This is a genomic window from Pseudomonas sp. DVZ6, from assembly GCF_024259445.1.
Lineage (GTDB): Bacteria > Pseudomonadota > Gammaproteobacteria > Pseudomonadales > Pseudomonadaceae > Aquipseudomonas > Aquipseudomonas peradeniyensis.
The window spans coordinates 55493-152043 of record NZ_JANCLM010000006.1 but is presented as its reverse complement, the minus strand read 5'-3'; the positions used below and the strand labels follow the sequence as shown (position 1 = coordinate 152043).

The window sequence follows — 96551 nt, the reverse complement described above, 5'->3', positions numbered from 1 at the left end:
ATGACGCAGCTGTCGCTAGCGGGTTATGGGGCTAGACTCCTGATCGGCAACGGCAACGGCAACGGCAACGGCAACGGCAACGGCAACGGCAACGGCAACGCCGGAAATAGGGCGTAATGGGGATTGCGCCCAGACCGCCCGGCGGGTCTGCCGCCAGCCCCCAGACTCGGTTATACTCGCGGGCTTTTCACCGAATTCGCACGAGAGCTGCCCGCCCATGGAAATCCAACCGATCCTGAACACCATCAAGGACCTCACCGAGCGTTCCCAGTCTATTCGGGGGTATCTTTGACTACGATCACAAACATGATCGTCTGGTCGAAGTAAACCGCGAGCTGGAAGACGCCGCCGTCTGGAACAAGCCCGAATACGCCCAGGCCCTGGGCCGCGAGCGCGCCATGCTGGCGCAGGTGGTCGAAACCCTCGACAAACTGTCCAATGGCCTTGGCGACTGCAAGGACCTGCTCGACATGGCCGTCGAAGAAGGTGACGAAGGCGCCGTCAGCGATGTCGTGACCGAGCTGCAAGGGCTGGAGGAATCCCTCGCCCTGCTCGAGTTCCGTCGCATGTTCAGCGGCGAGATGGACCCGAACAACGCCTACCTGGACATCCAGGCCGGCTCCGGCGGCACCGAGGCCCAGGACTGGGCCAACATCCTGCTGCGCATGTACCTGCGTTGGGCCGACAAGCGTGGTTTCGACGCCACCATCATCGAACTGTCCGAGGGCGAAGTCGCCGGCATCAAGGGCGCCACCGTGCACATCAAGGGCGAGTACGCCTTCGGCTGGCTGCGCACCGAGATCGGCGTGCACCGCCTGGTGCGCAAGAGCCCGTTCGACTCCGGGGCCCGTCGCCACACCTCGTTCTCGGCGGTGTTCGTCTCGCCCGAGATCGACGACAAAGTCGAGATCGAGATCAACCCGTCCGACCTGCGCATCGACACCTACCGCTCCTCGGGCGCCGGTGGTCAGCACGTCAACACCACCGACTCGGCCGTACGTATCACCCACGTACCGACCAACACCGTGGTGGCCTGCCAGAACGAACGTTCGCAGCACGCCAACAAGGATACCGCCATGAAAATGCTGCGGGCCAAGTTGTACGAGCTGGAAATGCAAAAGCGCAACGCCGCCTCGCAAGCCCTGGAAGACAGCAAGTCGGACATCGGCTGGGGCCACCAGATCCGCTCCTACGTACTGGATGACTCGCGCATCAAGGACCTGCGTACCGGCGTCGAGCGCAGCGACTGCAACAAGGTGCTCGACGGTGATATCGACGAATACCTGGAAGCGAGCCTCAAGCAGGGCCTGTAACCCGTACACCACCGCCGCGATACCAGGCCCGACGGGCCGGTATCGCCTGCCCTGCCCGACAGGGGCAACGAACACCTGATGGAAAGAATGACGACATGAGCGACCTCAAGACCGAAGCGCAAGACCTGCAACAGGAAGAAAACGCCCTGATCGCCCTGCGCAAGGAAAAACTTGCCGCCGAGCGCGCCAAGGGCAATGCCTTCCCCAACGACTTCCGCCGCGACAGCTACTGCAACGATCTGCAGAAGCAGTACGCGGACAAGACCAAGGAAGAGCTGGAAGCAGCCGGCATTCCGGTCAAGGTCGCCGGTCGCATCATGCTCAACCGTGGCTCGTTCATGGTCATCCAGGACATGACCGGTCGCATCCAGGTCTACGTCAACCGCAAGACCCTGCCAGAAGAAACCCTGGCTGCGGTCAAGACCTGGGACCTGGGCGACATCATCAGCGCCGAAGGCACCCTGGCCCGTTCCGGCAAGGGCGACCTGTACGTCGAGATGACCAACGTGCGCCTGCTGACCAAGTCGCTGCGCCCGCTGCCGGACAAGCACCACGGCCTGACCGACACCGAGCAGCGCTACCGCCAGCGCTACGTCGACCTGATGGTCAACGAGGAAACCCGCCACACCTTCCGTGTGCGTTCGCAGGTGATCTCGCACATCCGCAAGTTCCTCATCGAGCGCGACTTCCTCGAAGTCGAAACCCCGATGCTGCAGACCATCCCAGGCGGCGCCGCGGCCAAGCCGTTCGAAACCCACCACAACGCCCTGGACATGGCCATGTTCCTGCGCATTGCGCCGGAGCTGTACCTCAAGCGCCTGGTGGTCGGTGGCTTCGAGAAGGTGTTCGAGATCAACCGCAACTTCCGTAACGAAGGCGTTTCGACTCGTCATAACCCCGAGTTCACCATGCTCGAGTTCTACCAGGCCTACGCCGACTACCGCGACAACATGGACCTCACCGAGGAACTGTTCCGCGAGCTGGCGCAGCTGGTACTGGGCAGCACCGACGTGCCGTACGGCGACAAGGTGTTCCACTTCGGCGAGCCGTTCGTGCGCCTGTCGGTGTTCGACTCGATCCTCAAGTACAACCCGGAGCTCACCGCCGCCGACCTGCAGGACGTCGACCGTGCTCGCGAGATCGCCAAGAAAGCCGGCGCCAAGGTGCTCGGCCACGAAGGCCTGGGCAAGCTGCAGGTGATGATTTTCGAAGAGCTGGTCGAGCACAAGCTGGAACAGCCGCACTTCATCACCGAGTACCCGTTCGAAGTCTCGCCGCTGGCCCGTCGCAACGACGACAACCCGGCCGTGACCGACCGCTTCGAGCTGTTCATCGGTGGCCGCGAGATCGCCAACGCCTACTCCGAGCTCAACGATGCCGAAGACCAGGCCGAGCGCTTCCTGGCCCAGGTGGCCGAGAAGGACGCCGGTGACGACGAGGCCATGCACTATGACGCCGACTTCGTTCGTGCCCTGGAGTACGGCATGCCGCCGACCGCTGGTGAGGGCATCGGTATCGACCGTCTGGTGATGCTGCTGACCAACTCGCCGTCGATCCGTGATGTGATCCTGTTCCCGCACATGCGCCCACAGGCCTGAGCGATCTGAACAAGCCGCCTTTCGAGGCGGCTTTTTCATGCCTGAAGCTCTATGTTGTTTGTGCCGGCACCTTCGCGGGTAAACCCGCTCCCACAGGGGCGTCGCACATAACCTGTGGGAGCGGGTTTACCCGCGAAGAGGCCGGCACCGGCAACCCACTGTTCATGAGGTACCTCCAGTGACCCCCGCAATGCCCCACCAGGGCGCCGCCGGCATCGCCACCGCCGTCGCCGAGAGCGTGCAGTACCAGGGCCGCAAGACCGCCCGCCAGGGCAGCGAACAGCGCCGCCAGCAGATCCTCGACGCTGCCATGCGCATCGTCGTGCGCGATGGCGTGCGCGGCGTGCGCCACCGCGCCGTGGCCGCCGAGGCCGCTGTACCGTTGTCGGCCACCACCTACTACTTCAAGGACATCCAGGACCTGCTGGCCGATACCTTCGCCCAGTACGTCGAACGCAGCGCGGCCTACATGGCCAAGCTGTGGACCAACACCGAAGGCGTGCTGCGCCAGTTGCTGGCCCAGGGCGACGGCACCCCCGAGGCCCGGGCGCACCTGGCCGATGAAGTGGCGCGCATGCTGGCCGACTATGTCCTGCGCCAACTGAACAACCGCCGCGATTTCCTCATGGCCGAGCAAGCCTTTCGCCAGGAGGCGCTGCTGTGCCCACGCCTGGCCGAACTGGTGCAGGCCCACGAGCAGATCCTGCTGCATGGCGCGCGGCAGATCCTGCAGGTGGTTGGCTCGCGCCAGCCCGAGCAGGATGCCCAGATGTTGACGGCGATAATCGAGCAGATGGAATATCAGGGCCTGCTCAAGGATGCGAATGCGCAGGCCGATGAGCAGATGCTCGCTATCCTTGTCCGATACCTGCAGATGGTGCTGGCCTCGGCCTGAGTGGCGAACGACTTTTCAAGGAGAACCTGATGAAAGCCTGGCGTGTGGTGTTGTTGACCTTGTCATTCCTCCTGCTGGGCGGTTGTCTGGTGACGTTTGACGAGCCGCTGCCGGCCAACCAGCCGGCGCCTAAGACCCTGCTCGGGCAGTGGAGCAGCAAGGACGCCTGGGGCCAGCCGCTGAAGCTGAGCATCAGCCGCGCCGGCGGCAACACCTACAAGGCGGTGGCCCGCGCCCAGGGCAAGGCGCCCGAGGAGTACGCGTTCACCGTGGCCCGGCACGGCAACCGCTGGTACCTGTCGGCCGGCGTGCCCAAGCGCCTGGGCGGCAACTTCCTGATCGGTGGCTTCGAGGTGATCGACGGCAAGCAGCTGGTGGTCTACAACCTCGATGTCGAGCAGGTGCAGCAGGCCGTCGCAAAGAAAGAACTGAGCGGGCGCAATACCGAAGTGCCGGAAGATAACGGCGAGGGCGTGCTGATCGACAGTCCGACCGAGCGGGTGCTGGCGTACCTGGACGATCCCGCCAACTCCGATCTGTTCGTCGAGGTGGCGCGCTTCCAGCGTGTTGGCAAATAGTGGCGACAGTGTGTGCCTTTTCGCGGGTAAACCCGCTCCCACAGGCACTGCGCAGCTTTGCCGACGGTGCTGAACCTGTGGGAGCGGTTTTACCCGCGAAAAGGTCTGGCACGTATTTGAACCGTTAAGGAGTCCCGCGTGGACGAGTACCAGCAGACCATACGCACGTTGTCCGACCGCATCGTCGCCACCCAGACCCCGATCCGCGTGCTTGACGCAGTGAAATGGGACGACGGCATCCGCCAGGGCTTCCTCAAGGCCAAGGGCAAGGAGCCACCGGCGGTGGACCGTGCCTACTACCAGAGCCGCCCGCTGTCGTTCGACTCCAGCGCGGTGAAGGCCGAGTTCCAGAGCATCGAGCGCGACATCACCCGGCAATTGGGCCAGTTCAACCCGGTCGGGCAGATCATGCGGCGCATGTGCAAGGAATACCGCATGGTGGTGCGCATGCTCGAGGCACGCGGCACCGAGGACTTCGGATTGATCTCCCAGGAGCTCTACGGCGCCGCCTCCGATGCTTTCCACGCCGGTGATCCGACCCTGGCCGACCTGGGCCTGATGCTCTCGGACTACCTGAACAACATCGACGGTCGCGGCGACCTGAAGGACGAACCGAAGAACCTCACGGCCAAGGAAGCGGTGGCGATCCTCCAGCGTCGCCTGAACAAGGTGTTCGGCGAAGCCGAGGAGACCATCCGCGTGTTCGAGTCCGACGGCATCGTCGCTGACGCCGCGGCCGGCGCCGACTACATCAAGGTGCGCGCCGACGCGATGTTCAACAGCCGCGACGTGCGCGCCCTGGAAGTGCATGAAGGCCTGGTGCACGTCGGCACCACCCTCAACGGCCTGAACCAGCCGATCTGCACCTTCCTGGCCAAGGGCCCGCCCTCGTCGACGGTGACCCAGGAGGGCCTGGCCATCCTCATGGAGGTGATCGCCTTCGCCTCCTACCCCAGCCGCCTGCGCAAGCTCACCAACCGCACCCGTGCCATCCACATGGTGGAGGAGGGCGCCGACTTCCTGCAGGTCTTCGAGTTTTTCCGTGGCCAGGGCTTCGAGATGGGGCAGAGCTACAGCAATGCCAGCCGGGTGTTCCGTGGTTCGGTGCCCAATGGCCTGCCATTCACCAAGGACTTGTCCTACCTCAAGGGCTTCATCATGGTTTACAACTACATTCAGTTGGCCGTGAAGAAGGGCAAGCTCGAGCAGATCCCGTTGCTGTTCTGCGGCAAGACCACCCTGGAAGACATGCGCACGCTGCGCCAGCTGGTCGAGGAAGGGCTGGTCGAACCGCCCAAGTACCTGCCCGAGCAGTTCCGCGACCTCAACGCGCTGTCGGCCTGGATGTGCTTCTCCAACTTCCTCAATCACCTGAGCCTGGACCGTATTGAAGCCGACTACGCGAACATTCTTTGACGCCTGCCGTCACCTCGCCTTCGGCCTCGGGTTGCTGCTGTTGAGCGGCTGCAGCAGCCTGCTGTTCTACCCTGAGCCCGGCCAGCCGTTCACCCCGGAAATGGCCCGCCTGCAGTACCAGGACCTGACCCTCAACGCCGCCGACGGCACGCGTCTGCATGGCTGGTGGCTGCCTGTGCCGCAGGGTGTCGAGGTCAAGGGCACGGTGCTGCACCTGCATGGCAATGGCGGCAACCTGGCCTGGCACCTGGGCGGCAGCTACTGGTTGCCGAAAGAGGGCTACCAGGTGCTGATGATCGACTATCGCGGCTATGGGCTGTCCCAGGGCAAGCCGACATTGCCTGACGTGTATGGCGACATCGGCGCGGCGCTGGACTGGCTCGACAAGGCGCCCCAAGCCAAGGGCAGGCCGCTGGTGCTGCTGGGCCAGAGCCTCGGCGGGGCCATGGCCATCCACTACCTGGCCCAGCACTCCGAGCAGCGCCGACGCTTCAGCGCCCTGGTGTTCGATGGCGTGCCGGCCAGCTACCGGGCGGTGGGGCGTCATGCACTGAGCACTTCGTGGATGACCTGGCCGCTGCAGGTGCCGCTGTCGTGGCTGGTGCCGGACGGCGACAGCGCGATCAACTCGATCGCCCGCCTGGACAGCCCGCCGAAGCTGTTCTTCCACAGCATCGACGACAACCTCGTGCCGTTGGACAACGGCCTGCGCCTGTACCGCCAGGCGCCGCCGCCGCGGGTGCTGCAGCTTACCCGGGGCGACCATGTGCAGACCTTCGCCGACCCGACCTGGCGCCAGGTGATGCTGCGCTTCCTGGAAGACCCTACCCATTTCAACGGCCTGCGCCGCCTGGCCGAAGTACCCAACTACCCTGACGAGAAGAACAAGCAATGAGTGAAGAACGCAACGCCATCCCGCTGATCCTGACCGGCGTCGGCAGCATCATCGTGACGGTGGGAGCCCTCTGGTACTACGGCTACCTGCATTTCGCCAAGCCCGAGGATGCGCTGTTGTTGCAGGATTTCACCATGCTCAAGACCATTCCGGGGGAAGACTACAAGGTCTCGCTGACGCCGGCGCCGCAAGTGGCACAGTGCATCGATGGCGTGCTGGTGCTGTTCGATACAGAGCAAAAGGGCCTGACCGGGGTGCTGGTGGACAACCGCAAACGCGCGGTGCGCTGCATGGGGCAGGAGACGCCGCAGCAGGTGCAGTGAATGATGGGGCTGCTGCAATGCGGCCCGATTCAGTTCAATCGCGCGCTGGCGACTGAATAGACATCGCATCTTTCACGTTTGCCGATCGCGATGACAAGCACTACCACACGCTGATCAATCACCTGGTAGACCAAGCGGTAGCCGGCTGATCTCAATTTGATCTTGTAGCAATCAGCCATGTTATTGAGCCGGTCTTTTTCAACCCTGGGTCGAGCCAGCCGGGCCTTGAGTTTCTTGGCAAGCTGCAGGCGCAATGTGGGTTCGAGCTTGCGGTACTCCTTGTACGCTCGTGAATCAAACTCAAGGTTGTAGCTTGCTGTCGCGCTCTGCGTCGGCGATGAGCTCATCGATATCCACCCTCACGGTAGGCCCGCCAAGTCGCTGGCGTACCAGCTCGGCCAGTTGGATATCGTCAATCAGATCCATCATCGCCTCGTAGCGCTCTGGTGGTACTGCGTAGAAGGCGGGCTCGTTCCGATTGAGGATCACCACGGTTTCACCGTGCGCTTGGCGAATGGTGCCCATTGGGTCTTTCTTAAGGTCGGTGATGGATGCTGCCAGATCGGCGAGGACAGGGTAGGTCATAGTTGTATCAACCCATTTGTCGAGAAGGATGGTTGCCTCAGTTTAGTGCTTTTAAAGGTGTCTTCAAAGGTGCTCTTGACGGAAGGTCAAGCATGAAAAAACCCGCCATCAGGCGGGTTCTTTCATTCAGACAGCAGCCCTCATTGGACTTGGCTCACCGCCCGCGGCGCCACCGGCTGGTTGTCGTTGGAGATGGTCACCTCCACCCGACGGTTCTGCGCGCGGCCCGAGTTGCTGCTGTTGTCGGCCACCGGGTACTCCTTGCCGTACCCCTGGGCGACGATGCGCGCGGGATCCACGCCGGCACGCACCAGTGCCATGCGCACGGCGGCGGCGCGGCGCTCGGACAGGGTCTGGTTGTAGTTGGCCGAGCCGACACTGTCGGTGTAGCCCTCGACGATCACCTTGCGCTCAGGGTTCTCCTGGAGGAACTGGGCCAGCTTGGTGACGTTGGGGTAGGCGCTGCTCTTGAGCACGGCCTTGTTGAAGTCGAACAGCACGTCACCGAAGGTCACCAGGGTGCCACGGTCGGTCTGCTTGGCGTTCAGGCTGTCCTGCAGCTTCTTGATCTGCGCGTCGCGGGCGTCCAGCTTGGCCTGGGCGCGCTGGGCGGCGGCGTTCTTGAGTTCGGCCTCGGCGCCGCGCAGGGCGATGGTCTGCTTGGCCACTTCGACACGCTGGTTGGTCAGGTAGGCGAGCTGGTCGACTTTCTTCGAGTCTTCGCGCTCCATGTAGGCCTTGTCGGCCTTGTTCAACCAGTCCTGGGCGTCCTTGGTCTCGAGTGCGGCCACCTTGCTCGATTGCGGGTCGCTCTGCAGGGCGGAGAAGTTGGTGCGGGCCGACTCCAGGTTGGCGTTCGGGTCGTGGGAGCAGGCGGCGAGGCCCACGCTCAGGGCCAGCAGGGCGGGAATCATGACGTAGTTGCGCATAGTGTTCATCCTTTGATCGTTAACGAAGGCTCATGAGGCAGGGCAGGGCTCATTCGGCGCTGCGCAGGCCTTCCTCGCGTACATCGTTGATACCCTGGCGGGCATCCTGCACGGCCTTCTGGGCCTTGGCCGCCTGGGCCTTGCGCTCGGCGACGCGGGCGTCCCACTCAGCTTGTTCGGCCAGCAGCTTGGCCTGGTCGTACTGCTTGTCGTGCATGGCGATCTCGGCCTTCTTGAACTTGTCCTGGGCAGCCTTCATTTCCACTGCGGCGAACTCGGTGCCACCGGCACTGACCGCCGAGTTGACTGCCGATTGGGTCACGGCGTATTGCTCAGTCGGCGGTTTGCCCGCGCAGCCGGCCAGCACCAGGCTGCTGCCCAGGGCCAGCGCGGCCAGCTTGAGCCCGCGCAGGTGAGTGGAGGAAGGTTGTGCGATGCGGGTCTTCATGGTGGTCAACTCCATTGGGTCACTCCTGTTAAACGACGATGCCACGTGGTGGCTATCGCTGTTCCCCTGTGGCCAGCGTCGGGCGCAAAGGCCCGTGTTTACAGGGTTTTGCCGTGATGGCTATTGGCTGTGACCGAGGCGTTTTTTGAATAGTTCAGAAAAATTTGCACGCTAAAGGTATTTTTTTCTGACTAATCAGTCAGCGGAATTTCCATGGAACTTCCGCTGTGGATGACGGTATGCCGGGTCTTGCCCGGCACCCGGAAAGGCTCAGTGCGACTGCTCTTCCCGCACCCGGCCAAGGGCCTGCAGGTGGCGCCGGGAGAGGGCCAGGAAGCGCGGCGTCGGGCCGATGTCCTCGTACAGCGGGTCGCCTTCCTCGTCGGTGGCGATCACCTGCTGGCCCTTGATGTAGGGGAAGCTGGCCTCCAGTTCCTCGAGCGCCGCCGCCACCAGTTCGCCCAGCAGTTCCTCTGGGCTGCGCTTGGGGTACATGTCGATCAGCGCGGCCAGGCGCGCTTCGGCTTCCATGTCCAGGTGCAGGACATGGCCGGTGGGGCTCAGGCGGCCGGCGGCGTTCTGTTCCCAGTGCTGGGCGAGTTGGCGAATTTTCATGATGACCTCTGTCAAAGCCTGGTAATGGCATTGCTTCGGATGTCCTGTGTTCACTTTAGTTGCTCTGGCCGCTTCTGGCTTGCCAGGCGCAGGCACGAGTGGGCACTCTTGGGCGCATGCGGTTTCCTGGAGTGGAGAAGGCTGATGAGTGATATCGATCTGCGCTTGCGCGAGGATGTGCACCTTTTGGGAGAACTGCTGGGCGAGACCATCCGCCAGCAGCATGGCGAGGCGTTCCTGCAGAAGATCGAGGACATCCGCCACAGTGCCAAGGCCGACCGGCGCGGGCAGGGCGAGCGACTGAGCTCGACCCTGGGTGACCTGGCCGAGGAGGACCTGCTGCCGGTGGCGCGGGCGTTCAACCAGTTTCTCAACCTGGCCAACATCGCCGAGCAGTACCAGCTGATCCGGCGTCGCGACGCCGACCAGCCCGAGCCCTTCGAGGCGCGGGTGCTGCCGGAACTGCTGGCGCGGCTGAAGACGGCGGGCCACGGCAACGATGAGCTGGCCCGGCAACTGGCCAGGTTGAACATCGAGCTGGTGCTTACCGCCCATCCCACCGAGGTAGCCCGCCGCACCCTGATCCAGAAGTACGACGCCATCGCCGCGCAACTGGCCGCGCAGGACCACCGTGACCTCGTTCCCGGCGAGCGCCAGCAGGTGCGCGAACGCTTGCGCCGCCTGATCGCCGAAGCGTGGCACACCGAGGAGATCCGTCGCACCCGGCCGACCCCGGTGGATGAAGCCAAGTGGGGCTTCGCGGTCATTGAGCACTCGTTGTGGCAGGCGATCCCCAACCACCTGCGCAAGGTCGACGCGGCCTTGTTCGAGGCCACCGGGCTGCGCCTGCCGCTGGAGTCGGCGCCAGTGCGCTTCGCCTCCTGGATGGGCGGTGACCGCGACGGCAACCCCAATGTCACGGCGGCGGTCACCCGCGAAGTCCTGCTGCTGGCGCGCTGGATGGCCGCCGACCTGTTCTTGCGCGATATCGACGGCCTGGCCGCCGAACTGTCCATGCAGCAGGCCAGCGCCGCCCTGAAAGACAAGGTCGGCGACAGCGCCGAGCCTTATCGCGCCCTGCTCAAGCAACTGCGCGACCGCCTGCGCGCCACCCGCGCCTGGGCCCATGCCTCGCTGACGAGCACGCAGCCGGCCAGCGCCGCGGTGCTGGTGGACAATCGCGAGCTGATCGCGCCGCTGGAGCTGGCCTACCAGTCGCTGCATGAATGCGGCATGGGTGTGATCGCCGACGGCCCGTTGCTCGACTGCCTGCGTCGGGCGGTGACCTTCGGCCTGTTCCTGGTGCGCCTGGACGTGCGTCAGGATGCCGCCCGTCACCGTGACGCGCTGTCGGAAATCACCGACTACCTCGGCCTCGGTCGCTATGCCGAGTGGGACGAGGAGCGACGCATCACGTTCCTTCAGGCTGAGCTGAAAAACCGTCGCCCGCTGTTGCCGGCGCACTTCCAGCCCCAGGCCGAGACGGCCGAGGTGCTCGCCACCTGCCGCGAGATCGCCGCCGCGCCTGCGGCGTCGCTGGGGTCGTACGTGATCTCCATGGCCGGCGCGGCCTCCGATGTGCTGGCGGTGCAGTTGCTGCTGAAGGAGGCCGGGCTGACCCGGTCGATGCGCGTGGTGCCGCTGTTCGAGACCCTGGCTGACCTGGACAACGCGGGCCCGGTGATGGAGCGCCTGCTCGGTTTGCCGGGTTATCGCGCAGGCCTGCAGGGGCCACAGGAGGTGATGATCGGCTATTCCGACTCGGCCAAGGACGCCGGCACCACCGCGGCGGCCTGGGCCCAGTACCGCGCCCAGGAGAACCTGGTGCGCATCTGTCGCGAGCATCAGGTCGAGCTGCTGCTGTTCCATGGCCGGGGCGGCACGGTCGGGCGCGGTGGCGGTCCGGCCCACGCGGCGATCCTGTCGCAGCCACCGGGCTCGGTGGGCGGACGTTTCCGCACCACCGAGCAGGGCGAGATGATCCGCTTCAAGTTCGGCTTGCCTGGCATTGCCGAGCAGAACCTCAACCTCTACCTGGCCGCCGTGCTGGAGGCGACCCTGCTGCCGCCGCCACCGCCGGAGCCGGCCTGGCGCGCATTGATGGACCAGCTGGCCGCCGATGGCGTCAAGGCCTACCGCGGCGTGGTGCGCGAGAACCCGGACTTCGTCGAGTACTTCCGCCAGTCCACCCCCGAGCAGGAGCTCGGCCGTCTGCCGCTGGGCAGCCGGCCGGCCAAGCGCCGCGCCGGGGGCATCGAGAGCCTGCGGGCGATCCCGTGGATCTTCGGCTGGACCCAGACAAGGCTGATGCTGCCGGCCTGGCTGGGCTGGGAAACGGCGCTGAACAATGCCCTGGCACGCGGGCAGGGGGCGCTGCTGGCGCAGATGCGCGAGCAATGGCCGTTCTTCCGCACCCGCATCGACATGCTGGAGATGGTCCTGGCCAAGGCCGATGCACAAATCGCCGAGGCCTACGACGAACGTCTGGTGCAACCCGAACTGCTGCCGTTGGGCGCGCACCTGCGCGACCTATTGTCGCAGTCGTGCCAGGTGGTACTGGGCCTGACCGGGCAGCCGGTGCTACTGGCGCACAGCCCGGAAACCCTGGAATTCATCCGTCTGCGCAACACCTACCTGGACCCGCTGCACCGCCTGCAGGCCGAGTTGCTGGCACGCTCGCGCAGCCGTGAAGCCGCTCTGGACAGCCCGTTGGAGCAGGCCTTGCTGGTGACCGTGGCGGGGATCGCGGCAGGTTTGCGCAACACCGGCTGAGGTTGTTCGAGGCCGGTCGTGGTCATTAGCCGGGCTGGCCTCGACCCAACCCCCGATGGCCGGTTGCGCCGGGCGCAACCAGTGCCCCGGCCAGCGGCGGGCGGCCCGTTCCTGGCACTTTTGGACGCTTGTCGGGGGGGCGGGCGCTGTGTATCTTGAGCAGCCTTTTGACCGATTTTACGGTCTCGTCCGATTTTCCGGAGTTGGCCTTGTGCGCCGAATCCGTTGATTTGCAAAGAAAAATATGAGGAGCACAAGATGCGCGTAATTCTGCTGGGAGCTCCCGGGGCCGGTAAAGGTACTCAGGCAAAGTTCATCACCGAGAAGTTCGGTATTCCGCAGATCTCCACCGGTGACATGCTGCGTGCCGCCGTCAAGGCCGGCACCCCGCTGGGCCTGGAGCTGAAAAAGGTCATGGATGCCGGCCAGCTGGTCTCCGACGAGCTGATCATCAGCCTGGTCAAGGAGCGCATCGCTCAACCGGACTGCGCCAACGGCTGCCTGTTCGACGGCTTCCCGCGTACCATCCCGCAAGCTGAAGCCATGGTCGCTGCCGGTGTCGACATCGACGCCGTGGTCGAGATCGCCGTGGACGACGAAGAGATCGTCGGCCGCATGGCCGGTCGCCGCGTGCACCTGGCCTCGGGTCGCACCTACCACATCCAGTACAACCCGCCGAAGGTGGAAGGCAAGGATGACGTTACCGGCGAAGACCTGATCCAGCGCGACGACGACAAGGAAGAAACCGTGCGTCACCGCCTGTCGGTCTACCACAGCCAGACCAAGCCGCTGGTGGACTTCTACCAGAAGCTGTCGGCCGCCAACGCCGGCAAGCCGAAGTACAGCCACATCGAAGGTGTCGGCTCGGTCGAGTCGATCACCGCCAAGGTACTGGCAGCCCTGAGCTGATCCGTCGACCTTGTCCGACAACGGCCCGCTTGCGGGCCGTTGTCGTTTATACTGCCGCTCTTTTTCCCCTGTCGCCTGGATACCTCGTTCGATGACCACCTTGCTGGCCCTGGATACCGCCACCGAAGCCTGTTCCGTCGCCCTGCTGCACGACGGCAAGGTGACCAGCCACTACGAGGTGGCCCCACGCCTGCACGCGCAGAAGCTGTTGCCGATGATCAAGCAGCTGCTGGCCGACTCGGGTGTGGCGCTGAGCGCGCTGGACGCCATCGCCTTCGGTCGCGGCCCGGGCGCCTTCACCGGCGTGCGTATCGCCATCGGCGTGGTCCAGGGGCTGGCTTTTGCCCTCGAGCGTCCGGTGCTGCCGGTATCCAACCTGGCGGCCCTGGCCCAGGGCGCGCTGCGCGAGCGAGGCGTGCAGCAGGTGGCCGCGGCCATCGATGCGCGCATGGACGAGGTGTACTGGGGTTGCTACCGCGCCGAGCAGGGGGAGATGCGCCTGATCGGTCAGGAAATGGTCCTGCCACCCGAGCGGGTAGCGCTGCCGCAAGACTTGGATGGCGAGTGGTTCGGCGCCGGTACCGGCTGGGGCTACGCCGAGCGCCTGGCGGTGCAGGTCGCGGCGAGCGACGCCGTTGCCTTGCCCAGCGCCCTGGACATCCTTGCCCTGGCCGGCTTCGCCTGGGCCCGGGGCGAGGCGGTCGCCGCCGAGCAGGCGCAACCGGTCTACCTGCGCGATAATGTGGCTACGCCCAAGGCGCGTTGAATGCAGTTCGTCGGCTATCGCCGTTCACGATAAAACCTTTTGCGTGTTCTGTGGTCCAGTTATCAGTTCGGGCATTAGCGAAGGATTCCTGATGCTGCTAAATTGCCATCATTGATCCTGAGTGCCCCTGTCATGCGTATCGACGGCTTCTCCTCACAGAGCTACCCCATCAAGCGTACGCCTCGCAAGGCGCCAGCGCGTGACGAAGCCATCGACGAAGCCGATGCCGAGATCATCGAGGACATCGACGCACAGGTCAGCCGTGCCAGCCGTCGCGGCGAGAACCTGCCGGCCCGCCAGCAGGACCTGATCTACCCCCGCGCCCGCGACCGGCGTACCTCCACGGCCCTGGCCAGCTACCTGACCACTGCCGGCTTCACCGACTGGGAGATGGAAGTACTGGGGCTGGACCTGTACATTTGATGGATGACGCCATCACCCCGCCCTTATTTCCTCGGTTGCCCGTCCTGGGCTGAAAACGCCTGGCGCGAGTACCTGTACCCCGCCGACGCTCGCACCAGCGAATTCCTCGGGCTGTACAGCCAGGTATTCAACGCCGTCGAAGGCAACACCACGTTCTATGCCCGTCCCGCGCCAGCGACGGTCGAGCGTTGGGCGCAGATCATGCCGGCGGGGTTTCGCTTCACCGCCAAGTTTCCCGGGGATGTCAGCCACGCGGGCGACCTGCGCGAACAGCTCGACTCGGCGCTGGACTTCACCCGACTGATGGCCCCCTTGGGCGAGCGCGTGTCGCCTTACTGGCTGCAATTGCCGGCGATGTTCGGCCCGGCGCGCCTGGGCGAGCTTGCGCACTTTCTCGATGAGATCGGCGTGCCGGTGGCGGTGGAGGTGCGCAACGACGCATTCTTCGCCCGTGGCGAGGAGGAGCGCCAGCTCAACCGGCTGTTGCATGAGCGTAGTGTCGAACGCATCTGCCTGGATCCGCGTGCGCTGTTCAGCTGCGCTTCGCGCGAGCCCGGCGTGCTTCATGCCCAGGCCAAGAAGCCCAAGGTACCGCCGCGCCCGGCAGCCTTTACCCAACACCCGCAGGTGCGCTTCATCGGCCATCCCGAGCTCGAGGCCAATGAGCGCTTTCTCACGCCCTGGGTGGACAAGGTCGCCGCCTGGATTGAGGAGGGGCGCCGCCCCTACGTATTCCTGCACACCTCGGACAACCGCCTGGCTGCGGCACTGGCGCAGCGTTTTCACCAGCGCCTGATGACCCTGTTGCCAGGCTTGGCGGCGCTGCCTGAATTGCCGCGCGCCCCTGAGGTCGAACAACTGGGATTACTGTGATCTGACTGTCGGAGGTTGAACCATGGATGTGCAAACCCTGCGAGCCGAAGCCTTCAAGGCACTGCATGAGCGTGATGGCGCGTTCGTCATTCCCAACCCGTGGGATGGCGGCTCCGCACGGTTGCTGGCCAGCCTGGGTTTCGAAGCGCTGGCCACCACCAGTGCCGGGTTGGCGTTCAGCCTCGGACGGCCGGATGCCGAAGGCGCGCTGACGCTCGAGGAGACCCTCGACAATGCCCGCGCCATCGTCGATGCCACGCCGTTGCCGGTGGCGGCGGACCTGGAAAACGGCTTCGGCGATCTGCCGGAAGACTGCGCGCAGACCATCCTGCGCGCTGCCGAGGCGGGGCTGGTGGGTGGTTCGATCGAGGATGCCAGCGGTCGCAACGATGCGCCGATCTACGATTTCGAACACTCCGTGGCACGGGTGCGTGCCGCCGTTACGGCCGCCCGCAGCCTGGCCTTCCCCTTCACCCTCTGTGCCCGCGCCGAGAACCTGCTGCACGGGCGCCTCGACCTGGACGACACCATCCGCCGGTTGCAGGCCTATGCCGAGGCCGGAGCGGATGTGCTGTACGCGCCCGGTCTGCGCAGTGTCGATGAGATCCGCGCGGTGGTGCAGGCCGTGGCCCCCAGGCCTGTGAATGTGTTGATGGGCATGGCAGGCGTGCCCTTGAGTGTGAACCAGTTGCAGGACCTGGGGGTGAAGCGCATCAGTGTCGGCTCCTCGCTGGCGCGGGCGGCGTTGGGCGCTTTCCAGCGGGCTGCGCTGGAGATCCGCGAGCTGGGCACCTTCGGCTATGGCGAGCAGGCCCTGCCTTTTGCCCAGCTCAACGATCTGTTCCGTCGCTGAGGTCGCATGCGCAGAATGTTCACCCTGCTGGGCGGCCTGTTGCTGGTTGTGCTGCTCGCCTGGTTGTCGGGCTGGCGTCTACCGGATGCCTGGAACCCCTGGGCTGCCCTGGATGTGCGGCATCCTCCGAATCTGCTGACGCCCTACAAGCTGTCGCGCCTGCGCGACGATCCCGAGCTATGCCGCCAGGCGTTGCAGACCACCCCGCTGCGGTATCGACCGCAGAGTGACAGCCCGCCGCAGGCCGCTTGCCCGTTGCGCAACGTCTGGCGGGTTGAAGGTGGGCAGGCGCGCTTGAGCAGCAGTTTCCTCGCCAGTTGTCCTCTGGCGGTGGCCTATGCGCTGTTCGAAGTGCATGGATTGCAGCCGGCGGCGCAGCGGGTGTTCGGTCAGCCGGTGGTCCAGGTCGATCATCTGGGCAGTTTCGCCTGCCGCAATGTCTACCACCGCAAGCAAGGCCGGCTCAGCCAGCATGCCACGGCCAATGCGCTGGATATCAGCGGTTTTCGCCTGAAGGATGGCCAGCGCATCGTACTGGCTCAGGACTGGCGGGGAGAGGGCCTCAAGGCTGACTTCCTGCGGCAAGTTCAGGCGGCGGCCTGCGAGAGCTTCAGCACGGCTTTGGGGCCGAACTACAACGCCGCGCACCACAACCACTTTCACCTGGACATGGGTTTCTGGCAGATCTGCCGTTGAACTCAGGCGTGTACGCGCACGTTGTTCAGCACCACCGGGCGCGCCCAGTGGATATCGAACTCCAGGTCGTTCTGTTGCTTGGCCAGCGTCTGCTCGTCGAAGGGTTCGGGCGCAGGGTCGAGCAGGTTGGTCTCGAACTCGGCGATCGGCAGGAACAGCGGCCGTGGCGATGGGCCGGGGCCGGGCTCGGCGGTGGGGTGGCCCTGGCTCATGACCACAGGGCGCAGCCAGCTGTTGCTGATATCGAGCTGGCGCTGTTGCTCGATCAGTTCGACGGTGTCGAAGGGTTCGGGGGCGGGCGGCAGCAGCTTGGCTTCCAGTTCTGCCTTGGGCAGGAACAGCGGCTCAGGCGGAGCCACTTCGGTGTCGTGAACAGGCAGGGTGCGCTGGGCATCGATCAGGGCCAGGGCGCGGGCGCCGCCGACCGGTTCGCCGCTGTCCTGGTCGCACTGCATCAGCGCCTGGCTGAAGGTGTCGACTTCGCCTTGCGATTGCTCTGCCATGGCCTGGGCGAAGAAATCCTGCCACAGGTGGCTGACGCCACCCAGTGCCTGGGTATTCTGTCGACCGTAGTTGCCGACAGGCGACAAGTAGGTCAAGCCGATGGGAAGAGTGTCTGACATGGCAGTCGCGGACGTTGAGCTCTGGCAGAATAGCGGGATATTGCCTGTATCGGCTCTGGCCGGGGTTTCATTAATTTATTTCGAGTACGGGAACGGATGGTAGAGCAACAGCAGGGCGCAGGTATCAGGGTCGAGGCACTGGCCCCGCAGTTCCAGGCGCAGGCCGAGGCATGGGCCGAGCGGCTGGGCTTGCCGTTGGTCGATGAAACCGCGGAATTCGCCGTGCAGCTGGGGGGCGAGGGGCTGCAGATCCAGCAGCTCGGGCCGCAGGCGCCGGGGCCGGTGCGGGTGGATTTCGTCGAGGGGCAGGCGGCGCACCGGCGGTTGTATGGGGGTGGCAACGGGCAGATGATCGCCAAGGCCGTGGGCATCGCCCAGGGCGTGCGGCCGCAGGTGCTCGATGCCACGGCGGGGCTGGGCAAGGATGCGTTTGTGCTGGCCAGCCTGGGTTGCCAGATGACCCTGATCGAGCGTCAGCCGTTGATCGCTGCGCTGCTGGAGGATGGTCTGGCGCGGGCGCGTGGGGACGAGGAGATCGGACCGATCGTTGCGCGCATGCGGTTGCTGACGGGCAATGCCATCGAGCGGATGCGGGCTTGGGAGGGGGAGGCGCCGCAGGTGATCTACCTGGATCCGATGTTTCCGCATCGGGACAAGAGCGCGTTGGTGAAGAAAGAGATGCGGGTGTTTCGGCCTTTGGTTGGTGATGACCTGGATGCGCCGGCGTTGCTCGAGGCGGCTTTGGCGCTCGCCACGCATCGGGTGGTGGTCAAGCGGCCGCGCAAGGCGCCTGTCATCGAGGGGGCCAAGCCGAGTCATAGTCTGGAGGGGAAGTCGAGTCGGTACGATATATATCCCAAGAAGGCTTTGAAGGCTTGATTGTTGGTTAGTTGGTTGGGGTGTTTGTTTTTGAAGTTGTAGGCGCATTCATTTGCGATGTCGACGCTTATTCACCTTTCCGCCCTTACGGCGGGTTACTTTGGTCGTGGCCAAAGTAACCAAAGCCGTGGCGCTCCATTCATCCGGCCCTGCGCTTCGCTCCGGGTTCCCTCACTCCGGCCTTGCTCCCGGGAGGGCCGCGCTGCAGGGCCCATCCTGGGCCCCAGCGCTTGACGGGCATCCATGCCCGTCACCTCCCTTCGCAAGGCCTGCGTTCGGCCTCCTGAAGTCGCGAAGTTACGGGCGGCGCCTGAACTAGCGCAGCTGTCGCTAGTTGAAATTTAATTAATCTCTCGATCGCATCGCGGGGCAAGCCCGCTCCTACACGACAGTCGCCGTTATATATAACCCTGTAGGAGCGGGCTTGCCCCGCGAATGGGCCGGAACAGCCAATACATAATTAACTGTCAAACAAATAATTTCGCATTTCTTGCTCTTGCTTCTAAGCGCGCAATAGTCCAGGCGCCACCAATTGCGACTTCAGGAGGCCGAGCGGAGTTCTTGCGGAGGGAGGTGACGGCCATGGATGGCCGTCAAGCGCTGCGCCCCAGGATGGGGCGTTCAGCGCGGTCCTCCCGGGAGCAAGAACGGAGCGAGGGGACCCCGGAGCGCAGCGTAGGGGCCGGATGAACGGAGCGGAACGGTTTTGCCTACTTTTCCCTAGAGAAAAGTAGGTCGCCGTAAAGGCGAAAAGGTGACTAAATGTCGACATCGCCTACGAATGAGCATGCAAAAATCAAAACAATCACCCCCGAACCCGAATCCGAACCCGATCCCGATCTACCCCCGAAAAGCCCGAACAAAAACCCCAACAGCCTCCCGCACATGCGCCTCAGCCTCATCCCCACTCAGCGCCTGCGCACACCCCAGCAACAACCTATAATCCGGCGCCCCCTTGACCAGGCAGAAGAAATGCTCCGCCGCCCGCAACGGGTTGTCGATCCGCAGCAACCCCCGCTGGTCGACACAGTGCAGCAGCGCCGCCATCCCGGCCATCACCCGCTTCGGCCCCGCCTCGTAGAAGTACTGCCCAAACCCCGGATCCTGGCTCCCGAGGGCAAAGATCAGGCGACTCAGCTTGACCGCCTCGTCACTGCTGATCAGCGCCTGGAACCCACGGGCAATGTTCAGCAGCACATCCTCCACCGCCACCCCTTCCGGATACTCGAACATCAAGTCAGGCAACTGGTTCTGGCAGGTGGACATGACCGCCGCGCCAAACAGCGTCTGCTTGTCGGTGAAATGGCTGTAGACGGTGAGCTTTGAAACACCTGCCGCCGCAGCGACCGCATCCATGCTGGTGTTGGCATAGCCAAGGCTGAGGAACAGGTGCTTGGCGGCTTCGAGGATGGCCTCTCGTTTGGCAAGGTCCTTGGGCCGGCCTGGGCCGATGGGTGCGTCGTTGGACATGAGGGACCGCATTCAGTGTGAAAGGGGCACATCTTACCGGGTCGTGAAGCCGTCGGCTGCAGCATACGTCCCAACGCAAATATGAGTTTTCTCTGAAACGCCCGCTTCCCCGGCAAGGTTCGCTGACTTAATATACTCGCCAGTATAAATATTCGATGCACCCTCTGCCAAAGGTCATTCATCATGTTGCGTCGTGCGTTGTCCCTCGCCCTGCCGGCAGCCGCCGTGCTCCTGCTTTCCGCCTGCGGCCAGGAGGCCGCGCCACCTGCCGCGCCGCGGCCGGCGCTGGTGGTCCAGCCGCAACCCGCGCAGGCTTCGGCCGACAGCTATCCGGGCGAGGTGCGCGCGCGCTTCGAGCCTGAACTTGCGTTCCGCATCGGTGGCAAGGTCAGCAAGCGCCTGGTGGAGGAGGGGCAGCGGGTCAAGACCGAGCAGCCGCTGGCCGAACTCGATCCCCAGGACGTGCGCCTGCAACTGGAGGCCAACCGCGCCCAGCTGGCGGCGGCCGAGGCCAACCTGGCGCTGGTGCGCGCCGAGCGCGACCGCTACCAGAAACTGCTGGACCGGCAGATGGTCAGCCGCTCCCAGTTCGATAACGCCGAGAACCTCTACCGCGCCGGCCAGGCGCGCCTGAAACAGGCCAAGGCCGAGTTCGAGGTGGCCGGCAACCAGGCTGAGTACGCGGTGCTGCGCGCGCCCCAGGCCGGGGTGATCGCCAAGCGCCAGGTCGAGGTGGGCCAGGTGGTGGCCGCCGGGCAGACCGTGTTCACCCTCGCCGCCGACGGTGAGCGCGAAGTGGTCATCGGCCTGCCGGAGCAGCAGTTCGCCCGCTTCGCCGTCGGCCAGACGGTGAGCGTGGAGCTGTGGTCGCACCCGAACCGACGCTTCGAGGGCCGCATTCGCGAGCTTTCCCCGGCGGCGGACCCGCGTTCGCGGACCTTTGCCGCACGCATCGCCTTCACCTCCAACGACACGCCGGCCGAGCTCGGCCAGAGCGCCCGGGTGTTCATCGACCATGCCGAACGCTCGCCGCTGGCGGTGCCGCTCTCGGCGGTGACCGCCGAGGCCGGCCAGGCCTATGTCTGGAAGGTCGGCAAGCACAACCGCCTGGAGCGCGCGCAGGTGCGCCTTGGCGCCTATGGCGCCGACAGTGTGCCGGTGCTCGAAGGGCTGCAGGCCGGCGATTGGGTGGTCGCCGCGGGCGGCCATGTGCTGCGCGAGGGACAACAGGTGCGGCCTGTGGACCGCAGCAACCGTGAAGTGAACCTGGCGGCCAAGGAGTAAGTCCCGATGGGTTTCAACCTTTCCGCCTGGGCGCTGCGCAATCGCCAGATCGTGTTGTTCCTGATGATCCTGCTGGCGGCGATCGGCGCCATGTCCTACACCAAGCTGGGGCAGAGCGAGGATCCACCCTTTACCTTCAAGGCCATGGTCATCCGCACCCTGTGGCCCGGGGCGACCGCCGAGGAAGTGTCGCGCCAGGTCACCGAGCGCATCGAAAAGAAGCTGATGGAGACCGGCGAGTACGAGCGGATCGTCTCGTTCTCGCGGCCCGGTGAGTCCCAGGTCACCTTCATGGCCCGCGACGCGATGCATTCCAAGGACATCCCCGAGCTGTGGTACCAGATCCGCAAGAAGGTCGCGGACATCAAGCACACCCTGCCGCCCGAGGCGCAGGGGCCGTTCTTCAACGACGAGTTCGGCACCACCTTCGGCAACATCTATGCCCTGACCGGCGCCGGCTTCGACTATGCGGTGCTCAAGGACTACGCCGACCGTATCCAGATCCAGTTGCAACGGGTCAAGGACGTGGGCAAGGTCGAGCTGATCGGCCTGCAGGACGAGAAGGTCTGGATCGAGCTGTCCAACGTCAAACTGGCCACCCTGGGCATACCGCTGGCCGCCGTGCAGCAGGCGCTGCGCGAGCAGAACGCGTTGAGTACCGCAGGCTTCTTCGAGACGCCCAGCGAGCGCCTGCAACTGCGGGTCAGCGGGCGCTTCGACAGCGTCGAGCAGATTCGCCAGTTCCCCATCCGCGTAGGTGACCGCACCTTCCGTATCGGCGACGTCGCCGAGGTGCAGCGCGGTTTCAATGACCCGCCCGCGCCGCGCATGCGCTTCATGGGCGAGGATGCCATCGGCCTGGCGGTGTCGATGAAGGACGGCGGTGACATCCTGGTGCTTGGCAAGGCCCTGGAAGGCGAATTCGCCCGCCTGGCGCAAAACCTGCCGGCGGGCATGGAGCTGCGCAAGGTGTCCGACCAGCCGGCGGCGGTAAAGGCCGGGGTCGGCGAGTTCGTGCAGGTGCTGATCGAGGCCCTGGCGATCGTCCTGTTGGTGAGCTTCTTCTCCCTGGGCCTGCGCACCGGACTGGTGGTGGCGCTGGCGATCCCGCTGGTGCTGGCCATGACCTTTGCCGCCATGTACTACTTCGGCATCGGCCTGCACAAGATTTCCCTGGGGGCGCTGGTGCTGGCCCTGGGCCTGCTGGTGGACGACGCGATCATCGCGGTGGAGATGATGGCGATCAAGATGGAGCAGGGCTACGACCGGCTCAAGGCAGCGAGCTACGCCTGGACCAGCACGGCATTCCCGATGCTCACAGGTACCCTGATCACCGCCGCCGGTTTCCTGCCGATCGCCACGGCGGCTTCCGGCACGGGGGAGTACACCCGTTCGATCTTCCAGGTGGTGACCATCGCCCTGCTGACCTCATGGGTCGCCGCGGTGGTGTTCGTGCCCTACCTGGGTGAGCGCCTGCTGCCGGACCTGGCCAAGCTTCACGCGGCCCGCCATGGCGCCGACGGGCATGCCCCCGATCCGTACGCCACGCCGTTCTACCAGCGCGTCAGGCGGGTGGTGGAGTGGTGCGTGCGGCGGCGCAAGACGGTGATCGTCCTGACCATCGCCGCGTTCGTCGGCAGCATCCTGCTGTTCCGCTTCGTGCCGCAGCAGTTCTTCCCAGCCTCCGGCCGGCCGGAGCTGATGGTCGACCTGAAACTGGCCGAAGGTGCCTCGCTGAACAACACCTCCGAACGGGTCAAGCAGCTGGAGGCGCTGCTCAAGCAGCAGGATGGCATCGCCAACTACGTCGCCTACGTCGGCACCGGCTCGCCGCGCTTCTACCTGCCGCTGGACCAGCAACTGCCGGCGGCGAGCTTTGCCCAGTTCGTGGTGCTGGCCAAGTCGCTGGAGGACCGTGAGCGGCTGCGCAGCTGGCTGATCGGCACCCTCGACCAGCAGTTCCCCGACCTGCGCTCACGGGTCACGCGCCTGGAGAACGGCCCGCCCGTGGGCTATCCGGTGCAATTCCGCGTCACCGGCGAGCACATCGAGAAGGTCCGCGCCCTGGCCCGCGAGGTGGCGGGCAAGGTGCGCGAGAACCCGCATGTGGTCAACGTGCACCTGGACTGGGAGGAGCCGAGCAAGGCGGTGTATCTGGACATCGACCAGGACCGTGCCCGGGCGCTGGGGGTGAGCACTGCGCACCTGTCGAGCTTCCTGCAGAGCTCGCTGACCGGCAGCAGCGTCAGCCAGTACCGCGAGGACAACGAACTGATCGAGATCCTTTTGCGCGGCACCCCGGAGGAGCGGCGTGAACTGGGTAACCTCGGCAGCCTGGCGGTGCCCACCGACAACGGCCAGAGTGTGGCCCTGTCGCAGGTGGCGACCCTGGAGTATGGCTTCGAGGAAGGCATCATCTGGCACCGCAACCGCCTGCCCACCGTCACCGTGCGCGCCGACATCTACGACAAGGAGCAGCCGGCGACCCTGGTCAAGCAGATCCAGCCGACCCTGGCCCAGATCAAGAGTGAGCTGCCCGATGGCTACCTGCTTGAAGTGGGCGGCACGGTGGAAGACTCCGAGCGTGGCCAGCGCTCGGTGAACGCCGGCATGCCGCTGTTCATCGTGGTGGTGCTGAGCCTGCTGATGATCCAGCTGCGCAGTTTCTCGCGGATGTTCATGGTGTTCCTCACCGCGCCCCTCGGGCTGATCGGCGTGACCCTGTTCCTGCTGGTGTTCCGCCAGCCGTTCGGTTTCGTCGCCATGCTCGGGACCATCGCCCTGGCGGGGATGATCATGCGTAACTCGGTGATCCTGGTGGACCAGATCGAACAGGATATCGCTGCGGGGATGGCGCGTTGGCAGGCGATCATCGAGGCCACGGTGCGGCGCTTCCGGCCGATCGTGCTGACCGCATTGGCGGCGGTGCTGGCGATGATTCCGCTGTCGAGGAGCGTGTTCTACGGGCCGATGGCGGTGGCGATCATGGGTGGCTTGATCGTCGCCACGGTGTTGACCCTGCTGTTCCTGCCGGCGTTGTATGCGGCGTGGTTCAGGGTCAGGAAGGACTGAAAACCGCAGGGGAGGGCTGTGCCCTCCGTTCGCGGCACAAGGCCGCTCCTACAGGGATACGCAATCCACTGTAGGAGCGGCCTCGCCGAGGCGTCGGACCGGCCGGAAAGGGCTGCAAGGCAGCCCCCATGGCCCTCAAAGAGCGCCGAACACCTTCTTGGCCAGGCTGGTCGCGGCACCGGCCGGGTTCTGGCGAATGCTTTCTTCCTGCTTGGCGATCATCTCGAACAGCCCGTCCAGGGCTTTCTCGGTCACGTAGCTCTCGATGTTGGCGCTCTTGGCGTCGACCACGCCCAGGCCTGCGGCTTGCCCGGCGAAGTTGTTGTACTGCTGGGCCAGGCCGACCTTGTCGGTGGCCTGCTTGACGATCGGCAGGAACTTGGCGCGGATCTGCTCGCGGCTGCTCTTGTTCAGGTACTGGGTGGCCGAATCCTGGCCGCCGCTGAGGATGCCCTTGGCATCGGTCACGGTCATCTTCTTCACCGCGTCCACCAGGATCGCCTGGGCTTGTGGCACCGCAGCCTCGGCGGCCTTGTTCATGCTGGATTCCAGGGCTTCGACCTGTTCACCCTTGCCGAACATCTTCATGGCCTTGGCGGCCTTGCCGAGGTTGCCCGGCAGCTCGATGCGCACGTCGGGGTTGTTGCTGAAACCGCCGGGGGTGCTCAGTTGCTTGACGGCGATCTGCGCGCCTTGGGTGAGGGCGTCCTTCAGGCCGCCGGAGGCGTCGCTCTGGGACAGGTCGCCGAGCGACAGGGCCAGGGCGTTGGCCGACAGCAGCAGGCCGGCGCACAGGGTGGTGAAGCGCAGGGAGGAGCGGATCATGGGGATTTCCTTATGGGCAGAATGGTGCAGGTTCAGCGTATCGGGTAGACCGGGATCGGGCCAGTTCACTCAACCGCCACAGGTTCCGGTGTTTCATCGCGGTGCAAGGCTACCTGGCGAATCGACAGACGCAGCTCTGCCGACAGTACCCGCTTGGCCACGCCCTCGGCCAGCTCGGCAAGCTTGTCGTGGTAACCCAGCTTGCCGTTGTCGTCCGGCTGCAGCACGCCTTCGCGCACCAGGGTCTGGATGAAGTGGCGGAACAAGGTCTTGTCGAAGAACTCCGGGGCGTTCAGGCCATGCAGGATCGACAGGCGCTGGGCCATCATCACGCACAGCTCCTCCAGCTCTTCGGCGCTCAGTGTGTGCTGGCCGCTGTTGAGCAGCAACGAGGTGGCCATGTAGAAGCGCTGCAGGGTCTGGGTGATGGTGCGTGCCAGCAGGGTCAGCAGGACGAACTGCCGCGAGCTGGGAGCTGGACGCATGTAGATGTCCTGCTCCCTGCGCAGCAGCCCCTGCTCGACCAGCGCCGTCAGCCACTGGTCGATCACCTCGTCCAGTTGCTCGGGCGTCCAGCGCAGGAACAGCTCGGCCTGCAGGTACGGATACAGCGCCCGCACGTACTGGCCCAGCAATTCGCGGCTCATGCGCGAGCTGCTGAGGAAGAAGCTCGCCAGCAGCCCCGGCAGGGCGAAGATGTGCAGTACGTTGTTGCGGTAATAGGTCATCAGCACCGCATTGGCTTCGTCCAGGTAGAGGATGCGCCCCAGCGCGTCCTTCTGCTCGGCCAGCAGGTCCATGCCCAGCACGTGGTCGATCAGCGCCTTGCCGTCGCCATCGGGCAGCGTGGTATGCGGCGAGTAGGGCACCTGGCGCAGCAAGGCCAGGTACAGGTCGAGTACGCGGGTCAGGGCGCGTTCGTCCAGGGCCAGGCGGCTGGTCGACAGCAGAGCCAGGGCCACCAGGTTGACCGGGTTGATCGCCGCGGCTTCGTTCAGGTGACGGGCGACCGTCTCGCCCAGACGGGTGGTCGTGTCGTTGAGCCAGTCCGGGCGGAACTGCGGGCCGAGCGGCTGATCGCGCCAGCCGGGCTGCTGTTCGTCGAGGAAGCTGTTGAGGCGGATCGGCTCGCCGAAGTTGACGTAGACCTGGCCGAAGCGCTGCTTGAGCGCGCCGATGACCTTGAAGATGTCGAAGATCGATTCTTTCTTCTTGCTGGCGCCGCGCAGTTCGCCCAGGTAGGTGCGGCCTTCGAGCACCCGCTCGTAGCCGATGTACACCGGGACGAAGACGATCGGCGTGCGCGAGGAGCGCAGGAAGCTGCGCAGGGTGATCGCCAGCATGCCGGTGCGCGGCTGCAGCATGCGCCCAGTGCGCGAGCGGCCGCCCTCGACGAAGTACTCGACCGGGAAGCCCTTGGTGAACAGGGTGTGCAGGTACTCGTTGAACACGGCGGTGTACAGCGGGTTGCCCTTGAACGTGCGGCGCATGAAGAAGGCGCCGCCGCGGCGCAGCAGGCCGCCGATCACCGGCATGTTGAGGTTGATGCCGGCGGCGATGTGTGGCGGCGTCAGGCCGTTGCGGAACAGCAGGTAGGACAGCAACAGGTAGTCGATGTGGCTGCGGTGGCAGGGTACGTAGATCACCTCGTGGCCGGGGGCGATGCCCTGCACCTGCTCGATGTGGTTGACCTTGATGCCGTCGTAGATCTTGTTCCAGAACCAGCTGAGCACCACTTCGAGGAAGCGGATGGCGGTGTAGGTGTAGTCCGAGGCGATCTCGTTGCCATAGTGCAGCGCCTTGGCCTCGGCCTTGGCGTAGGGGATCTTCTCGCGATCGGCCTCGTCGCTGATGGCCTGGCGCACCAGCGGGTCGTGCACCAGGCCCTTGACCAGGTTGCGTCGGTGCGAGATGTCGGGGCCGATCACCGCGGTCTTCAGGTTGCGGAAATGCACGCGCATCATGCGCTGGGCCATGCGCACGGTGCGCTCATGCCCCTTGTTGTGCTGCACCAGCTCGCGCAGGTGGATCGGCGCGGAGAACTGCACGCGGGTCTTGCGCCCCAGGATCAGCACGCTGAGCAGGCGGCGCAGGCGGCCGGTGACGGCCCAGCTGTCGGCGAACAGCAGCTTCCACGGGCTCGACTCGCTGGCGGGGGTCTGGCCCCAGAAAACGCTGACCGGAATGATCTGCGCGTCTTCCTCGGCGTGCTGGCTGATCGCCGCGACCAGGCGCTCGAGCGTCGGTGGCGCGCCGCGTTTGTCCTGGCGGCCGAGCCAGTCAGGCTCGGGGGTCAGGTAGAAGAACGCCGCGGGCTCCTGCAGCGGGCCGACGGCCACCGGCAGCACCGGACGTGGCAGCCCCGCCTTGGTGCACTCGTGGTCGATCACGGCCAGATCGGTGAGCGACGGCGAGGAGAGGGCGTAGAACACCGGTCGGCTGCGGTCGAGCTTGAGCGTCAGCGAGGACTGGTTGATGGTTTCGGAGCGCACCCACAGGTAGAGAACGCGACGCAGGGCGCCGAAGATGAGGCGGCGCAGGGGGGAACGGGTCATGGGGTGGGGCCCTGGGTGAAAGTTTTCGTGTTTTACTGCCCGTTAGTCTGCCGTATCTGCGTAAGTTCAGCAAAATTCGGCCAAAAATGACCCTGTCATGAATTTTTTTTGTTCCCTGTCATATACTCGGCCTGCCGCTTGCAGGATATTCGTGCAAGCTGCGTCGGCGCGGACGGTGAACCCGCGCCAGCAAGGCGATCTTCAAAATAAAAATCCGGAGTAGTTCAGATGTCGTCTCGTGAGACTGGGAATGTGAAGTGGTTCAACGATGCCAAGGGTTATGGCTTCATTCAGCGCGAAGGTGGTGCGGACGTGTTCGTCCACTATCGGGCTATCCGCGGTGAGGGGCATCGCACCCTGGTCGAAGGGCAGCAGGTCGAGTACGCCCTCGTGCAAGGCCAGAAAGGCCTGCAGGCCGAGGACGTGGTAGGGCTCTGAGCCTCGCGGCTGTACGCTCAAGCTGCAAGTTGACCGTGGAACTTGCAGCCTGATGCGAACGCCTTCAGTTCGTGCGCCAGGTGATTTCCTGTTCACCGTCGGCGCTGATGCGGATCCAGCGATCGGCATCTTCTTCCCCGTCTTCCTCCGCCCAGCTGCCAGGCGCACAGCGCACTTCGACGTTGAGCGCGGCGAATGCCGCACGGGCGCAGGCGATGTCGTCGGCCCACGGGGTCTGGTCGCTTTCCAGGTACAGGCTGTTCCATTTCCCCACAGCTTTCGGTAACCAGGTGACCGGAATGTTACCGGCCATGCACTTGAAGGTCTGGCCTTTCTGCTTCCATTCGCTGCACGGGCCCAGGGCCAGGGCGAGCCAGTCGGCGATCTGCTTGTGATCGACGTCGTCGTCCTTGAGGTAGATCTCGATATCGGGTTGACGCATGGGGGGCTCCAGTGTGCTCAGTCTTGGCGCACGAAATAGTCATAACGCATGGAAACGGTGACCTCAAAGGGTTCGGGCTGGTCGATCACCCGTGCGCGCTTCTCGGCGCTGGCACGCCAGCCGTGCGGGGTCATGGCCAGCAGGTCGGCGCGGGCCTTGGCGTCGGCCAGGCTCAGGCGGAACTCGAGGATCTCGCCGTGGGCGTGGGCCATGCCCTCGGGGACCAGGGCCAGGTGCTTGTCGTCGGCGTACGGGCGCACTTCATCGTAGAGCACCTCGCGCATTTCCATCAGGTGGCCGCTGGTCGGTCCGACCCGCATCAGGCCGCCGCCGGGGGCGAGCAGGCGCCTGGCCTCCTGCCAGTCGAGCGGGCTGAACACGCTGGCGATGAAGCCGCAACTGGCATCGGCCATGGGCACGCGGGCCATGCTGGCGACCATCCAGGTCACCTCGGGGGCGCGGCGGCAGGCGCGCTTGACCGCCTCGCGGGAGATATCCAGGGCGTAGCCGTCGGCGGCCGGCAGGGCCTGGGCGATCTGCGCGGTGTAGTAGCCTTCGCCGCAGCCGATGTCCAGCCAGGCCTGTGGCTGGCGCTCGGCAGCCAGTTGTGCCAAGCGGTGCGCTACCGGGGCGTAGTGGCCGGCGTCGAGGAAATCGCGGCGGGCTTCGACCATGGCCTGGTTGTCGCCCGGATCGCGGCTGTTCTTGTGCTGCACCGGCAGCAGGTTCAGGTAGCCCTGGCGGGCGCGGTCGAAACGGTGGCCGGCGGGGCAGGCCACGCCATTGTCGAGTTGCGCCAGCGGCGCCTGGCAGAGAGGGCAGGCGAGCATCAGGCGAGCAACCGTACCAGGGTCTGGTAGTAGATCTCGGTCAGCAGGTCGAGGTCGCTGGCCAGGATGCGTTCGTCCACCTGGTGGATGGTGGCGTTGACCGGGCCGAGCTCGACCACCTGGGTGCCCATGGTGGCGATGAAGCGGCCGTCGGAGGTACCGCCGCTGGTCGATGGGCGGGTTTCGCGACCGGTGACCGCCTTGATGCTCGACGACACCGCATCGAGCAGGTCGCCCGGCTCGGTGAGGAACGGCAGGCCCGACAGCGCCCAGTCGATGTTCCATTCCAGCTGATGCTTGTCGAGGATTGCCGCGACGCGCTGCTGCAGGCCTTCGACCGTCGATTCGGTGGAGAAGCGGAAGTTGAACAGCGCGGTCAGCTCGCCCGGGACCACGTTGGTGGCGCCGGTACCGGAGTTGAGGTTGGAGATCTGGAAGCTGGTCGGTGGGAAGAACGCGTTGCCTTCGTCCCAGTGCTCGGCGGCAAGTTCCGCCAGGGCCGGCGCGGCCAGGTGGATCGGGTTGCGCGCCAGGTGTGGGTAGGCCACGTGGCCCTGCTTGCCGCGCACGGTCAGCTTGGCGCCAAGTGAGCCGCGACGGCCGTTCTTGACCACGTCACCGAGCAGGGTGGTGCTGGACGGTTCGCCGACGATGCACCAGTCCAGGCGTTCGTTGCGTGCCTTGAGGCGCTCGACCACGGCCTTGGTGCCATGGTGGGCCGGGCCTTCCTCGTCGCTGGTGATCAGGAAGGCGACCTTGCCGCGGTGGTTCGGGTAATCGTGCACGAAGCGCTCGCTGGCTACCACCATGGATGCCAGGCTGCCCTTCATGTCGGCGGCGCCACGGCCGCAGAGCATGCCGTCGGCATCGATCAGCGCCTCGAACGGTTCATGCTGCCACTGTTGCACCGGGCCGGTGGGGACCACGTCGGTGTGGCCGGCGAAGCACAGCACCGGGCCGTCCTGGGTGCCATGGCTGGCCCAGAAGTTGTCGACGTCCTCGATGCGCATCGGCTCGAGCTGGAAGCCGACGGCGCCCAGGCGGTTCATCATCTGGGTCTGGCAATCGGCATCGACCGGGGTGACCGAGGGGCGACGGATCAGGTCGCAGGCCAGTTGCAGGGTAGGCGAGAGCTCGGCTGGGGCCGTCATTGAAGGACTCCGGGGCAAGGCAAGGCGGGGAAACTGAGGGGCGTTATCTTATATCAAACCATGGTGGAATGGGGCCGCGTTACGGCCCTTTCGCGGCACAAGGCCGCTCCTACAAAGACCGCGCTGCCTGTGTAGGAGCGGCCTTGTGCCGCGAAAGGGGCGCAACGCGCCCCCGGCGATCTCAAGCCTGTTGTGGCTCTGCAACCTTCTCGGCGGGCTTGGGCAACGACGACAGCAACGCCATCACCAGCGCCGCCAGGTACGGCAACGACTGCACCAGCAACATCGCCACCCAGAAGCGCATGTCCGAACTCGGCAGCCCCTGCACCAGGTAGATCCCCAGCGCCGCGCCCCACAGCAGCAACATGATGAACAGCTCTTCGCGGGCTTCGGAGATCGCCACCAGCACACCGTGGCTGTCGGCATTCTTCGGTGTGCGGAAAAACGGCATGCTGCTGGTGAAGAAACCGTACAGCACCGCCTTGGCAATGGTGTGCGACAGCGCCAGCCCCGCCAGCGCTGCAGCGAAGGCATCTTTCATGTTGACCCCCACCGCGCGGCGGTAGAGGAAGACGATCTTGCCGACCTTGAAGAAGAACAGCGCCAGCGGCGGAATGGCGAACATCATCAGCGGCGGGTCGACCCGGTGCGGCACGATGATCATCGCCGCCGACCACAGCAGCGCGCCGACGGTGAAGAAGATGTTCATGCCGTCGGCGATCCATGGCAGCCAGCCGGCCAGGAAGTGGTAGCGCTGGCCGCGGGTCAGCTCGCTGCCCTTGCCGCGCAGCAGGGCGCCGGCGTGGTGCTTGATAATCTGGATGGCGCCATAGGCCCAGCGGAAACGCTGTTTCTTGAAGTCGATGAAGGTGTCGGGCATCAGGCCCTTGCCGTAGCTGTTATGGGCATAGGCTGCCGACAGACCCTTCTCGAACACGCGCAGGCCAAGCTCGGCATCCTCGCAGATGCACCACTCGGCCCAGCCCAGCTCCTCGAGCACGCTGCGCCTGGTCATGGTCATGGTGCCGTGCTGGATGATCGCGTCACGGTCGTTGCGGGTGACCATGCCGATATGGAAGAAGCCCTTGTATTCGCTGTAGCACAGCTTCTTGAAAGCGCTCTCGTGCTGGTCGCGGTAGTCCTGGGGCGATTGCACCACGGCGATCTTCGGGTCGGCAAAGTGCGGCACCATGTGCTTGAGCCAGTTGCGATCGACACAGTAGTCCGAGTCGATCACCGCGATCACCTCGGCGTCCTTGGCCGTGTGCGGGATCAGGTAGTTCAGCGCGCCACCCTTGAAACCGGCCAGCGGCGCGACGTGGAAGAACCTGAAGCGCTCGCCGAGCTTTTCGCAGTGGGCCTTGAGCGGCTCCCACACGGCCGGGTCCTTGGTGTTGTTATCGATCACCAGCACTTCGTAGTCCGGGTAGTCCAGCGCGGCGAGGGCGTCGAGGGTCTGCTTCACCATCTCCGGCGGTTCGTTGTAGCACGGCACGTGCACCGAGACCTTGGGCCGGTAGGCGCTGTCGCCCTGCACGGGCAGGAACTCCCGCCGTCGCTTGTGAATCCACACCGCCTCGGCCAGTTCATGGGCCTCGGTCAGCAGCACGATGAACACCCCGAGGGCGCCCAGCGCCAGCAGCACGCCCACGGTGAGGCTGAACCAGGTGCTGTACTGCTGGCTGTAGTCATAGGCGATCCACACCAGCACCGACCCGCACAGGAAGGTGATGAAGGTGAGGAAGGTGCGCCCGCGCTGGCGCAGGGCCGAGCCGTCGATCAACAGGATGGCCAGGGCGATCATCGCCAGCACCACCGAGGCCACGGCCAGGGCGCGCCATTGCGGGATCGCCACGATCGGGCCCTCGAAGTTGAATTTCTGCTGGCGCTCGGCGTTGTACACGCCCCAGTAGGCGCCCACCGAGCCTTCGTCGCTGGCCTTCCACGGCTGATCGTAGGCTTCGATGACGAAATAGTTGTAGCCGCGGCGGTTGAGGGTGTTGACCAGGGTGCGCAGGTAGATGGCCTGGTCGGCCTGGGTGGCGTCGGCGCCGCCGCGCATGCGGCCGTTGCTTGGCCAGCCGACCTCGGACAACAGCAGCGGCTTGCGCGGGAACTGCTTGCGCAGCTCGCGGGCACGGTCGAGGACGAACTGCACCGAGTCCTTCATGGGCACGAACTCCCAGTAGGGCAGGATGTGCGCGGCGACCAGGTCGACGTGTTTCGCCAGTTCCGGGTGCTCCTTCCAGATGTGCCACTGCTCACTGGTGGTCACCGGCACCTTGACCGCGGCGCGGACCCGGTCCAGGTATCCGATCAGTTGCTCGGCGGTGACTTCCTCGCGGAACAATGCTTCGTTGCCGACCACTACCCGCACCACGCTGCGCGAGGTGTTGGCCAGGCCGATGGCCTTTTCGATCTCCCGCTCATTGCGTTCCTGATCGTTGCTGATCCAGATCCCCAGGGTGACACGCAGGCCAAGCTCTTCGGCCAGGCGCGGCACCTCGGCCTGGGTACCCTCGACGGTGTAGATACGGATGTTGTCGGTCAGCTTGTTCAGTTGCTCGAGGTCCTGGCGGATCTCGTCCTCGCTGGGGTATTGGCCCTTCTGTGGGCTCTGGCCGAGACGGAACGGCGAGTAGGAGAAACCGGAAATCTGTTCCGGCCAGGCGGGGGCGGATACCGGGCGGTTGATCAAGGCCCAGAACCCGGTGAACAGCGCGGCGATGGCCAGGACCACCACCAGGTTGAGACCGAATTTACGTGATGACATAGGTGTTCGAGGTTCCGAAGAGGGGAGCGAGGCGTCGCCGCTGGGGCGTGGGTCCTACGGATTCCGGGGAAGGTAATCCGTTGGATTGTCGACAGAGGATGTAGTTCTCAGTCCGCCTGGCTGTCGTCCAGATATAGTTGCTTGATAGGACATTAAAGCAGGCATGGCAGGATTTTTTCCAATCCGTGGCCGCTCTGGCACGCCCAGGTGGCGTGATCGGGCCGTGCGCTATGCCCGCGAGCCCATGGCTTGGCCTATAATGCGCGCCGGTTTTTTCGGGGTATCAGCATGAGCACAGAAGATCCACGCTTCGCCGGCGTCGCCCGGCTCTACGGCGACGACGGCTTGCAGCGCCTGAGTCAGGCCCATGTGGCCATCGTCGGCATTGGCGGGGTTGGCTCGTGGGCGGCCGAGGCCCTGGCCCGCAGCGGCGTGGGCGAGATCAGCCTGTTCGACCTGGACGATGTCTGCGTGAGCAACACCAACCGTCAGGCCCATGCCCTCGAAGGCCAGGTCGGCCGAGCCAAGGTCGAGGTGATGGCCGAGCGCCTGCGGGCGATCAACCCAGCCTGCACGGTGCATGCGGTGGCCGATTTCGTCACCCGCGAGACCATGGCCGAGTACATCACCGAGCAGATGGACTGCGTGATCGACTGCATCGACAGCGTGATGGCCAAGGCGGCGCTGATCGCCTGGTGTCGCCGTCGCAAGATCGCCATCGTCACCACCGGTGGTGCCGGCGGGCAGATCGACCCGACCCAGATCCAGCTTGGCGACCTCAACAAGACCTTCAACGACCCGTTGGCTTCACGGGTGCGCTCGACCCTGCGGCGTGACTACAACTTCTCGCGCAACACCAGCCGCAACTATGGCGTGCCATGCGTGTTCTCCAGCGAACAACTGCGCTACCCCAAGGGGGATGGCAGCGTGTGCCTGCAGAAGAGCTTTGTCGGTGAAGGCGTGCGCCTGGACTGCGCCGGTGGATTCGGTGCGGTGATGATGGTGACCGCGACCTTCGGCATGGTCGCGGCGAGCAAGGCCGTGGAAAAACTGGTAGCCGGCGCGCGGCGGCCTTCTGAGCGGGGCAAGGCCGAATAGGTTATCGCGGGGCAAGCCCGCTCCCACGAGTACGGAACAGTCGGATGTACGCGTGGGAGCGGGCTTGCCCCGCGATGAATCCAGCAGTGATTCAGGCCTGGGTAGCGAGTTCGGTCATTTTCAGCAACACCGCATGCAGCCCGTTGCTACGCGACGGCGACAACTGCCGCTCCAGCCCCAGCTGGGTAAACCAGGCGCTCAGGTCGAGCGCTGCCAATCGATCGCTGGCCAAGCCCTGCACCCGCACCAGCAGCAGCGCCAGTAAACCGCGCAACAGCCGTGCATCACTAGCGGCTTTGAAATGCCACTGACCATTTTCCTGTTGGGCCACCAGCCATACCAGGCTTTCGCAACCGTGCACGCGGTTGTCCTCGGTCTTCTCCGCATCCGTCAAAGGCTCAAGGCGATCCCCCCACTGCATCAGCAACCGCGCCCGCTGCTCCCACCCGCGCGCCTGCTCGAAACTCTCCAGCGCCTGGCTGGCCTCGGCCGACAGGCTCATCGCAGCAGCTCCAGGCCCTGGTCGAGCGCCTCGAAGAAACGTTGCAGGTCGTCGCTGTCGGAATAGAGCCCCAACGACACGCGTATCGCGCCGTCCAGGCCCAGGTGCCTGAGCAGCGGCATGGCGCAATGATGCCCGGCGCGCACGGCGATGCCCTGTTCGGTCAGCAGGTGGGCAATATCGGCGTTGTGCACCCCATCGATGACGAAACTGGCCAGCGCCACCTGGGGCGCGCCGAGCAGACGAACCCCCTCGCGATCAGCCAGACCGCGTACCAGATGCTGGTGCAGGGTGGCCTCATGGGCAACCACCGCGTTGGCATCGAGGCTGGCCAGATAATCCAGGGTGGCGCCCAGTCCGATGACACCCGCGATCGGCGGCGTGCCGGCTTCGAAGCCCAGCGGTGCCGGGCGGAAGCTGGCCTCCTGGTAGTCCGCCAACTGCACCATCTCGCCGCCGTACTGCCAGTGGCGCAGCAGTGCCAGCGCCTGCTGGCGGCCGTACAGCACGCCCACGCCATCCGGGCCGTAGAGCTTGTGGCTGGAAAACACATAGAAGTCGCAGTCCAGTTGCTGCACGTCGTGGCGACCATGGACCACGCCTTGCGCGCCATCGACCACGCTCAGCGCGCCTTGGGCTCGGGCATGGGCCAGCAACGGTGCCAGCGGCTGCCAGGTTCCCAGCACATTGGACAACTGGCTGATCGCCAGCAAGCGGGTGCGCGGGCCGATCAGTTGCAGGGCCTGTTCCAGGTCGACATGCCCCAGGTCGTTCACCGGCAGGATCACCAGGCGCAGTTGACGTCGATGCGCCAGTTGTTGCCAGGGCAGCAGGTTGGCGTGGTGTTCCAGGGCGCTGACGGCGATTTCGTCACCGGCCTCGAAGCGGTGCTCCAGGCCATAGGCCAGAAGGTTCAGGGCCGAGGTGGCGCCGTGGGTGAAAACGATCTGCCGCGAGTCGGCGGCATTGAGCCAGGCGGCGACCTTGTCGCGGGTACCCTCGAAGGCCTGGGTGGCCAGGGCGCCGGGCAGGTGCTGGGCGCGGTGCACGTTGGCGGCGCCATGGCCATAGTAATGGCTCAGGGCATCCAGCAAGGCCTGGGGCTTCTGGGTGGTGGCGGCGCTGTCCAGGTAGGTCTGGTGCTGCCGTTGCAGGGCGGCGATGGCGGGGAAATCGGCGCGCCAGGGAGAGGGCTGGAACATGTTAGCGGGGCCTGGAATAAAAATCGGGTCTGCCCACAAGCAAAGCCTGTGAGCAGACCCGATCTTATCACTTCAAACCCGGGCAGGTTCTCAGTTGTGCGCGTGCAGCGCCTCGTTCAGCTCGATGGCCGACTTATGGGTCTTGCACTCCACCGCGCCATTGAGCGAGTTGCGACGGAACAGCAGGTCGGTCTGGCCGGCCAGGTCGCGGGCCTTGACCACCTTGACCAGCTGGTTGTTCTCGTCCAGCAGGTTCACCTTGGTGCCGGCGGTGATGTACAGGCCGGCCTCGACGGTGTTGCGGTCGCCCAGCGGGATGCCGATGCCGGCGTTGGCGCCGATCAGGCAGCCTTCGCCGACCTTGATGACGATGTTGCCGCCACCGGACAGGGTGCCCATGGTCGAGCAGCCGCCGCCCAGGTCCGAGCCCTTGCCGACGAACACGCCGGCGGAGACGCGGCCTTCGATCATGCCCGGGCCTTCGGTGCCGGCGTTAAAGTTGACGAAGCCTTCGTGCATGATGGTGGTGCCTTCGCCGATGTAGGCGCCCAGGCGCACACGGGCGGTGTCGGCGATGCGCACGCCGGCCGGCACGACGTAGTCGGTCATCTTCGGGAACTTGTCCACCGAGAACACTTCCAGCAGTTCGCCTTTCAGGCGCGCTTCCAGTTGCAGCTCGGCCAGCTCGGCCAGGTCGACCGCGCCCTGGTTGGTCCAGGCGACGTTCGGCAGCAGCGGGAAGATGCCGGCCAGCGATACGCCGTGCGGCTTGACCAGGCGGTGCGACAGCAGGTGCAGCTTGAGGTAGGCCTCGGGGGTGGAGGTCAGCGCGCCGTCTTCGGCCAGCAGGGTGGCTACCAGCGGCTTGTGGCTCTCGGCCAGGCGGGTCAGCAGCGCGGCCTGGGCGGCATCGACGCCCTTGAGCGCGTCGGCCAGCTGGGCGGCCTGGGCGGTGGTGAAGGCGATGGCCTGGTTGCCCCCTTCATAGCCCAGTACCGGTGCAACGGCCGCGACCAGTTCGGCGCAGGGCTTGAGCACAGGCTGTGCGTAGAAGACTTCCAGCCAGGCGCCCTGGCGGTTCTGGGTGCCGACACCGAAGGCCAGGCTGAACAGCGATTGAGACATGCGATTACCTCGTACGAAATTGGGATGGAGCGTAATGCGGGATCAGGTCAGCGCCGCGGCGTACAGGTCGGGCTTGAAGCCGACCAGCGTGCGCTCGCCGAGGTCGAGCACCGGGCGCTTGATCATCGACGGTTGGGCGAGCATCAATTCGACGGCCTTGGCCTGGTCGAGATCGGCCTTGCTGGCGTCATCGAGCTTGCGGAAGGTGGTCCCGGCGCGGTTCAGCACGACTTCCCAGCCGTGCTCGTCGCACCAGCGGTTCAGGCTGTCGCGGTCGATGCCCTGGGTCTTGTAGTCGTGAAAGTCGAAGCCGATGGCCTTGTCTTCAAGCCAGGTGCGGGCCTTTTTCATGGTGTCGCAGGCTTTGATGCCGTAGAGAGTGTAAGCCATTGAATGCCTGGGGCAGCCTGGTCGGGCCGGGCGTCCCCGATGCTCCTTGAAGATTGGGTGGGCCGATTATGCGGCATCGATGGGGCTGGCGCCACGGCTGCGGGCTGGAAGGCCACGCCGATGTGTTTCACCGCTTCTCGCGTAGCATTGTGTTACATATTCACGGCCAGGCTGCGACTATCGTGCAGCGGTCCACGATAGCGCGTCCCCGCTAACATATTGTTTCAATGGCGATGTTTCGCCTCGCTGTGGTTTCTCCGATCAAACAGGAAGCTTGCCGATGCAGTCAGCCTATACCGTCCTTATCCTGCTGATGCTGGTGAGCGTGTCAAAACTGGTCGGGCGTGTGCTGCCGCTGCCCTTGCCGCTGGTGCAGATCGGCGCCGGCGCCTTGCTGGCCTGGCCGACCCTGGGGCTGCACGTGGCGCTGGACCCTGAGCTGTTCCTGTTCCTGTTCCTGCCGCCGCTGCTGTTCGCCGACGGCTGGCGCATGCCCAAGCGCGAACTGTGGCGCATCCGCGGACCGGTGGTGGCGCTGGCGGTGGGGCTGGTGCTGTTCACCGTGGTCGGGGCCGGCTACTTCATCCACTGGTTGCTGCCGAGCATTCCGCTGGCGGTGGCCTTCGCCCTGGCGGCGGTACTGTCGCCCACCGACGCCGTGGCCGTGTCGGCCATCGCCCAGGACCGTCTGCCGACACCGCTGATGCACATGCTCCAGGGCGAGGCGCTGATGAACGACGCCTCGGGCCTGGTGACCTTCAAGTTCGCCCTGGTGGCGGCGATCACCGGGGTATTCTCGTTGACCGAGGCCAGCCTGACTTTCGTCCTGGTCGCCCTTGGTGGCCTGGCGGTGGGGGTGGCGTTGAGCTGGCTGGTCGGGCGCCTGCGCATGTGGATGATCACCCGTGGCTGGGACGACCCGGCCACCCACGTGGTGTTCATGCTGCTGCTGCCCTTTGCCGCCTACGTGCTCGCTGAGCGCCTCGGCGTGTCCGGCATTCTCTCGGCGGTGGCCGCCGGGATGATGCAGAGCTGGCTGGACCTGCTGCCCCGGCAGACCAGCACCCGCCTGCTCAACCGCAGTGTCTGGTCGCTGCTGGAGTTCGCCTTCAACGGGCTGATCTTCCTGCTGCTGGGCCTGCAACTGCCGGACATCATCAAGGCGGTGGTGAGCGACGAGGCTGCCGTGTGGTCGACCCTGGCCTGGCGCTGCCTGGATGTAGTGGCAATCTTCGCCACGCTGGTGCTGTTGCGGTTCATCTGGGTGCAGAGCATCTGGCGAGCTATCGGCGTGGTTAGACGCTGGCGTGGCAAGCCCGCGCTGGTGCTGATGCCGACTGCGCGCTCGTGCTGGTTGCTGACCCTGGGCGGCGTACGCGGCGCGGTGACCCTGGCGGGCGTGATGTCGGTGCCGCTGCTGATCGGCGCGGGCAAGGCGTTCCCCGAGCGCGACCTGCTCATCTTCATCGCCGCCGGGGTGATACTGCTGTCGCTGGTCAGCGCCTGCATTGCCTTGCCGATCCTGCTGCGCGGCGTGACCAAGAGCCCGGACGAGCGCTTGCACCAGGAAGTGCAGGAGGCCTGGCGACGCACGGCAGAGGCGGCGATCCATGCGCTCGAGGCCGAGGAGGTGATCGATGCCAACGCGCCGCAGGATGCCGCCCAGGCGACTCTGGCCACCGAGCTCAAGGCGCGGCTGATGGCCGAGTACCGCGATGAGCTGGACAGCTACAACGACAGCGCCGAGGCCAGGGCGCTGGCCGAGCAGATGGATCAGCTGGAGCGTCGTTTGCGCCTGCACGCCCTGCGTGCGCAACGGCTGGAACTGTACGAGCTGCATCGCCAACACTTGGTGGGGGACGAAGTGGTGCGCCAGGTGCTGGGCGAGCTGGACCTGAGCGAGGCCAATCTCGGGCAGGTCCGCTAGTTACTTGCACGAAGCCGGATAGACCAGGTGCATGAAGCGCTTGTCCTTCTTGCTTATTTTCAGGTTATGGCTGCGCTTGAAGCCATGGTGCGTGAGCTTCTGCCTGATGCGGTAATGCATGATCGACTGGCTGTCATAGGGCAGGATGAGCAGGTCGCCGTTGTCGGGCAGTGGCAGGAACTGAGTGGCGAGGTCCTCTTCGATCAGCTCGTCGAGGTCATCCGGGTTGTTGGCCTCGTCGACCAGGAGCACGGCCAGCAACTGGCGCAACGCGTCCAGGTCCCAGGGGATGTTGGCTTGTGGGTGCTGGTGCTCGTGCTCCATGCCCAATGCGTGCCCGAACTCATGCAATACGTACGACTCGAACAACGGGTCCGACAGCTTGACCCCCAATGCCATGGTGGCGCCGTCCACTTCCAGGGCCTGGTTGCCCAGGAAACTGAAATTCACGCCTTCCTGCACATCGGTCTGGATGCGGATCTCGGCTTCGTTGACGTTGTTGTCGAGGAGTTCGAATGTCAGGTTGGCGTATTTCAGCCATTGGCACGCGGTGTCGAAGATCGCTTTCTTGAGCCACGGGCAGGGCGTACCGATGAACGAGATCCTCAGCGTCTGGCCTGGGCGCCAGAACACGGAATGATCGGCCACCGAGCGCTTCTTGCGCGGCTTCATCGCTTGGGGCAGTTGCAGCTTCTGGCGTAGGCGGTAGGTCGCGTTTGCCACGAGAACATCGGACATCGTTGTGCACCTTCAGGGGTTGGGAGGTGCCAACTATCGGTCGCCAGCGTTCTGCACCGACGGTACTTAATGCTTGCCTCGATTGAGATTGCGCCCCCCCTGTGAGGAGGGGCGCCTGCCATCAGCGGCCCAGGAACGCGCGAATCCGCTCGGCCGCCTCGATGCACTCGGCCAGCGGCGCGACCAGCGCCATGCGCACGCGCCCAGCGCCCGGATTGACCCCGTCCACTTCGCGGGAGAGGTACGAACCCGGCACCACGGTCACATGCTCGGCCTCGAACAGGTCGCGGGTGAAGTCGGCGTCGCTGCCTGGCACCTTGGCCCACAGGTAGAAGCTGCCGTCCGGGCGTTGCACATCGAGCACTGGCTGCAGGATGTCGAGCACGGCATCGTACTTGGCGCGGTACTGGTCGCGGTTGTCGCGCACATGGGCCTCGTCCTGCCAGGCGGCGATGCTGGCCAGCTGGGTCTGCACCGGCATGGCGCAACCATGGTAGGTGCGGTACAGCAGGAACGGCTTGATGATCGCGGCGTCGCCCGCGACGAAGCCCGAACGCAGCCCCGGCAGGTTGGAGCGCTTGGACAGGCTGTGGAACACCACGCAGCGCTTGAAGTCATGACGGCCCAGCTGCGCGCAGGCGCTGAGCAGGCCCGGTGGTGGCGCGTCCTCGTCGAAGTACAGCTCGCTGTAGCACTCATCGGCGGCGATCACGAAGTCGTGCTCGTCGGCCAGGGCGATCAGCTTTTTCAGGGTGTCCATCGGCACCAGGGCGCCGGTGGGGTTGCCCGGGGAGCACAGGAACAGGATCTGGCAACGTTTCCAGACTTCGGCCGGCACGGCGTCGAAGTCGGGGTTGAAGCCATTGTCTTCCAGGCAGGGCAGGTAGTGCGGGGTGGCGCCCGCCAGCAGGGCCGCGCCTTCGTAGATCTGGTAGAACGGGTTGGGGCTGACCACCAGGCCATCTGCCGAGCGATCGACCACGGCCTGGGTGAAGGCGAACAGCGCCTCGCGGGTGCCGTTGACCGGCAGGATATGGCGGTCGGCGTCCAGCCAGCCGGCCGGCACGCTGAAGCGCCGTTCGCACCACTGGCCGATGGCCTGGCGCAGGGCCGGCAGGCCCAGGGTGCTGGGGTAAACCGCCAGCTTGTCGAGGTTGTCAGCCATGGCCTTGGCGACGAAGGCCGGCGATTCGTGCTTCGGCTCGCCGATCGACAGGGCGATCGGGCGTTTGTCCGCCGCCGGCTTCACGCTCCCCAGCAGGGCACGCAGTTTCTCGAACGGGTAGGGCTGGAGCTGGGTCAGTGCTGGGTTCATTGGCGCAAGGTCTCGTTATCGTCAAAAGGTCATGCGGGTGGGGCTGGCATCGCTGGCCTGGCCGGCCTGCAACTGCTGGACGATGGCCTCCTGCAGGCGGCTGCACAGCTGCGGGTCGGACAGCGGCTGGTTGTCGGCGTCGGTGATGAAGAACACGTCCTCCACGCGCTCGCCGAGAGTGGCGATCTTGGCGTTCTGCAGCGAGATGTCGAACTCCAGGAAGATCCGCCCGATCCGCGCCAGCAGGCCGGGGCGGTCCGGGGCGGTGATCTCGAGGATGGTCACCGGGCGCTGGGCATCGTTGAGAATGGTCACCTGCGGTGGGAAATCGAAGTGCTTGAGCTGGCGCGGGACCCGGCGCTGGATGATCGCCGGGTAGTCCTCGGGGGTGCGTAGCGCTTCGGTCAGGCCATCGCGGATCTGCCTGACCCGCTGTGGGTTGTCGCCGATCGAGCCGCCGTCGTTGTCGAGCACGATATAGGTGTCGAGGGTGAACTGGCTGCTCGAGGTGATGATCCGGGCGTCGTGGATGTTCAGGTTGAGCTGGGCCATGGCGGCCACGGTCACGGCGAAGAAATCGTGCTGGTCGGGGGCGTAGATGAAGATCTGCGTGCCGCCCTCGAACTCGCGCTGGGTGGTTTCCTTGATCAGCACCAGCGGCCCGCCGTCGGCCGGCTGCTGGAGGATCGCGTCGCTGTGCCAGGCCACGTCGGCAGCGTTGTGCTTGAGGAAGTAGTCGTCACCCAGTTGCGACCAGAGTTGCTCGACGTCGTCCGGGTCGGTGCCTTCGCGCACCAGGATGTCGAGTGCGGCGCTCTGGGTCTGGCGGATCTGCTCCTCGCGGTCCAGCGGGTTTTCCAGGCCCCGGCGCAGGGCGCGCTTGGTCTCGGTGTAGAGCTGGCGCAAGAGGCTCGCCCGCCAGGAGTTCCACAGGCTGGGGTTGGTGGCGTTGATGTCGGCCACGGTCAGCACGTAGAGGTAGTCCAGGCGCGTCTCGTCGCCCACGTGCAGGGCGAAGTCGTTGATCACCTGCGGGTCGGAGAGGTCCTTGCGCTGGGCAGTGGTAGACATCACCAGGTGGTTCTGCACCAGCCAGACGATCAGCCGGCTGTCCCAGGCCGGCAGCTGGTGACGCGCGCAAAAGGCTTGTGCGTCCACTGCGCCCAGCTCGGAATGGTCGCCCTGGCGACCCTTGCCGATGTCGTGGTAGAGGCCGGCCAGGTAGATCAGCTCGGGCTTGGGCAGGCGACCCATGAGCTTGCTGGCCAGCGGGAATTTCTCGGAAACCGGGGTGTACTGCAGCTTGCGCAGGTGTTTGATCAGGTTGAGGGTGTGCGCATCGACTGTATAGATGTGGAACAGGTCGTGCTGCATCTGCCCGACGATCAGGCCGAACTCCGGCAGGTAGCGGCCGAGGATGCCGTAGCGGTTCATCCGTCGCAGGTTGCGGTGGATGCCGATCTCGCATTTGAACAGCTCGATGAACAGGCTGGTGTTGCGGATATCGTTGCGGAACTTGTCGTCGATCAGGTGGCGGTGCTCGCGCAGCAGGCGCACAGTGTCGGCGCGCACCCCCTTGATCTCGGGGTGCTGGGCCATCAGCACGAAGATTTCCAGCATGGCGAACGGGGTGCGCCGGAAAACATTCGGGTTGACCGCTTCTATATAACCGTCGTGCAGGCGGAAGCGTGCGTTCAGTGGCTGGGTGGCGCCACTGTCATCATCGGCGAGGATCACTTCCTCGAAGTGCTGGATGATCAGGTCGCACAGCTGGCTGATGCTCATCACCACCCGGTAGTACTGCTGCATGAACTGTTCGATGGCGCGCTTGGGATTGTCGTCGGTGTAGCCCAGCAGCGCGGCGATGCTGCGCTGGTGGTCGAACAGCAGACGGTCCTCGGCACGCCCGGCGAGCATGTGCAGGGCATAGCGCACGCGCCAGAGGAAGGCCTGGGACGAGGCCAGCAGTTCGTTCTCGCTTTCCAGCAGGAAGTCCTCGCCGGCCAGGGCGTGCAGGTTCAGGGTGCCGTACTGGCGCCGGGCCACCCAGAGCACCGTCTGGATGTCGCGCAGGCCGCCCGGCCCGCCCTTGACGTTGGGCTCGAGGTTGTACTCGGTGTCGTTGTACTTGTGGTGGCGGGCCTTGAGTTCGGCACGCTTGGCCAGGAAGAACTCCTTGCTCGGCCACATGTGCGCGGTGCTGGTGGCGTCGAGCATGCGCCGACGCAGCGACTCGGGGCCGGCAATGGTGCGGCTTTCCATCAGGTTGGTGATGACCGTGAGGTCGGCCCGGGCCTGTTCGGCGCATTCGTCGATGGTGCGCACGCTCTGGCCGACTTCCAGGCCAATGTCCCACAGCAGCGTGAGGAAGCGTTCGATGGCGTCGCGGTACTGCTCGTGCTCGGCGGCGTCGAGCAGGATCAACAGGTCGATGTCCGAGAACGGGTGCAGCTCGCCACGGCCGTAGCCGCCCACCGCCACCAGGGCGATGCCGTCTGGCGTGCCCCAGCTGAACTGGTGCCAGGCCTGTTGCAGGATGTTGTCGACGAACCAGGCGCGGTCCTCGATCAGCCGGCGGATCTCGCGGCCTTCACGGAAACGCTTGTCGAGCACCTCGCCGGCCATGCGGATGGCCTTCTTGAAAGCGGCGATGGGGCTTGCCTTGAGGGCCAGTTCCGCCTGGAACTGGCCGCGGTCGAACAGCTCGGGATCCACCTGGGGCATCGAGTCGCGTTCCTGTTAGTCAGTATCAGGCCGAGGTGCGCGGGATGGTGTCGTCCTTGCGCAGGGTGAAGATCTCGTAGCCGCTGGCGGTCACCACCAGGGTGTGCTCCCACTGGGCCGAGAGCTTGCGGTCCTTGGTGATGGCGGTCCAGCCGTCGCCCAGCACCTTGGTGTCGGCCTTGCCCTGGTTGATCATCGGCTCGATGGTGAAGGTCATGCCTTCCTTGAGTTCCATGCCGGTACCGGCGCGGCCGTAGTGGAGGATCTGCGGCTCTTCGTGGAACACCTTGCCGATGCCGTGGCCGCAGAACTCGCGGACCACCGAGAAACCGTTCTTCTCGGCGTGCTTCTGGATCACTTCGCCGATGTCACCCAGGCGGCAGCCGGGCTTGACCAGCTCGATGGCCTTGTACAGGCACTCCTGGGTGACCTTGGACAGGCGCTCGGCCCATGGCGCGACGGTGCCGACATGGAACATGCGGCTGGTGTCGCCGTGGTAGCCGTCCTTGATCACGGTCACGTCGATGTTGATAGTGTCGCCGTCCTTGAGCGCCTTGTCATTGGGAATGCCGTGGCAGACCACATGGTTGATCGAGGTGCAGATCGACTTGGGGAAGCCCTTGTAGTTGAGGGGGGCGGGGATCGCCTGCTGGACGTTGACGATGTAGTCGTGGCACAGGCGGTCGAGCTCCTCGGTGGTGACGCCGGGCTTGACGTGCTCCTCGATCATTTCCAGCACTTCGGCGGCCAGGCGGCCAGCGATGCGCATCTTCTCGATGTCTTCTGCAGTCTTGATGGTGACGGTCATGAACAGGCTCTCTACGGCGCCCTGTGTGGCGCGAACAAACGGGAAAGACCGGATTCTACCAGAGCGCGGCGGCGATCTGTCGGGAGAGTCCCGTGGATCCGCTGGTCTATTGAAGGCATTCTGGCCGCAAAGCACGGGTGCTGCAAAAACCGCTGACGGACGAAGCATGATCCGGGTTCCGTTCGCGCTCGGCCTGTGGTATAAAATGCGCCGCTTTCGGGGGATGTCCTCCGTCAGCTCAAACCCACACACGTGTCGACACGATGGCCTGGGTGCCCGGTTTCCCTGGAAACACGGGTTGGTCATTGGGATACGTGGAGGCCCAACCCGACTTATCAAGGAACTATCATGTCCCAAGTCAACATGCGCGATATGCTGAAGGCCGGTGTGCACTTCGGCCACCAGACCCGTTACTGGAACCCGAAAATGGGCAAGTACATTTTCGGCGCGCGTAACAAGATCCACATCATCAACCTGGAAAAAACCCTGCCAATGTTCAACGAAGCTCTGTCCTTCGTAGAGCGTCTGGCCCAGGGCAAGAACAAGATCATGTTCGTCGGCACCAAGCGTTCCGCCGGCAAGATCGTCGCCGAGCAAGCTGCTCGTTGCGGTTCGCCATACGTTGACCACCGTTGGTTGGGCGGCATGCTGACCAACTACAAGACCATCCGCGCCTCGATCAAGCGTCTGCGCGACCTGGAAACCCAGGCCGAAGACGGCACCTTTGCCAAGCTGACCAAGAAAGAAGCCCTGATGCGTTCGCGCGATCTGGAAAAACTGGACCGCAGCCTGGGTGGTATCAAGGACATGGGCGGCCTGCCTGATGCCCTGTTCGTGATCGACGTCGACCACGAGCGCATTGCCATCACCGAAGCCAACAAGCTGGGCATCCCGGTCATCGGCGTTGTCGATACCAACAGCAGCCCGGAAGGTGTTGACTACATCATCCCAGGTAACGATGACGCCATCCGCGCCATCGAGCTGTACATGACTTCGATGGCTGACGCCGTCATCCGCGGCCGCAACAACGTTGCCGGCGGCACTGAAGTCTACGCTGAAGAAGCGGCTGCACCTGCTGCTGAGTAATTGACGCCTGGCGTCTACTTGGCACGCAAAAAGGGGGCTTGGCCCCCTTTTTGCCACCTTGAAATCCTGCTGTCAGCAACGGCCCCGCATCATGGGCGAGCTGATATAAAGGCAGCGATTTGCAGAATTTAACGCCCGTGACGAGCGGGTGGAATGGTTGAAAAACTTTCCAAGAGGATTTTGAAATGGCAGCAATTACTGCGGCGCTGGTCAAAGAACTGCGCGAGCGTACTGGCGAAGGCATGATGGATTGCAAAAAGGCCCTGGAAAAGGCCGGCGGCGACATCGAGAAAGCCATTGACGACATGCGTGCCTCGGGCGCCATCAAGGCCGCCAAGAAGGCTGGCAACGTCGCTGCTGAAGGCGCTATCGCCGTCAAGACCGACGGTAAATCCGCCGTTCTGCTGGAAGTGAACTCGCAGACCGACTTCCTGGCTCTGCAGGACGACTTCAAGAACTTCGTTGCCGAAAGCATCGAAGAAGCCTTCGCCCAGAAGCTGACCGACGCAGCTCCGCTGATCGCCTCGCGTGAAGCCGCTCGTGAAGCCCTGGTTGCCAAGTGCGGCGAGAACGTCAACATCCGTCGCCTGGTGCGCGTTGAAGGCGACGTTGTCGGTGCCTACCTGCACGGCAACAAGATCGGTGCCGTTGTTGTCCTGAAAGGCGGCGACGTCGACCTGGCCAAGAACATTGCCATGCACGTTGCAGCCTCGAACCCAGAGTTCCTGGATGCGTCGGAAATCTCCGCCGAGGCCATCGAGCGCGAGAAGAACGTCTTCCTGCAGCTGAACGCCGACAAGATCGCCGGCAAGCCGGAAAACATCGTTGAAAACATGATCAACGGTCGTATCTCCAAGTTCAAGGCCGAAGCCTCGCTGAAAGAGCAAGCCTTCGTCATGGATCCGGAAGTCAAAGTCGGCGCGCTGGCCAAGAAAGCCGGTGCTGAAATCGTTTCCTTCACCTACTTCAAGGTCGGCGAAGGCATCGAGAAGCCGGTTGACGACTTCGCTGCCGAAGTTGCCGCCCAGGTAGCTGCCGCCAAGCAGTAAGACGGATTCGTCTGTCGCCCCGAAGAGGCTGCCCGCTTACGCGCGCAGCCTCTTTGTCAAAGCGGGAGCGGTTCACGAGACCGTTGTTCGCTGACGCATGAATTGCGTCACGCTAGAGTTACGCGCAGGCTGAAACAGCCCGCCAGATTTTTACAAACGCCGCAGGAGAGATTCGCAATGGCTCAGCAGGGCAGTGGTCATCAGGCTCGCTATAAACGCATTCTACTCAAACTTAGCGGCGAGGCCCTGATGGGCTCGGAAGAGTTCGGGATCGACCCCAAGGTCCTGGATCGCATGGCGCTGGAAGTCGGCCAGCTGGTCGGCATCGGCGTTCAGGTCGGCCTGGTGATCGGTGGTGGCAACCTGTTCCGTGGCGCGGCGCTCAGTGCAGCCGGCATGGACCGCGTTACCGGCGACCACATGGGCATGCTGGCCACCGTGATGAACGGCCTGGCCATGCGCGACGCGCTGGAGCGGGCGAACATCACCGCCATCGTCATGTCGGCCATCTCCATGGTAGGCGTGACCGATCACTACGATCGCCGCAAGGCCATGCGCCACCTGAACTCCAAGGAAGTCGTGATCTTCGCTGCCGGTACCGGCAACCCGTTCTTCACCACCGACTCCGCCGCTTGCCTGCGCGCCATCGAAATCGATGCCGACGTGGTATTGAAGGCAACCAAGGTCGATGGTGTATACACTGCAGATCCATTCAAGGACCCGCATGCCGAGAAGTTCGATCATCTGTCCTACGATGAAGTGCTGGATCGCAAGCTGGGCGTAATGGACCTGACGGCAATCTGCCTTTGCCGCGATCACAAGATGCCGCTGCGCGTCTTCAACATGAACAAGCCCGGCGCCCTGCTGAACATCGTGCATGGCGGCGCGGAAGGAACTCTGATCGAGGAAGTTCAAAAATGATCAACGAAATCAAGAAAGACGCCCAGGCGCGCATGCAAAAGTCGCTGGAGTCGCTGATCCACGCATTTGGCCAGATCCGCACCGGCAAGGCGCATCCGAGCGTCCTGGGCAGCGTGATGGTGCCTTACTATGGCTCCGACACCCCGCTGACCAGTGTCGCCAACGTGACCGTCAAGGACAACCAGACCCTGCAAGTCGTGCCTTTCGAGCGCAACATGCTGGGCGCCATCGACAAGGCCATCGGCAGCGCCGGCTTGAATCTCAATCCGACCAACCTGGGCGAGTTGCTGCTGGTCAATATGCCCCCGCTGACCGAAGAAACCCGCAAGGGCTTCACCAAGCAGGCTCGCGCCGCGGCCGAAGATGCGCGCGTTGCCGTGCGCAACATCCGTCGTGACGCCATGGGTGACCTGAAGAAGCTGTCCAAGGACAAGGAAATCAGTGAAGACGAAGAGCGTCGTGCCAGTGCCGACATCGACAAGCTGATCAAGGATATCGAGGCGCAGATCGCCAAGGCCACTGAAGCCAAAGAAAAGGACCTGATGGCCATCTAAGGGTCAGGACGCCTTCATGGAAAAGACCAAGCAGACTGTGCCCTCCGTGGTGCCGCGTCACGTGGCGATCATCATGGATGGGAATAATCGCTGGGCGAAGAAACGCTTCATGCCCGGCGTTGCCGGGCATAAAGCGGGTGTCGATGCGGTGCGCGCCGTGATCGAAGTGTGCGCCGAGGCGAAGGTCGAGGTGCTCACGCTTTTTGCGTTCTCCAGTGAGAACTGGCAGCGACCGGCGGACGAAGTCAGTGCCCTGATGGAGCTGTTCTTCAAGGCGCTGCGCCGCGAGGCCTCGCGCCTGAACGACAACAACATCAGCCTGCGCATCATTGGCGACCGCTCGCGCTTCCATCCTGAGCTTCAGGCGGCGATGCGCGAGGCCGAGGCCGCGACCGCAGGCAGCAACCGTTTCATCCTGCAGATCGCCGCCAACTACGGCGGCCAGTGGGATATCGCCCAGGCTGCCCAGCGCCTGGCGCGTGAGGTTCAGGCCGGTCATCTGCGGCCGGACGACATCACACCGGAGTTGTTGCAGACCTGCCTTGCCACCGGCGACCTGCCGTTGCCCGATCTGTGCATCCGCACCGGCGGCGAGCACCGTATCAGCAACTTCCTGCTGTGGCAGCTGGCCTACGCCGAGCTGTACTTCTCCGACCTCTATTGGCCGGACTTCAAACACGAGGCCATGCGCAACGCGCTGGCCGATTTCGCTTCGCGCCAGCGCCGCTTCGGTAAGACCAGCGAGCAGGTCGAAGCCGGAGCCCGTGCTTAATGCTTAAACAACGCATCATTACCGCGCTGATCCTGCTGCCGATCGCGTTGGGTGGTTTCTTCCTGCTCAACGGTGGAGATTTCGCCCTGTTCATCGGCTTCGTGGTGACGCTCGGTGCCTGGGAGTGGGCGCGCCTGGCCGGCCTGGTCGCGCAGCCGCTGCGCATCGCCTACGCCGCGGTGGTGGCGGGCGGCCTGATGTTGCTCTACCTGATGCCCGATCTTGCGCCCTGGGTGCTGGGCGCCTCGGTGATCTGGTGGGCCCTGGCCACCTGGTTGGTGCTGACCTACCCGCGCAGCGGCGAGCTGTGGAGCAGCGCCGCCTGTCGCCTGCTGATTGGCCTGTTGGTACTGCTGCCTGCCTGGCAGGGCCTGGTGCTGCTCAAGCACTGGCCGTTGGGCAACTGGCTGATCCTGTCGGTGATGGTGCTGGTCTGGGCTGCCGATATCGGCGCGTACTTCTCCGGTCGGGCCTTCGGCAAGCGCAAGCTGGCGCCGCAGGTCAGTCCGGGCAAGAGCTGGGAGGGCGTCTATGGCGGCCTCGCGGTCAGCCTGCTGATTACCCTGGCCGTGGGTTTCTCCCGCGACTGGAGTGTCGGCCAGGTGCTGCTGGGCCTGCTGGGGGCTGTCGTTGTAGTGATGTCCTCGGTGGTCGGCGACCTGACCGAAAGCATGTTCAAGCGCCGTGAAGGCATCAAGGACAGCAGCAACCTGCTGCCGGGTCATGGCGGCGTGCTCGATCGCATCGACAGCCTGACCGCGGCGATTCCGATGTTTGCCGTGCTGCTGTGGGCGGCTGAGTGGGGTGTGATGTGAGTGCCGTGCAACGCATAACCGTGCTGGGGGCCACCGGCTCCATCGGCCTGAGCACGCTGGATGTCATTGCCCGCCACCCCGACCGTTACCAGGTGTTCGCCCTCAGCGGCTATTCGCGCATCGACGAACTGCTGGCCCTGTGCGAGCGTCATCGTCCGGCGTTCGCCGTGGTGCCGAGCGCCGAGGCGGCCATGCGCCTGCGTCAGGGGCTGGCCGCGGCGGGCTGCGCCACCGAGGTGCTCGAGGGTGAGGCCGGGTTGTGTCAGGTGGCCGCTGCGTCCGAGGTGGATACCGTGATGGCGGCTATCGTCGGCGCCGCCGGCCTGCGCCCGACCCTGGCCGCGGTCGAGGCGGGCAAGAAGGTGCTGCTGGCCAACAAGGAGGCCCTGGTGATGTCCGGGGCCCTGTTCATGGATGCGGTGCACCGCAGTGGTTCGGTGTTGCTGCCGATCGACAGCGAGCACAACGCGATCTTCCAGTGCATGCCCGGCGATTACGCCCGTGGCCTGGGCGCTGTCGGCGTGCGCCGGATCCTGCTGACCGCCTCCGGCGGGCCGTTCCGCGAAACCCCTGCTGAAGCATTGCTGGATGTAACTCCGGAGCAGGCCTGCGCGCACCCGAACTGGTCCATGGGTCGCAAGATCTCGGTCGACTCGGCCAGCATGCTGAACAAAGGCCTGGAACTGATCGAGGCCTGCTGGCTGTTCGATGCCAAGCCGTCCCAGATTGAAGTGGTGGTGCACCCGCAGAGCGTCATTCACTCGCTGGTGGATTACGTCGATGGCTCGGTGCTTGCCCAGCTGGGCAACCCGGACATGCGCACACCGATCTCCAACGCCCTGGCCTGGCCGGAGCGTATCGATTCGGGCGTCGCGCCGCTGGACCTGTTCGCCATCGCCCGTCTGGATTTCCAGGCGCCCGACGAACAGCGCTTCCCATGCCTGCGCCTGGCACGTCAGGCTGCCGAGGCGGGCAACAGCGCGCCGGCGGTGCTCAACGCCGCCAACGAAGTGGCTGTCGAGGCGTTTCTCCAGCGGCGTATCCGCTTCCCGGAGATCGCGGGTATGATCGAACAGGTGCTCGACCAGGAGCCCGTGGTGGCATTGCCCACCCTCGAGGCGGTGTTCGCCGCCGACCAGCGTGCCCGGGAGCTGTCCCGGGAATGGCTGCGACGCCACGGCCGCTGAAGCCTGCGGCCGACTCCGCCGAATGTCACCCGGAGATTGGACATGACTGCGCTCTACATGATTGTCGGCACCCTGATTGCCCTGGGTGTGCTGGTTACCTTCCACGAGTTCGGCCACTTCTGGGTGGCGCGGCGTTGCGGGGTCAAGGTCCTGCGTTTCTCGGTGGGCTTCGGCACGCCACTGGTGCGTTGGCATGATCGCCACGGCACCGAGTTCGTCGTCGCCGCGATCCCCCTGGGCGGCTACGTCAAGATGCTCGACGAGCGCGAGGGCGAGGTCCCGCCAGCGCTGGTCGAGCAGTCGTTCAACCGCAAGTCGGTCCGCCAGCGCATCGCCATCGTGGCCGCCGGCCCCATCGCCAACTTCCTGCTTGCCATCCTGTTCTTCTGGGTGGTGGCCATGCTGGGCTCGCAACAGGTACGTCCGGTCATCGGCGGCGTCGAGGCCGGCAGCCTGGCGGCCAGCGCCGGTCTGAGCGTCGGCCAGGAAATCGTTTCCATCGATGGCGAACCGACCAATGGTTGGTCGGCGGTCAACCTACAGTTGGTGCGCCGCCTTGGCGAGAGCGGCACGCTGCGGGTCGGGGTGCTCGACGAGGGCGCGACCACCGAGCGCCAGCTCGATGTTTCCCTGAATCAGTGGCTCAAGGGCGTCGACGAGCCGGAGCCGATCCAGTCCCTTGGCCTGCGCCCCTGGCGCCCGGCGGTGGTGCCGGTGCTGGCCGAGATCGATCCGAAGGGGCCAGCGGCGGCGGCCGGGCTCAAGACCGGTGACAAGCTGCTGGCGCTCGACGGCGTCGAGCTGGCCGACTGGCAGCAGGTGGTCGACGCGGTCCGCGCGCGTCCCGAGAAAAAGGTCAGCCTGCGCATCGAGCGCGACGGCGCGCCACTCGAGGTTGCCGTCACCCTGGGGCGCAAAGGTGAGGGCCAGGCTTCTGGCGGCTATCTGGGCGCCGGGGTCAAGGCCGCCGAGTGGCCGGCGAAGATGCTCCGCGAGGTCAGCTATGGTCCGCTGGAAGCAGTCGGCGAGGGGCTTTCCCGCACCTGGAGCATGAGCGTCCTGACCCTCGAATCGCTGAAGAAAATGCTGTTCGGGGAGCTCTCGGTAAAAAACTTGAGCGGACCGATAACCATTGCTAAAGTGGCGGGCGCTTCAGCCCAGTCGGGCGTTGGGGATTTCCTGAATTTCCTGGCCTACCTGAGCATAAGCCTGGGGGTTCTGAACCTGCTGCCCATCCCGGTACTGGATGGGGGGCATTTGCTGTTCTACCTGATCGAGTGGGCGCGCGGTCGTCCGCTCTCGGATCGGGTGCAAGGTTGGGGGGTCCAGATCGGTATCAGTTTAGTCGTCGGGGTGATGTTGCTCGCCCTGATCAACGATCTGGGTCGACTATAAAAGCTTCGCTCAATCGCGAAAACCTGCCGCCTTGTCGCGGCAGGTTGTTTATTGCCAGTTGGAATAAAAGGACTTCATGAAACGTCTGCTGCTAACTGCGGTGCTCTCCGCACTGATGATCGCTGAAGTTCACGCCGAGTCCTTCACCATCTCCGATATTCGTGTCAACGGCCTGCAGCGGGTGTCCGCCGGCAGCGTGTTCGGCGCGTTGCCGCTGAACGTCGGTGACCAGGTCGACGACCGCCGTCTGGTCGAGTCGACCCGCTCGCTGTTCAAGACCGGCTTCTTCCAGGACATCCAGCTGAACCGCGACGGCAATGTCCTGATCATCAACGTGGTCGAGCGCCCCTCGGTGTCGAGCATCGAGATCGAAGGCAACAAGGCGATCAGCACCGAAGACCTGATGAAAGGCCTGAAACAGTCGGGCCTGGCCGAAGGCGAGATCTTCCAGCGCGCGACGCTGGAAGGCGTGCGTAACGAACTGCAGCGTCAGTACGTGGCCCAGGGCCGCTACTCCGCCGAGGTCGACGCCGAAGTCGTGCCGCAGCCGCGCAACCGCGTGGGCCTGAAGATCAAGATCAACGAAGGCACCGTGGCCGCGATCCAGCACATCAACGTGGTGGGCAACACGGTCTTCGACGACGAGACCCTCGGCCAGCTGTTCGAGCTCAAGACCACCAACTGGTTGTCGTTCTTCAAGAACGACGACAAGTACGCCCGGGAAAAACTCTCCGGTGACCTGGAGCGCCTGCGTTCCTACTACCTGGACCGCGGCTACATCAACATGGACATCGCGTCCACCCAGGTGTCGATCACCCCGGACAAGAAGCACGTCTACATCACCGTCAACATCAACGAGGGCGAGAAGTACACCGTCCGCGACGTGAAGCTGTCCGGTGACCTGAAAGTGCCGGAAGACCAGGTCAAGTCGCTGCTGCTGGTGCAGCCGGGCCAGGTGTTTTCGCGCAAGGTGATGACCACCACCTCCGACCTGATCACCCGTCGTCTGGGCAACGAAGGCTACACCTTCGCCAACGTCAACGGCGTGCCGCAGCCGAATGACCAGGACCACACCGTCGACATCATGTTCGTCGTCGATCCGGGCAAGCGTGCCTACGTCAACCGCATCAACTACCGCGGCAACACCAAGACCGAAGACGAAGTGCTGCGCCGCGAAATGCGCCAGATGGAAGGTGGCTGGGCTTCGACCTACCTGATCGACCAGTCCAAGACCCGCCTCGAGCGCCTGGGCTTCTTCAAGGAAGTCAACGTCGAGACGCCGCCGGTGCCGGGCACCGACGACCAGGTCGACGTCAACTACAGCGTCGAAGAGCAGGCCTCCGGCTCGATCACCGCCAGCGTCGGTTTCGCCCAGAGCGCCGGCCTGATCCTGGGCGGCTCGATCAGCCAGAACAACTTCCTCGGTACCGGTAACAAGGTATCCATCGGCCTGACCCGTTCCGAGTACCAGACCCGCTACAACTTCGGCTACGTCGACCCCTACTTCACCGCCGATGGCGTGAGCCTGGGCTACAACGCCTTCTACCGCAGCACCGACTACGACGACCTCGACGTCGACGTGGCCAGCTACGCGGTGGACAGCCTCGGTGCCGGTGTCAGCCTCGGCTACCCGATCAGCGAGACCTCGCGCCTGACCTACGGCCTGACCGTGCAGCAGGACAAGATCAAGACCGGCCGCTACACCGTCGACGAGATCTTCAAGTTCCTCCAGGACGAGGGCGACAACTTCCTGAACTTCAAGGCGTCGATCGGCTGGTCCGAGTCGACCCTGAACAAAGGCGTGCTGGCTACCCGCGGTCACTCCCAGAGCCTGACCCTGGAAACCACCGTGCCTGGCAGCGACCTGTCGTTCTACAAGCTCGACTACCGTGGCCAGCTGTTCAAGCCGATCAACAACGACTACACCCTGCGCCTGCACACCGAGCTGGGCTATGGTGATGGTTTCGGCTCGACCTCCGGCCTGCCGTTCTATGAAAACTACTACGCGGGCGGCTTCAACTCCGTGCGCGGCTTCAAGGACAGCACCCTGGGTCCACGCAGCACCCCGAGTCGTGGCGCCGCGGTAACCGGCAACCAGGGCACCATCGCCGACCCGGACCAGGATCCGCTGCCGTTCGGTGGCAACGTCCTCGTCCAGGGTGGCGTGGAGCTGCTGTTCCCGCTGCCGTTCGTCAAGGATCAGCGTTCGCTGCGCACGTCCGTGTTCTGGGACGTGGGTAACGTGTTCGACACCAACTGCGGCTCCAAGCCCGATTGCACCAAGGTCGGTTTCTCGGACATGGCCAGCTCGGTCGGTCTGGGCGTGACCTGGATCACCGCGCTGGGCCCGTTGAGCTTCAGCCTGGCGATGCCGATCAAGAAGCCGGACGACGCCGACACGCAAGTGTTCCAATTCTCTCTGGGCCAGACCTTCTGAGGTCGGCCCTTGCATAACGACAACGGATTATCCAGGAGTGCATCGTGCGTAAGTTGACCCAACTGGCCCTCGTGGCCGCGGCGCTGGTCGCCACCCCGGCTTTCGCCGAAATGAAAGTTGCCGTGCTGAACTATCAGATGGCCCTGCTGGAATCCGATGCGGCCAAGAAGTACGCCGTTGACGCCGAGAAGAAGTTCGGTCCGCAACTGACCAAGCTCAAGGGCCTGGAAAGCAGCGCCAAGGGTATCCAGGACCGCCTGATCAAGGGCGGCGACAAGATGCCTCAGCCTGAGCGTGAACGCCTGGAACTCGAGTTCAAGCAAAAAGCCCGTGACTTCCAGTTCCAGTCCAAGGAACTCAACGAAGCCAAGGCCGTGGCCGACCGCGACATGCTCAAGCAACTCAAGCCGAAGCTTGACGGTGCTGTCGAGGAAGTGATCAAGAAGGGCGGTTTCGACCTGGTTCTGGAGCGTGGCGCGGTCATCGATGTCAAGCCGCAGTACGACATCACCCGCCAGGTCATCGAGCGCATGAACCAAGCTCGTTGATATGACCGTGACCATGACGCTCGGCCAGCTGGCCGAGGCCCTCGGGGCCGAACTCAAAGGCCCCGAAGCGCTGCAGATCACCGGGCTGGCCACCTTGCAGGAGGCCGGTTCCGGGCAGTTGAGCTTCCTGGCCAACAAGCAGTACCGCAAGTTCCTGGACGATTCCTCGGCCAGCGCGGTATTGCTCAAGGCCGAGGACGCCGAAGGTTTTGCCGGCAACGCCCTGATCGTTCCCGACCCTTACCTGGCCTATGCACGCATTTCGCACCTGTTCGATCCAAAGCCCAAGGCTGTGGCGGGAGTCCATCCCAGCGCCGTGGTTGCCGAGGATGCCCAGGTGGATGCCAGCGCCAGCATCGGCCCGTTCGCGGTGATCGAGAGCGGTGCGCGCATTGGCGCCAATGTAACGGTTGGCGCGCACTGCTTCGTCGGTGCCCGCTGCGTCATCGGCGAGGGTGGCTGGCTGGCCCCGCGGGTCACGCTGTATCACGACGTGACCATCGGCAAGCGGGTGGTCATCCAATCCGGCGCGGTGATCGGCGGCGAGGGCTTCGGCTTTGCCAACGAGAAAGGTATCTGGCGCAAGATCGCGCAGATCGGCGGCGTCACCCTGGGTGATGACGTGGAGATCGGTGTGAACACCGCGGTAGACCGCGGCGCGCTGTCGGACACCCGCATTGGCGATGGCGTCAAGCTCGACAACCAGATCCAGATCGCCCACAACGTGCAGGTCGGCGACCACACGGCGATGGCGGCCTGCGTCGGGATTTCCGGCAGCACCCGGATCGGCAAGCATTGCATGATTGCCGGTGGCGTCGGGATGGTCGGCCACATCGACGTCTGCGACAATGTCTTTGTCTCCGGCATGACCATGGTGACCCGTTCGATTACCGAGCCGGGTGGCTATTCTTCCGGTACGGCCATGCAACCCTTGGCCGAGTGGCGCAAGAGCGCCGCTCGCATTCGCCAGCTGGACGAGATGTCCAAGCGTCTCCAGCAGCTGGAAAAGCGTGTCGACACCGTGACCTCAGGTGGCCAGCCGGCATCAGAAGGCTGATACCATTTACTGAGCAAGCGTTACAGTCGCTAGCTGGCTCCTCTTTGGATCTGCAAAAGGAGCGTGTGGTCAGCACCTGCGCTCCCTATTCTTATACAGGCTTCCCCCCGAAATGATGGACATCAACGAGATTCGCGAATACCTGCCTCACCGTTACCCGTTCCTGTTGGTGGATCGTGTGACGGACCTGGACTTCGAGGCCCAAAGCATTCGTGCCTACAAGAATGTCAGCATCAACGAGCCGTTCTTCAATGGCCACTTCCCGGCGCATCCGATCATGCCGGGCGTGCTGATCATCGAGGCGATGGCCCAGGCGGCCGGGATTCTCGGATTCAAGATGCTCGACGCCAAGCCGGCGGACGGCACCCTCTACTACTTCGTCGGCTCCGACAAGCTGCGCTTCCGCCAGCCGGTGCTGCCGGGCGACCAGCTGGTGCTGGAAGCCAGGTTCCTCAGCCGCAAGAGCATGATCTGGAAGTTCGAGTGCCGCGCCCTGGTGGACGGCAAGCCGGTCTGCTCGGCCGAGATCACCTGCGCGGAACGCTCCCTATGAGTTCGATTGACCCAAGGGCGATCATCGACCCCTCGGCCAAGCTGGCCGAGGGCGTCGAGGTCGGCCCCTGGTCGATCGTAGGCCCCGATGTGGAAATCGGGGAGGGCACCGTCATCGGTCCGCACGTGGTGCTCAAGGGGCCGACCCGCATCGGCAAGCACAACCGTATCTACCAGTTTTCATCTATCGGTGAAGACACCCCTGACCTGAAGTACAAGGGTGAGCCGACGCGCCTGGTGATCGGTGACCACAACGTGATCCGCGAGGGTGTCACCATCCACCGCGGCACCGTCCAGGACCGTTCGGAAACGACCCTGGGCGATCACAACCTGATCATGGCCTATGCCCACATCGGCCACGACAGCGTCATCGGCAACCACTGCATCCTGGTCAACAACACCGCGCTGGCGGGCCATGTGCATGTTGGCGACTGGGCGATCCTGTCCGGCTACACCCTGGTACACCAGTACTGCCATATCGGCGCCCACGCGTTTTCCGGCATGGGCACCGCGATCGGCAAGGACGTACCGGCCTACGTCACCGTGTTCGGCAGCCCGGCCGAGGCGCGCAGCATGAACTTCGAAGGCCTGCGCCGTCGCGGTTTCAGCGACGAAGTACTGCACGCCCTGCGTCGCGCCTACAAGATCGTCTACCGGCAGGGCCTTACCGTCGAAGAGGCGCTCAAGGAGCTGGATGAACTGGTAACGCAGTTCCCCGAAGTCGACCTGTTCCGCCAATCGATCGCCAATTCCGCACGCGGCATCACCCGCTGACATGGCCCAGCTCTGCGTGGCGCTGGTCGCGGGCGAGGCCAGCGGCGATATTCTTGGTTCCGGCCTGATGCGCGCCATCAAGGCACGTCATCCCGATGTACGGTTCATCGGTGTTGGCGGTCCCTTGATGGAAGCCGAGGGCATGACCTCCTACTTTCCGATGGAACGTCTGGCCGTCATGGGCCTGGTCGAGGTGCTCGGGCGCCTGCGCGAGCTGCTCAAGCGGCGCAAGGAACTGATCCAGACGCTGATCGGCGAAAAGCCCGACGTGTTCATTGGCATCGACGCCCCCGATTTCACCCTCAATATCGAACTCAAGCTGCGCCAGGCCGGGATCAAGACGGTGCATTACGTCAGCCCGTCGGTCTGGGCCTGGCGGCAGAAGCGCGTGCTGAAGATTCGCGAGGGGTGCGACCTGATGCTCACCCTGCTGCCGTTCGAAGCGCGTTTCTATGAAGAGCAAGGTGTGCCGGTGCGTTTCGTCGGCCATCCGCTGGCGGACACCATTCCCCTGGAGGCCGACCGTGGCGCGGCGCGTGCCGAGCTCGGCCTGGGCGAAGGGCCGGTGATCGCGCTGATGCCCGGCAGCCGGGGTGGTGAGGTGGGACGCCTGGGTGCCTTGTTCCTCGATGCCGCCCAGCGCCTGTGCGAGCTGGTGCCCGGCGTGCGCTTCGTGCTGCCGTGCGCCAATGCCGCCCGGCGCGCCCAGGTCGAGCAGATGCTCGAAGGGCGCGAGCTGCCGCTGACCCTGCTGGACGGCCGCTCGCACCAGGCGTTGGCCGCCTGTGACGCGGTGCTGATCGCCTCCGGCACCGCCACCCTTGAAGCGATGCTGTACAAGCGACCGATGGTGGTGGCCTACCGCCTGGCGCCGCTGACCTATTGGATCCTCAAGCGCATGGTCAAGAGCCCGTACGTGTCGCTGCCCAACTTGCTGGCCCAGCGCCTGCTGGTGCCGGAGCTGCTGCAGGACGCCGCCACCAGCGAAGCCCTGGCGCAGACCCTGGCGCCGCTGGTCAAGGACGGCTCGCAACAGACCGACAGCTTCGACCAGATCCACCGCACCCTGCGCCGCGACGCCTCCAACCAGGCGGCCGACGCGGTGCTCGCCCTGTTGAAGGACAGCTGACATGCAGATGGGACTGGATTTCAACCTGGTTGAAGAGCTGGTGGCCGGCGTCGATGAAGTGGGTCGCGGCCCGCTGTGCGGCGCGGTGGTCACCGCGGCGGTGATTCTCGACCCGCGCCGACCGATCCTCGGCCTGAACGACTCGAAGAAGCTTACCGAGGCCAAGCGCGACGCGCTGTTCGACGAGATTCGCGAAAAGGCCCTGAGCTTCTTCATCGCCCGGGCCGAGGTCGAGGAGATCGACCGCCTGAACATCCTCCAGGCCACCATGCTGGCCATGCAGCGCGCGGTCGAAGGGCTGCACATCACGCCGAAACTGGCGCTGATCGACGGCAACCGTTGCCCGAAGCTGGCCGTGCCGGCGGCGCCGGTGGTCAAGGGCGACTCCCAGGTGCCGGCGATCGCGGCGGCTTCGATCCTGGCCAAGGTTACCCGTGATCGCGAGATGAGCGAGTTCGAGCTGATCTACCCGGGGTACGGGATCGGCGGGCACAAGGGCTATCCGACCCCGGTACACCTCGAGGCCCTGGCACGTCTTGGGCCGACGCCCATTCATCGGCGCTCGTTCGCGCCTGTTCGGGCCGCATGGGAAGCCCGTGAAGGTATTTCCACCTCGCTGATCTGATCGGCGCCATTCATCGCGGGGCAAGCCCGCTCCCACGCCAAGCCTGCACTGGAATCGGCTGCGTGGGAGCGGGCTTGCCCCGCGATGCATTCTGCAACCAACCGCTGACCTGCAGGCGAGGCAAGCGAAGAGCAATACGCTACAATCCCGCCCTTGTCGTTCAGCACTGCTACAGGATCCTCCATGCCGGTCTCCTTCGTTCACCTTCGCGTGCACTCCGAATTCTCCCTGGTCGACGGCCTGGTGCGGATCAAGCCGCTGGCCAAGGCCCTGGCCGGGATGAACATGCCGGCGGTGGCGATCACCGACCAGAGCAACATGTGCTCGCTGGTGAAGTTCTACAAGACCGCCATGGGCGCCGGCATCAAGCCGATCTGCGGCGCCGACCTGTGGCTGGCCGGCGCCGACCCCGAGGCGCCGCTGTCGCGCATCTGCTTCCTGGCCATGAACCCCAAGGGCTACCGCAACCTCACCGAGCTGATCTCGCGCGGCTGGACCGACGGCCAGCGCAACGGCCTGGTGATCATTCAGCGCGACTGGATCGCCCCGGCCAGCGAGGGGCTGATCGCCCTGTCCGCTGGCAAGGAAGGTGATATCGGCGTGGCCCTGATGGCCGGGCGCCAAGACGAGGCCCAAGCCCTGCTCGGCGACTGGATGGGCCTGTTCCCGGATCGTTTCTACGTCGAGCTGCAGCGCACCAACCGCGCCGGTGACGAAGAGTACGTGCACGCCGCCGTGGCCCTGGCCGACAAGTTTGGCGCGCCGCTGGTGGCGACCAACGACGTGCGCTTCATCAAGCAGTCGGACTTCGACGCCCACGAGACCCGCGTCTGTATCGGCGAGGGCTGGACCCTCGACGACCCGCGCCGCCCGCGCGGCTACAGCGACCAGCAGTACCTCAAGTCGCCGGAAGAGATGGCCGAGCTGTTCAGCGACCTGCCGGACGCCATCGCCAACACCGTCGAGATCGCCAAGCGCTGCAACATCACCGTGCAGCTGGGCAAGTACTTCCTCCCCGATTTCCCCACGCCCAACGGCATGGGCATCGACGACTACCTGCGTCACGTCTCCCACGAGGGCCTGGAGGAGCGCCTGGCGGTGCTCTGGCCTAAGGAGACCACGCCCAACTACGAAGAGAAGCGCCAGGTCTACCTGGACCGTCTGAAGTTCGAGCTGGATATCATCATCCAGATGGGCTTCCCCGGTTACTTCCTGATCGTTATGGACTTCATCAAGTGGGCGAAGAACAACGACGTGCCGGTTGGCCCGGGCCGGGGATCGGGTGCCGGCTCCCTGGTGGCCTATGTATTGAAGATCACCGACCTCGACCCGCTGGCCTATGACCTGCTGTTCGAGCGCTTCCTGAACCCAGAACGTATTTCCATGCCCGACTTCGACGTCGACTTCTGCATGGATGGCCGTGACCGGGTGATCGATTACGTGGCCGAGGCCTATGGCCGCAACGCGGTGAGCCAGATCATCACCTTCGGTACCATGGCCGCCAAGGCGGTGGTGCGCGACGTGGCGCGGGTACAGGGCAAGTCCTACGGTCTGGCCGACCGCCTGTCGAAGATGATCCCGTTCGAAGTGGGCATGACCCTGGAGAAGGCCTACGAGCAGGAAGAGATCCTGCGCGACTTCCTCAAGGGCGACGAGGATGCCCGCGAGATCTGGGACATGGCCCTCAAGCTCGAAGGTGTCACCCGCGGTACCGGCAAGCATGCCGGTGGCGTGGTGATCGCGCCGACCAAGCTTACCGACTTCTCGCCGATCGCCTGTGACGAAGAGGGCGGCGGCCTGGTGACCCAGTTCGACAAGGACGACGTCGAGGCGGCGGGCCTGGTGAAGTTCGACTTCCTCGGCCTGCGGACCCTGACCATCATCAAGTGGGCGATGGAGATCATCAACCGCGAGCAGGCCAAGAAGAACCTGCCCGACGTCAACATCGACTTCATCCCGCTGGACGACCGCAAGACCTACGAGCTGCTGCAGAAAGCCGAGACCACGGCGGTGTTCCAGCTCGAATCCCGTGGCATGAAGGAGCTGATCAAGAAGCTCAAGCCCGACTGCCTGGAAGACCTCATCGCACTGGTGGCGCTGTTCCGTCCGGGCCCGCTGCAATCGGGCATGGTCGACGACTTCATCAACCGCAAGCACGGCCGGGCAGAGCTGGCCTACCCGCACTCCGACTACCAGTACGAAGGCCTCAAGCCGGTACTCGCGCCTACCTACGGCATCATCCTGTACCAGGAACAGGTGATGCAGATCGCCCAGGTGATGGCCGGCTACACCCTCGGTGGCGCCGACATGCTGCGTCGGGCCATGGGTAAGAAAAAGCCCGAGGAGATGGCCAAGCAGCGCGGTGGTTTCATCGAAGGCTGCGTGGCCAACAACATCGATGCGGACCTGGCCGGTAACATTTTCGACCTGGTAGAAAAATTCGCCGGCTACGGCTTCAACAAATCCCACTCCGCCGCCTACGGCCTGGTGTCATACCAGACCGCCTGGCTGAAGACCCACCACCCGGCGCCATTCATGGCCGCGGTGCTGTCGGCGGATATGCACAACACCGACAAGGTGGTGGTGCTGGTCGAGGAAGTGCGCAGCATGAAGCTGCGCCTGGACGCGCCGGACGTGAACTTCTCCGACTTCAAGTTCACCGTCAACAATGACGGGCGCATCGTTTATGGCCTGGGCGCGATCAAGGGCGTGGGCGAAGGGCCGGTCGAGGCGATCGTCGAGGCCCGTGCCCAGGGCGGCCCGTTCAAGGACCTGTTCGACTTCTGCGAGCGGATCGACCTCAAGCGGGTCAACAAGCGGACCCTCGACGCGCTGATCCGCAGTGGTGCGCTGGACCGCCTGGGGCCGCACTTCCATGATGAGATCAAGGCTTATCAGGCCAACATCGACATCAACCGTGCAACCTTGCTGTCGGCGCTGGGCGAGGCGGTCAAGGCTGCCGAGCAGGCCGCTCACACCGCGGACAGTGGTCATGTCGATCTGTTTGGCGGCATGTTCGACGAGGCGGATGTCGACGTCTACGCCAACCATCGCAAGGTGCGCGAGCTGACCCTCAAGGAGCGCCTCAAGGGTGAGAAAGACACCCTCGGCCTGTACCTGACCGGCCATCCGATCGACGAATACGAGACCGAGATCCGCCGCTTCGCCCGCCAGCGCATCGTCGACCTCAAGCCGGCGCGAGATACCCAGACCATTGCCGGCATGATCATTGCCCTGCGGGTAATGAAGAACAAGAAGGGCGACAAGATGGGCTTCGTCACCCTGGATGACCGTTCCGGGCGCATCGAGGCCTCGCTGTTCGCCGATGCCTTCATGGGCGCCCAGGCCCTGCTGCAGACTGACGCCATGGTGGTGGTGGAAGGGGAGGTGAGTAACGATGACTTCTCCGGCGGCCTGCGCCTGCGGGTCAAGACTGTGATGACCATGGAGGACGCCCGGACCAAGCTGGCCGAGAGCCTGCGCCTGAAGGTCGGCCACGACGCGCTCAAGGGCGATCGTCTGAAGTGGTTGGGCGAGCTGATCACCCGCCATCGCGGTGGTTGCCCGATCACCCTGGAGTACACCGGCAGCGACGCCAAGGCCATGCTGCAGTTTGGCGACCAGTGGTCGATCGATCCGGCCGATGGGCTGATTCAGGCACTGCGTGACCAGTTCGGGCGTGAGAACGTCTTCCTGCAATACCGTTGAAACGACGAATTTTAATCTCGACCTTTATGCGCCTGATCCCTTAAGGTAGGGCGCCAAACGGATCAACCGGCCGGCCGCCTGGCCGTAGACCCAAGACGGAAGCCTATGAACCCGAATTTCCTCGATTTCGAACAGCCGATTGCCGACCTGCAAGCCAAGATCGAAGAGCTGCGCCTGGTGGGCAACGACAACTCGCTGAACATCAGCGATGAAATTGCCCGTCTGCAGGACAAGAGCAGCACCCTGACCGAGAGCATCTTCGGCAACCTGACCAGCTGGCAGATCGCTCGCCTGGCCCGTCACCCGCGCCGCCCTTACACCCTCGACTACATCGACCACATTTTCACCGAGTTCGAGGAGCTGCACGGCGACCGTCATTTCGCCGACGACGCCGCCATCGTCGGTGGTACCGCGCGTCTGAACGACAAGCCGGTCATGGTCATCGGTCACCAGAAGGGCCGTGAAGTGCGCGAGAAGGTGCGCCGCAACTTCGGCATGCCGCGCCCTGAAGGCTACCGCAAGGCCTGCCGCCTGATGGAAATGGCCGAGCGCTTCAAGATGCCGATCCTGACCTTCATCGACACCCCGGGCGCCTACCCGGGCATCGACGCCGAGGAGCGCAACCAGAGCGAGGCCATCGCCTGGAACCTGCGTGTGATGGCGCGCCTGAAGACGCCGATCATCGCCACCGTGATCGGTGAAGGCGGTTCCGGCGGCGCACTGGCCATCGGCGTGTGCGACCAGCTGAACATGCTGCAGTACTCGACCTACTCGGTGATCTCGCCGGAAGGTTGCGCCTCGATCCTGTGGAAGACCGCCGACCGCGCGGCTGATGCCGCCGAGGCCATGGGCGTGACCGCCGAACGTCTGAAGAGCCTGAACATCGTCGACAAGGTCATCGCGGAGCCGCTGGGCGGTGCTCACCGTGATCCGGCGAAGATGGCGGCCAATGTTCGCGCCGACCTGATCGAACAGCTGGACATGCTCGGCAAGCTCGACAACGACGCGCTGCTCAAGCGCCGTTACGATCGCCTGATGAGCTACGGCCTCTGATCGTAGTCTGACGCCCTCGATCGCGGGGCAAGCCCGCTCCCACGTTCTGTAGCGTGGGAGCGGGCTTGCCCCGCGATGCGATTTGAAGAGGGACTACTATGCTCGACCTCACTGCGCAACTCTCTCCCTGGCTCAACGCCCCCGCCTGGCACGTCGCCTTCTCCGGCGGCCTGGACTCCACAGTCCTCCTGCACCAGCTTGCCGACTACACCCGCAACCATCCAGCGCCCCCCCTGCGCGCCATCCATGTCCATCACGGCCTGCAAGCCGCCGCCGATACCTGGCCCGACCACTGCCGAGCGGTGTGCGACGCCTTGGGTGTCGAACTCGATGTGATTCCTGTCCAGGTCGCCCCCGGCGCCAGCCTCGAACAAGCGGCCCGCAACGCCCGCTACGGCGCCTTCGAAAAACGGCTGGGCGCAGGCGAGGTACTGTTCACCGGTCAGCACCGCGATGACCAGGCCGAAACCCTGCTGTTGCGTCTGTTGCGCGGCGCTGGCCTGCGTGGGCTGGCCGCCATGGCGCAACAGCGTCCGCTGGGCCAGGGCAGCCTGGTGCGGCCGCTGCTGGGGCTGTCGCGCCAGCAGTTGCAGGCCTACGCCGACAGACACGGGTTGGTATGGGTCGACGACCCTTCCAATAGCGATACGGCCTTTGCCCGCAACTTCCTGCGCGGCGAGGTCTTCCCAATCCTGCGCCAGCGCTGGCCCCAGGCCGAAGCCAATCTGGCGCGCAGCGCCGAACACCTGGGCGAGGCACTGGGCCTGCTGGACGAACTGGCCGCCAGCGACCTGGCGGTCGCCTGCGACAATGCGCCGCTGTCCTGGCTGGGTTTGGATTCACTCAGCCTCGAGGCGCTCACCGCACTGTCCCCGGCGCGTCAACGCAACGCCTTGCAATTCTGGCTCAGCCAACGCACCCGCCTGCCCGACAGCCGCCACTGGGCCGGCTGGAGCGACCTGCGCGACGCGGCGGCCGATGCCTGCCCGGTCTGGCGTCTGACCGACGGCGAAATGCATCGCAGCCATGGACGTATCTGGTGGCTGAGTGGCGATTGGCTGGCTGCGGTGTCGGGCGTTTACCCCTGGCTGGACAGCGGGAAACCGTTGCGCCTGCCGGGCAATGGCAGCGTTCGCCTGATGTCGGGCCTGCCAGGTGAAGGCCTGCATATCCGCTACCGCCAGGGCGGCGAGGTCATGCAACTGCCCGGCCGCGGCCGGCGCGATCTCAAGCGCCTGCTCAACGAGCTGCAGGTCCCGCATTTCGTGCGCCCGCGCCTGCCGCTGCTGTATCGTGGCGAGCAGTTGCTGGCGGTGGCCAACCTGCCCGAGCGGGTGCAGGCAGATTGCCAGCTGCACTGGCAGCCGCCGACGAACGTGCAAGGTTTGAGCTGAAGGGTACATTCCGGTAGACTACCCTCCCTTCTTGATACAACTTCTGTGGGTTGCGCAAAAACACAGGAGTTGCCGATTACCAAGCAGTTTTTTGCTGGGCTGATTTCTTAAAATGACGAGCGAGCTCCATGCCGGGGATACCCCTGGTCTGTACAGACGCGGCAGTTTTTCGAGATGCACTGTGATTGACGCAGGTGATCGGGGGCTTCGGCCTTCCTTCGCTTTCTCCGGCGGCGCTGGCCGCCTTAACGCAGACTTCTAGGGTTTTTCATGACGCGCTACATATTCGTCACGGGCGGTGTTGTTTCTTCATTGGGGAAAGGCATTGCCTCGGCTTCCCTGGCGGCCATCCTGGAAGCGCGGGGGCTCAAAGTCACCATGCTCAAGCTGGACCCGTACATCAACGTCGACCCGGGCACCATGAGCCCGTTCCAGCACGGTGAAGTATTCGTCACCCACGACGGCGCCGAGACCGACCTCGACCTGGGCCACTACGAGCGGTTCATCCGCACCACGATGACCCAGAACAACAACTTCACCACCGGCCGTATCTACGAGCACGTGCTGCGCAAGGAGCGCCGTGGTGATTACCTGGGCGCGACCATCCAGGTCATCCCGCATATCACCGACGAGATCAAGCGCCGCATCATCAAGGGCGCCGGCGATGCCGACGTCGCGCTGGTCGAAATCGGCGGCACCGTGGGTGACATCGAGTCGCAACCGTTCCTCGAGGCGATCCGCCAGCTGCGCGTCGAAGTGGGCTCCAAGCGCGCCATGCTGATGCACCTGACCCTGGTCCCGTACATCGCCACCGCCGGCGAGACCAAGACCAAGCCGACCCAGCACTCGGTGAAGGAGCTGCGCTCCATCGGCCTGCAGCCGGATGTGCTGATCTGCCGCTCCGACCACCCGGTCGATGCCTCGTCGCGTCGCAAGATCGCGCTGTTCACCAACGTCGAAGAGCGTGCGGTGATCTCGCTGGAAGACGTCGACACCATCTACAAGATCCCTGGTGTGCTGCACGCACAAGGCCTGGACGACTTCGTCGTCGAGCGCTTCGGCCTGCAGTGCAACAGCGCCGACCTGTCCGAGTGGGACAAGGTCGTCGACGCCAAGCTCAACCCTGAGCAGGAAGTGACCATCGCCATGGTCGGCAAGTACATGGAGCTGCTGGATGCGTACAAGTCGCTGATCGAAGCGATGAGCCACGCCGGCATCACCAACCGCACCAAGGTCAACCTGCGCTACATCGACTCCGAAGACATCGAGAACCAGGGCACCAGCCTGCTCGAAGGCGCCGATGCCATCCTGGTCCCGGGCGGTTTCGGCCTGCGTGGCGTGGAAGGCAAGATCACCGCGGTGCAGTACGCCCGTGAGAACAAGGTTCCGTACCTGGGCATCTGCCTGGGCATGCAGGTGGCCGTGATCGAGTTCGCCCGTAACGTGATGGGCTGGAAAGACGCCAACTCCACCGAGTTCGACCGCAACAGCGGCCACCCGGTCGTCGGCCTGATCACCGAGTGGGCAGATGCCACCGGCGCGGTCGAGACCCGTACCGAAGCCTCCGACCTGGGTGGCACCATGCGCCTGGGCGCGCAGGACTGCCAGCTGGCGGCTGGCTCCAAGGTCCACGACTGCTACGGCAAGGACGTGATCACCGAGCGTCACCGTCACCGCTATGAAGTGAACAACAACCTGCTGCCGCAACTGGTCGATGCCGGCCTGGTGGTGTCCGGTCGTTCCGAAGACGGCGCGCTGGTCGAAGTGGTCGAGTCCAAGGAGCACCCATGGTTCGTCGCCTGCCAGTTCCACCCGGAATTCACCTCGACCCCGCGTGACGGCCACCCGCTGTTCAGCGGCTTCGTCAAGGCTGCCCTGGCACAGAAGAACAAGGCCTGATCCATGACTCAGAAGATCATTCGCGTCGGTAACATCGAGATCGCCAACGACAAGCCGTTCGTCCTGTTCGGCGGCATGAACGTCCTGGAGTCCCGTGACCTGGCCCTGAAGGTCTGCGAGGAGTACGTGCGGGTGACCGAGAAGCTCGGCATCCCGTACGTGTTCAAGGCGAGCTTCGACAAGGCCAACCGTTCGTCGGTCAACTCGTATCGCGGCCCCGGCATGGAAGAAGGCCTGAAGATCTTCGAAGAGATCAAGCAGACCTTCAACGTGCCGGTGATCACCGACGTGCACGAGCCCTACCAGTGCGAGCCGGTGGCCAAGGTGTGCGACATCATCCAGCTGCCGGCCTTCCTGTCGCGCCAGACCGACCTGGTCGTGGCGATGGCCAAGACCGGTGCCGTGATCAACATCAAGAAGGCGCAGTTCCTGGCGCCCCACGAGATGAAGCACATCCTCGCCAAGTGCGTCGAGGCCGGCAACGATCAGCTCATCCTCTGTGAGCGCGGTTCGAGCTTCGGCTACAACAACCTGGTCGTGGACATGCTCGGCTTCGGCATCATGAAAGAGTTCGAGTACCCGGTGTTCTTCGACGTGACCCACTCGCTGCAGACCCCGGGTGGTCGCGCCGACTCCGCCGGCGGCCGTCGCGCCCAGGTCACCGACCTGGCCAAGGCCGGTATGAGCCAGGGCCTGGCGGGCCTGTTCCTCGAGGCCCACCCGGATCCGGACAACGCCAAGTGTGACGGTCCGTGTGCCCTGCGCCTGGACAAGCTGGAGCCGTTCCTGGCCCAGCTCAAGCAACTGGACGACCTGGTGAAAAGTTTTCCGACGGTAGAAACCGCGTAAAGCTCGTTTCTCGGGTAAAGTACCGCCCGTTCCACCCCTGACCTTTCGGTCAGGGGCTCCCTTCGCCAGGCCTGCCCGTGCCATGTCGCCTGGTGAACGGCAAGAATTCCCAAAAGCTGCGTTGTTTTCGTCAATTCTGGAGTGCTTACAACAATGGCAAAGATCGTCGACATCAAAGGTCGTGAAGTTCTCGATTCGCGTGGCAACCCCACCGTGGAAGCCGATGTACTGCTCGACAACGGCATCATCGGTAGCGCCTGCGCGCCGTCGGGTGCTTCCACTGGCTCGCGCGAAGCGCTGGAGCTGCGTGATGGCGACAAGAGCCGTTACCTGGGCAAGGGCGTGCTGAAGGCCGTCGGCAACATCAACGGCCCGATCCGCGACCTGCTGCTGGGCAAGGACCCGGCCGACCAGAAAGCCCTGGACCGTGCCATGATCGAGCTGGACGGTACCGAGAACAAGGCCAAGCTGGGCGCCAACGCCATCCTCGCCGTGTCCCTGGCCGCCGCCAAGGCCGCCGCCCAGGACCTAGACCTGCCGCTGTACGCGCACATCGCCAACCTCAATGGTACCCCGGGCCAGTACTCCATGCCGGTGCCGATGATGAACATCATCAACGGCGGCGAGCACGCCGACAACAACGTCGACATCCAGGAGTTCATGGTGCAGCCGGTTGGTGCCAAGACCTTCTCCGACGGCCTGCGCATGGGCACCGAGATCTTCCACCACCTCAAGGCCGTGCTGAAGGCCCGTGGCCTGAACACCGCCGTCGGTGACGAAGGTGGCTTCGCCCCGAACCTTGCGTCCAACGAAGACGCCCTGGGCGCCATCGCCGAAGCCGTCGAGAAGGCCGGCTACAAGCTGGGCACCGACGTGACCCTGGCCCTGGACTGCGCGGCTTCCGAGTTCTATGAAGGCGGCAAGTACAACCTGTCCGGCGAAGGCAAGTCGTTCGACGCCGAAGGCTTCGCCGACTACCTGAAGGGCCTGACCGAGCGCTTCCCGATCATCTCGATCGAAGACGGCCTGGACGAGTCCGACTGGGCCGGCTGGAAGATCCTGACCGACAAGATCGGCGAGAAGGTCCAGCTGGTCGGCGACGACCTGTTCGTGACCAACACCAAGATCCTCAAGGAAGGCATCGAGAAAGGCATCGGCAACTCGATCCTGATCAAGTTCAACCAGATCGGCTCGCTGACCGAGACCCTGGAAGCCATCCAGATGGCCAAGGCCGCCGGCTACACTGCGGTGATCTCGCACCGTTCCGGTGAAACCGAGGACTCGACCATCGCCGATCTGGCCGTGGGTACTGCTGCCGGCCAGATCAAGACCGGTTCGCTGTGCCGTTCCGACCGCGTCAGCAAGTACAACCAACTGCTGCGCATCGAGGAGCAACTGGGCGCCAAGGCCGTATATCGCGGTCGTGCCGAGTTTCGCGGCTGAGCAAGAGATGGTAAAAAGGCAGCAGCCGGGGCCGGCTGAACGTTCGTACTGATCGTTCGGTTGTCTCCACGGGTTTCTGTCGACGAAGCCTGGCCTCGGCCAGGCTTCGTGCTATCGGAAGCTCGCTGCGGCGGCCTTTTTTACCCTGGATATCTTCATGCGCAGTCCCTATTGGTTGTTCCTCGTCCTGCTCCTGCTGCTCGGCGGCCTGCAATATCGCCTTTGGGTAGGTAATGGCAGCCTGGCGCAAGTGACCGAACTCAAACAGCAGATCGCCGACCAGCATGCGGAAAACGAACGCCTGCTGGAGCGCAATCGTGTGCTCGATGCCGAGGTCCTGGAGTTGAAGAAAGGTATGGAGACCGTGGAAGAACGGGCTCGTCATGAGCTGGGGATGGTCAAGGAGGGCGAAACCCTCTACCAGCTGCCGCAGAAATGACAAACGAACTGCCGGCCTTCTGGGCCGTGATTCCCGCCGCGGGCGTTGGTGCCCGCATGGCTGCCGACCGTCCCAAGCAGTACTTGCAACTGGGCGGGCAGACGATTCTCGAGCACAGCCTCGACTGTTTCCTCGACCATCCCATGCTCAAGGGCCTGGTGGTCAGCATTGCCGAACAAGACCCCTACTGGCCCGGCCTGCGTTGCGCCAGCGATCCGCGCATCCAGCGCGCCCCGGGCGGTAGCGAGCGCGCCGACTCGGTGCTCAACGCGCTGTTGCTGCTGCATGCCCAGGGCGCGGCGGATGACGACTGGGTGCTGGTGCACGACGCCGCGCGGCCGAACCTGGCACGTAGCGATCTGGACAAGTTGCTGTCAGCCCTGGCTGAAGATCCCGTCGGCGGATTGCTCGCCGTTCCAGCCCGGGACACGCTCAAGCGTGCCGACGGCGAGGGCCGGGTGGCGGCCACGGTTGATCGCAGCACCGTCTGGCAGGCCTATACCCCGCAGATGTTCCGCCTTGGCATGCTGCACCGGGCGCTGGCCGAGTGCCTGGTGTCCGATGTGGCGGTCACCGACGAGTCGTCGGCCATCGAATGGGCCGGTTATGCGCCGCGCCTGGTCGAAGGGCGCAGCGACAACATCAAGGTGACCCGGCCAGAGGACTTGGAGTGGCTGCGCCAGCGCTGGGCCGGGCGCCGCTGAGCGCCGACCTGGCACTGTCCCTGTAGGAGCGGGCTTGTCCCGCGAACACCGGCAAAGCCGGTGCCATGCGACGCGGCGCCTGCTTCGCGGGGCAAGCCCGCTCCTACAGGGGAGTGCTGCTATATTCTGGCAACTGCGCCAACCCTTCCTTGAGATAGTCCACCAATCGCCTCACCTTCGGCGACAGATGCCGCTGCTGCGGATACAACGCCCACACTGCCGTATTCGGCGGCTGATGCCCCTCCAGCAACGACACCAGCGCCCCGCTGTGCAAATGTTCGAGCACGTAGTAGTCCGGCAACTGGCACAGCCCCATCCCCTGCAGCGCCGCGTCCAGCACCGCCTGGCCGCTGTTGCAGCGCCAGTTGCCCTGCACCCGCTGGGTGATCTCGCGACCCTCCTGCTGCAGTGCCCACAGGTCCGAACTGCCCACCAGGCAGTTGTGCCGCGCCAGCTCCGACAGGCTGTGCGGCCGCCCATAGCGCTCCAGGTAGGCCGGCGACGCGCACAGGTACATGCGCCTTGGTGCCAGGCGCGTGGCCACCAGCCGCGAATCCTGCAAGCGCCCCAGGCGAATCGCCAGGTCCATGCCTTCATGCAGCAGGTCGAGGGTACGGTTGCTCAGCTCCACTTCGACCCGCAACTGCGGATACTGCGCCATGAAGCGCGTCACCAGCGGCACGATGAAGCGTTCGCCATAGGCCACCGCGCAGGTCATGCGCAGCAGGCCCTTGGGCTCGCTGGCCAGGTCGCCCATGGCGCGCAGCGCCTCCTCGCGGCCATCCTGCAGGCGCTGGCAGTGCTGGAGAAAGGTCTGCCCGGCTTCGCTCAGGGTCACCCGTCGGGTGCTGCGATACAACAGGCGAGTCTGCAGGCGTTCTTCCAGGCGGGCGATCTGCCGGCTGATGTGCGAGGACGACACCCCCAGGCGTTCGGCGGCGGCGGTGAACTGGCCCGATTCGGCCACCGCGACGAACTCGTCGATGCCCTCCCAGCGACTGCTCATGGATTATCCCTGTATGGCAATAATGTTTTGTGAGTGGCTGGATTATTCATCAAAAGGCGGTGAATTACACTGACCGCCAGTAACCGACATCTTTCTGGAGACCTTTGATGATCAAGTCCCGCGCTGCCGTCGCCTTCGAGGCCAAGAAACCCCTGGAAATCGTCGAAGTGGACGTGGCCATGCCCAAGGCCGGCGAAGTGCTGCTGCGCGTCGTCGCCTCGGGTGTCTGCCACACCGACGCCTACACCCTGTCCGGCGCCGACCCGGAAGGTATCTTCCCGTCGATCCTCGGCCACGAAGGCGGGGCGATCGTCGAGGCGGTGGGCGAGGGCGTTACCTCGGTGGCGGTCGGTGACCATGTGATCCCGCTGTACACCCCCGAATGCGGCCAGTGCAAATTCTGCCTGTCGGGCAAGACCAACCTGTGCCAGGCCATCCGCGCCACCCAGGGCAAGGGCCTGATGCCCGACGGCACTACCCGCTTCAGCTACAAGGGCCAGCAGCTGTTCCACTACATGGGCACCTCGACCTTCTCCGAGTACACCGTGCTGCCGGAAATCTCCGTGGCCAAGATCCAGAAGGAAGCCCCGCTGGAGAAGGTCTGCCTGCTCGGTTGCGGCGTGACCACCGGCATCGGCGCGGTACTCAACACCGCCAAGGTCAAGCCGGGTGACACCGTGGCCATCTTCGGCCTCGGTGGCATCGGCCTGTCGGCAGTGATCGGCGCGGTCAAGGCCAAGGCTTCGCGCATCATCGCCATCGACATCAATCCGGCCAAGTTCGAGATCGCCCGCCAGTTGGGCGCCACCGACTGCATCAACCCGAAAGACTACGACCGCCCGATCCAGGAAGTGATCGTCGACCTCACCGACGGCGGGGTCGATTTCTCCTTCGAGTGCATCGGCAACGTGCAACTGATGCGCGCGGCGCTGGAGTGCTGCCACAAGGGCTGGGGTGAGTCGGTGATCATCGGCGTGGCCGGTGCTGGCCAGGAGATCGCCACCCGTCCGTTCCAGCTGGTCACCGGTCGCGTCTGGCGCGGTTCGGCCTTCGGCGGCGTGCGGGGTCGCAGCGAGCTGCCGAGCTACGTCGAGATGTCCGAGAAGGGCGAGATCCCGCTGGACACCTTCATCACCCACACCATGGGCCTGGAAGACATCAACAAGGCTTTCGACCTGATGCACGAAGGCAAGAGCATCCGCAGCGTGATCCACTTCTGAGGGCCTCGCCATGACCCTGGAAAACCTCTCCTGCCAGAAGAGCTTCGGCGGCTGGCACAAGCGTTACCGGCACACTTCCAAGGTGCTCGGCTGCGACATGGTGTTCGCCGTCTACCTGCCGCCCCAGGCCGAGCAGGGCGAGAAGCTGCCGGTGCTGTACTGGCTCAGCGGCCTGACCTGCACCGACGAGAACTTCATGCAAAAGGCCGGCGCCCAGCGCCTGGCCGCCGAGCTTGGGCTGATCATCGTCGCCCCGGACACCAGCCCGCGTGGCGAGCAGGTGCCGGGCGATCCGGATGGCGCCTGGGACTTCGGCCTGGGCGCCGGGTTCTACCTCAATGCCAGCCAGCAGCCGTGGGCGCAGCATTACCGGATGCACGACTACGTGGTCCAGGAGTTGCCGCTCCTGATCGAGGCGCACTTCCCGGCGTCCGACCAGCGCAGCATCAGCGGTCATTCCATGGGCGGGCACGGAGCGCTGGTCTGCGCCCTGCGCAACCCCGGGCGCTATCGTTCGGTGTCGGCGTTCTCGCCGATCAGCAATCCGATGGATTGCCCCTGGGGCGAGAAGGCGTTTTCCCGCTACCTGGGCGAGGACCGTGCGCGCTGGCGCGAGTGGGACGCCAGCGTGCTGCTGGCTGAGGCCGGGCAGTGCCCGCCGTTGCTGGTGGACCAGGGCGATCGCGATGACTTCCTCGACAAGCAGCTCAAGCCGCAGGCGCTGGAGCAGGCGGCGCGCAAGGGCGGCCATGCGCTGACCCTGCGCCTGCAGCCGGGCTATGACCATAGCTACTACTTCATCGCCAGCTTCATTGATGAACACCTGCGTCATCATGCGGTGGCGTTGGGCAGGGTTTAAAGGTCGATCGCTTTTCGTCTGTAGGAGCGGCCTTGTGCCGCGAAAGGGCCGCGAAGCGGCCCCAGGATGTCAGCGTCACCGCCAGTCCCGCCGGGGCTGCTGCGCAGCCCTTTCGCGGCACAAGGCCGCTCCTACAGCGCCGCCCAATACTGCATGAAAGCAGGTAGAATCACGCCCTGACTCAATCAGGGCGTTTTTCTATGCGTATTGGCCACGGCTACGATGTCCACCGTTTCTGCGACGGTGATTTCATTACCTTGGGCGGGGTGCGTATCCCCCACAAGTTCGGCCTGCTGGCCCACTCCGACGGCGACGTGCTGCTGCACGCCCTGAGCGATGCCCTGCTTGGCGCTGCGGCGCTGGGCGATATCGGCAAGCATTTCCCCGACACCGACCCGCAGTTCAAGGGTGCCGACAGTCGCGTGCTGCTGCGCCATGTGGTCGCTGTCGTGCGCGACAAGGGTTGGAAGATCGGCAACGTCGACGCCACCATCGTCGCCCAGGCGCCGAAGATGGCCCCGCATATCGAAACCATGCGCCAGCAGATCGCCGCAGACCTGCAGGTCGAACTCGACCAGGTCAACGTCAAGGCCACCACCGAAGAAAAGCTGGGCTTCACCGGTCGCGAGGAGGGCATCGCCGTGCACGCGGTCGCCCTGCTGCTGCCAGCATGACCGAACTGGAACTGCTGGGCCCACGGGCCTCGGGCGATGCATTGGGCACTGCAGTGCTCAAGGCGGTGGCCGAAGACTTCCAGGTCGATGAAGTCCTTGATATCCCGCTGTCCGGTCAGGGCGAGCACCTGTGGCTGTGGGTCGAGAAGCGCGACCTCAACACCGAGGAGGCGGCCCGCCGCCTGGCCCGCGCCGCCGGCGTGCCGGTGCGCGCCATCAGCTATGCCGGCCTCAAGGACCGCCAGGCCCTGACCCGCCAGTGGTTCAGCCTGCACCTGCCGGGCAAGGCCGACCCCGACCTGTCCCGCGCGGAGGACGACACCCTGCGGGTGCTCAAGCAGGTGCGCCACCAGCGCAAGCTGCAGCGTGGCGCGCACTCGGCCAATGGCTTCACCTTGCGCCTGACCGCGCTGCAGGCCGACCGCCCGGCCCTCGATGCCCGCCTGGAGCAACTCAAGCTGCAGGGCGTGCCCAATTACTTCGGCAGCCAGCGTTTCGGCCATGGCGGTGGCAACGTGCATGATGCCCAGGACTGGGCCGCACGCCAGGCATTGCCCGAGCAGCGTAACGTGCGCTCGCGGTTGTTGTCGGCCGGGCGCAGCTACCTGTTCAACCAGGTGCTGGCCGCCCGGGTGGCAGACGGCAGCTGGCAGCGCGCCAAGGTCGGCGACCTGCTGGCGTTCACCGACAGCCGCAGTTTCTTCCCGGCAGGGGAGGCCGAGTGCAGCGATCCGCGCCTGGCCATTCTCGACCTGCATCCCACCGGCCCGCTGTGGGGCGAGGGGCAATCGCCGTGCGCTGGCGCGACCCAGGCGCTCGAGAGCGAAGTCGCCGCCCGCCATCCGGCGTTGTGCCAATGGCTGGCGCGAGCGGGCATGGATCACGAACGGCGCATCCTGCGGCTCCCTATTGGGCGTCTGTCGTGGCATTATCCCGAGCCTGATATCCTGCAACTGGAATTCGTCCTTCCGGCCGGATGCTTCGCCACCGTGGTGGTGCGCGAACTCGTCGATCTGGTGCCGGCAGGGCAGACGGACAGCCCATGCGTATTCTGATTTCGAATGACGACGGTGTTACCGCACCCGGCATCGCCGCGCTGTATGAAGCGCTGGCGGATTACGCCGAGTGCGTGGTGATTGCCCCGGATCAAGACAAGAGCGGCGCCAGCAGTTCGCTGACGCTCGACCGGCCGCTGCACCCGCAGACCCTGGCCAACGGCTTCATCAGCCTCAACGGCACGCCCACCGACTGCGTGCACCTGGGGCTCAACGGCCTGCTGCCGGAAACCCCCGACATGGTGGTGTCCGGCATCAATCTGGGTGCCAACCTGGGGGATGACGTGCTGTATTCCGGCACGGTCGCCGCCGCGCTGGAAGGGCGTTTCCTCGGCGGCACCTCGCTGGCCTTCTCGCTGCTTTCGCGTCTGCCCGATAACCTGCCGACCGCCGCCTACATCGCCCGGCGTCTGGTCGAGGCGCAGTCGCGCCTGGAGCTGCCACCGCGCACCGTGCTCAACGTCAACATCCCCAACCTGCCGCTGGAGCACATCCGCGGCATCCAGCTTACCCGCCTGGGGCACCGGGCGCGTGCCGCGGCGCCGACCAAGGTGGTCAACCCGCGGGGCAAGGAAGGTTACTGGATCGCCGTGGCCGGCGATGCCGAGGATGGCGGGCCGGGTACCGATTTCCATGCGGTGATGCAAGGCTACGTGTCGATCACGCCGTTGCAGCTGGACCGTACCTTCAACGTTGCCTTCGAGCGCCTCGACGGCTGGCTGGAGGGCGTGCTCTGATGCGCGAACAGGACGATCTGCAGCGTCGCGGCATCGGCATGACCTCCCAGCGTACCCGGGAGCGGCTGATCCAGCGCCTCTACGAAGAAGGCGTGTCGAACGCCAAGGTACTCGAGGCCATTCGCCGCACCCCGCGCCACCTGTTCGTCGATGAAGCCCTGGCCCATCGAGCCTACGAGGACACGGCGCTGCCGATCGGCCACAACCAGACGATCTCCCAGCCGTTCATGGTCGCGCATATGAGCGAGCTGCTGCTGGAGGCCGGGCCCCTGGACAAGGTGCTGGAGATCGGCACCGGTTCTGGCTACCAGACCGCGATCCTGGCCCAGCTGGTGGAGCGGGTGTTCTCGGTGGAGCGGATCAAGGTCCTGCAGGACCGGGCCAAGGAGCGCCTGGTCGAGCTCAACCTGCGCAACGTGGTGTTCCGCTGGGGCGACGGCTGCGAAGGCTGGCCGGCGCTGGCGCCGTACAACGGCATCATCGTTACCGCGGTCGCCCCGGAAGTGCCCCAGGCACTGCTCGACCAGCTGGCGCCGGGCGGGCGCATGGTGATCCCGGTCGGGCCGGCGGGGGAGACCCAGCAGCTGATGCTGATCGTGCGCGAAGAACATGGCTTCTCGCGCCGGGTACTCGGGGCCGTACGCTTCGTACCCCTGCTCAACGGCCCGCTGGCCTGACCTGCGCAACGGAATATTTGCGCCGGCGACGAATTCTTGCGCCTGGCCCCTGTCTATCTGGCGTGGCGTTTTTCGTACACCGATCAGGCCAACAGCGAGTCACCCCAAGGTGGGTGGCTCGGTTATAATTGAAACAATATTGCATTTCGTATCGTCATTTTTGACAGCATGAGGGGAGCGCGGGTGGGTCACACAGGCATGCGGCAGCGCAAGGAACGGTCGGTATTGAAGCTTCTGGTGATTGCGCTGGCCATGGGGACCCTGTTGGCTGGCTGTTCCAGCACCAGCTCCAACGGCGCCCGCGTGGTCGACCGCAACAACGCCGCGCCCAAGCGCCCGACCGTCACCTCGGGGCAGTACATCGTCAAGCCCGGCGACACGCTGTTCTCCATCGCCTTCCGCTATGGCTGGGACTACAAGGAGCTGGCGGCGCGCAACAACATTCCCGCCCCCTACACCATCCGTCCGGGCCAGCCGATTCGTTTCAGCAGCGGCGCGGGGGGCAGCACCACGGTTGTCAGCAGCCCTTCTTCGTCGAGCAAGACCACCGTCATCCGCCGACCGGTCGGCAGCACCGCGCCGACGACCAGTAATGGCAAAAGTGCCACTACTGCCTCTTCCACCACCTCGCAAACGGTTGCCCAGGTGCCCGCCGCAGAGCGCGCCGTCGGCGGTTGGACGTGGCCGGCGAGCGGCGTACTGATTGGTAAATTCGCTTCAAACGGTAGTTTGAATAAAGGCATTGATATCGCCGGTGATTTGGGACAGCCTGTTTTTGCTGCGTCTGATGGAGCGGTGGTCTACGCCGGCAGTGGCTTGAGGGGCTATGGCGAGCTCATCATCATCAAACACAGCGATACCTACGTCAGTGCCTACGGTCACAACCGCAGGCTTTTGGTTCGGGAGGGGCAGCAGGTCAAGGCAGGGCAGACGATCGCAGAAATGGGGTCCACGGGCACTGATCGGGTGAAGCTGCATTTCGAGATTCGCCGCCAGGGCAAACCCGTCGATCCTCTCCAGTTCCTGCCACGCCGTTGATCATTGTCCCGGCCTGTTCCTTGGATGTAGAGGGGACAGGCTCCAGCGCTGCCATGGAAGGGTGACGCTCGAGTCTGAGTTCGAACTCAGCAAAGGACTATAACAATGGCTCTCAGTAAAGAAGTGCCGGAGTTTGACATCGACGATGACCTCCTTCTCATGGAGACGGGCATCGTTTTGGAAACGGATGTGGTGTCAGACGAACCTGCTGTACCTTCGGTTCGGACCAAGTCGAAACAGGGCGCATCGCTCAAGCAGCACAAGTACATCGACTACAGTCGCGCACTTGATGCCACTCAACTGTATCTCAATGAAATCGGCTTCTCGCCCCTGCTTTCGCCAGAGGAAGAAGTGCATTTCGCGCGCCTGTCGCAAAAAGGCGACCCGGCCGGTCGCAAGCGCATGATCGAAAGCAACCTGCGCCTGGTGGTCAAGATCGCCCGCCGTTACGTCAATCGTGGCTTGTCGTTGCTCGACCTGATTGAGGAAGGCAACCTGGGACTGATCCGTGCGGTGGAGAAATTCGACCCCGAGCGGGGCTTCCGCTTCTCGACCTACGCGACCTGGTGGATCCGCCAGACCATCGAACGGGCGATCATGAACCAGACCCGCACCATCCGCCTGCCCATCCACGTGGTCAAGGAGCTCAACGTCTACTTGCGCGCTGCCCGCGAGCTGACGCAGAAACTCGACCACGAGCCGTCGCCGGAAGAAATCGCCAGCCTGCTGGAGAAACCGGTGGCCGAGGTCAAGCGCATGCTCGGCCTGAACGAGCGGGTGTCCTCGGTGGATGTCTCGCTCGGCCCTGACTCGGACAAGACGCTGCTCGACACGCTCACCGACGATCGCCCCACCGATCCGTGCGAACTACTGCAGGACGACGACCTGTCGCAGAGCATCGACCAGTGGCTGGGCGAGCTGACCGACAAGCAGCGCGAGGTGGTGGTGCGGCGTTTCGGCCTGCGTGGGCATGAAAGCAGCACCCTCGAGGATGTCGGCCTGGAGATCGGCCTGACCCGCGAGCGCGTGCGGCAGATCCAGGTCGAAGGCCTCAAGCGTCTGCGCGAGATCCTTGAGAAGAATGGCCTGTCCAGCGAGTCGCTGTTCCAGTAGTCACTGACGTGCTTAGGCGAACGCCCCGACTTGTTCGGGGCGTTTGCGTTTTAGATTGGCTGATCTGACGCCATCGCGGGGCAAGCCCGCTCCCACGCTGCTTTTGGGGGCTGGACGCGAAACCTGTAGGAGCGGGCTTGCCCCGCGAAGGCGTCCTCAATACCAACCCCATAGCCTGCTCCCCTGCGAAGTATTTATTTCTCCACCCTCGTAGCATCGCGTGTAAGCATTTGCTCACTCGTCATGTAAGTGATCGCTGTAGGGATCAGTAAATCAATGTCGTTTCCAACGGCGTACTTTTTCTAACTAACTGATATTTATGACTTTTATAAATATCAAAAGATGTGTCACCTGAATCATCCTGAGATATTCGCCGCTTGTTCCCTACCGGGGAATCGCTAGTATTCGAACTGTGTCAAGGGACAGACACAGGCCTTCAAGGATGACGGCCAGGGACATCGCGGGACGCGATTCATCAGGATGATGATTGGGACATACAGGGACTACGGAAAAAATGTGGGCGGGTCAAACCGCCCCTTTTTTTTGCCCGTCGGAAATGAAAAAAGGCCCTTTCGGGCCTTTTTCGCAACTGGGCGCTATCAGCGCTCCAGGTCGGCAATCTTGCCCGTCTTGCCATCCCACTCTTCGGCGTCCGGCAGGGCGTCTTTCTTCTCGGTGATGTTCGGCCAGATCTCCGCCAGCTCGGCGTTCAGCTCGATGAAGTTCTCCATGCCGGACGGCACTTCGTCTTCCGAGAAAATCGCCTGGGCCGGGCACTCCGGCTCGCACAGCGCACAGTCGATGCACTCGTCCGGGTGAATCACCAGGAAGTTCGGGCCTTCGTAGAAGCAGTCCACCGGACAGACTTCCACGCAGTCGGTGTACTTGCATTTGATGCAGTTGTCGGTGACGACGAAGGTCATTTCTAATTCTCTCCTCAGGCGACGGCAGCTTGCCCTTCCTTACCAGGGCAGCGCGGTTCACGGTGCTGGCTGCAGGCCAGGCTAATAACCTGCAGTGCTCGCAAACCGCGCCGGATTCTACCAGCTTGCGCGGTGGGCCGTTATAACAGGTTTTTCAGTTGATATAGCATTTCGATAGCTTGGCGCGGTGTCATGTCGTCCAGGTCCAGCTTGCCCAGCTTCTCGATGGCTGGGTGTGGCAGGCTGGCGAACAGGTCGCTCTGGTGCGGCACGTGAGGCATGTTGTCGCGGGCTGGCGTGACCGGCGCCTCGTGGGGCAGGCTGGCGGTTTCCAGCCGGCCGAGGTGCTCGCGGGCGCGTTGGATCACCGCCGCCGGCACGCCCGCCAACTGCGCCACGGCCAGGCCGTAGCTCTGGCTCGCCGGGCCCGGCAGGACGTGGTGCAGGAACACGATGCGTTCGTTGTGCTCGGTGGCGTTCAGGTGCACGTTGGCCACCAGCGGCTCGCTGTCCGGCAGCACGGTCAGTTCGAAGTAGTGGGTGGCGAACAGCGTGTAGGCGCGCAACTGGGCCAGGCGCTCGGCGGCGGCCCAGGCCAGCGACAGGCCATCGAAGGTACTGGTGCCGCGTCCGACTTCGTCCATCAGCACCAGGCTGCGGTCGGTGGCGTTGTGCAGGATGTTGGCGGTCTCGCTCATCTCGACCATGAAGGTCGAACGCCCGCCGGCCAGGTCGTCGCTGGAGCCGATACGGGTGAAGATGCGGTCGACCGGCGACAGTTCGCAGGCGGCTGCCGGGACGAAGCTGCCGATATGGGCCATCAGCACGATCAGCGCGGTCTGGCGCATGTAGGTGGACTTACCGCCCATGTTCGGGCCGGTGATGATCAGCATGCGCGTGCTGTTGTCCAGGCCCAGGTCGTTGGCCACGAATGGCGTGGTCAGCACCTGCTCGACCACCGGGTGACGGCCCTGCTCGATGCGCAGGCACGGCTCCTCGACGAAGCTTGGGCAGTTCAGGTCCAGGTTCAGGGCGCGCTCGGCCAGGTTGCTCAGCACATCCAGTTCGGCCAGGGCGGCGGCGCTGTCCTGCAGCGGCGCCAGGTGTTCGATCAGGGTTTCGAGCAAGGCGTCGTAGAGCATCTTCTCGCGGGCCAGGGCGCGGCTCTTGGCCGACAGCGCCTTGTCCTCGAAGGTCTTGAGCTCGGGGGTGATGAAGCGTTCGGCGCCCTTGAGCGTCTGCCGCCGGATGTAGTCGGCGGGTGCCTGCTCGGCCTGCTTGGTCGGCAGTTCGATGAAGTAGCCGTGCACGCGGTTGTAGCCGACCTTGAGGTTGGCCAGGCCCGTGCGGGCCTTCTCGCGGGCTTCCAGGTCGATGAGGAACTGGCCGGCGTTCTCGCTGATCGCCAGCAGCTCGTCCAGTTCGCTGTCATAGCCGGTCTTGAGCACGCCACCGTCGCGGATCACCGCCGGTGGGTTGTCGATGATCGCCCGCTCCAGCAGGCCGGCCAGCTCCGGATAGGTGCCGGTGATCGCGGCCAGGCGCGCCAGGTGTGGCGCCTCCAGCTCGGTCATGGCGTTCTGCAGCTCGGGCAGGGCGCCGAGGGCGTCGCGCAGGCGCGCCAGGTCACGGGGACGGGCGTTGCGCAGGCCGATCCGCGCGAGGATCCGCTCGATGTCGCCGATTTCCTTGAGCTGCGGCTGCAGCTTCTCGAAACGGTAGCCGTCGAGCAGGCAGCGGATCGAATCCTGGCGTGCCCTGAGCACCTTCAGGTCGCGCAGCGGACGGTTCAGCCAGCGGGTCAGCAGGCGGCTGGCCATGGCGGTCTGGCAACGGTCGATGACCGATTGCAGGGTGTTGTCGCGGCCACCGGCCAGGTTGATGTCCAGCTCCAGGTTGCGGCGGCTGGCGGCATCGAGGATGACCGTGTCGTCCAGGCGCTCGTGACGCAGGCTGCGCAGGTGGGGCAGGGCGGTGCGCTGGGTTTCCTTGGCGTAGGTCAGCAGGCAGCCGGCGGCGCCGATGGCCAGGGTCAGCTTGTCGCAGCCAAAGCCCTTGAGGTCCTGGGTGGCGAACTGCTGGCAGAGGCTCTTGCGCGCCGTGTCGCGGTCGAAGTCCCACGGTGCGCGGCGACGGGCGCCGGGGCGCTTTTCGGCCGGCAGGCCCTGCGGCCAGTCGTCGGGGATCAGCAGTTCCACCGGGTTGATGCGTTCGAGCTCGGCCAGCAGGTTCTCCCAGCCCTTGATTTCCTGCACGGTGAAGTTGCCGCTGGTGATGTCCAGCACCGCCAGGCCGAACAGGCGCTCGTCACCCAGCAGGGCGGCGATCAGGTTGTCGCGGCGCTCGTCGAGCAAGGCCTCGTCGCTGATCGTGCCCGGGGTGATGATGCGCACCACCTGGCGCTCCACCGGGCCCTTGCTGGTGGCCGGGTCGCCGATCTGCTCGCAGATGACCACCGACTCGCCGAGCTTGACCAGCTTGGCCAGGTAGCCTTCCAGCGAGTGGAACGGAATCCCGCACATGGGAATCGACTGGCCCGCCGACTGCCCGCGGGCGGTCAGGGTGATATCCAGCAGTTTCGCGGCTTTCTTCGCATCTTCGTAGAAGATCTCGTAGAAATCGCCCATGCGGTAGAACATCAGCTGGTCTGGGTGCTGGTTTTTCAGCTTCCAGTACTGCTGCATCATCGGGGTGTGTGCGCTGAGATCGGAAATTGCTTTATTCATCAGTGAGTTGCAGGCAAGTCTTTGGAGGACTGGGGCAGGATTGGGGTGACGTCCACGGTTGAAACACCGTGATACGCCTGCTGTGCCACCTAAAAGGCTGGCGAGAGGGTATCACGAACGACGGGTCGCCTTCTGTCAGAAAATCGAGGCATCAGTTCATCGCGGTTGGCAGCTTTCGTGCGACAACCAGCCGTGATCCTCCCAGGGGCAGGTTCAGCCCCCGTCGAATCATTGCCAGTTCAAGGTTCAATGCCCACTCAAAGATCCCGTTCAACGCAGGGTGGATGCGCAGTTCGGCCATTTCGTCGGGCTTTGCGTCGTCTGAGTGCTTTTTCATCAGACGGGACAGGTACATCGCTGGCAGCAAGGTGCTGACAAACGAGGTGCTTCGAACGACTTCCAATCCAGCCCGGACCATCTTGCCATGCAGTTCACTGGCCTCATATCGCCTGACATGACAGGCATGTACATCCACGGAGCTCCACAGCCAGCGATGTTGCGGAACGGTGATGAACAACATGCCGTTTGGCGCCAGGGCCCTGGCCATCTGATCCAGAACCTGCTCATCCTCTTCGATATGCTCAAGCACATCGAAAGCTCCGATGACATCCGGTGCTGACGCGAAATTGATTTGCCTGGCATCCATTTGTTGGAACTCGACATCGGGAAGCCGCTGCCGCGCGTAAACCAGGCCTTCATTGAAGTACTCGCTGCCCGAGAGGTGTGCTTCAGGGAATGCACGGGCCACGGCAGATATGACGAACCCTGTGCCGCAGCCGACCTCATGAAATGAGGTCAGCTGCGGCATGTACTTTTTCAGTGCCCAGATGATGATTTTGTTTCTAGCGCGAAACCAGAAGTTCTTGCCCTCCAGGCTCGCCAATTCCTGATAGAAGTCTTTGCGGAAACCGGTTTTCATTTCGAGTCACCACGAAATACGAAATACTTGCAGGCCAGGAAACCATAAAGCGCGACGACCAGGATGGCGACTGCCTGCACGGCCTGATGGGGGTAACCAAGTAGGTCGGAGAAAATGAGCAATAACAAAAAATTCAGCAAGTAGCCGATGATATGCATTTGCACATAACGAAGCATTGCGCCACGTTGCTTACCTTGCATGAAAGTCCATTGATGGTTGGCGATGAAGCCGAAGACTACGCCGATGAGGTACATGAGTGTCATCGAGAGTTTCTTGCCGACGTCTGCGTAGACGAGGAGCAGGTAGCCAAGATAGACCAGGCCATTGCTCGTTACGCCAACAATGCCGTAACGAATTAATTGGGCAAGGGTGGTGGCGCTTGGGGATCTCAACGTCAGCACCTCAGAAGGTCTTTTGTCTGACGATGTACAGCGGCCGCTTCTTGGTTTCGTCGAACGTCTTGCCGATATAGATGCCGACAACACCCTGAATGGAGATGATCACCCCGCCAATGAAGAACAGCGACACCATCAGGCTGGTCCAGCCAGGTACGACCGCACCGTGCAGTAACGTGGTGGTGAGCAGGTAGGCGCCATACAGGAAAGACAGCAATGCCATGGAAAAACCGAGCTTGACCGCTAACCGCAGAGGCTTGTCGGAATAGGCGATGATGGTTTCCATCGCCAGATCCCAGAGTTTCGAGAAGGTATAGGTGCTCTCGCCATGTGGGCGCTCGGCGTGCTCGACCGCAATACCGGTGGTGTTGAACCCCATCCAGTGGACCAGGGCACCAAAAAAGCGCAGTTGCTCACGCATCTGGCAGAGGTTGTCGACCACCTTGCGGGAGATGATCCGAAAGTTGCCACTGTCGCCATCGTAGTCAAAGTCGGCCAGGTAACTGAACATCTTGTAGAACAGCCACGACGTGAGCCGCTTGAGTGGCGCGTCACGGCGTTTGCCGCGCAGCGCTAGGACAATGTCGAAGCCTTCCTGGGCCTTGGCATAAAGGCGCGGGATTTCCTCGGGCCGATCCTGCAGATCACAGTCCATGACGACGACCCACTGACCGCGACAGCTGTCCAGGCCTGCGGTGATACCGTAGTGTTGTCCGAAATTGCGGCTTAACTGGATACCCCGGACACGGGGATCACTTGCGGCGAGCCGTTCGATGATCTCCCATGAGCGATCGCCCCCACAGTCCTCGACCAGCAGAATCTCGAAATCAAGAGAAATCGTCTCCAGCGAGGCTTTCAGGCGTCGGTACAATTCGTCGAGAGATTGCTCAGCCTTGTAGACCGGTATGACAACCGACAATAGAGGATCTGCAGTCTGTAGTGGCATCGTATTCCGTGACTTTCTTGTTGAGCGTTGAATTGACTGTTACCAGTACTGCATGTAGCCAAACAGAAGTTCTTGACGGTAATAGAACACGCCGCAAGCCGTGTGTGCGAAGAACACGCTGAGGCAGAGGCCGTACTTTATCTTATCGAACACGGTGCGGGTCAGGGACTTGCGATCACCGAGCAGGAACGCCAGCGAGAACAGGAATGCCAGGTACAGGCCGATCTGCCCGCTCCACCAGAAGTTGCCGGCATACATTCGATAGCCACTTTCGGCGAAGAAGTAGGTGAGGATCATGCCCATCAGCAGGCACAGGAACGCCAGCACGAAGGCCTTGTTCTGTGTGCTCGCCTTGGGATAGGAGAGCAGCACAAGCAGCGGGAAGGCAATCGACAGGAACAGCTTGCCAGTCAGGAAATTCGAGTAGTGGGAGAATGTTTCGAATGGCAGGAACAGCACGTGGCTTTCTTCATTGCCCGTCCCGGTGGAAAGCCCTTGGTAAAAGTAGGTGTGGAAGAACTGAAGGCTGAGCACCAGTAGGACAGGGAGGAAAAAGGCCCCGTAGATGTACGGGCGTTTCAGGGTGGAATGCAGTTGCTGGGTGATCATCAGGAACAGCACGAACGCCGGCAGGACGATCAGCAGGAAGTTCGGTTTGGAAATACCGCAGACGAAAATCGCAGCAGCAAACGCGAGGGCACTGGGCAGTGGATCTCCTGCGGGGCGGTCCACTGTCTTCAGGGCATAGCAGAACACGATCAATGACAACGGTTTGAGCAGCAGCATGGTGGGGCTGTGGTAGACCGTGATGCCGATGTAGCCGAAGTACAAGTGGTTATCGACGAAAAAGAACGCCTGCAGCGGTGTCACCAGGAGCAGGCAGACAGAGAACACAAAGGCAACGGGCAACGATGTGCGGGGCGCGAGAACACGGTAGCTGAGGATGGCCAGCAATGAAATGGCCAGGAGGATCACCACAGTTGAAGCCGCGATGTAGTCGATGGCCAGCAATTTTTTCGCAACGATGACCAGAACGTGATAAAGCGGGTGCGGAAGTATGAGCTTGCCGTGCTCTTCGATTTCGCTCGCCCATTTCAGGTGGGCGACATAGTCACCGCCAATGGCGGATAGCTTGCTGATCAGCGGTTCGAAGATGGCGACGCTGATGGCCAGCAATGCGAAGTACACCGCACCTTCGATCAAGCGACTGGATGTTGTCGTCACACGACTTTCGCTATGGGGTATCACCGGACCCTCCCTGTTTTCGTTGAGCGGTTCAATTGTCCTGGACACGGCCAGGGGCACTGGCTGCGCCTTGTTGTGATCCGGATACCTGATAGCAGGCATCCGAAACAGTCGGTTCTTGAACATGGCACTGCGCCCTGCGCGGATTATTTTCATGCGGCGCTGGCAATTGGGCCGAGGAGTATACCCGTAGCTTTACTGCGGCGTCCCGACGGCGACCGGCTGTTGCGAATCAGAAATCACTGACCTTTGCCATCCCTCGATTGCATTTTGCATATGCTCTCGCTACTATGCATTCTATGCAAAAGCGCAACGTAGCCTCCGTACTTAGAGAACTGCTCGCCCGCCACGGCCTGTCCCCCACAGAGCTGCATCGGCGCACGGGCGTGCCTCAATCCACCCTGTCGCGGATTCTCAGCGAGAAGATCGTCGATCCTTCGGACAAGCACGTCTCGAAGATCGCCGAGTACTTCGGCGTGAGCACCGACCAGTTGCGCGGCCGCGTCGAACTGGGTGAGTCCCGTGACGCGGCCCCGCTCGCCCAGGGCCACGCAGCCCTGAGCGATATCAGCCTGTGGGACGATGAAACCCCCGTCGAGGACGACGAGGTGTCCGTTCCTTTTCTTCGTGAGGTCGAGTTGGCAGCAGGATCAGGAAGATTCGTCATCGAGGAAAGCGAGAACGCTCGCTTGCGCTTCGGCAAACGCAGCCTGCGCCACAATGGCGTGCAGTTCGACAACGCCAAGTGCGTGACGGTGCGCGGCAACAGCATGCTGCCGGTGCTGCGCGATGGCGCCACGGTCGGGGTCAATACCGGTAAAAGCACCATCGGCGATATCATCGACGGTGACCTTTATGCCATCAACCACAATGGCCAGCTGCGGGTGAAACAAGTGTACCGCCTGCCTACCGGCATTCGCCTGCGCAGCTTCAACCGCGACGAGCACCCCGACGAGGACTACAGCTTCCAGCAGATGCAGGAAGAACAGATCAGCCTCCTTGGCCACGTCTTCTGGTGGGGCATGTACGCCCGTTGATCCCCAGCCCTCGATAAAAACCCGCCTCGGCGGGTTTTTTTTCGCCCTCAGAAAACCCCTACAGCCACGTCAGATCAGGCCTCCATGCATAGAAGCAAAAGCTGATGCATAAAAATTTGAATTTGTGCATTGACTGCATATGCATGAGTGCATAAAATGTATCCCAAGCCGGACGCAAACCGGTTGAGATACAGGCAGCGATGAACAGGCCTCGACTGTTCAGAGGGTTGGCAACTGGCCCGGGTGTGCAGCGTAAAGCACCACGATCAGTTATCCGGCGGGCAGGCGGCCGCGGTCGGAGTCACCAATTTGAAGCGCAACCGCACGGCGTCACCAGTCGTGGCCGGCGGTTACACCGCGCATTACTGAAAAGCCTGCAGGGCGGGCTTTTTGGAATGCCGAGTCAAGCCAATCACGATCCGCCGGCATGTCGCCGGCGGGCAACACACAGGAGGCAGGAACGTGACGAACGAGCAACAGGCGTTGCTGGAGATGCCGCTCTGGCTGGTGATCCTCCTGGCATTGCTGGGCGGGCTTTCCGGCGAGATGTGGCGCGCCGACAAGGCCGGCGCCCGCGGCTGGGGGCTGCTCAGGCGGCTGGCGCTGCGCTCCGGGGCCTGCATGGCCTGCGGGGTATCGACGGTCATGCTGCTGTACGCCAGCGGCATGTCGATCTGGAGTGCCAGTGCCTTTGGCTGCCTCACCGCCATGGCTGGCGCCGACGTGGCCATCGGTCTCTATGAGCGCTGGGCCGCGCGCCGGCTGGGGCTGGACGACCAGCCCGCAGTGGCGCGCCAGGACGAAGAATGAACGCGGTAACAAGGAAGAAAGCGGATGTTCAACGAGTTTCGCTGCGGTAAATGCAACCGCTTGCTGGCCCGCATCGGCGGGTCGGCGCTGGTCCAGATCAAGTGTTCGCGCTGCGCGACCTTGAACCACATGAAGGCCACGGGCCTCGACAACGTGCCACCGAGCGATCAGGACGGGCCGCAGAGCCCAGCTCCCCTTCAATCGATCCAGTAGGAGAAACACCATGGCAGGTCGTACCCGCATTCCTTTCAACGGCGTCGGCACTTCGGTGCTGCCCGCTTACCAGACCCTTTCGGCGGGCCAGTACCTGCTGTCGCCCAACCAGCGCTTCAAGCTGCTGCTGCAGGGCGATGGCAACCTGGTGATCCAGGACAACGGCGCCACCGTCTGGGTCGCCAATGAACAGCAACCCTTCAGTTCGAGCATTCCCCTGCGCAACAAGAAAGCCCCGCTGGCCTTCTACGTGCAGTACGGCGCATTCCTCGACGACTACTCGCGGCGCCGGGTGTGGCTGACCAACAACAGCACCTTCACCAGCAACGACCAGTGGAACCGCACGCACCTGGTGCTGCAGGACGACGGCAATATCGTGCTGGTCGACTCCCTGGCGTTGTGGAACGGCACGCCGGCCGTCCCGCTGGTGCCTGGCGCCGTCGACTCGCTGCTGCTGGCGCCTGGCTCCGAGCTGGTACAGGGCATGGTATACGGCGCGGGCGCCAGCAAGCTGGTGTTCCAGGGCGACGGCAATCTCGTGGCCTATGGCCCGAACGGCGCGGCCACCTGGAACGCCGGTACCCAAGGCAAGGGCGCCGTGCGCGCAGTGTTCCAGGGCGACGGCAACCTGGTGGTCTACGGTGCCGGCAACGCGGTGCTGTGGCATTCGCACACCGGCGGCCATGCCAGCGCGGTGCTGCGCCTGCAGGCCAACGGCAGCATCGCCATCCTCGACGAGAAACCGGTGTGGGCGCGCTTCGGCTTCCAGCCGACCTATCGCCATATCCGCAAGATCAACCCTGACCAGAAGCCAATCGACATCTGGACCTGGCACTTCTGAGCCGGGCGCCGGGCCTTCGCGGGCCCGGCCTTCGCCGAACCGAGCGTTCAAGGAGCACAAGCATGAGCGAACTGGCCCAGTTGTACGCGGCCGTCACCTCCACCCTGCGGGCGGCGTTGCCGGCCTTCGCCACGGTCGCCACGGAGGGCGACGACATTACCGAGCCGGCCCTGCCCGCCTTGGTGCATGGCGTGTTGCGCATGCGTGGCGACGAGGCGCTGCGTGACGGTCGCTCATTGCTGATGACGACCTTCGAAGCCCGCGTCACCGCCCAGGGCACCCCCGCGCAGGCACGGACGCAGGCCGGCGTGCTGGCGGCGCAGCTGATCGATGTGCTGCGCCAGCAGTCCTGGGGCCTCGATTACGTCGAGGGCGCACGGGACATCCTCGCCGAAGCCGAGGGCAGCACCTGGCGGGTGCAATGGGAACAACCGGTCCTGCTGGGGAATGCCCACTGGCCTTGGCCCGACCAGCCGCCGGGCAGCCTGATGCTGGGCTTCGCCCCGGACACCGGGCTCGGCAACCAGGACAAGTACCTGTCACCGGAGGACCTGGCATGAGCTACGCCAGCGCCATGCACGATCGCATGCTGGCCAGCCTGGTGATCCCCTGCCGGGTGGTGGCGGTGGACCTGGCCACGGCCCGGGTGCGGGTGTCCGACGGCGGTGGCTGGACCAGTGCTTGGGTGCGCTGGCATGCCCAGGCTGCCGGCAAGGCCCGCCACTGGCGAGTGCCGAGCCTGGACGAGCAGGGCGTGCTGATCAGCCCCAGCGGCGAACCGGCCCTGGGCACCTTCGTCCCGGGGTTGTACGGCAATGCCGGGACGGCGCCGGACAACCGCGACCATATCGAAGTCTGGCGCTTCGACGACGGCGGCTCGCTGACCTACGACTGGCAGGCCAAACGCTATGACATCCAGCTGCCCAGCGGCCAGGCCACGGTCAAGGTCGGCGCCAGCACCCTGGTGGTCAGCGACAACGCCATCACCCTCGACGCTGCGTCGATCACCCTGACCGGCACGGTCGCCATCAACGGTCCGCTGACGGTCAGCGGCGACATCAACGGCGGTGGCCGGATCATCGACACGGCCGGCAACACCGCCAACCACAAGCACTGAACAATGGCCTGGAGCCCAGCAAGATCGCCATTGAGCGACATGAACGCGGTGAGTGCCGCGCCCCCTCATTTCGACTCAAAAGGTAAAGCAACATGGAAGCAGTAAAAGTCGGCAAGCATTTCTTCAACGCCCACCCAACCGCCGTCAGCCAGGTCTTCAGTGCCGCGGACAACAAGGATGGCGTGTACCTGCGCACCGCCACCCTGTGCACCGGCGGCGGCATCCTCAACCTGTACACCGGCCCGAAGGCGCCGGCCTACATCGGCGACATGAGCGTCCACGCCATCATGGGCGGGATCAACGGCGGCATCGACTCGCAGTACACCCTGCCTTATCCGCTGTTCATCCCGGCGGGTTACGGCCTGTGGACCGTCGCCAACAACGCCACGGCGGCCATCGCCCTGACCTACGACTTCGTCTCCTGAAGCGGCTGCCCGGCTTGTCCGGGCAACCCATTCCTTTCTTCCAGGTGATAACCATGCGCTATCCGAACAGGCTATCTGGAGCCTCAATCCCAGGAGGTGCCCCATGATCGGCATGGACCGCCGCACCGGCCAGCCCCTGTCGGGCGTGGCCCACCTGCGTCAATCCATCGAAGACATCCTCACCACGCCGCTTGGCAGCCGGCGCATGCGCCCGGAGTACGGCAGTCAGCTGCGCCGCTACGTCGACCTGCCGGTCAACGAAGGCTGGAAAAGTGCGGTGCAGGCGGAAGTGGCCCGCGCCCTCGGGCGCTGGGAACCGCGCCTGAAGCTGGACCGGGTCAAGGTCGTGGCCGTGCTCGACGGCCAGGTCAGCCTGGCCTTGAGTGGCCGCTACCTGGGTGACGACGCGCTGGTGGAGGTGACTGTATGAGCCAGGTCGATCTGTCGAAACTGCCCGTCCCGCAACTGCTCGAAGACCTCGACTTCGAGGCACTGTACCTGGAGGACCTGGCCAGCTTCCGCGCCCAGATGGGCGACAGCTGGACCGCCAAACTGGAAAGCGACCCGGTGATCAAGCTGCTGGAGGTCGGTGCCTACCGCAAACTGCTCAACCGGGCGCGGGTCAACGATGCGGCCAAGTCTTTGCTGTTGGCCTACGCCCAGGAAGGCGACCTCGACCAGCTGGCGGCCAACGTCAGCCTGCAACGCCTGGTGATCCGGGCCGCGAACCCGAACACGATCCCGCCGATCGAGCTGCTCCTCGAGTCCGACGACGCGCTACGCGAAAGGGTGCAGCTGGTGTACGAAGGGCTGACCACGGCTGGCCCGCGCAACAGTTACATCCTCCATGCTCGCAACGCCTCGGGACGGGTCGCTGACGCGACCGCCGAGAGCCCGTCGCCAGCGGTGGTAGACGTCACGGTACTGAGCCTGGATGGTAATGGTAGGGCCGGCGCGCCACTGCTGGCGCAAGTCGCCAGCTACCTTAACGACGACGATATCCGCCCGGTTGCCGACCGGGTCAACGTGCGCAGTGCCGAGATCCTGCCCTACCGCGTAGAGGCGGTGCTGCACATGGCTGACAGTGGCCCGGAGTACGAAACGATACTCGGTGAATGCCGACGGCGCCTGGAGGCATGGGTCAACCCACGGCGACGATTGGGTGTCGAGGTAGCCCGCTCCGGTGTCGACGCACAGTTGCACATCGAGGGCGTGAGCCGGGTCGAGCTGGTGGATTGGACCGACATCCGCCCCACCAAGGCACAGGCAGCCTGGTGCACCGGCATCGACCTCAAGCGCGGGGGCTGACATGGACACGCTCTTGCCGCTCAATCGCACGCCGCTGGAACGCGCCCTGGAGGCGGCTGCCGACGAAGACCTCAAGGTCGGCCTGCGCACCCTCTACAACCCCGATACCTGCCCGGCGCACCTGTTGTACCAACTGGCCTGGGCCTGGTCGGTGGATCGCTGGGACGACCGCTGGAGCGAGTCGATCAAGCGCTCGGTGATCCGTTCGGCGTTCTTCGTCCACGCCCACAAAGGCACCCTCGGCGCCCTCCGGCGGGTGGTCGAACCGTTCGGCTACCTGATCGAAGTCGAGGAGTGGTGGCAGACACAGCCTGTCGGGGTGCCAGGCACATTCGCCCTGAAACTCGGGGTGACCGACGCCGGCATCAGCGAAGAAACCTACAACGAACTGTCGTCGCAGATCGACGATGCCCGACCGGTCAGCCGCCACCTGACCGGCCTGGTGATCAGCCTCGAAAGCCGTGGCGCCTTCTACCTTGGCTGCGCGCTGCAGGACGGCGATGAACTCGACGTCTACCCGCCAGCACCCCCTGACGTCATCGTCAGCGGTGCGATCGGGCGCGGTGGCCGGGAACACACAATCGATACCTTGGACATTGCACATGGTTGACCAGAATTCACAGTTCTACGCCATCCTCACCAAAGTGGGCGCGGCGAAGCAGGCCAATGCGGATGCCTTGGGCATTCCGTGGAAAATTACCCAGATGGGGGTGGGCGACGCCAATGGCCTCGACCCCACCCCCAATGCCACCCAGACCAGCCTGATCAACGAATGGCGTCGCGCACCGCTGAACCAGCTCAAGGTGGACGACAAGGACAGTTCGGTGATCGTCGCCGAGCAAGTCATCCCTGCGGAAGTGGGAGGCCGCTGGATCCGTGAAGTCGCGCTGTACGACGCCGACGGCGACATGGTTGCCGTGGCCAACTGCGCGCCCACCTACAAGCCGTTGCTCAACCAGGGTTCGGGCCGCACCCAGGTGGTGCGCCTGAACCTGATCGTCAGCAGCGCCAGCCTGGTACAGCTGAAGATCGACCCTGCGGTTGTCCTCGCTACCCGTGAATGGGTTACCGAGGAACTGGCCAGGCAAGACTTCAAACATTCGGTGCAGGCAGCCACCACCGGTCCCATCACCTTGAATGGGTTGCAGACCATCGACGGCGTCGCGCTGCTGGCGGGTGCCCGTGTACTGGTGAAAAACCAGGCGGCAGCCAAGGACAACGGCTTGTACCAGGTCGGCGCAAGTGCCTGGGTTCGCTGCAGTGATGCCGATACCGATGCCAAGGTCACACCTGGCTTGCTGGTGCTGGTGGAGAAAGGCACGGTCAATGGTGACAGCGGCTGGCAGCTGGTCACCGATGCAACGATCACATTGGGCGTGACGGCCCTGGCGTTCGAGATGGCGTTTGGCCGCACGGGTGTGTCCGAGGGTACGTATCGGAGCGTGCAGGTCGACAAGTACGGTCGCGTCGTTGCGGCGAGCAATCCGACCACCGTGGCGGGTTACGGTATCACCGACGCCTACACCAAGAGTGAAGTCTTCACCCGGGCGGAAACCTCCAATGCCGTGGCGCAGGCGGTTGCAGCCCTGGTTGGTTCGGCCCCGGCCGCACTGGACCAGCTCAACGAACTGGCGGCCGCGATCGGCAACGATCCGAACTTCGCCGCCACGATGGTCAACGAGCTGTCGAAGAAGGCCACCATCGAACAGGTGAATGCCATCGCAGGCCTGACCGCCGGCCATGTCGCCCACTTCGCGATGAGCGTGCCACCAGCGGGTTGGCTGAAGCGTAACGGCGCAGCGGTTTCGCGCGTGACCTATGCGCGCTTGTTCGCGGTCATCGGTACCCAGTTTGGCGCTGGCGATGGCTCGACGACGTTCAACCTGCCCGATGACCGTGGTTACTTCGACCGCGGCTGGTCGGATGGACGCAACGTCGACCCTGGCCGGGCATTGTTCTCGGATCAGGGCAGCCAGAACCTCGAACACGCCCACTCCGGGGCCACCTCGGCCGCGGGTGCCCACTCGCACGTGACGCTGCTGGTGAGGGAGCGGATCAATGCGGCAATGGTCACCAGCGGCGGTAACGCCGTGCTCGGTGACGAGATGGGCGATGGCGTGAACTCGGCCTATACCGACACGGCGCCGGCCCATGCCCACAGCTTCGTCACCAGCGTCAGCGGCGGCAATGAATCCAGGCCATTCAACCGGGCCTATCTGGCCTGTATCAAATTTTGAGAGTGCCCATGACCGATCAAATCATTCAAGGCGCCGTGGCGGCGGTGCAGTCCTACCTGGCCGCCACTACCACCTGGTGGCAACAGGCCGGTGTCGTTGCGCCGCTGGTGTGCAACGTCGACCCTGCCAGCGGTGAGTTTCTTGGGGCCTGCGCGGCCGATCCCAGCCCGCTCGAACCTGGAGTCTGGCTGATCCCGGCCCACAGCTATCGCATCCAACCGCCTGAGTTGAAGACGGGCTTCGCCGCCATCGCTACCCAGGATGGCAAGCACTGGGACCAGGTGGTCGATCATCGAGGCGCGACGGTGTATCGCACCGCCGATGGTGAGGCGCAGGTCTGGACCATGCTGGGCGAACTGCCTGGAGATTTCACGCTGCAAGCGCCGACCTCGGACTTCGATACCTGGAACGGCAGCGCCTGGGTTGTCAACCAGTTGGCCAGGGGCAAGGCGCTGCGCCAATCGGGCGCCCACAAGCAGGCACTGCTGGTCCGATACGCCACGCTGCGCATCTCGAGCCTGCAGGACGCCGTTGCCCTGGAAATGGCCACAGATGCCGAAGTAACGGCGCTGACGGCCTGGAAGCGCTACCGGATCGAACTGAACCGGTTGGATCTCTCGGCCGCGGCGCCCACCGCCGATAGTTGGCCGGCGAGCCCTGACGAGGCGGCGGCTGCCGACTGGCTGACCAGCCAAGGCTTCGAAGAAGTCGCCTGAACCTGAGCGCCCGCGACGCCGGGCGTTTTCCCAAACCGATCTACCCCTTCCAGGCCCTGCACCCGCAGGGCCTTTTCACACCTGAACCTGGAGCAAACCTACATGAGTGGATTCTTCCACGGCGTCACCGTGACCAATGTCGACACGGGTGCCCGCAACATCGCGTTGCCTTCGTCCTCGATCATCGGCCTGGTCGATACCTTCACCGAAGGCCCGGGCGTCACTGCAAAGGCCAACGACCTGGTACTGATCACCAGTGAGCGCGAAGCAGTGGCTGCGTTCGGTGGCAATGCCGCCATCACCAAGGCCTGCCGCGCCGTCTTCGCTCGCGCCAAGGCAGTTATCGTCGCCTGTGGCGTGGCCAAGGTCGATGACACTGCCGAACAGATCTCGGCGATTATCGGTACCGTCGGGATCAACGGCAAGCGTACCGGCCTGCAAGCGTTGCTCGACGGCAAAAGTCGATTCAATGCCCAACCGCGCCTGCTGATCGTTCCGGGCCACAGCTCGGTCAACACCATTGCCACCGCCCTGGTGGGCCTGGCCGACAAACTGCGTGGCATCGCCATCCTGGATGGCCCCAACACCACCGAAGAGCAAGTGCTTGCCTACGCCAAGCAGTTCGGCGCCAAGCGGGCCTTCATGGTCGACCCCGGCGTGCGCTACTGGGACAACGAGGCCCTGGCTACCGTCGATGCCCCCGCGTCGGCCTGGGTCGCCGGCCTGTTCGCCTACACCGACCGCGAGTACGGCTTCTGGGCTTCGCCTTCGAACAAGGAATTTGTCGGCATCACCGGCACCACCCGCGCCGTGGAATTCCTCGACGGCGATGACACCTGCCGCGCCAACCTGCTGAACAACGCCAA

Annotated in this window: 92 protein-coding genes (1 of these 92 cut by a window edge); 64 read left to right on the top strand and 28 right to left on the bottom strand. The window is 64.2% G+C overall.

Annotated elements, in window-relative coordinates; all coding sequences use genetic code 11:
• The first annotated feature begins 217 nt into the window (after positions 1-217).
• From prfB to NMG10_RS05650, 7 genes are all read left to right on the top strand, one after another.
• Positions 218-1313, top strand: a protein-coding gene (gene prfB / locus NMG10_RS05680) for a peptide chain release factor 2 (protein WP_203651053.1) whose coding sequence is annotated in 2 segments (ribosomal slippage) — positions 218-289 and positions 291-1313 — 1095 coding nt in all. Because the reading frame shifts where the segments join, the coding sequence is not laid out codon by codon here.
• A 95-nt stretch (positions 1314-1408) separates the two neighbouring features.
• Positions 1409-2911: a lysine--tRNA ligase gene (gene lysS, locus NMG10_RS05675; RefSeq protein ID WP_254463942.1), complete on the top strand. Its 1503-nt coding sequence runs from the start codon at positions 1409-1411 to the stop codon at positions 2909-2911.
• Between the two features lie 190 nt (positions 2912-3101).
• On the top strand, positions 3102-3806 hold the full coding sequence (locus NMG10_RS05670) for a TetR/AcrR family transcriptional regulator (RefSeq protein ID WP_062574968.1): 705 nt from the start codon (positions 3102-3104) through the stop codon (positions 3804-3806).
• Between the two features lie 29 nt (positions 3807-3835).
• Positions 3836-4384 carry a hypothetical protein gene (locus NMG10_RS05665; protein WP_254463941.1) on the top strand — a complete coding sequence of 183 codons (549 nt, stop codon included), beginning with the start codon at positions 3836-3838 and terminating at the stop codon, positions 4382-4384.
• Positions 4385-4522: 138 nt separating this feature from the next.
• Positions 4523-5800, top strand: coding sequence for a flavohemoglobin expression-modulating QEGLA motif protein (locus NMG10_RS05660; protein WP_232857714.1), 1278 nt, complete (start codon positions 4523-4525; stop codon positions 5798-5800).
• Positions 5772-6695, top strand: a complete 924-nt coding sequence (locus tag NMG10_RS05655; RefSeq protein ID WP_254463940.1) for an alpha/beta hydrolase — start codon at positions 5772-5774, stop codon at positions 6693-6695. Before NMG10_RS05660 ends, NMG10_RS05655 begins: the two co-directional genes overlap by 29 nt.
• Positions 6692-7018, top strand: a complete 327-nt coding sequence (locus NMG10_RS05650) for a hypothetical protein (protein WP_028691570.1) — start codon at positions 6692-6694, stop codon at positions 7016-7018. Before NMG10_RS05655 ends, NMG10_RS05650 begins: the two co-directional genes overlap by 4 nt.
• Positions 7019-7047: 29 nt before the next feature.
• Here the strand turns inward: NMG10_RS05650 and NMG10_RS05645 are convergent, their stop codons facing one another.
• The 5 genes from NMG10_RS05645 to NMG10_RS05625 form a co-directional block, all read right to left on the bottom strand.
• Positions 7048-7365: a type II toxin-antitoxin system RelE/ParE family toxin gene (locus tag NMG10_RS05645; protein WP_254463939.1), complete on the bottom strand. Its 318-nt coding sequence runs from the start codon at positions 7363-7365 to the stop codon at positions 7048-7050.
• Positions 7319-7603, bottom strand: a complete 285-nt coding sequence (locus tag NMG10_RS05640) for a type II toxin-antitoxin system Phd/YefM family antitoxin (RefSeq protein ID WP_186716353.1) — start codon at positions 7601-7603, stop codon at positions 7319-7321. Before NMG10_RS05640 ends, NMG10_RS05645 begins: the two co-directional genes overlap by 47 nt.
• 140 nt (positions 7604-7743) lie before the next feature.
• Complete coding sequence (locus NMG10_RS05635; RefSeq protein WP_254463938.1) at positions 7744-8532, bottom strand: OmpA family protein; 789 nt, start codon at positions 8530-8532, stop codon at positions 7744-7746.
• 49 nt (positions 8533-8581) lie between these two features.
• A complete protein-coding gene (locus NMG10_RS05630; RefSeq protein ID WP_028691568.1) occupies positions 8582-8995 on the bottom strand; it encodes a DUF4398 domain-containing protein in 414 nt (137 codons plus the stop codon).
• A gap of 255 nt (positions 8996-9250) precedes the next feature.
• Positions 9251-9595 carry a hypothetical protein gene (locus NMG10_RS05625; protein WP_050704382.1) on the bottom strand — a complete coding sequence of 115 codons (345 nt, stop codon included), beginning with the start codon at positions 9593-9595 and terminating at the stop codon, positions 9251-9253.
• Between the two features lie 144 nt (positions 9596-9739).
• Between NMG10_RS05625 and ppc the strand changes: the two genes are divergently transcribed.
• The 7 genes from ppc (at position 9740) to NMG10_RS05590 (ending at position 16887) form a co-directional block, all read left to right on the top strand.
• A complete protein-coding gene (gene ppc, locus NMG10_RS05620; protein WP_254463937.1) occupies positions 9740-12367 on the top strand; it encodes a phosphoenolpyruvate carboxylase in 2628 nt (875 codons plus the stop codon).
• 258 nt (positions 12368-12625) lie between these two features.
• Positions 12626-13276, top strand: a complete 651-nt coding sequence (adk, locus tag NMG10_RS05615) for an adenylate kinase (RefSeq protein ID WP_028691565.1) — start codon at positions 12626-12628, stop codon at positions 13274-13276.
• A 91-nt stretch (positions 13277-13367) separates the two neighbouring features.
• Positions 13368-14042: a tRNA (adenosine(37)-N6)-threonylcarbamoyltransferase complex dimerization subunit type 1 TsaB gene (gene tsaB / locus NMG10_RS05610; RefSeq protein WP_234562846.1), complete on the top strand. Its 675-nt coding sequence runs from the start codon at positions 13368-13370 to the stop codon at positions 14040-14042.
• A gap of 132 nt (positions 14043-14174) precedes the next feature.
• A complete protein-coding gene (locus NMG10_RS05605) occupies positions 14175-14465 on the top strand; it encodes a hypothetical protein (RefSeq protein ID WP_203651067.1) in 291 nt (96 codons plus the stop codon).
• 3 nt (positions 14466-14468) lie between these two features.
• Complete coding sequence (locus NMG10_RS05600; RefSeq protein WP_254463936.1) at positions 14469-15338, top strand: DUF72 domain-containing protein; 870 nt, start codon at positions 14469-14471, stop codon at positions 15336-15338.
• A 22-nt stretch (positions 15339-15360) separates the two neighbouring features.
• Positions 15361-16191, top strand: a complete 831-nt coding sequence (locus tag NMG10_RS05595) for an oxaloacetate decarboxylase (protein ID WP_254463935.1) — start codon at positions 15361-15363, stop codon at positions 16189-16191.
• Positions 16192-16197: 6 nt separating this feature from the next.
• Positions 16198-16887, top strand: a complete 690-nt coding sequence (locus tag NMG10_RS05590; protein WP_254463934.1) for an extensin family protein — start codon at positions 16198-16200, stop codon at positions 16885-16887.
• Between the two features lie 2 nt (positions 16888-16889).
• Here NMG10_RS05590 and NMG10_RS05585 read toward each other — a convergent pair whose 3' ends face one another.
• Positions 16890-17510 (bottom strand): energy transducer TonB, encoded by a 621-nt coding sequence (locus NMG10_RS05585; protein WP_203651072.1) that lies wholly within the window; start codon positions 17508-17510, stop codon positions 16890-16892.
• A 96-nt stretch (positions 17511-17606) separates the two neighbouring features.
• Between NMG10_RS05585 and NMG10_RS05580 the strand changes: the two genes are divergently transcribed.
• Positions 17607-18389 carry a class I SAM-dependent methyltransferase gene (locus tag NMG10_RS05580; RefSeq protein WP_254463933.1) on the top strand — a complete coding sequence of 261 codons (783 nt, stop codon included), beginning with the start codon at positions 17607-17609 and terminating at the stop codon, positions 18387-18389.
• 840 nt (positions 18390-19229) lie between these two features.
• On the opposite strand, the gene NMG10_RS05575 is transcribed toward NMG10_RS05580, so the two are convergent.
• Positions 19230-19871 carry a TetR/AcrR family transcriptional regulator gene (locus NMG10_RS05575; RefSeq protein ID WP_084942489.1) on the bottom strand — a complete coding sequence of 214 codons (642 nt, stop codon included), beginning with the start codon at positions 19869-19871 and terminating at the stop codon, positions 19230-19232.
• 171 nt (positions 19872-20042) lie between these two features.
• Between NMG10_RS05575 and NMG10_RS05570 the strand changes: the two genes are divergently transcribed.
• Together NMG10_RS05570 and NMG10_RS05565 are read left to right on the top strand one after the other, a co-directional pair.
• Positions 20043-21143 carry an efflux RND transporter periplasmic adaptor subunit gene (locus tag NMG10_RS05570; protein ID WP_254463932.1) on the top strand — a complete coding sequence of 367 codons (1101 nt, stop codon included), beginning with the start codon at positions 20043-20045 and terminating at the stop codon, positions 21141-21143.
• A 6-nt stretch (positions 21144-21149) separates the two neighbouring features.
• A complete protein-coding gene (locus tag NMG10_RS05565; protein WP_254463931.1) occupies positions 21150-24215 on the top strand; it encodes an efflux RND transporter permease subunit in 3066 nt (1021 codons plus the stop codon).
• A gap of 135 nt (positions 24216-24350) precedes the next feature.
• Here the strand turns inward: NMG10_RS05565 and NMG10_RS05560 are convergent, their stop codons facing one another.
• Together NMG10_RS05560 and plsB are read right to left on the bottom strand one after the other, a co-directional pair.
• On the bottom strand, positions 24351-25040 hold the full coding sequence (locus tag NMG10_RS05560) for a DUF4197 domain-containing protein (RefSeq protein ID WP_203651077.1): 690 nt from the start codon (positions 25038-25040) through the stop codon (positions 24351-24353).
• A gap of 65 nt (positions 25041-25105) precedes the next feature.
• Positions 25106-27595, bottom strand: a complete 2490-nt coding sequence (gene plsB, locus NMG10_RS05555; RefSeq protein ID WP_203651085.1) for a glycerol-3-phosphate 1-O-acyltransferase PlsB — start codon at positions 27593-27595, stop codon at positions 25106-25108.
• Positions 27596-27823: 228 nt separating this feature from the next.
• On the opposite strand from plsB, the gene NMG10_RS05550 reads away from it, so the two are divergent.
• Positions 27824-28033: a cold-shock protein gene (locus NMG10_RS05550; protein ID WP_011535295.1), complete on the top strand. Its 210-nt coding sequence runs from the start codon at positions 27824-27826 to the stop codon at positions 28031-28033.
• 64 nt (positions 28034-28097) lie between these two features.
• Here NMG10_RS05550 and NMG10_RS05545 read toward each other — a convergent pair whose 3' ends face one another.
• The 4 genes from NMG10_RS05545 to NMG10_RS05530 all read right to left on the bottom strand — a co-directional run bounded on the left by NMG10_RS05545 (position 28098) and on the right by NMG10_RS05530 (position 33229).
• Positions 28098-28475 carry a hypothetical protein gene (locus NMG10_RS05545; protein ID WP_203651087.1) on the bottom strand — a complete coding sequence of 126 codons (378 nt, stop codon included), beginning with the start codon at positions 28473-28475 and terminating at the stop codon, positions 28098-28100.
• Positions 28476-28492: 17 nt separating this feature from the next.
• Positions 28493-29305: a putative RNA methyltransferase gene (locus NMG10_RS05540; protein WP_232856789.1), complete on the bottom strand. Its 813-nt coding sequence runs from the start codon at positions 29303-29305 to the stop codon at positions 28493-28495.
• Positions 29305-30456, bottom strand: a complete 1152-nt coding sequence (dapE, locus tag NMG10_RS05535) for a succinyl-diaminopimelate desuccinylase (protein WP_232856790.1) — start codon at positions 30454-30456, stop codon at positions 29305-29307. Before dapE ends, NMG10_RS05540 begins: the two co-directional genes overlap by 1 nt.
• Before the next feature lie 181 nt (positions 30457-30637).
• Positions 30638-33229 carry a glycosyltransferase gene (locus NMG10_RS05530; RefSeq protein ID WP_203651100.1) on the bottom strand — a complete coding sequence of 864 codons (2592 nt, stop codon included), beginning with the start codon at positions 33227-33229 and terminating at the stop codon, positions 30638-30640.
• Positions 33230-33517: 288 nt separating this feature from the next.
• Here NMG10_RS05530 and tcdA point away from each other — a divergent pair, with 288 nt between their 5' ends.
• Positions 33518-34327, top strand: coding sequence for a tRNA cyclic N6-threonylcarbamoyladenosine(37) synthase TcdA (gene tcdA, locus NMG10_RS05525; RefSeq protein ID WP_254463930.1), 810 nt, complete (start codon positions 33518-33520; stop codon positions 34325-34327).
• 91 nt (positions 34328-34418) lie between these two features.
• On the opposite strand, the gene NMG10_RS05520 is transcribed toward tcdA, so the two are convergent.
• The 4 genes from NMG10_RS05520 to NMG10_RS05505 all read right to left on the bottom strand — a co-directional run bounded on the left by NMG10_RS05520 (position 34419) and on the right by NMG10_RS05505 (position 37546).
• Entirely contained in the window at positions 34419-34829 is a 411-nt protein-coding gene (locus NMG10_RS05520; protein WP_254463929.1) for a SufE family protein, read from the bottom strand.
• Entirely contained in the window at positions 34826-36031 is a 1206-nt protein-coding gene (locus NMG10_RS05515) for a cysteine desulfurase (RefSeq protein ID WP_254463928.1), read from the bottom strand. The genes NMG10_RS05520 and NMG10_RS05515 overlap by 4 nt, the downstream gene beginning before the upstream one ends.
• 90 nt (positions 36032-36121) lie before the next feature.
• Entirely contained in the window at positions 36122-37156 is a 1035-nt protein-coding gene (gene dapD, locus NMG10_RS05510) for a 2,3,4,5-tetrahydropyridine-2,6-dicarboxylate N-succinyltransferase (protein WP_203651106.1), read from the bottom strand.
• Between the two features lie 42 nt (positions 37157-37198).
• Positions 37199-37546: an ArsC family reductase gene (locus NMG10_RS05505; protein ID WP_203651108.1), complete on the bottom strand. Its 348-nt coding sequence runs from the start codon at positions 37544-37546 to the stop codon at positions 37199-37201.
• Positions 37547-37826: 280 nt separating this feature from the next.
• On the opposite strand from NMG10_RS05505, the gene NMG10_RS05500 reads away from it, so the two are divergent.
• On the top strand, positions 37827-39473 hold the full coding sequence (locus NMG10_RS05500; RefSeq protein ID WP_254463927.1) for a Na+/H+ antiporter: 1647 nt from the start codon (positions 37827-37829) through the stop codon (positions 39471-39473).
• On the opposite strand, the gene NMG10_RS05495 is transcribed toward NMG10_RS05500, so the two are convergent.
• From NMG10_RS05495 to map, 4 genes are all read right to left on the bottom strand, one after another.
• A complete protein-coding gene (locus tag NMG10_RS05495; RefSeq protein WP_254463926.1) occupies positions 39474-40211 on the bottom strand; it encodes a hypothetical protein in 738 nt (245 codons plus the stop codon).
• A 121-nt stretch (positions 40212-40332) separates the two neighbouring features.
• The gene (dapC, locus tag NMG10_RS05490; RefSeq protein WP_203651114.1) at positions 40333-41526 is read right to left on the bottom strand and encodes a succinyldiaminopimelate transaminase; all 1194 of its coding nucleotides are present in this window, start codon (positions 41524-41526) and stop codon (positions 40333-40335) included.
• Between the two features lie 21 nt (positions 41527-41547).
• The gene (locus NMG10_RS05485) at positions 41548-44250 is read right to left on the bottom strand and encodes a [protein-PII] uridylyltransferase (RefSeq protein WP_203651122.1); all 2703 of its coding nucleotides are present in this window, start codon (positions 44248-44250) and stop codon (positions 41548-41550) included.
• A gap of 25 nt (positions 44251-44275) precedes the next feature.
• Positions 44276-45058 carry a type I methionyl aminopeptidase gene (gene map, locus NMG10_RS05480; protein ID WP_050704409.1) on the bottom strand — a complete coding sequence of 261 codons (783 nt, stop codon included), beginning with the start codon at positions 45056-45058 and terminating at the stop codon, positions 44276-44278.
• A gap of 348 nt (positions 45059-45406) precedes the next feature.
• Here map and rpsB point away from each other — a divergent pair, with 348 nt between their 5' ends.
• The 23 genes from rpsB to ispD all read left to right on the top strand — a co-directional run bounded on the left by rpsB (position 45407) and on the right by ispD (position 71448).
• Positions 45407-46144, top strand: a complete 738-nt coding sequence (rpsB, locus tag NMG10_RS05475; RefSeq protein ID WP_028690678.1) for a 30S ribosomal protein S2 — start codon at positions 45407-45409, stop codon at positions 46142-46144.
• 185 nt (positions 46145-46329) lie between these two features.
• The gene (gene tsf / locus NMG10_RS05470; protein WP_050704410.1) at positions 46330-47193 is read left to right on the top strand and encodes a translation elongation factor Ts; all 864 of its coding nucleotides are present in this window, start codon (positions 46330-46332) and stop codon (positions 47191-47193) included.
• A 177-nt stretch (positions 47194-47370) separates the two neighbouring features.
• Positions 47371-48114 carry a UMP kinase gene (gene pyrH, locus NMG10_RS05465; RefSeq protein WP_028690676.1) on the top strand — a complete coding sequence of 248 codons (744 nt, stop codon included), beginning with the start codon at positions 47371-47373 and terminating at the stop codon, positions 48112-48114.
• Complete coding sequence (frr, locus tag NMG10_RS05460; RefSeq protein WP_203651124.1) at positions 48111-48668, top strand: ribosome recycling factor; 558 nt, start codon at positions 48111-48113, stop codon at positions 48666-48668. The genes pyrH and frr overlap by 4 nt, the downstream gene beginning before the upstream one ends.
• A gap of 16 nt (positions 48669-48684) precedes the next feature.
• The gene (gene uppS / locus NMG10_RS05455) at positions 48685-49440 is read left to right on the top strand and encodes a polyprenyl diphosphate synthase (protein ID WP_203651126.1); all 756 of its coding nucleotides are present in this window, start codon (positions 48685-48687) and stop codon (positions 49438-49440) included.
• Entirely contained in the window at positions 49440-50255 is an 816-nt protein-coding gene (locus NMG10_RS05450) for a phosphatidate cytidylyltransferase (protein ID WP_203651127.1), read from the top strand. Before uppS ends, NMG10_RS05450 begins: the two co-directional genes overlap by 1 nt.
• Positions 50252-51442 (top strand): 1-deoxy-D-xylulose-5-phosphate reductoisomerase, encoded by a 1191-nt coding sequence (gene ispC, locus NMG10_RS05445; RefSeq protein ID WP_203651128.1) that lies wholly within the window; start codon positions 50252-50254, stop codon positions 51440-51442. Before NMG10_RS05450 ends, ispC begins: the two co-directional genes overlap by 4 nt.
• A 42-nt stretch (positions 51443-51484) precedes the next feature.
• A complete protein-coding gene (gene rseP / locus NMG10_RS05440) occupies positions 51485-52837 on the top strand; it encodes an RIP metalloprotease RseP (protein ID WP_254463925.1) in 1353 nt (450 codons plus the stop codon).
• A gap of 76 nt (positions 52838-52913) precedes the next feature.
• Positions 52914-55274: an outer membrane protein assembly factor BamA gene (gene bamA, locus NMG10_RS05435; RefSeq protein WP_028690670.1), complete on the top strand. Its 2361-nt coding sequence runs from the start codon at positions 52914-52916 to the stop codon at positions 55272-55274.
• Between the two features lie 44 nt (positions 55275-55318).
• Positions 55319-55822, top strand: coding sequence for an OmpH family outer membrane protein (locus tag NMG10_RS05430; protein WP_023629834.1), 504 nt, complete (start codon positions 55319-55321; stop codon positions 55820-55822).
• A gap of 1 nt (position 55823) precedes the next feature.
• Complete coding sequence (gene lpxD, locus NMG10_RS05425; RefSeq protein WP_203651136.1) at positions 55824-56879, top strand: UDP-3-O-(3-hydroxymyristoyl)glucosamine N-acyltransferase; 1056 nt, start codon at positions 55824-55826, stop codon at positions 56877-56879.
• A 112-nt stretch (positions 56880-56991) separates the two neighbouring features.
• Entirely contained in the window at positions 56992-57432 is a 441-nt protein-coding gene (gene fabZ, locus NMG10_RS05420; RefSeq protein WP_051097422.1) for a 3-hydroxyacyl-ACP dehydratase FabZ, read from the top strand.
• Positions 57429-58205, top strand: coding sequence for an acyl-ACP--UDP-N-acetylglucosamine O-acyltransferase (gene lpxA, locus NMG10_RS05415; RefSeq protein ID WP_028690667.1), 777 nt, complete (start codon positions 57429-57431; stop codon positions 58203-58205). The genes fabZ and lpxA overlap by 4 nt, the downstream gene beginning before the upstream one ends.
• Position 58206: 1 nt before the next feature.
• Positions 58207-59334, top strand: a complete 1128-nt coding sequence (lpxB, locus tag NMG10_RS05410; RefSeq protein WP_203651137.1) for a lipid-A-disaccharide synthase — start codon at positions 58207-58209, stop codon at positions 59332-59334.
• Between the two features lies 1 nt (position 59335).
• Positions 59336-59959 (top strand): ribonuclease HII, encoded by a 624-nt coding sequence (gene rnhB / locus NMG10_RS05405; RefSeq protein WP_203651138.1) that lies wholly within the window; start codon positions 59336-59338, stop codon positions 59957-59959.
• A gap of 183 nt (positions 59960-60142) precedes the next feature.
• Positions 60143-63667, top strand: coding sequence for a DNA polymerase III subunit alpha (gene dnaE, locus NMG10_RS05400; RefSeq protein WP_254463924.1), 3525 nt, complete (start codon positions 60143-60145; stop codon positions 63665-63667).
• A gap of 105 nt (positions 63668-63772) precedes the next feature.
• Positions 63773-64720 (top strand): acetyl-CoA carboxylase carboxyltransferase subunit alpha, encoded by a 948-nt coding sequence (locus NMG10_RS05395; RefSeq protein ID WP_110738407.1) that lies wholly within the window; start codon positions 63773-63775, stop codon positions 64718-64720.
• Between the two features lie 98 nt (positions 64721-64818).
• A complete protein-coding gene (gene tilS / locus NMG10_RS05390) occupies positions 64819-66114 on the top strand; it encodes a tRNA lysidine(34) synthetase TilS (RefSeq protein ID WP_254463923.1) in 1296 nt (431 codons plus the stop codon).
• A gap of 270 nt (positions 66115-66384) precedes the next feature.
• A complete protein-coding gene (locus NMG10_RS05385) occupies positions 66385-68013 on the top strand; it encodes a CTP synthase (protein WP_186714670.1) in 1629 nt (542 codons plus the stop codon).
• A gap of 3 nt (positions 68014-68016) precedes the next feature.
• Entirely contained in the window at positions 68017-68862 is an 846-nt protein-coding gene (gene kdsA, locus NMG10_RS05380) for a 3-deoxy-8-phosphooctulonate synthase (RefSeq protein ID WP_110701896.1), read from the top strand.
• 153 nt (positions 68863-69015) lie between these two features.
• Positions 69016-70305, top strand: a complete 1290-nt coding sequence (eno, locus tag NMG10_RS05375; RefSeq protein WP_254463922.1) for a phosphopyruvate hydratase — start codon at positions 69016-69018, stop codon at positions 70303-70305.
• A gap of 157 nt (positions 70306-70462) precedes the next feature.
• Positions 70463-70744 (top strand): cell division protein FtsB, encoded by a 282-nt coding sequence (gene ftsB, locus NMG10_RS05370; protein ID WP_011535259.1) that lies wholly within the window; start codon positions 70463-70465, stop codon positions 70742-70744.
• Positions 70741-71448, top strand: coding sequence for a 2-C-methyl-D-erythritol 4-phosphate cytidylyltransferase (gene ispD / locus NMG10_RS05365; protein ID WP_232856797.1), 708 nt, complete (start codon positions 70741-70743; stop codon positions 71446-71448). Before ftsB ends, ispD begins: the two co-directional genes overlap by 4 nt.
• A gap of 103 nt (positions 71449-71551) precedes the next feature.
• Here ispD and NMG10_RS05360 read toward each other — a convergent pair whose 3' ends face one another.
• A complete protein-coding gene (locus tag NMG10_RS05360) occupies positions 71552-72454 on the bottom strand; it encodes a LysR substrate-binding domain-containing protein (RefSeq protein ID WP_254463921.1) in 903 nt (300 codons plus the stop codon).
• A gap of 107 nt (positions 72455-72561) precedes the next feature.
• On the opposite strand from NMG10_RS05360, the gene NMG10_RS05355 reads away from it, so the two are divergent.
• From NMG10_RS05355 to rpoS, 8 genes are all read left to right on the top strand, one after another.
• Complete coding sequence (locus tag NMG10_RS05355) at positions 72562-73674, top strand: S-(hydroxymethyl)glutathione dehydrogenase/class III alcohol dehydrogenase (RefSeq protein WP_254463920.1); 1113 nt, start codon at positions 72562-72564, stop codon at positions 73672-73674.
• Positions 73675-73684: 10 nt separating this feature from the next.
• Positions 73685-74533, top strand: a complete 849-nt coding sequence (fghA, locus tag NMG10_RS05350) for an S-formylglutathione hydrolase (RefSeq protein ID WP_203651157.1) — start codon at positions 73685-73687, stop codon at positions 74531-74533.
• Between the two features lie 200 nt (positions 74534-74733).
• Positions 74734-75207: a 2-C-methyl-D-erythritol 2,4-cyclodiphosphate synthase gene (gene ispF, locus NMG10_RS05345; protein ID WP_254463919.1), complete on the top strand. Its 474-nt coding sequence runs from the start codon at positions 74734-74736 to the stop codon at positions 75205-75207.
• Positions 75204-76262: a tRNA pseudouridine(13) synthase TruD gene (truD, locus tag NMG10_RS05340; RefSeq protein WP_254463918.1), complete on the top strand. Its 1059-nt coding sequence runs from the start codon at positions 75204-75206 to the stop codon at positions 76260-76262. The genes ispF and truD overlap by 4 nt, the downstream gene beginning before the upstream one ends.
• A complete protein-coding gene (gene surE, locus NMG10_RS05335) occupies positions 76250-76999 on the top strand; it encodes a 5'/3'-nucleotidase SurE (protein ID WP_254463917.1) in 750 nt (249 codons plus the stop codon). Before truD ends, surE begins: the two co-directional genes overlap by 13 nt.
• Before the next feature lie 38 nt (positions 77000-77037).
• On the top strand, positions 77038-77676 hold the full coding sequence (locus tag NMG10_RS05330; RefSeq protein WP_162175259.1) for a protein-L-isoaspartate(D-aspartate) O-methyltransferase: 639 nt from the start codon (positions 77038-77040) through the stop codon (positions 77674-77676).
• A 183-nt stretch (positions 77677-77859) separates the two neighbouring features.
• Entirely contained in the window at positions 77860-78714 is an 855-nt protein-coding gene (locus tag NMG10_RS05325; RefSeq protein ID WP_232856807.1) for a peptidoglycan DD-metalloendopeptidase family protein, read from the top strand.
• Between the two features lie 105 nt (positions 78715-78819).
• On the top strand, positions 78820-79827 hold the full coding sequence (gene rpoS, locus NMG10_RS05320) for an RNA polymerase sigma factor RpoS (protein ID WP_011535249.1): 1008 nt from the start codon (positions 78820-78822) through the stop codon (positions 79825-79827).
• Positions 79828-80426: 599 nt separating this feature from the next.
• On the opposite strand, the gene fdxA is transcribed toward rpoS, so the two are convergent.
• From fdxA to NMG10_RS05290, 6 genes are all read right to left on the bottom strand, one after another.
• Positions 80427-80750: a ferredoxin FdxA gene (gene fdxA, locus NMG10_RS05315; RefSeq protein WP_050704429.1), complete on the bottom strand. Its 324-nt coding sequence runs from the start codon at positions 80748-80750 to the stop codon at positions 80427-80429.
• Positions 80751-80890: 140 nt separating this feature from the next.
• The gene (mutS, locus tag NMG10_RS05310; RefSeq protein ID WP_234562558.1) at positions 80891-83464 is read right to left on the bottom strand and encodes a DNA mismatch repair protein MutS; all 2574 of its coding nucleotides are present in this window, start codon (positions 83462-83464) and stop codon (positions 80891-80893) included.
• Between the two features lie 163 nt (positions 83465-83627).
• Positions 83628-84395, bottom strand: a complete 768-nt coding sequence (locus NMG10_RS05305; protein WP_234562549.1) for a trans-aconitate 2-methyltransferase — start codon at positions 84393-84395, stop codon at positions 83628-83630.
• Positions 84392-84796: a GtrA family protein gene (locus NMG10_RS05300; RefSeq protein ID WP_254463916.1), complete on the bottom strand. Its 405-nt coding sequence runs from the start codon at positions 84794-84796 to the stop codon at positions 84392-84394. The genes NMG10_RS05305 and NMG10_RS05300 overlap by 4 nt, the downstream gene beginning before the upstream one ends.
• Position 84797: 1 nt before the next feature.
• Entirely contained in the window at positions 84798-85736 is a 939-nt protein-coding gene (locus NMG10_RS05295) for a glycosyltransferase family 2 protein (RefSeq protein WP_232856812.1), read from the bottom strand.
• A 39-nt stretch (positions 85737-85775) separates the two neighbouring features.
• On the bottom strand, positions 85776-87107 hold the full coding sequence (locus NMG10_RS05290; protein WP_254463915.1) for a hypothetical protein: 1332 nt from the start codon (positions 87105-87107) through the stop codon (positions 85776-85778).
• A 164-nt stretch (positions 87108-87271) separates the two neighbouring features.
• Here NMG10_RS05290 and NMG10_RS05285 point away from each other — a divergent pair, with 164 nt between their 5' ends.
• The 13 genes from NMG10_RS05285 to NMG10_RS05225 all read left to right on the top strand — a co-directional run.
• Positions 87272-88018 (top strand): XRE family transcriptional regulator, encoded by a 747-nt coding sequence (locus NMG10_RS05285; RefSeq protein ID WP_232856815.1) that lies wholly within the window; start codon positions 87272-87274, stop codon positions 88016-88018.
• 462 nt (positions 88019-88480) lie between these two features.
• The gene (locus NMG10_RS05280) at positions 88481-88828 is read left to right on the top strand and encodes a phage holin family protein (protein WP_203651175.1); all 348 of its coding nucleotides are present in this window, start codon (positions 88481-88483) and stop codon (positions 88826-88828) included.
• 24 nt (positions 88829-88852) lie between these two features.
• A complete protein-coding gene (locus NMG10_RS05275; protein WP_203651177.1) occupies positions 88853-89041 on the top strand; it encodes a Com family DNA-binding transcriptional regulator in 189 nt (62 codons plus the stop codon).
• Between the two features lie 10 nt (positions 89042-89051).
• The gene (locus NMG10_RS05270) at positions 89052-89882 is read left to right on the top strand and encodes a putidacin L1 family lectin-like bacteriocin (protein ID WP_203651179.1); all 831 of its coding nucleotides are present in this window, start codon (positions 89052-89054) and stop codon (positions 89880-89882) included.
• 62 nt (positions 89883-89944) lie between these two features.
• Positions 89945-90442 carry a hypothetical protein gene (locus tag NMG10_RS05265; RefSeq protein WP_232856816.1) on the top strand — a complete coding sequence of 166 codons (498 nt, stop codon included), beginning with the start codon at positions 89945-89947 and terminating at the stop codon, positions 90440-90442.
• Positions 90439-90999: a phage baseplate assembly protein V gene (locus NMG10_RS05260; RefSeq protein ID WP_232856817.1), complete on the top strand. Its 561-nt coding sequence runs from the start codon at positions 90439-90441 to the stop codon at positions 90997-90999. The genes NMG10_RS05265 and NMG10_RS05260 overlap by 4 nt, the downstream gene beginning before the upstream one ends.
• A 92-nt stretch (positions 91000-91091) precedes the next feature.
• Positions 91092-91424 carry a hypothetical protein gene (locus NMG10_RS05255; protein ID WP_110738424.1) on the top strand — a complete coding sequence of 111 codons (333 nt, stop codon included), beginning with the start codon at positions 91092-91094 and terminating at the stop codon, positions 91422-91424.
• Between the two features lie 103 nt (positions 91425-91527).
• Positions 91528-91854 carry a GPW/gp25 family protein gene (locus NMG10_RS05250; protein WP_232856818.1) on the top strand — a complete coding sequence of 109 codons (327 nt, stop codon included), beginning with the start codon at positions 91528-91530 and terminating at the stop codon, positions 91852-91854.
• Entirely contained in the window at positions 91851-92732 is an 882-nt protein-coding gene (locus NMG10_RS05245; protein WP_232856819.1) for a baseplate J/gp47 family protein, read from the top strand. The genes NMG10_RS05250 and NMG10_RS05245 overlap by 4 nt, the downstream gene beginning before the upstream one ends.
• A gap of 1 nt (position 92733) precedes the next feature.
• The gene (locus tag NMG10_RS05240; protein ID WP_232856820.1) at positions 92734-93342 is read left to right on the top strand and encodes a phage tail protein I; all 609 of its coding nucleotides are present in this window, start codon (positions 92734-92736) and stop codon (positions 93340-93342) included.
• Complete coding sequence (locus tag NMG10_RS05235) at positions 93335-94969, top strand: phage tail protein (protein WP_232856821.1); 1635 nt, start codon at positions 93335-93337, stop codon at positions 94967-94969. Before NMG10_RS05240 ends, NMG10_RS05235 begins: the two co-directional genes overlap by 8 nt.
• 8 nt (positions 94970-94977) lie before the next feature.
• On the top strand, positions 94978-95685 hold the full coding sequence (locus NMG10_RS05230; RefSeq protein ID WP_254463914.1) for a tail fiber assembly protein: 708 nt from the start codon (positions 94978-94980) through the stop codon (positions 95683-95685).
• Between the two features lie 102 nt (positions 95686-95787).
• Positions 95788-96551, top strand: the 5' portion of a protein-coding gene (locus tag NMG10_RS05225) for a phage tail sheath family protein (protein ID WP_232856823.1). 403 nt of this gene lie beyond the right edge of the window; only the first 764 of its 1167 coding nucleotides appear in the window; its start codon is at positions 95788-95790; its stop codon lies off the right edge, out of view.

Coding starts and splice junctions, on each gene's coding strand:
- NMG10_RS05265 (WP_232856816.1), top strand. CDS start 89,945: ATGAGCGAACTGGCCCAGTTGTACGCGGCCGTCACCTCCACCCTGCGG.
- dapC (WP_203651114.1), bottom strand. CDS start 41,526: ATGAACCCAGCACTGACCCAGCTCCAGCCCTACCCGTTCGAGAAACTG.
- tsaB (WP_234562846.1), top strand. CDS start 13,368: ATGACCACCTTGCTGGCCCTGGATACCGCCACCGAAGCCTGTTCCGTC.
- eno (WP_254463922.1), top strand. CDS start 69,016: ATGGCAAAGATCGTCGACATCAAAGGTCGTGAAGTTCTCGATTCGCGT.
- fdxA (WP_050704429.1), bottom strand. CDS start 80,750: ATGACCTTCGTCGTCACCGACAACTGCATCAAATGCAAGTACACCGAC.
- NMG10_RS05540 (WP_232856789.1), bottom strand. CDS start 29,305: ATGCTCGCCTGCCCTCTCTGCCAGGCGCCGCTGGCGCAACTCGACAAT.
- NMG10_RS05545 (WP_203651087.1), bottom strand. CDS start 28,475: ATGCGTCAACCCGATATCGAGATCTACCTCAAGGACGACGACGTCGAT.
- NMG10_RS05450 (WP_203651127.1), top strand. CDS start 49,440: ATGCTTAAACAACGCATCATTACCGCGCTGATCCTGCTGCCGATCGCG.
- NMG10_RS05670 (WP_062574968.1), top strand. CDS start 3,102: ATGCCCCACCAGGGCGCCGCCGGCATCGCCACCGCCGTCGCCGAGAGC.
- dapD (WP_203651106.1), bottom strand. CDS start 37,156: ATGTCTCAATCGCTGTTCAGCCTGGCCTTCGGTGTCGGCACCCAGAAC.
- NMG10_RS05285 (WP_232856815.1), top strand. CDS start 87,272: ATGCATTCTATGCAAAAGCGCAACGTAGCCTCCGTACTTAGAGAACTG.
- adk (WP_028691565.1), top strand. CDS start 12,626: ATGCGCGTAATTCTGCTGGGAGCTCCCGGGGCCGGTAAAGGTACTCAG.
- dnaE (WP_254463924.1), top strand. CDS start 60,143: ATGCCGGTCTCCTTCGTTCACCTTCGCGTGCACTCCGAATTCTCCCTG.
- truD (WP_254463918.1), top strand. CDS start 75,204: ATGACCGAACTGGAACTGCTGGGCCCACGGGCCTCGGGCGATGCATTG.
- NMG10_RS05395 (WP_110738407.1), top strand. CDS start 63,773: ATGAACCCGAATTTCCTCGATTTCGAACAGCCGATTGCCGACCTGCAA.
- rnhB (WP_203651138.1), top strand. CDS start 59,336: ATGCAGATGGGACTGGATTTCAACCTGGTTGAAGAGCTGGTGGCCGGC.
- dapE (WP_232856790.1), bottom strand. CDS start 30,456: ATGACGGCCCCAGCCGAGCTCTCGCCTACCCTGCAACTGGCCTGCGAC.
- NMG10_RS05580 (WP_254463933.1), top strand. CDS start 17,607: ATGGTAGAGCAACAGCAGGGCGCAGGTATCAGGGTCGAGGCACTGGCC.
- rseP (WP_254463925.1), top strand. CDS start 51,485: ATGACTGCGCTCTACATGATTGTCGGCACCCTGATTGCCCTGGGTGTG.
- NMG10_RS05625 (WP_050704382.1), bottom strand. CDS start 9,595: ATGAAAATTCGCCAACTCGCCCAGCACTGGGAACAGAACGCCGCCGGC.
- kdsA (WP_110701896.1), top strand. CDS start 68,017: ATGACTCAGAAGATCATTCGCGTCGGTAACATCGAGATCGCCAACGAC.
- lpxD (WP_203651136.1), top strand. CDS start 55,824: ATGACCGTGACCATGACGCTCGGCCAGCTGGCCGAGGCCCTCGGGGCC.
- NMG10_RS05515 (WP_254463928.1), bottom strand. CDS start 36,031: ATGTTCCAGCCCTCTCCCTGGCGCGCCGATTTCCCCGCCATCGCCGCC.
- uppS (WP_203651126.1), top strand. CDS start 48,685: ATGGAAAAGACCAAGCAGACTGTGCCCTCCGTGGTGCCGCGTCACGTG.
- ppc (WP_254463937.1), top strand. CDS start 9,740: ATGAGTGATATCGATCTGCGCTTGCGCGAGGATGTGCACCTTTTGGGA.
- NMG10_RS05295 (WP_232856812.1), bottom strand. CDS start 85,736: ATGCCACTACAGACTGCAGATCCTCTATTGTCGGTTGTCATACCGGTC.
- ispD (WP_232856797.1), top strand. CDS start 70,741: ATGACAAACGAACTGCCGGCCTTCTGGGCCGTGATTCCCGCCGCGGGC.
- rpoS (WP_011535249.1), top strand. CDS start 78,820: ATGGCTCTCAGTAAAGAAGTGCCGGAGTTTGACATCGACGATGACCTC.
- NMG10_RS05560 (WP_203651077.1), bottom strand. CDS start 25,040: ATGATCCGCTCCTCCCTGCGCTTCACCACCCTGTGCGCCGGCCTGCTG.
- fghA (WP_203651157.1), top strand. CDS start 73,685: ATGACCCTGGAAAACCTCTCCTGCCAGAAGAGCTTCGGCGGCTGGCAC.
- plsB (WP_203651085.1), bottom strand. CDS start 27,595: ATGACCCGTTCCCCCCTGCGCCGCCTCATCTTCGGCGCCCTGCGTCGC.
- NMG10_RS05570 (WP_254463932.1), top strand. CDS start 20,043: ATGTTGCGTCGTGCGTTGTCCCTCGCCCTGCCGGCAGCCGCCGTGCTC.
- bamA (WP_028690670.1), top strand. CDS start 52,914: ATGAAACGTCTGCTGCTAACTGCGGTGCTCTCCGCACTGATGATCGCT.
- NMG10_RS05385 (WP_186714670.1), top strand. CDS start 66,385: ATGACGCGCTACATATTCGTCACGGGCGGTGTTGTTTCTTCATTGGGG.
- NMG10_RS05255 (WP_110738424.1), top strand. CDS start 91,092: ATGGAAGCAGTAAAAGTCGGCAAGCATTTCTTCAACGCCCACCCAACC.
- NMG10_RS05595 (WP_254463935.1), top strand. CDS start 15,361: ATGGATGTGCAAACCCTGCGAGCCGAAGCCTTCAAGGCACTGCATGAG.
- NMG10_RS05240 (WP_232856820.1), top strand. CDS start 92,734: ATGGACACGCTCTTGCCGCTCAATCGCACGCCGCTGGAACGCGCCCTG.
- ispF (WP_254463919.1), top strand. CDS start 74,734: ATGCGTATTGGCCACGGCTACGATGTCCACCGTTTCTGCGACGGTGAT.
- NMG10_RS05355 (WP_254463920.1), top strand. CDS start 72,562: ATGATCAAGTCCCGCGCTGCCGTCGCCTTCGAGGCCAAGAAACCCCTG.
- tilS (WP_254463923.1), top strand. CDS start 64,819: ATGCTCGACCTCACTGCGCAACTCTCTCCCTGGCTCAACGCCCCCGCC.
- NMG10_RS05330 (WP_162175259.1), top strand. CDS start 77,038: ATGACCTCCCAGCGTACCCGGGAGCGGCTGATCCAGCGCCTCTACGAA.
- NMG10_RS05485 (WP_203651122.1), bottom strand. CDS start 44,250: ATGCCCCAGGTGGATCCCGAGCTGTTCGACCGCGGCCAGTTCCAGGCG.
- NMG10_RS05630 (WP_028691568.1), bottom strand. CDS start 8,995: ATGGAGTTGACCACCATGAAGACCCGCATCGCACAACCTTCCTCCACT.
- NMG10_RS05505 (WP_203651108.1), bottom strand. CDS start 37,546: ATGGCTTACACTCTCTACGGCATCAAAGCCTGCGACACCATGAAAAAG.
- NMG10_RS05275 (WP_203651177.1), top strand. CDS start 88,853: ATGTTCAACGAGTTTCGCTGCGGTAAATGCAACCGCTTGCTGGCCCGC.
- NMG10_RS05565 (WP_254463931.1), top strand. CDS start 21,150: ATGGGTTTCAACCTTTCCGCCTGGGCGCTGCGCAATCGCCAGATCGTG.
- tcdA (WP_254463930.1), top strand. CDS start 33,518: ATGAGCACAGAAGATCCACGCTTCGCCGGCGTCGCCCGGCTCTACGGC.
- NMG10_RS05575 (WP_084942489.1), bottom strand. CDS start 19,871: ATGCGGTCCCTCATGTCCAACGACGCACCCATCGGCCCAGGCCGGCCC.
- NMG10_RS05645 (WP_254463939.1), bottom strand. CDS start 7,365: ATGAGCTCATCGCCGACGCAGAGCGCGACAGCAAGCTACAACCTTGAG.
- NMG10_RS05650 (WP_028691570.1), top strand. CDS start 6,692: ATGAGTGAAGAACGCAACGCCATCCCGCTGATCCTGACCGGCGTCGGC.
- NMG10_RS05520 (WP_254463929.1), bottom strand. CDS start 34,829: ATGAGCCTGTCGGCCGAGGCCAGCCAGGCGCTGGAGAGTTTCGAGCAG.
- NMG10_RS05360 (WP_254463921.1), bottom strand. CDS start 72,454: ATGAGCAGTCGCTGGGAGGGCATCGACGAGTTCGTCGCGGTGGCCGAA.
- NMG10_RS05530 (WP_203651100.1), bottom strand. CDS start 33,229: ATGTCATCACGTAAATTCGGTCTCAACCTGGTGGTGGTCCTGGCCATC.
- frr (WP_203651124.1), top strand. CDS start 48,111: ATGATCAACGAAATCAAGAAAGACGCCCAGGCGCGCATGCAAAAGTCG.
- NMG10_RS05250 (WP_232856818.1), top strand. CDS start 91,528: ATGATCGGCATGGACCGCCGCACCGGCCAGCCCCTGTCGGGCGTGGCC.
- NMG10_RS05600 (WP_254463936.1), top strand. CDS start 14,469: ATGACGCCATCACCCCGCCCTTATTTCCTCGGTTGCCCGTCCTGGGCT.
- NMG10_RS05235 (WP_232856821.1), top strand. CDS start 93,335: ATGGTTGACCAGAATTCACAGTTCTACGCCATCCTCACCAAAGTGGGC.
- NMG10_RS05605 (WP_203651067.1), top strand. CDS start 14,175: ATGCGTATCGACGGCTTCTCCTCACAGAGCTACCCCATCAAGCGTACG.
- NMG10_RS05260 (WP_232856817.1), top strand. CDS start 90,439: ATGAGCTACGCCAGCGCCATGCACGATCGCATGCTGGCCAGCCTGGTG.
- NMG10_RS05665 (WP_254463941.1), top strand. CDS start 3,836: ATGAAAGCCTGGCGTGTGGTGTTGTTGACCTTGTCATTCCTCCTGCTG.
- fabZ (WP_051097422.1), top strand. CDS start 56,992: ATGATGGACATCAACGAGATTCGCGAATACCTGCCTCACCGTTACCCG.
- NMG10_RS05270 (WP_203651179.1), top strand. CDS start 89,052: ATGGCAGGTCGTACCCGCATTCCTTTCAACGGCGTCGGCACTTCGGTG.
- NMG10_RS05245 (WP_232856819.1), top strand. CDS start 91,851: ATGAGCCAGGTCGATCTGTCGAAACTGCCCGTCCCGCAACTGCTCGAA.
- pyrH (WP_028690676.1), top strand. CDS start 47,371: ATGGCTCAGCAGGGCAGTGGTCATCAGGCTCGCTATAAACGCATTCTA.
- NMG10_RS05495 (WP_254463926.1), bottom strand. CDS start 40,211: ATGTCCGATGTTCTCGTGGCAAACGCGACCTACCGCCTACGCCAGAAG.
- NMG10_RS05230 (WP_254463914.1), top strand. CDS start 94,978: ATGACCGATCAAATCATTCAAGGCGCCGTGGCGGCGGTGCAGTCCTAC.
- NMG10_RS05640 (WP_186716353.1), bottom strand. CDS start 7,603: ATGACCTACCCTGTCCTCGCCGATCTGGCAGCATCCATCACCGACCTT.
- NMG10_RS05585 (WP_203651072.1), bottom strand. CDS start 17,510: ATGTCAGACACTCTTCCCATCGGCTTGACCTACTTGTCGCCTGTCGGC.
- rpsB (WP_028690678.1), top strand. CDS start 45,407: ATGTCCCAAGTCAACATGCGCGATATGCTGAAGGCCGGTGTGCACTTC.
- NMG10_RS05635 (WP_254463938.1), bottom strand. CDS start 8,532: ATGCGCAACTACGTCATGATTCCCGCCCTGCTGGCCCTGAGCGTGGGC.
- lysS (WP_254463942.1), top strand. CDS start 1,409: ATGAGCGACCTCAAGACCGAAGCGCAAGACCTGCAACAGGAAGAAAAC.
- map (WP_050704409.1), bottom strand. CDS start 45,058: ATGACCGTCACCATCAAGACTGCAGAAGACATCGAGAAGATGCGCATC.
- ftsB (WP_011535259.1), top strand. CDS start 70,463: ATGCGCAGTCCCTATTGGTTGTTCCTCGTCCTGCTCCTGCTGCTCGGC.
- lpxA (WP_028690667.1), top strand. CDS start 57,429: ATGAGTTCGATTGACCCAAGGGCGATCATCGACCCCTCGGCCAAGCTG.
- NMG10_RS05290 (WP_254463915.1), bottom strand. CDS start 87,107: ATGTTCAAGAACCGACTGTTTCGGATGCCTGCTATCAGGTATCCGGAT.
- NMG10_RS05590 (WP_254463934.1), top strand. CDS start 16,198: ATGCGCAGAATGTTCACCCTGCTGGGCGGCCTGTTGCTGGTTGTGCTG.
- NMG10_RS05550 (WP_011535295.1), top strand. CDS start 27,824: ATGTCGTCTCGTGAGACTGGGAATGTGAAGTGGTTCAACGATGCCAAG.
- tsf (WP_050704410.1), top strand. CDS start 46,330: ATGGCAGCAATTACTGCGGCGCTGGTCAAAGAACTGCGCGAGCGTACT.
- surE (WP_254463917.1), top strand. CDS start 76,250: ATGCGTATTCTGATTTCGAATGACGACGGTGTTACCGCACCCGGCATC.
- lpxB (WP_203651137.1), top strand. CDS start 58,207: ATGGCCCAGCTCTGCGTGGCGCTGGTCGCGGGCGAGGCCAGCGGCGAT.
- NMG10_RS05305 (WP_234562549.1), bottom strand. CDS start 84,395: ATGAAAACCGGTTTCCGCAAAGACTTCTATCAGGAATTGGCGAGCCTG.
- NMG10_RS05500 (WP_254463927.1), top strand. CDS start 37,827: ATGCAGTCAGCCTATACCGTCCTTATCCTGCTGATGCTGGTGAGCGTG.